This is a genomic window from Candidatus Bathyarchaeia archaeon (genome assembly GCA_038882715.1).
Classification (GTDB): Archaea; Thermoproteota; Bathyarchaeia; order Bathyarchaeales; family DTEX01; genus DTEX01.
Window position 1 is genome coordinate 55,247 of sequence record JAVZNR010000003.1, and the last position, 101,876, is coordinate 157,122.

Below are 101,876 nucleotides of genomic sequence, written 5' to 3' on the forward strand. Positions count from 1 at the left end.
GAAGCCGAGCAGAGTCTGGCGATAGACGATATATCTGAGGCTTTTAAAGCCGCTAAAAGATCTAAGCTGACTGTTTACCTGGCGGATAACGCTGGCGAAATAGCCTTTGACGCGCTGCTCATTAGGGAGCTGAAAAAGATCGGCAATAAAGTTGTTGTCGCGGTTAAAAGTGAAGCTGTCTCCAATGACGCGACTATGGAGGACGCCCTACAGGTTGGTTTAAACATGATTGCCGATATAGTGACTACAACCGGAAGCGATATGATGGGGCTTATATTGTCGGAGTGCAGCCAAGACTTTCTAGAAATATATGGCTCCGCGGATCTTGTAATCGCAAAGGGTATGGGGAACGCTGAAACGATAACCGAAATGGAGTTAAACGCACCGCATCTACTTCTCCTCAGAACGAAATGCGTTAATGTAGCCAATTACTTTGGTGTTGAAAGAGATAAAAATGTAGCTAAACTCATGCACCCAAAACAATAAACTGTGTGAAAAATAATGCTGACCAAGCTTAAACATAAGATTCAAAAGATAGTTTCCGCGGAAGCCAGATTGATGCATAGCGCTGGCCTAAAACCGAATGTCGTAAGCGCCATGGGCGTGGTGTTCGGCCTTCTTTCAGGCTTAGCCTACTGGGCTGCCGGGGTCTCGCTAGCCGATTTAAATGCCTATAGAATCTACTTATCTACAGCAACTGTTCTTTTAATGCTCTCAGGCTTCTGTGACGCTCTGGACGGAGCGCTGGCTAGACTTTACGGCGAAGTGACCGCGCTGGGCGGCTTCCTAGATTCGCTGCTTGACAGGTATGTGGATTCAGCGGTTTTATGCGGCTTAATTTTAAGCGGTCTCTGCGATCTTTTCTGGGGATTTTTAGCCCTCATAGGTTCGCTGCTAACGAGTTATGTTAGGGCTAGGTCTGAGGCGGCTGATGTGCCGATGGAGACCGTGGGCATTATGGAGAGGGCTGAGAGAATAATTGTGATAATCGCCGCAAGCATAATAAGCGCCCTTTTGGCTGAAGCAACTGCTCTAAGGGTCAGCATAATTTTTTTAGCTATAGCATCAAATCTCACAGTTATTCAGAGAGCTCTCTACTTCCGCAGAAAGGTCTCCCAAAAACAATAGATGACCGCTTATGGTTTAAGGGGCATCTTTACCTTTCGCTCTTCCCTAGCCCTTACTTTAACTAAGCCCCTATAAACGGCGCATGAAATACAATAGTATAATGTCTCGGTTCGGCTAGATATATAGGCGCCCTTCTGCCTAAGCTCCTTAGCTAAAGCAGAGTCGACAAGCGAGATACGGCGCGTAACCTTCTTAGCCTTATCCCGTGGAACAAGTTCACCGCACCCACTGCAGTGGACTAGGTCGCCCCTACCCTTCTGCCCCTTCGAACGACCCCTATTCTTACGCTTATAGGGCATAGATCAGCATCCTCACATATTTTTCTCTGTTCTCTTGGGATTAAAAGGCAGAATATCTTATTATACCTTACGCTTCCCAATTATTTTACAAACAAAAATCTTAAATACTTAATTCTCTTGTATAGAACTCTGTGTACTATAGGAATTTTTAAATTAAAAAATAGGGGTGGTTTAGTTAATGTCGGCTCAGCTACCACGGCTTTTAGTCTTCCTAGTGATAGGATTAGTTATAGGAGCTGGCTTAACATACGCTTATCTGAGCGCAACTTATGCGGAGCTGAATGTGACGGTAAGAAATCTAAACGATAAAGTTGCAGCTCTACAAAGCATGCTCGGCGAGTTAAACAAAACGGTGGAATATAAGATTGGCGTCAGCCTACCATTGACAGGCGAGCTTGCGGATGTCGGTGTTCAATGGAAGACAGTTGTGGAAATGGCCATCGAGGACTTAAACAGAGAGATGATGAAATACGGTATAAGAGCTAAATTTACACCCGTTATACAAGACGATAAGACTTCGCCCACAGAGGCTCTAGTTGCCGTCCAAACACTTCACCAAGCGGGCATAAAAGTCATAATTGGACCGGCTGCCAGCTCGCAAGTTAAAGCTGTGAAAAGTTATGCTGACGACAATAAAATAGTCATCATATCGCCCTCATCAACCTCCCCAACACTAGCGATACCGAACGATTATATATTCAGGACGGTCGGGTCAGACGCCGGGCAATCAAGGGCGCTAGCAGCGCTCGTTAAATCTCAGGGAATTAATAAAGTGATAGTTTTTCATAGAGATGATGAATATGGCGTGGCGTTTGAGGAGTTCTTTAAGAAAGAATTTTCAGCCTTAGGTGGTATAGCGATAGGGATGAAGTATGCGTCTGGTCTACCGGATTATGCCAGCGAGGTTGCGCAGCTCAGCGTGAGAGCTAGAGAGGAGAGGGTTGAGGGCATAGTGATGATAACTTTCGACACTGATGGGGTTAACATATTGAGCCATGCTAGCCGAGATCCATTCCTATCATCATTAAGATGGTTCTCAAGCGAAGGCGTGCACGGTGCGAGAGGTCTGCTTGAAGAGAATATAGCGAGTTTCATTAAGGTTACAAATCTGCTGGGGACTAGACCGCTTTTCAGGGAGAACCCGCTGCTTAAAGAGTTCGCCGCGCGATATAAGGCTAGAACAGGGCATGATCCCCCGGTTTTCTCAGCGAACCTATATGACGCCGTCATGCTCGCTGGATGGGCTATTGTCAGGGCTGGAAAGTATGAGGGAGAAGCAATAAGAGCGGCTTTAGTAGAGGTTGCTAACAGATATTATGGGCCTTCTGGACTGACGATGTTTGACGAGAATGGAGATAAGCTCCTGCAGGATTACTCCATATGGACGGTTAAATTCAGCGAGCAAGAGCGGAAATACGTTTACCTTGATGTGGGGAGCTACTCTGCAGGCGTAATCACCATGGGAGAGTAGAAAAGGATAAAAAGTAAATCTTTTCTACTCCTTTATTTATTTGTTTCTAGTTAATGGAAATGAATCTTTATTCGAGAGATGGACGGTGAGACCTGATTGGTGGCGGAGCTGGCTAATGTGATTAACATGGCGTGGTACATCTGCATATATAGTTTAATGGCTGTACCCTTAACGCTAAGCTATAGAACAAGTAAGGTTCTAAATTTCGCCCATGGCATATACGCTACTGTCGGCGCTTATATGCCAGTTTTAATAAGTAAGGGCTTAAAAATGAGCGTGCCATTCATCCCAGTAATTTTCGTCTCGTTCGCCTTTGGAGCCACGCTAGCCGTGATAACTCATGTTCTTGTTTTCTCGCCGCTAATTAAAAGGAGATCTACGCCGGTCACATTAATGATAGCTTCGATGGGAGCATGGATCTTTATTAAATATATGTTTTATGCTGTTTTAGGGGTCCTACAGAAAACTTGGTTAACCCCCCTATTCTATGTGTCTCCCGATATAGATGTTCCATCAACATTATCTCTAGTTGGAATTGAGGTAAACGCAAAGTTTCTATTTACTTTGGCATTAACGGCTATAGTCTTTGCGCTATTAGCGTTCTTCTTAATGAAAACTAAAACGGGTATGGCGGTTAGAGCTATTGCAGACAATCTTGAGCTAGCACAAATATCTGGGATTTCAAGAGAAAAAATACTTATGGTTACGTGGGCTATTTCTGGAGGGCTTGCAGCTATCGGTGGATTAGCTTGGTCATTGTTCGCTTACGTCTCGCCGGAAACAGGTGACTCCGTGATCTTGCAAGTATTCGCATGCTCAGTTATTGGGGGTCTGGTAAGTTTACCGTTAACATTTATCGGCTCAATAATAATATCTTTCACAGAGAATGTGCTCATAGTTTTTCTCCACAGCTATCTTGGAATCGAATACAGCTTTCGCCCATTCCTTTCCTTCTTTGTTTTGGTGATGACGATTTTGATAAGACCGCCGGCTGGGGCTGGCGGCGGCTTACCCTACAGATATCTTCCTAAGGTTAAAGCTATGTGTAAAAGCATCTTTAGAATGAGGTGAGAAGCGGTGTTTGACTTAATAGGCTTCTTGATTTCCTGGCTAACCCTCTTCGGGATCTACGCTATCCTATCTTTATGCCTAAATATGGAGATCGGATACACGGGCATGGCTAATTTCGGGCTTGTAGCCTTCTTTGGGATAGGGGCGTTCGTAGCATCCTATACATCAATGAGTATTTTCCTCTCATTCTACGGTTACGATTACCCGGTTTACAGTCTAGACGCTATAATCGCCATTGGAAAAGTTGCTGGAAGAACGCCGTGGCTAAACATAGTCGTCTTCCTGTTTTCACTAGCCCTCTCATTTCTCGTAGCAGGTTTATCCGGATACCTTATTTCGTATCCCACATTAAGGGTTGGCCCCGCCTTCCTTGGGATAACCATACTAAGTTTTGGAGAGATGTTGAGGGTATTCATGAAGCACTTTACGCCTACGGGAGGCGCGTATGGCATACTTGGAATCCCCCATCCATTCGCATGGGTTTCAGACCCCGCGCTAAAAAACCTTTCATTCCTAGTACTAACATTAGCAATCTTAGCTGGAACACTTGTTTATTTCGAGCTTTTAGCCAACTCGCCTTACGGCAGGGTTTTAAGGTCAATAAGGGAAGATGAAGTAGCATCATTATGTATTGGTAAACCGGTTCCAAAGATAAAGGCGGAATTGCTTTTTGTTGCCTCGGGCATAAGTGGTGTTGCAGGCGCGCTATACGCATTTTATCTTGGGTCAGTGACTCCAGACATGTTTATCACAACTGTTACTTTCGAGGTTTGGAGCATGGTTATACTTGGCGGAAGAGGAAACAACTTCGGGTCTCTGCTTGGAACATTAGTATTCACCTTGCTTAATAGGGCGACATCCGTCTTAAACTTCATGCTTCCCGGACTTTTAATCGATCCAAACTATATTAGATGGATGATTACTGGCGCCCTAATAGTCATAATTCTCATATACAAGCCGAAGGGGCTTCTTCCTGAAAAACCCGTAAAGACAGAGGCTTGGAAGATTTTTGAGAGAGAAAAGGAGAAGAAGCATGTTTCGAGAAGAGCGTTAACCGATGTTGTTTCCAAAGCATTAGCCTACTTAAAAACGGCATTGTATTGGCTTATTGGGAGGGAGTCTGGTTGACAGACCCCATACTATTAGTTCAAAATGTGAGCAAAAGATTCGGCGGCGTTGAAGCGCTTAAAGATGTCAGCCTTAAGGTGGAAAGGGGATCTATAACGGGGTTAATAGGCCCAAACGGCAGTGGTAAAAGTACGTTATTCAATATTATAACTGGATTTTATAAGCCTGATTCCGGCAGCGTTTTCTTTGAGGGAAGGCGGATAGACGGGTTAAATCCGAATGAAATATATGATATGGGGATAGCGAGAACTTTCCAGATACCGAGACTCTTCAGCTCGCTCACAATCCTCGAGAATATGATGTTGAGCCCAAAGGGGCAGAAAGGAGAAAAACTGTTTAGAGCGCCTTTTAGAAAAGAGTGGATAAAAGAGGAATTGCAGATAGCTAGTGAAGTTAAAAGCCTCCTAAAAGAGTTTGAGATGGATGGGATCTACAATTCATATGCAGCAAGCCTGTCAGGCGGACACATCAAAATGGTTGAAACAAGCAAGGGCATACTCGGAAGAGCCAAATTAATACTTTTAGACGAGCCGACGGCGGGCGTGCATTACGCTGTTGGCAGAAGCCTCTTCGAATATATAAGCTACTTAAGGAAAACGCGCAACTTAACATTCTTTATTATTGAGCATAGGATAGATCTGCTTTTTGACTACGTGGATTACGTTTATGTCTTACATATGGGTAAAGTTCTCTCTCAAGGAACACCCGAGGAAGTATCAGCGGATCCTAAAGTAATAGAATCTTATATAGGTGGTGGCTGAGAATGGCGCTTCTCGAATTAAATAATGTGACGTCAGGATATGGAAGGATGATAGTTCTGGAGAAAATAGACATGTACGTTAATGAGGGTGAAATAGTTTCACTTCTGGGGCCGAACGGCGCTGGTAAAACAACCCTTCTAAACACAATATCTGGTTTAGCAGACGTCTTTGAGGGCGACATCATATTTAACGGTGTGAGCATTAAAGGCAGAAGCCCAGATAAGATCGCGGCTATGGGAATAGGTTACTCGCCACAACAACAAAACATTTTTCCAAACTTCACTGTGGAGGAAAACCTGATACTCGGCGCATATCTACGGAAGGACAGGGAAGTAAAAAAGGACATCGAGGAGATTTTTGAGATTTTTCCAGAAATAGAGAGAAGAAGGCATAATTTGGCGAAGACTCTTAGCGGCGGAGAGAGACAGATGCTTGCTGTTGCTAGAGCATTAATGCTGAAACCTAAACTCCTACTGTGTGATGAGCCGACGGCGGGATTGGCGCCCAAGGTTGCGAGTATGCTGGCTAAAAAAATGAAGGAGATAAGGGAGCGCGGGACAACGATAATTATGGTTGAACAGAACGCTAAGATAGCTTTAAGCGTATCCGATAGAACATACATTTTAGCTGGGGGCAGAATCGTATCGCATGATTCCTCAGCCAACCTTCTCATGAAGAAAGATCTTGAACAGCTCTACTTCAAGTAGCTCTAAAATACAATTTTTCAAAATGTTTTTCAATCCCCTCTTATTATCTTCATTTTATGCAGGGAACAATCGTCAATGCTATCGCGGTCATCGTTGGCAGCTTAATCGGAATTTTTCTGCGCGGTAAATTTCCAGATAGAGTTAAAGGCATTGTTTTTCAGGGCATAGGTCTCGTAACCCTATTTATCGGTTTTCAGATGGCTTTAAAGACCAGTAACCTCATTATACTGTTTTTTAGTATGCTCATCGGCGCTATTACAGGCGAGGTTCTTAATGTTGAGGGGCGGATTGAGGGCTTTGGAAATTTTGTTAAGTCGAAGTTTAGTTCCGGGGAAGATAAGTTCGTTGAAGGTTTTATAACTGCCTTCCTAATCTTCTGTATGGGTTCCATGACTATCGTCGGCTCGATAGAGGATGGCTTAAACGGGAACCCAAGCATTCTGTACGCTAAATCTATGCTTGACGGCTTCGCATCCATATCGCTTGCGTCTGTTTTAGGCTTCGGCGTCCTCTTCTCAGCTATACCGCTACTACTGTATCAAGGCGGAATAACGCTGCTGGCGTCGCTCTCAAAAGCCTTCTTCACAGAGACCGTAGTAAATGAGCTCAGTGCTGCGGGAGGCATAATATTAATAGGGCTAGGAATAAATCTCCTTGAGATAAGGAAGATAAGGGTCGCGAATCTGCTGCCATCATTAGTGTTCTCCGCAGCCATAACATATCTATTGCCATGCTTACATATCATTTAGAAGGATTCGAAATGTTCGATATAGTGACCGTAGGGCATTTTGCAATAGACCTCATATTGCCACCCGGTGAAGTAAAGCCAAGAAGAAGGTTTGGTGGCCCACCGACGTATGTGTCGCTATCCGCTGGCAAGCTTGGCTCACGGGTTTCAGTCATATCGAGGGTTGGAGGAGACTTTCCAGCAAGATACGTTGAGTGGCTTGAGAAGAGGGGCGTTGACTTATCCGGCCTAAAGATCTGCGAAGGCTCTAGAACCACAAGTTTCCTAATAAAGTATTATCGGGACGGGAGCAGAGACATGTTTCTTAAGGGCAGAGCGCCGCCAATATCTGTTGAGGATCTGCCTCAGTCGCTGGAGGCTAAATCTATTCATATATCGCCTATAGCTGGCGAGGTCTCAGCGGATTTGATCAGAGTGTCCAGCGGCATCACGCCCACAGTATCCCTCGACCCCCAGGGGTTACTTAGACGCTTTGACAGCGATGGGAGAATGAGCCTCCGCGGAGTAGATAGCCCAGATTTTCTCAGATACATTAAGGTCTTCAAGTCTTCTGAGAGGGAGATGAAGGTTTTTACTGGAATAAGCGACATTATTGGAGCCCTGAGAAAGGTTAGGGCTTATGGTGTAGATGTAGCGATAGCTACGATGGGGGATAGGGGCTCACTGATATCGTTTGATGATAAAGTCTTCAGCGTGCCAGCCGCCAAATCTAGGGTTATTATGGATCCGACTGGTGCGGGAGACGCGTTTATAGGTGCCTTCCTATCCGAGTACGTTAACGGTGAAGATCCATTATGGTGCGCGTGTGTTGGAGCAGCGGCAGCCTCGTTCCTCATAGAGAGGATTGGGCCTAAAGGGTTTAAAGGCAGGAAAGACGTTTATAGAAGGGCGTTGGAAGTTTACAGTAAGGCTTTAATCCTCAACCATATATGAGGGAAAATGTTTAGCTAGTGTTAGAGAGGGTTCCCCGGATGGGTAGGGTTTCTAAAGGCGCTAAATGCAGCGTTGAAGGGTGCGATAAAGAGGCTGTCCGCTCTCTGGACTCTGGAAAAGTCCATGCTGCTGGCTTGAAGGTTAGGGATGAGCGGAGGGTTTTCCTCTGCAAAGAACACTACAAGGAGTATAAGAAGGCTTTAAAGAAGGATAAGATTGTTGATAAGTGGAGAAGAATAATCTCCTAGTCAAAGGGAAAATTTATTTTTATAAATGGGTATCAATGTATAATTGTTCTACTTAATGCGGGGCGTTAGCGCTTGAAGATACTTCAGCTCCACTCAAACTTCATAGAGTATCGCCCGGTTGAAAGGGAGATACCCTCCGCCGAGGGTGTCGAGGAAAGGCTTTATCGCCTAGAGGATTTAGTTGTACTATTCACCTGCGTGGAGAAGAACGACACTGTTGATGTGGCTCATAAAGCCATAGACGAGGTGAAAGAGTTCCTCGATAAAGTGAAGGTTAACCGAATATTAATTTACCCTTATGCGCATTTAAGCTCCGATCTGGCGGAGCCCTCTGAAGCGCTGAAAATACTTGAAGAGATGAGGGTTTACGCCAGCAGCCTAGGCATAGAGGCTTATAGAGCACCTTTCGGGTGGTGTAAGGAGTTCTCCGTATCGGTTAAAGGCCATCCTCTTGCGGAGCAGTTTAAATCAATAGCTTTAGGTGAACGCGAAGCTGGAAAAGAAATAGTGTCTAAAGCCTTAGAGGCTGAGGAGAAAATAGTTTCCCACTGGTTTATCATTAAGCCGGATGGAAGCATGATCCCAGTCGAGGAGTTCGATTTCTCCGAATATGAGAACCTGAGGAAGTTCGCCGTATACGAAATGTCTAAGGTTAGGGCTGTTCAGCAGACCCCGCCCCACGTAACTCTAATGAAGAGACTTGAGATCGCGGACTATGAGGATGCAAGCGACCCTGGAAACTTTAGATGGTATCCTAAAGGCAACCTGATTAAGTCGCTTATAGAGGAGTTCGTGACCGAGAAGGTTATTGCCTACGGCGCCCTGAAGGTTGAGACCCCAATAATGTACGACATAAAGCATCCGGCGTTGGCGAACTATCTACATAGATTTCCAGCCCGCCAATATATAGTCAAGTCTGAGGATAAAGATCTTTTTCTACGCTTCAGCGCGTGTTTCGGGCAGTTCCTAATGCTTCATGATGCGCAGATATCGTATAGGCAGCTGCCGCTCAAAATATACGAGCTGACACACTACAGTTTCCGGAGGGAGAAGAGCGGTGAGCTAGCTGGGTTAAGGAGGCTTAGAGCCTTCACGATGCCGGACTGCCACGCGCTGTGTGCGGACATGGAGCAGGCTAAGGAGGAAGCCATTAAAAGGTTTAAGTTAAGTATGGAGACTCTTGAGGGTATAGGGTTAACTAGAGAAGACTATGAGCTGGCAATAAGGTTTACAAAGGACTTCTATGCGGAGAATAGAGACTTTATAGTTTCCCTTGTCAAGCTGTTTGGTAAGCCGGCGCTCGTCGAAATGTGGAATGAACGCTTCTTCTATTTTGTTCTTAAATGGGAATTTAACTTTGTCGACAACCTAGATAAGGCTTCAGCCTTATCAACGGATCAGATAGATATAGAGAACGCTGAAAGGTATGGGATAACGTATGTTGATGAGAAGGGTGAAAAAAGGTATCCGCTTATATTGCACTGCTCGCCGAGCGGCGCAATTGAACGCGACATATATGCGTTGCTAGAGAAAGCCTACCGAATACAGAAGACGGGTGGGACCCCGATGCTGCCAATCTGGCTGTCACCGACGCAGGTTAGAGTTATACCCGTCAGCGAAAGCTTCTATGGCGAGGCTGAGAAAATAGCGGTAGAGCTGATAAGGCGAGGTGTCAGAGCTGACTGGGATGATAGACCGTTAACGATGCAGAAAAAGATCAGGGAAGCGGAGATGGAGTGGATACCGTTCATAGTCGTTGTTGGTCAGGAGGAGGTTTCGACTGGGAATCTCGCTGTTAGAGATAGGCGCCTAAGAAAGGAGCAGAAGATAAGAAAGATGAGTTTAGATGAGCTGGTAAACGAGATAAGGGAAGAGGTCGGGGGAAAACCGTTTAAGCCGCTGACGCTTCCAATAGCCCTGTCTAGGAGACCGCGCTTCTACGGATAGCCGGCGGATTACTCCTCAATAAACTCAAGCATATCAGTCTCTTTAACGTTGCCTTCGCCTACAGGCACCAGAAAGGTTTTTATCTCATGAGGTTTGAAGGTTGTCGTCCACCTTTTCCCTAGAAGCATAAAGTTGATCTCAACCGTGGTTTCCGCGCCGTAGCTCTCGTAGCAGCGTAAAATAATGTTCTCCGAATCCTCATGCATCTTAATGGCGCTCACAACTATGTTATCGTGGCTCACCTTGATAAACGAGTTGTTGGCTGGCAGATCACCCTCGTGTTCACCTTCAATGAACGCTATCGGCTTAACGTTCAGTATATCAGCGATCTTAACGGTCTGGGCTTCACGCCATGTCCCAGCGTGCGGCAGCAATATTAGATTGAAGCTCTGCCACCCCTGATCTATATAGCGGTACCTTATGTTGGGCTCCAGCTTATACGGGATGTGATGCGCGTAGGGAGGGCTTCTCAAAACCGTTAGCCTCACTTCAGAGCCAATAACGCTGCAGCTATATTTACAGTCGTTACATATGCTTAAACCATAAACCATTTCTTTCCCGTGAATGTTCTCCGCGTACCCGGTCACATCAACCCAGCTCTGGATAGGCTCCTCCTCGCCGTTACATGGGCGAACTATGTGCCCGTATGGGATAGAATGGGTTGTAACAGGCTCTTTAACACCTACCGGGAAGCTTAATTTAAGCATTTTATGCTGCTCCTGCCAATTAAGCGAAGCTTTAATCTCAATGTAGGGTAGCTCCCTGTATAGCGAGATATACGTTCGCATTAATGAATCGTTATATTTATTTTCGATGCGGAGCGTTGCGCGGGCATCCCCGCTCTCTTCTAAACTCACCTCAGCATCCTTAAAGGCTCCTATCACTTCATCAAAAACTGTTACTCCGTGGCTCCAGGTATCGCTCAGATCCCTAATAACTATGGGCACATAAGCGTCTCCGCCGAAAACCTTAACACCATTAACCTTATCGTATAGCCTACTAATATATCCTGTTGACGGATCAACCTCCAGCCTAAACCATTTATTCTCAAGAGCATTTTCCGAAGCGTACATCTCGTCTTTATGGAGATGAGCGCTTCTCCCAGACGTATTATAGTAAACCCTATAGCCTAAAGCCGGCGCTTCAGCGATGAAAACTATTCTTTGACGCCAATCCCCAACGTTCGCGGATGATTTTATCCTCTGCATAGGTATGGTCCGCCCATAACAGTCTACTAATCCGCCTTCGCCGTCGACGCCTTCAACCTCAACTGGGAAGCGTATCCCCCAAGAATGGGGGTTAAAGACTATTATAGGTGTGCCGGGGCCTCTAGTGTCAATTTTAGATGATAGCTTTTGAATCGCGTTATTAAGCACCGCGCTTCCCTCGCTTAGGACCTCGCCATGCATGTTGCGCACATCTTCATATGCTTCAGCTATAGATGTTCCAGCCAATATATCGTGAAACTGAGCGAAAAGCAGTTTTCTCCAAGCTTTCGTAAGCGTCTCACGCGGATAGCTCCTCTTAAACAACACGTATGTTAAGACAGCAGCTTTCTCAGCTGTGCATAACAGGTTCTCCGCTAAACGGTTGTTTCGCTTAACTTCGGAGTGAGCCGAGTAGCAGCCGCTCGCATGATGCTGCAGCTCGCCGCGAAAAACCGGTAGCTGAACATTCTTCTCAACTATTTTCTTGAAAAACATGTTTGGTGAGCTGAACACTACTTTTGGCAGATCCCCTCTTCTGCTCGCCTCAAATATGCCCATAATGTCTTCCCTGGCAGGTCCGCCCCCATGGTCTCCTCTACCGTAAAAACACATATAGTCTTCTAGAGGGGGCTTAATTATCTCCATGAACTTTTCAATGCGGTTGAGTATGTCGCCATCAGTCGTGTAAGAGAACGGTATTCTGTAGCAGAGGACTTTTGAGCCATCCGGGCTCTCCCACCAGAAAACTTCTCCCGGAACCTCCTTATTCTCGTAGGCGTTTGGACGCATGAAAACATAGCTTTTTAAACGGCACTTAGCGAGGATTTGGGGCAGCATAGCATTATGTCCAAAAGAATCAATATTGTAGCCAACCTCAGCCATCAAGCCGAACTTCTCTTTAAAGTATCTCTGGCCGTAGAGGGCTTGTCGGATAAAGCTCTCGCCGCATGGTATATTGCAGTCGGGTTCGATCCACCATCCGCCGACTATTACCCAGCGCCCAGCTTTAACCATCTGCCTGATTTCCTCGAACATTTCTGGCTCTATGCTCTCAATCCACTCGTAAAACGCCGCTGAAGAGGAAGTGAAGATAAACTCCGGAAACTCCTTCATAAGGTTTAGAATGTTTCTAAACGTTGATCTGACAACTTGGCATCCTTCCTGCCATCCCCATAGCCACACTGGGTCTATGTGAGAGTTCCCAATCATATGTATGGTGAAATTTTTAATATCCTCTCCAGAAACCTTACTTATGGCCAACAGCGGGTCACCTACCCATAAAGTATCGTGCAAGACGCATAAAATTCTTTAAGCATTAATGGCGAATATTTTATATTTGTCATCTCAGGTAAGGGGAGTGATTGTACTGCGGAATGAAACACTAATATATATTGATGGGAAATATTACCCTAAAGATGAGGCTAAAATCTCCGTTTTCGATCACGGCTTCCTGTACGGGGATGGGGTTTTTGAGGGCATACGCGCCTACGATGGCATAGTATTTAAGCTCAGGGAGCACATAGACCGCCTATATAATTCGGCTCACGCTATAATGCTGGACATACCGTTAACAAAGGAGGAGATGATTGAGGCCGTCCTTGAAACATTGAGGAGAAACGATCTCCGAGACGCCTACATACGGCTCGTGGTAACTAGGGGTGTTGGGGATCTAGGCTTAGATCCGAGGAAATGCGCTAGGCCTTCAATCATAATTATAGCCGTCCCTCTGCTTAGGCTATATGACGAAGAGAAGCGTAGAAAGGGCATAAGCATGATAGTGTCTTGGATTAGGAGGGATCCCGTGGATGCGACATCCCATGAGATAAAATCCCTAAACTACTTGAACAGCATATTGGCGAAGATCGAGGCGAACAATGCTGGAGCCGACGAGGCGCTAATTTTAGATGCTAACGGATATATCTGCGAGGCGACTGGCGAAAACATATTTATCATTAAGGATGGAAAACTTTACACTCCGCCAAGGTCCAGCGGAGCCCTGCCTGGGATAACCGCAAGCGTGGTTAAGAGGATAGCCGCAAAACTGGGATACGAGGTTATTGAGCGTAACATAACTGTCACCGAACTATATAGCGCAGATGAGGTTTTTCTAACAGGGACAGGTGCGGAAATAATGCCTGTAAGAGAAGTTAACAAGCGGAGGATAGGTAAGGGTGAGATGGGGCCTATTACAGAGAAAATCTTTGAGGAGTTTATGAGGGTTGTGCGTGATCCAAATGAGGGGACACCGATATATCGGTAGGGCGTTTTCCGCTTAACTACACAACTACAACCTTTCTTACCTGCGGAACCCTCGCCTTTAAGTATCTTTCCACGCCGAACTGTAGGGTCATCATTGAGAATGGGCAGCCTGCGCATGCTCCTTTAAGCTTGACTTTCACTATTCCGTCCTCGGTTACGTCGACTAGTTCTATGTCTCCCCCATCAGCCCTTAGGCTCAGCTGAATCTCTTTTATCACTTTTTCAACTTCAGCCTTCAATTTTTTAACCACTCCTATAACGTAGTTATACATTCATCATGCATATAAACTTTCCCGGCCAACGCCGTTAATACTTATAAGTTTCCTCTATGAGAAATGATAGGCTAGTTACATTTAGGGCGATGAGGAGCGATAAAGCATGGTTGAGCTGGTTTTCTGGAAGATGCATAGCTTGGGAAACGACTATATTTTAGTTGATAATAGGGGCGGCTGGCTGCGTGAAGAAAAGCTCAGCCAGCTGGCCCAAAAGCTCTGCAGGAGGAGGTTTTCTGTTGGGGCTGACGGGCTGCTCCTCGTATGCGGCTCCACCGTAGCCGACGTTAAGATGAGGATATTTAACGCTGATGGAAGCGAAGCCGAGATGTGTGGGAATGGAATAAGGTGCCTAGCAAAATATTGTTATGAGAACCGTATAGTCGGCAGAAGCGAGATGAGGATTGAAACTCTAGCAGGTGTGAAGACGGTTTGGCTTGATGTGGCTGAGGGCAGGGTTAAATCTGTAACAGTGGATATGGGTAGCCCAATATTTAGAAGGGAGCATATACCGGTCGCTGGCGAGGGAGAATTTATAGACGAGGAGCTTAAGGTTAACGATAAGGTTTTTAGGGCAACATGCCTATCGGTTGGCAACCCACACTGTGTAATCTTCGTTGAGGATGTGGATGGCTTCCCGGTTGAGCGCTACGGACCCATAATAGAGAAGAGCCCGCTCTTCCCCAAGAGGATAAATGTTGAGTTTGTCCAAGTGATTAGGCGGGATTTAATTAAGGTGAGGGTTTGGGAGAGGGGTGTCGGCGAGACCTTTGCATGCGGCACTGGCGCATGCGCAAGCGTTGTCGCCGGAAACATGCTTGGTAAAGTGGATAACGAGTGTGCGGTTCGGCTTTTAGGCGGTGAGCTCAAGGTAAAGTATAGTGACGGTAGGATTTTTATGTCTGGTCCTGCTGAAACAGTTTATAAAGGTATTATTGATTTGGAGGGATTAATTTGAGGTTTCAGTTGGCTGAGAGGGTTAAAAAGCTTCCGCCATATCTCTTCGCTGAGCTGGAGAAGATTATAAATGAGAAGCGGCAGCAGGGAGTCGACCTAATATCGTTAAGTATCGGTGACCCAGATCTCCCGCCGCCGCCATTCGTTTTAGAGGCTCTTAAAGAGGAGAGCTCTAACCCTAAGAACCATAATTACTCGTTTAGTCAGGGCGAACCGTATTTCAGGGAGGCTGTTGCAGAATGGTATAAGAAGCGGTTCGGGGTAGACTTGGATCCTAGGAGGGAGGTTATAGCGCTTATCGGCTCTAAGGAGGGCATAGCGAACTTTTCCAGAGCCTTTGTTAATCCCGGCGACAGGGTTCTCGTTCCAGATCCAGCTTACCCGGTTTACGCTAACGGCAGCACATTATTGAGCGATGGGGTACCTGTCCTCATGCCCCTACTTGAGGAAAATGACTTTAAACCGGATGTAGAGTCGCTGGATCTCAGCGGCATTAAAATGATTTTTCTCAATTATCCAAACAATCCGACGGCGAGCGTCGTAACTAAAGATTATCTTAAAGCGATTATAGACTTAGCCCGCGAGAAGAACGTTATAGTCTGCTACGATAACGCTTACTCCGAGATAACCTTCGACGGCTATAGGGCGCCGAGCATACTTGAGGTTGAAGGCGCCATAGATGTCGCCATAGAGTTCCATTCATGCTCGAAAACATTCAATATGACCGGCGATAGGATAGGGTTCGCTGTTGGAAACAATGAGCTTATAGATGGCTTGGTGAAAGTCAAGTCTCAGATAGATTCAGGCCCACCAGTCTACATACAGAAGGTCGCGGCTAAGGCTCTACAGAGCTATGTTAACGGTGAGCCGCCCGAATACTTGAGGTGGGTGAACAGGGTTTACGCCGAGAGAAGGGATGTGCTGCTTAAGGGGTTAAAGGCTGCTGGGCTTGAAGCCAAGAAGCCGCTGGCAACATTCTACGTTTGGGCTAGGTGCGGTGGAAGTTCCATGGAGTTTGCGTCAAAGCTCCTAGATGCGGGCGTAATAGTTACTCCAGGAGTAGGTTTCGGGAAATACGGGGAGGGATACATAAGGTTCTCGATAACGCAGCCTAAGGAGCGCATAAAAGAGGCATGTGAAAGAATGATGAGGGCGCTTCTATAACATGTAAATTCCTTGCAAAGACGCATATATTGGCTTAAGGCTCAGCTCCCCCTCTACAATTAGATCCTTTATGGGGAAAATATTTTTAGTGATACTGCATCTAAGACTATTTTGTGACCTGAAATGAAAATATTTATTATGACGGATCTTGAGGGGGCTTCAGGAGTAGCTGGACAATGGTCGGATATAGATTTCGGCGGCAAGGATTATGAGGCTGCTAGGAGGCTTTTAACAGGTGATGTTAACGCGGCCATCGAGGGAGCGTTTGAGGCTGGGGCTAGCGAGGTGGTTGTTTTAGATGGCCATGGAGCCGCGCTGACGATCCTCATAGAGGATCTGGATCCGAGGGCTCAGCTGATAAGGGGCCGGAGGATTCTTGAGCTTGAGGGCTTAAACGATAGCTTCGATTTAATGTTTGCGGTGGGCGCCCACTCTATGGCTGGAACCCCAGACGGCCTTTTAACGCATACGTTATCCCACACGGCCATAGATAATATCTGGCTTAACGGCGTCTTGGTTGGGGAGATAGGGCTGTGGGCGGCTCTTGCCGGAGACCATGATGTCCCCTTAGGCTTTGTGGCAGGCGACTATGCGGCTGTGCGTGAAGCCGAAAGTCTCTTAAAGAATGTATGCACGGTCACCGTTAAGTGGGCTACAAGCAGGTTCGCGGCAAGATGCCTGCATCCAAAAGTCTCTCAGAGACTGATTAAGGAGGCTGCGGCCGCAGCGGTTAGAAGGGCTGGAGAGTTTAAGCCATTTAAGCCTGAGAGACCGATTGAGCTGAAGGTTGAATTTCACGATAGCGAGAGAGCTGAGAGGCTATCCCATAGAAGAGGGGTTACTAGGCTGGATGGGAGGACGGTTTCAGCTAAAGGCATGACCATGCATGAGGTCTACTTGCTGCTATTGGGCTAATAGCCGCTAGACAGCAGGCTAGCAGCGCCTCAATTAATTAAACTTCATAGCAATGTTAGCTGAATCTACGCCGGATATTTAACAGCGTAAATCTCCACCCTACACCTCTTCTGAAAGCGGAATTGGGAGTTTAACTTCTTCAGCTGGCTCCCAGACTCCTCCTCTCTCGGTTACAGAGACAAGGTGTTCCCAATACCTTATTGGGCCAAACTTGATTACCGACCCGTTCGGGAGACAGGCGTAGCCCTCAATTGTAGCCCAACTCTCCATTTCAGCGCTCGCATTAACTACATTAACTGGGGATTGCATGGCCGCTATAGCTAAGGCAACGCCCAATAGAGCGATCAAAACAGGGATGACAAACTTCTTCCTACTGGATGCGCCCATCAACATATTCGGCTTCCCCATGACGAAGTGTATGCTGCTCAAAATAAATCTCTATCGGACATTTAATACGTACTTTAGTTACGTGGCTTAAAATATCTCCTCTTTGCGAAGAATATAGTCTACCCTTCAATCAATCTCCTTATCTCTTCAAAATGTTTTATGAAACGCTTTCCTTTAGGCGACGCTATATAATATGTTTTTCCATCCCTAATCATGGCGCTAACAAGATTCCTCTCCACTAGGAAATCGATGTATCTTTTAGCCGCTCTATAGTTCAGCCCAGCGTAAAAGGCTACTTCGTTAAGGCTAAGATAGTTAAATTGAAGGATCTTCATTATCTGCGCACATATCTCTAACCTCGACCTCCTAGGGTGTCTCGGCCTACCACGTCCAGTAACCCTTACATGAAGAAGGCTCTGAATCAAATCGTTCCATCTTAAATATCTTCGTTCTAATTTGCTGCTTGCGTTGAAGGCCTGTGTGGCAGCCCATATATGTGTTTCTATTCTGCCAAACTGATATTCTCGCCTAGAGGTAAACTTTATATTCCTAAAATAAGGTAGCCATATATGGCGGTGACATGAGTAAGTATGTAACTATCTCCGTGAAAATCCCACGTGAACTCAAAGAGAAACTTGAAAAACTCGGCATAAAACCATCAAAACTCCTTAAAAACGCTATAATTGAGGAGTTAAGGAGAAGGGAAATAGAGGAATTAAAGAAGAGTATAGAGGAGGTTAAACCAATCCTGAACAGAATATCTGCAGAATATGTTGTTGAATCCATTAGGGAGGATAGGGAGCGTAGATGAAGTATGTTTTCGACTCCTCATCCATCTTCGAAGCCATAATTGAGGATAAAATATCGGTTCTCGCGGGGAATTATACGCTGGATCTAGCCAGATACGAGCTTGGAAACTTGATTTGGAAGAGGAGAGCGCTCGTAAGAGACTTGAAAGAGGACGAGTATAGGCGGCTTATGGAGATCGTAAAGAGAACCCTGAACCTTATGGAAGTACTTAACATAAACTGTTGCGAAGCCAGCGTAGCAGAACTAGCTGGGAACCTAAATTTAACATTCTATGATGCATCCTACATTTTCCTAGCCAAAAGCAGGGGAGTATCGCTCGTGACAGAAGACAAAAACATTAGAAGTAGAGCTGGAAACTACGTAAAAGTCCTCACGGTAAAAGACCTATAATCCCCGGATGAAGTTCTTTTAGAGGGTGTCCGGTCGGCCACAGCGCGGCTAGCAACCTGTAGGCTATTCCGCCGACCGCTACCGCGAAAGCTATTTCGAAGACGGTTATGAGAAGAGCTTTTCTCCAACCAATCTCCTTTATGAGGGCGGCTATAGTCGATATGCACGGTACATAAAACATGGCGACTATTGCGAAGACAATCATCTGGATTGGGCCAAATCCCGGAACGTCCGCGAAGTCCGTTGTCCCTAAGAGGGTTGCAAGCATTATGAGCGTGAGCTCTTTTCTTAGAACCCCAAATATGAGCGCTATCCCCGTGACTGCTGGAAGCCCCAGCCATAAGACCGTTATGGGGCTTAGGGCAAGCGCTATCGGCTCAAGCAAGCCGAAAACCTCTATAATTTTAATCGTGAAGCTTCCGAAAACTATCAGTGGAAAAGCTATCTTTACGAATTCGAGCAGCCTGAACCATGTTTGCTTTAAAACTGTTTTTAAGTGTGGAAGCCTATAGTCATGTATCTCCATGATTAGGGCTGTGGGCTCGCCGGGCAAAGCCTTGAATGCTATTCTACCTAGAGCAAATATTACGGATAGGTTGAGGGCGTATAGCGCCAGAGCCCATTCAACGCCCAAATACTTCCCAACTAAGCCGAGTATTATCACGGTGCGGGCTGCGCAGGGCACAAGGGTTGTGACGAAAACGGCTAGCAGCCTCTCCCGCTGAGTCTCCATTATCCTGCATCCCAAGCAGGCTGGAACATTACACCCGTAGCCGAGTATTAAGGGTATGAAAGCCTTCCCGTGAAGCCCCATCTTATGCATGATGCTATCCATTAGGAAAGCAACCCTACTCAGGTAACCCGAATCTTCTAGGAGATAAAGGATTATGTAAAATGGGGCGATGTATGGTAGCGCTATCGTGACGCCTGCAATAACCCCCTCCACAACGCTCCATGTCAACATCCCAAAGGCTCCGGCGCCAAGAAAATTGTAGAGAAGATCTTCCACGCTGTAAAATAGGCTATTTAGAAGGTCTGAAATGTATCCGCCAACCATGAAAACCACGTAGAAAATCGATAGGAGTAAAAATATCATTATGATGTATCCGGCAACCCTATGGGTTGTGAAGCTATGTAGACGCTCTTCAAGCCTCGGTTTTATTGGGGGGACAATTCTCTGCACTTCCCTAGTTATGCGGCCAGCAGCCTCATGCCGCTCAGCCGCTATCACGGTTGAGCAAACATGACCATGAATCTCCTCAATCTCCCTCGAAAATCTTTTTGCCGCTTTAACCACGTTTGGGCTTAACTTCGCTACTTCCCTCTCTAGCTCTTCATCCCCCTCAAGCAGCCTAATCGCCACGTACCTCGGCGGGTAGCGGCAGCCGAGCCCCTCAATCATTTTTGTCAGCGCAATTATTCTCTCCTCAACCTCCCTGCCGAAAGGCACTATAGCGGCTTTCGTAGAACCTCCTTTCTCCGCAACTTCAATAGCTTTCTCCAGCAGCTTGAAGACGCCGACCCCTTTTATCGCTATAGTTGGGATAACGGGGACGCCTAGGATCTTCTCCAGTTTCTCCACATCAATCTCGATGCCCTTCCTCTTAGCCACATCCATCTGATTTAAGGCTAAAACCATCGGCGCCTCCATTTCCATGAGCTGCAACGTAAAATACAGGTTTCGCTCAAGAATAGAGGCATCTACAACGTTTATCACGGCGTCCGGCTGCTCATGGATAATATATTCTCTTGTAACCTGCTCCTCAATAGAATAAGCTGAGATAGAATATATGCCGGGCAGATCAATAATATCTATCGTGTAACCTTTGAAGTGCAGGGTTCCCTCAGCCCTCTCCACGGTTTTTCCAGGCCAGTTGCCGATATGCTGATGTAAGCCCGTTAGATAATTGAATATCACGGATTTCCCAACATTAGCGTTCCCAGCCAAAGCTATGCGAAGCCTTCTCTCAACCATCCCTTTCAACCTCAACGAGTATTCTCTCTGCTATTCCTCTACCTAACGCGAGCCTAGAACCCCTCACAATAACCTCAATGGGGCCGTGGAGCGGCGCCGACTTTACAACCGTGACCTTAGTTCCCGGAGTTAAACCCATGTCTGTAAGCCTCCTCTCGAAGCCCCATCCCCCGCGCCTTCTCCCCCTTCCGGGCCCGCCATCTATAGAGATTACTGTCGCTGTTTCACCATTCCTTAATGCTGTTAGCGGGATCACGACCTTACCCATAAAATGCACCATCCTCAACAAGCCTTCTGATGCGTATAACGGACGCTATCTTCGAGCTCAAAACATTGAGGTTCTCCCCAACCATTATTGTAAGCGAGCCATCTAAGGGGTTTTTACCTAAAACCCTCACGAAAACCCCTGGGAAAGCTCCCAGCCCACTTAGATATCGAAGTAGGTCTTCGTTCTCCTCCACTATCCTTGCGATGGTGCCCTCAGAGCCGACGTCGAGATCCGTTAAGGGGATGGCTTCCTCCTCGATTAAAGCGCCGCACTCTGTCGGAATAGGGTTTCCATGAGGGCATGTTTTCGGGTTTTTCAGAGCCTTCTCCAATGACTTAACTACCTCTTCAGTTAAGCCGTGCTCAAGCCTGCAGGCAAGATCATGGGCCTTCTCCCACTCCACGCGGAGAATATCTACGAGCAAGCGTTCCGCAAGCCTATGCTTCCTTAAAACTTGAATGGCTATCATTCGCCCTCTGCTCGTCAGCTTAACGCCTCGGTAAGGTTGATGGGTAACTAAGCCGTTTTTCTCAAGCCACTCAACAGTGTTTGTAACTGTGCCGGGGGTTACACCCATCATCTTAACGATATCCTTAGTCTTAGCCACACCGAATTTTTCCTCAAGCCTGTAGATGCACTCAAGATATTCCTCAACCGCCGGGGTAACTTCTTCCATCGTGAAGGACATTTTACGAGCACCAAAAAACATATTTACGATAACTCGTATTTAACCACTACCCCGCAATACATGCGCGCAAGCTGAGATCCAAGGTAAAATTTCTGGAAAGCCCGGGCTCTTTGGGGGAAGTTTTAAGTGCATAAAAGCTCTTAATGAGCATTGGAGACGAGTTATGGGCGAGGAGCATGTTTATCAGGAGCGGTTGAAGCGTTACTTAACCGCTATGCGGAATGAGATGCCTGATCGCATCCCGATCCGACCATTTGTCGCCGAATTCACCGCCAAGTACGCTGGTTACACGTGTCAAGAGGTTACGCACGACTATAGGAGAGCTTTTGACGCTGTAATTAAATGTGCTAGGGACTTTGATTGGGATGCTATGGTGCCTAACATGGTTTATGTTTGGACAGGGCTCACGCAGGCCCTTGGCTTAAAATATTATGCTGTGCCCGGCATAGATATCCCTCCGGATAAGCCATTCCAGTATCTTGAACCCCCGGAAAATATGGCTTTCATGAAACCCGATGAATATGACATGCTTATAGATGACCCAACATCATTCCTGTATAATGTTTGGCTTCCGCGAGTTTCAGGCGAGATAGGGCTTGGCGAGCCCCTCTCATATAGGGGTAAGCTCGCTTTAGTGAAGGGCGCCATGGCTATGAGCAACTATTTTAATGCTCTGGGATCGCAGGTGGAGAGAATGCGGAAGGAAACTGGAACAGCGTCGGCTATAGCTGGGATTCTTAAGGCCCCGCTCGATATAATTGCCGATAAGCTGCGCGGATACATCGGGTTAGTTAAGGATTTACATAGGCGGCCTGAAAAGGTGCTTGAGGCCTGTGAAGCCCTCGCTCCACATCTGGCGAAGGTTGCGCTTATGACAGCGGATCCGGAAAGGAAGGTGCCGGTAGGCTTCTGGATGCATAGGAGCTACGTGCCATTCATAAGCATGGAGCACTTTAAGAGGATTCATTGGCCCACCTTGAAACCTATAATTGAAGAGCTCTGGAAGAACGGTCATCAAACGCTCTTTTACGCTGAAGGAGACTGGACTCCCCATCTGGATAGCTTCGCTGAGCTACCGGAGGGAAGCATAATATTTCACGTAGATAGAACCGACATGTTTGAGGCGCGCAAAAAACTGAAAGCCAGATTCTGCTTAAGCGGCGGAATACCTAACTGGCTGCTTGCTCTTGGAAGCCCTGAGGAAGTACGCCATTACTGCAAGAAGGTGATCGACGTTTTAGCCCCGGATGGAGGATATATTATGGATGCTTCAGCCATAATTCAGGGCGACGCTAAGATTGAAAATGTTAAAGCTATGACGGATTTCACGCGTGCATATGGCGGATATCCCCTAAAACAGAAACTAAGCGTAGAGCGAAATGACCCCGCTGAGAAAATGTATGAAGGCGAAACAGCGGCTTCTCCGCAGAAATCGAATACCAGGCCGGGCATATGTATCCCTTGGGAAGAGAAGCGGAAGGAGCTGCCTCAGATCTCCGGTGATGAGAGGATCTTCAGGGAGATCTGGGAGGAAATTGAGTCCTTTGGCTACCTATTCATTTGGCAGATTTTACTATCCTTCTAGCTATGGTTGATCAAGCCTTTTCCAATCGAAAAAATTAATTAACCAGCTCTGCTTAAAAGTACTTTCTAGATCCTTTAGGTGGAAGAAGAATGTCTGACTCCCCCCTCCTAAAGGTTAATGATTTAAGAATGTATTATAGTGTTGAGGGGGGATGGGTTAAGGCTGTTGATGGATTGATCTTGGACGTTTATAAAAATGAGTGTGTTGGAGTTGTCGGCGAGTCCGGGTGCGGCAAATCGAGCCTCGCATTAACTATCATCAGGGTTTTACCCGCTAATTCAAGAATTTTTTCGGGAGAGATCCTTTTTGAAGGTGAAAATATACTTGGGCTATCTGAGGAGGATTTTAGAAAGCGAATAAGGTGGAAGAAGATTTCGATCGTTTTTCAGGGAGCAATGAACTCTTTGAATCCGGTAATAACGATAGGTGACCAGATAGTTGAAACTATACTTGCACATGAAAATGTGTCGAAGAAGGAGGCTTGGGAGAGGGCTGAAAACCTACTTAGATTAGTGGGCATAGACCCAAAAAGGGCGAAGAGCTATCCTTTTGAATTCAGCGGTGGAATGAAGCAGAGAGCTATGATAGCGATGGCTTTAGCCCTTAATCCCAGCCTCTTAATTGCCGACGAGATGACGACGGCTCTAGACGTGATAATTCAAGCCCAGATCATTAATCTGGTAGCCGACCTTAGGAGGAGACTGAACCTTTCATCCATAATAATATCGCATGATATACCATTAGTTTTTAGCAGCAGCGATAGGATTTTCGTGATGTATGCTGGAAAAATAGTCGAGTATGGATCTACAGAAGAAATATATTATAGTCCCATGCATCCATACACGTTTCTCCTCTTAGACAGCGTACCAGACATTAGGGGGAAGAGGCGCACCCTAGGCTTCATAGAAGGAGCCCCACCAAACCTATTAGACCCGCCCACCGGATGCCGCTTCCACCCGCGCTGCCCCTTCGCGGTCGACATATGTAGAAAAGAAGAGCCGGAAATGAGCGCCGTCTCCTCTTCCCATCATGTTGCGTGCCATAGGTTAGAGGAAATTACGTTAAAGAGGGCTCTTAAATGGGCGAGTTAGTGAAGGTGAACGATCTTAGAAAATGGTTTCCGGTAAGAACCGGTCTTTTCTCGAGGTCTAAGAGAAGATATATTTATGCGGTTGACGGGGTAAGCTTCTCCATCCGCGAAGGAGAGATTTTTTGCCTCGTGGGCGAATCGGGCAGCGGAAAAACAACAACCGGTAGGCTGCTGCTTCGTTTAGAGAAGCCTACTTCAGGAGAGATCCTCTTTGAAGGAAAGAGCATATATTCGTTAGACAAGAAAGGGCTGAAAGAGTTTAGAAGAAAAGCCCAGATGATTTTCCAAGACCCGTTCAGCTCGCTTGATCCCAGAATGAGCGTTTTTGATAATATATGTGAGGGGCTCATCATACATAAGATCGGCGGCAGCAGAGAAGAGCGAATCAACATCGTATCTAAGGCTCTAGAGAGCGTAGGCCTATACCCGCCGGAAAACTTTCTCTCCAAATATCCGCATGAGCTCAGCGGAGGTCAGCTCCAGAGAATAGCTATTGTTTCAGCGCTGGTTTTAGGACCAAAATTTATTGTTGCGGATGAACCGGTCTCAATGCTAGATATGTCGACCCGCGGCTCAGTGATAAAAACTATGTTGGATTTAAGGAGAAATATGAACGTGACTTTTCTCTTAATAACCCACGACTTAGGTTTAGTGAAATATATCGGTGACAGGGTTGCCGTCATATATCTGGGCAAGATAGTTGAGAAGGGCGATGCGGAAGACCTTATAGATGCGCCATATCATCCCTACTCTCAAGCATTAATTTCAGCAGTTCCATCACCCGACCCCAGCAAAAAGATTAGAGATGTGCGGATCAGAGGCGACATAACCATGTCGCTTGAAGTGGCTAAGGGATGCAGGTTTGCCCCGAGATGCACGCTTGCCGACGAAAAATGCAGAGAGGAAGAGCCGGAACTAATAGAAGTGTCTAATGACCATTATGTCGCATGCCATAAGGCTCAGGTCGGCAACCAAAACTAGAGATTCCTTAAGGAGAAAACCCGGCATTTATTTATTCCCCGTTCTTTGGGGTTTTCCCCCTCCTTTTAAGCAATATTCTCAGTATGAAGGGTGGGAAGAGTAGTAGGGACATCATGCCCGCAAATATTAAAATGAGGCCTATCATAGCGATTCCTGACGCGCTGTCCCTGAAGAGAAAGTACAACGTTAATCCTACGGACAAGACGATTATAACAGCGAAGAAGGCGAGGAGCAATGACTTTAAATATACTTTTTCATCCATTTTTCCACAACCAATATTCTGAGGAGCAAATATAAAAAATAGGTTGGGGTTAAATGAACTTTATTTCTTCCTAAGCGACATTATTATGGCGACTAAAGCCAATATTACCGCCACGACGCTTATTCCTATGCTGGCTGTTGCAAGGGTAGATGCGGCAGCCAAACCTGAAACTGTTCCTTCGAGGCTAGATATCTTTCCCTGCAAAGATGATATTGTGTTCTCTAGGGTTAAAATCTTGTTGCTTGCTGAGGTTATCTCGCTCCTCGCCTCGTTAACCGCGTTTATTAGATCCCTGTAGATTTCCGGCAGAACGGTTAAGGTTAAAGTTGATGGCCGCTGATACGTGAATAAAGGCGTCACGTACTCCGCTATGACGCTGACCATGTAGTCTCCAACCCCTATGACGCCCGTATCGATGTTCGCCTCATAGACCCCTCCACCCATATGCCTTGCACTTACCTCTAAGACTTCTTCCCCAGCCTTCATTAAAGTCAGCTTAACCGTTCCATTAGTTACGGCTTCACCTTCTGGGCCGACAAGCTTAAACTGGAATTTCGCTCTCTCACCAGCAATCTTCACAGTATCCTTATATACGGTTGACACCGACAGAGTCCTAGCAGCCAAATGATACCGAGGATTAGCCCTAAGCGAAATATACTCTCTTGGTTTATAGTCTTCCCATATAAATGGACCGGTACCTATCGGAGGAATATTCTCGAAGGCGAACGGATCTGGCAGTCCCTCCCAAATATGTTTGGGTAAAATGTACACTGAAATTATATCGTAAAATTGGAATATACCAGTTTGGCTTGTGTAAATAATGATTGTGTGTTTGTCCGGCGTTTCAGCCTTTACATAAACGGGTATAATAGGTGCGTAGAGAGCACAAGGGGTTTTAGTTTTAGCAATAAGGTCAAATGTAAACTTCACGTCCTCTGACGTAAATGGCGTTCCATCGTGCCAAGTAATATTATTGTAAAGGTGGAAGGTATATTTCAGCCCAACCTTGCCCGGCGCCACTTCCCACGTCTCTACTTTCCAGTCATAAGCTAGTAGCGGTATAACTACATCCTTGCCTTCTGCATCAATGCAACGACGCGCAAGAGATGAGTAAATGAACCTATAGATCTGTTGCTCTGGGGCTTCCATCCAATTAAGCGGATTATAAGAGCTTGGCCAATAAGCTCTGTTTACTATATAAGTTCCGCCAAATTCCCTATTAACAGGTTTTACATTCATCATGAATATGTAGCCAGTTGCCTCTTCTACAAACTCCGGCTGAGAAACAGAGATTTCAGGCGCAGATTTTATTCCATAGAAGTTTCGGAACTGATCCTTTCTCAGACCAGTTCTATAGGCGTAAGCCTCAGGCAAAGGTAAAACATAACATTTATCCTCTATAATCTCTTGAACTTTCCATACGAGCCTTTTTGCTTCTTCTACGTTCATTGTTGTCTGAAGGTTCTCAAGAACTTTATCTAGCTCCGGATCCTGAATACCGAAATGGTTTATCGAAGAGACGCCAGGAGGCTGATAGCTTGAGCTGTGGAAAGCCCAGAAATACCATCTTGCAGGGTTCATAACATCGGCAGTCGCGTAGTTAGCAAATATGTTGAAGTCTCTTTCAATATACGTCATACGCTCAGTGCTAGGCCAATCAGGTGGATGTACAACTTCTACCTCTATGCCGATCTTAGCAGCATCCTCCTTAAGCTTTAAACCAAGCTCTATTCTCTCCGGGCTATAGCCTGGACACACGTACTTTATTATACCCATTTCTTTTCTACCAGGACTATACCATTTTCCGTCCTTGAAGACCCATCCAGCGTCTTCAAGCTCTTTCTTTGCTAATTCAAGACTATAGGAATACCTTACACGTACATCCACACGAGGGTTGATCCACTCTTGAAAAAGTGGCGGAATAAATCCCCATGTTGGTCCAACAGCGCCTGGCTTCCATATTACTGATACGGCATAGTCGTAATCAATTAGATGGGCAATAGCCCTTCTAACTTCTAATTCGCTGGTCGGCCACTTCTTAATATTGAAGCCTAAATAACCGTTGTATGTTGGTTTTCTGTATAACACCAGTTGAATGTTAGGATTTTCTCCTGCGGCAAGCCAATCTTCTTCAGGGATTGTACCCATATATTGTCCAGCGCATGAAAGTTCTCCTCTCTTAAATAGCTCCCATACCGTTATTGTCTCTGTAATGAACCTAAACACTATTCTGTCAATGTAGGGGCCATAAATATAGGGTGCATATGTAGGCTTCGGATATACTATTTCTTGTTGCTGGGCTGAAGCGATGTTTGCGGGTGGAGCTATGTGTAGTGTGGCTCCGAGAATTACTAGCAGAATTAAGGCGGTGCTCTTTCCCATATAAGTCACCTAAACCTAACTTATTACCATGTTGATTTATAAGATTTTTCATTTGTTCATGATGACAGTCAATCCTTCAACTAGTGCTTTTGCCTTTTCCCTTAATCCAGCGCCTACCCCCTTGACGCAAACAAACTAAGGGCTTAAACGTAAAAATTTTTATTAGCAATTTAATTTTTATAATTGATTTAAGCTTACTGTTTGGGTAAAGGAAGAAACTTAGATGGGGTTTAAAGCATACGTCTTAAAAAAAGCTTTTTACAGTATATTGCTAGTTTTTCTAGTTTCTACATTAAATTTCATAATTTTTAGGCTTATGCCCGGCGATCCCTACGCAGTTATGATTAGAGAGTATATAATGACCCCTGAGATGATCGATGAGGTTTTGAATAGGTGGGGGCTTAAGAAACCTTTATGGGAGCAATACCTCCTCTACATGGTGAATTTGTTTCAGGGTAACTTTGGTATATCTTTCCGCACATTTAGGCCCGTTCAAGTCGAGATTATGGAGCGCTTGCCCAACACCATCGCTTTAGTAAGCTGCTCAGTTATAGCTTCAACGATACTCCAAGTCCTGATAGGCTTTTATATCGCCTCAAGACGCGGCAAACTTTCAGACTCCATAATACTTTCAATCGGCATAGTCCTTAATAGCACACCGGTCTTCTGGCTGGGGATGACGCTCTTATATTTCCTATCCTTTAATTACCATATTTTTCCAGCCGCGGGTACAACTACCCCTCCACCTAACAATCCAAAGGATCCGATATCGTTCATAATCGATTACTTATGGCATATGACTCTGCCCTTCACGGCTCTAACGGCGATAATTTTGGGTGGAGGAATAATTTCCGTGAGAAACTTGGTTTTAGATGCCTTATCGCAAGATTTCGTTGTTGTTGCGAGGGCTAAGGGGCTTAAAGAAAGAGATGTGCTCTATAGGCATGTGTTCAAAAATGTTCAACTTCCTATAGTTACCAGCGCTGCGATAAGCATAGCGCGCTCGGTGGGTGGCGCCATGACCACTGAAACCGTTTTCACATGGTATGGGATGGGAAGATACACCTTTGACTCGATCTCAAACCTCGATTATCCATCCCTACAGGGAATATTCTTTGTAATCTGCGTCCTCGTCATAGCTGCTAACTTCATAGTTGATGTAATTTATGGAATACTTGATCCTAGAGTGAAGTATGGTGAGGGCGCCGGATGATCATAGATAAGTATCAGAGGGAGAGAATAGCCTACTTCTGGAAACAGTATAAGCGGAGTAAGAAGGGGATTATAGGCCTAATAATACTAATATCCTTCGTTTTAATGGCGATATTCGCACCATTCTTAACTCCATATGACCCTATTCGCGATAGAGAACTCGCCGAGTGGCTGGCTTATCCAGAATGGATTGGAGTAATTAACCGCGAGATGGCGGATCTGCCAAGTAACATAAAGGTATCGGTTTTAGAGAGATCCCTTAGGGGTGAAGGTAAGATAACACTATCGAACAGTTCAGTTATCCTCGCAACCGTTGAGGGCAATTCCCTCATCGTGAAGTCAGCCGGCTCCGCCTTCAACGCTGAAAAGCTAGAATTAGCTACCGAGTTTGAGTATACCTTCAGCCCACCTAAATCATTTGGCATAATTCTGCTCGGAAAACTGGTCGATAGCTCGGATAATTTTGCCATTAAAGCGTCTTTCGAAGTAGTTAGACCTGATGGCGAGGTCGTTTGGGTTTGGGATAGCGGCTTCACGCATGGCTTCACAAGAAGGCTTATGGTGGGCGAGAGGATCTACATAAAATCATCCCAGCCGGATCTACTCGTATATCTCGGTTTACCAACCTACAGGGACTCTCTCGCCAAAAAGGTTTTCATAAGTAAAGGGCAGTACCAGCTGAGAGCAACCTACGAATTCATTAACCTTGAACCGGGGAAAAACGTAAACTTCACCCTTAAGATTTATGAAATCCAATTTATGGTGTTTGGGATGCGCTTCGGTCTACTGGGCACAGACGACATGGGTAGAGACGTTTTCACCCAGATTATTTACGGGTCACGTGTTTCACTGCTCATAGGTATATCAGCCTCCATAATCTCCGTATCCCTCAGCGTGTTAATCGGCGTCGTAGCTGGATACATGGGTGGAAAGACGGATGAAGCGCTCACTAGGATTTCAGACTTAATAATGGTGTTGCCAGCCTTACCGCTGATGATAGTTGTCGCAGCAATGATTGGAGGAGGACTACTGCAAATAGTCATACTTTTATCTCTGCTCGGATGGGCTCCCGGCGCCAGAAATATACGCGCCTTCGTGCTCTCCATAAAAAATAAACCCTACATCGAGGCGTGTAAAGTCAGGGGGGCTGGAACATGGCGAATAATCTTTAAACACATTATACCCTCGGTCTTACCAATAGCTTATGCTGCCGTGGCTCTTTCAGCGCCTATAGCCATAGTGACCGAGGCTGAGCTAGCCTACCTCGGCGTAGGCGGCGACCCCTACATGATATCTTGGGGCAGAATGCTACAGTATGCTCAGAGGGGCGGAGCATTCCAATACGGCGCATGGTGGTGGATTATACCGCCCGGACTCTGCATAGCGCTGCTCTCCTTGGCGTTCGTATTAATAGGGCACTCCCTAGACGAAATCTTTAACCCAAGACTCAAGCGATAAAACACTCATGTCATCCATATTTTTGCTGGCTGATTAACCTTATTTTTTCGCTTTTTAAGCAGTAGTCTAATCGTGTTAAAGAGAAATAAAATGTGGTTGAAATGATTATGTTGATGATAGCGCGACTCCAGTTATAACTATGTCAAAGTTGAAGCTGCTCACACCCGACGCATTTGGTGAAACCATTAGCGTTAAAGTTAAACCCAACACTTTGCCAGGCAGAATCCGTTGCCCGCTATAGTCCCATGTCAGCGAGAAATATTTCGAAGCGTCTTCAGGACTCCAATTCTCTGTGGACAGCAATAGCGTTACTGCTGTGCTACCAGTGTTCTTAATGTATACAGTGATGCTTTTTACAGAGCCTGGACTAAGAACGCCCCAGTTAATCGATGTTAAAGGCTTTCTGCACGCCTTATCCATGTAAACCGAGATACCAACCGTCAATATTCTTTTATTGTTGCTTTCTTTTTTAATGGTCAATCCCAAAGACTGATCTACCGTTAAGGTGGCAACAATCAAGGCTAGGACTAATGAGATGAGAGCCGTTCTTCTCATCATCTCACGCCCAAACTCTCATAAACGCCAAATTAGAGTTTGGGTAAGCCACCATGTTTATGCTTAGCTTCTATTAGCTCTCTGTTCCAGTTATGACTATGTTAAAGCTGAAGTTTGTTATTCCTTGAATACTGCTTGAGACAGTTAGCGTTAAGGTTACTTTTAGGGCGCTGTTTGATTGGATTTTTGTTTCACTTGTATAGTCCCATGTTAGAGTCATGTAGCTTCCAGCATTAGATGGGTTCCAGTTCTCCGTCGATAGTGACAGTGTTATTGGAACATTCCCCGTGTTCTTCACATATATTTGAACCGACTTGGATCCTCCAGGAGAGATGGTTCCCCAATCTATCGATGTTACTGGATTTGTGCATGCGCTATCCCAGTAGACCGCTAAATTTACTGATGCTATAACCCCCGATGAGTTGACGCGGACGCTGGATGAGAGTAGACCAAAGGCGTATCATGCGCTGGCTAAGATTAGTCCCGCCGCCATCATAACCCATATAGCTCTTTTGATGTTCATAGAGACCACAATTTAAAGATACCATTAGAATATATTTATACCCTTCGGGAACGCGCTGCTCGCCGGTGTAGCGGGCTTTTTCTCAAAAAAGCTAAGGTTTTCACCACCGGTCAGCGGAGCCCTAGCAATGATTCCATACACGCCCTACATTTGGTTCGCATGCTTAGTGTATGGCCTTCCATCAGCCGCAATAGCCTTCATAGTTACGAAGGCTTGGATAGAAGTTATGATCTCAGGCACCATCGTGGGACTCATACTACGCAGACACGAAATTAAAAATTTCCTCGAATTGTTTAAACCTGATAAACCTAAGTGAAAGTGTTAACAGAAGCGCTGATAAGGGGAAGAGTCATTGGCATCATGATGATATAGGACTTAAACCCAGAAAGGTGGTGGACCGGGCGGGATTCGAACCCGCGACCTCCGCCGTTCTCGGCTAGATTTTCATGCGAGGGCGGCATTCGTACCACTAAACTACCGGCCCACCTTATTTTTCATTAAATATTTCTTTTAAAGTTTCAGATTTATTCTTTGCGAATTAATTGTTGGATAAAGTTTAAAATTTAGTTTGCTCGCTTTCTCTTAATTAGAGATGTATCGCGAGAAAAGCATGGGGCTTCTTGAAGTTATATCTCGGATTTTTGAGGGTGGAGAGTATTTGGGCATTCTTCCAGAGGGGGTTGTGGGCGTTGACCTCGTCACACCTGAGATAGTTAGGGTGACGTTTGTGGATAAGGTTGACCATAACCTTTTTTATGAGATAGCCGTTAAGGAAGGCTTCTCGGTTGATGCGCAAGGATATGCTCCGAGAATAGTGGATAAAGGTAATATTGTTGCCAGAATAGGCAGCAGATCTGATCCAGGGGCGGAGCGCAGCATCTTCATGTATCTCTTTCCGTCATCAGCTGAGGCAATGAGCATTTATATGAGGGCTACAGCGGTGAGACTTGGAGTCCTAAACCCTGAAAACGGCAGAATAAATGTTGAGAAGCTCCTAAAATATAACCTGAAGGTTATAGGGCTCGTCGAGAGATATAGAAAAAACCGCTACAAAAACTTGATTGCGGACAATGAAGATGTGAGACTTGTCTAAGAGCAAATCGCATCCTTTTTCGCCGCACGGAGACGAAAAACATATATTTCTTTTCTGTGTATTTTTGTTTTTGGTCGGGCGGTAGCTCAGCCTGGTAGAGCTTCCGAACCAGCCTGACATATGACCGGAAGTAGCGGGCTGGTGGAGAAGCTGTAGGCGCTACCTGCATGGTAGTCGCCGTTCAGCCTACCGGGCGTACAGAAACCGGAGTGTCGCAGGAGGGCCTAAGCAACATGAGACCTAAGCCTTAGGCTCGGCGAATTCAAATCCTGCCCGCCCGACCACCAATAATTTTCAGAAAAATTTGTAAAGATCTCGCCTAAAAATGCTTGTGCATAGAGCGTCTTGATGCTTTAACCCCTATTTTTTCTAGAATTTTTCGTATCTCCACATTACTGTGTCGCCTTCCTTAAGGATGTATTTGTCGGATGCTACTGGCCCCCACTCCCACTCTTTCTTTTCTGGATTCCATATGTACCATATCCAGTATCGGTTAGCTTCGCCGCCGACACCGTTTATGCTGGTTACGAATGCTCCCATTTCGGGGTAAGTTATGTTCTCGACGCGTGCAACGACTTTGGTTGCGAGCAGAAGACTGGCTTCCCTTGGTACAAGGGTGTTGTTATGCCATGTTCTTGTTTCATTTCCATAGTCGATTAAGATGTTCACGGGCATTGTGAGCCTCTTCAGGTCGGCGGAGGCTCTTTCGTAAAGGCTTCTGTAGTGGACGCTCTCACTATAGTAGTATGCCGCTAGATATGATGCGACGATCAGCAGGCAGAGGAAACCTAGCGAAACCCACATCCATGCGCTTCTTCCAACCATATCTTTCACCTCCCGGTAAACACTAATTTTTTAACTGTTACAATGAGTGGGCTACAGCCGAAGAAAAAGAAGAAGAAATTGGATGCTTCGTGAGCAACTGCGAAGGGTGCGCCCGATATTATGGCCATTAGGGGCGGCAACCCAACTATAACAACCGACACGATATTCGTAAACAGATCATAGAAGAAGGTTGCAAAGAAGCCGATTATACCAAACATTAAATTCGTTAGCCAGAGTTCCCCTCTCCCCAGCTCTCCTATAGAACGGATGCTCGAACCCAGCTTAAACCTCGCCGACAACCAGCCGGCTATAGCGTAAAAAGTTTCCCCTAGGCAGGTGGCGGCGAGCACCACCGAATTAAACCCGTAGGGGTTTATGGTTCCGTAAACGAGCCAAATTAAAATCCCAACAAGCATACCGGGAATAAGCCCCATTAAATATCCGCTGATGAAAACGAAAAGATCCATGAACTTAACATTCGGTATCCAGATCATAGCATAGTTGGACGCTAAGCTAGCCGACGTCATTAAGGCTATCAGACTCAGATTTTTAGTCGAAAATAATTGTCCGTGTAAAGATCTTTTCATATACTTGGATGGATAATCCATCCAAGTATATAAGTTTTTAGCCGAAAGGAAATATTTATTTAAGGATGCGTAGGGGAGAGGTTTACTTTGAGTGAAGACCTGAGGGGCAGGATTGCTGGCTTGGAGCAGGAGATTTCTGGTTTGCTTGTTGAGTTGGAGAGGTTGGATGCTGATGCTCGTAGGCTTGCTGAGGAAAGGAGGGTTTTGGTCGGTAAAATAAGGGATCTTAAGGCTAGAGCATCAGAGTATAAGGGTAGACGTGACAGCTTAAATGGGGAGGTTAAGGGTTCTAAGGCTGTTCTGGCTGAACTTAAGCGAGAGTACGTCGAAAAGGTTGAGGCTCTGAAGAGGTTAAAGCGTAATATTAAAGAGTATTTAAGGTTGAGGCCAGCTAAGAGCGAGGAAGCTTTAGCTAAAGAGATTGCCAGCCTAGATTGGAGGATTCAAACAACCCCTATGTCGATTGTTGAGGAGCAAAAGATTATTGAGCAGATTAAAGCTCTGGAGAGGCAAATGGATTTTTATCGAAAATTGAGAACCATGGAGGAAGAGGCTAGAAGCCTGGAGAATCGCCTCAAAGAGTTAGAGAGCGAGGTTACCCTTCATAGGAAGAGGATTGCTGAGAATGTTGTGGAGAGCCAGAAGTTCCATGAAATGATGATTAAAACGCTTAATGAGATTAAGGAGTTGAAAAGTAGGTTGAGCGATGTTAACAGCAGATATATGGAGAATAGGAGTAAGGCGGCGAACCTTCGCCTTAAACATAAAGATCTACTTAATCAAATTTACGCTATTAGGAAACTTATTAGGGAGGAGGAAGAGCGGAGGCGGCGTGAATCCATCGTTGCCATTAAGGAGAAGGTGAGGAAAGAGGCTCTGGAAAAGATTAAACGCGGGGAAAAAGTATCGTTTGAGGAGTTTAAGATTCTGGTTGGGGAGGAGGGGGAAGAATCTTAAGATAAGCACTGCTTTATTTTACGCTAAAACTTATTTCTAGGGGTTAACATATTATCTTTAAGTATTATGGGAGAAAAGTAATGCCGGGTCAAGGGGAACAAGATTCAAAGAACGAAAGTGAAGAACGTATATTGGTTGTTTGTGTCGATAGAGATAATGATATTGGCAGGAAAGCCGGCGTCAAGACGCCGATCCTCGGCAAAAAAGAAAATATTGATGCCGCGCTTAAACTTCTGCTTGCTGATCCTGAAGAGGCTGACGCGAATGCCATGTTTGAGGCTGTGAGGATCTGCGATAACTTAGAGCGGAGTGAGTCGGGAGGCATTTTATGTCAGGTCGCAACGATAGCTGGCTCCGAGCTCGGTGGAATAGCTTCCGACAGAAAACTTATTTCGGAGCTTAACGAGGTTTTGAGAAGATTTAATCCTAGCAGCTTAATTCTTGTCACAGATGGCTTTTCAGACGAGGATATTCTGCCATTAATACAGTCTAGGATACCGATCTCATCGGTGAGGCGAGTCGTAGTGAAGCATAGTGAAACCATAGAGGAGACAGCTGCCCTCTTCTCAAGATACTTGAGAAAAATACTGGAGGAGCCTAAGTACTCTAGGATCTTTCTCGGCCTGCCCGGGATTCTGCTCGTGATGCTTGGCATACTGTCTTTTTTAGCAGTATTCATAAAGTACGATATTTGGGCGTGGGCTTGGATTATAGGGTTAATGATAGTCGGCGGCTACCTTATAGGTAAAGGCTATGGGCTGGATAAGAAGATATTTGCCGCTCTCTCAAAATTTTCGTCGCCGCATGGATTGGTATCCGTCTCGTCACTGGTTTTCGGCGTTCTCCTAATAGTGGTGGGCGTATATCAGGCAACCTCTCAGGTGCTAAGTAGCCCAGATATCCTGCCAAGCCCGCTTCCAACGGATCCAAATATTTGGCTCAGCTTTATGCCTAGGATCCTAGGCATAATTATCTCAGCCTCAACGACAATAATCGTCATAGGGGTATCCATAATACTCTTCGGAAGAGCGCTTGGACACCTGCTTGAACGCGACCCTAGATTTTGGAGGACCATTGTTTTTATTGCGGTTTGCGCGTGGTCTTGGAAAATCTTTAATGAGATTGCGAAAATATTGATTGATCCCGCTTTACCTTTAGACAACCTCATAGCATCTGTGGTTATCGGCATAATTATAGCCGCGGTGTCGGCTCCCGTAGCCCATATTTTAAGTAGGAGATATAGGGTCTTCTTTAAAGAGGGAGGCGAGGAGAAAAGCGATGAAGAGGGGAAGTGATTTGATGCGCGGTTCAAATAGGGTTGAGAAGATTAGTATAGCGGTTATAGGGGGATCTGGCTTAGAGGAATTGTTCAGCGGCTCAGAGAAAATTAATGTTGGGACGCCTTACGGTTTTTCCCACGCTCTCTCTATATGCGAGTTCGAGGGAAAGCGGGTTGCTTTCTTACCTAGGCATGGGTACAAACATAGTGTTCCACCCCATAGAGTTAACTATAGGGCAAACATGTATGCGCTATATAGGCTTGGGGTTGAGAGGATCATAGCGACAAACGCTGTCGGAGCGATAAACCTCAACTTTAAGCCCGGAGACCTAGTTATTCCACACGACTTAATAGATTTCACAAGTCAGCGTCACTCAACATTCTTCGATCAGCTGCCAGTCACCCACATCGATTTTACCGAGCCATATTGCCCGGAGATACGTAAGGTTCTCATAGAGAAGTCTAGAGGTCTGGGCGCGGTGCATGAGCAGGCTGTTTACGTCTGCACTGAGGGGCCGCGCTTTGAGACGCCGGCTGAGATACGTATGTTTAGGATGCTGGGCTGCGATGTTGTTGGCATGACCGGTATGCCTGAAGCGGCGCTCGCGCGGGAGCTCGGCATGTGTTATGCGACTCTATGCTTTGTTTCCAATATGGCGGCTGGGATCTCCGGCCGCCTCACGTATGAGGAGGTTTCTGAGACGTCGAAAATCGTTATGCCGAAAGTTCGCAGGGCTGTGGCGGAAACGATCGTCTCTTTGCCTGAAACTAGGGGCTGCCAGTGCTCTCTCTCAGCTAAGCTGGGAAGGGCGAAGGAATCGGATTAATTGAGGGGAAAGCCTAATGCTGAAAACGATTCTCTCACTTCTCGGCGTATATAAGATCTATGAAAAATGGCTTCTGCACCAGATAAAAAATCAGAGCGTGCCGGAGCACGTGGCCATAATATTGGATGGCAACCGCAGATGGGCTAGAGAGAGCGGGCTTGAACCGTGGCTTGGCCACTATTATGGCGCCGACAAAACCAAGGAAGTCTTAAAATGGTGCCTAGATCTAGGCGTTAAAAGCATAACGTTTTACGCGTTTTCCACAGAGAATTTTCGGCGGCCGAGGGAGGAGGTTGAGAAGCTAATGTGTCTGTTTAAAGAGAAGCTCCAAGAAGCCTTAAAGAGCGAGGAGATACATCGATATAGGGTTAGGGTTAAAGTTATTGGGAGGGTGCATCTGCTTCCCAAAGATTTGCAGGAGATGATTTACAGGGTTGAGGATGAAACAAAAAATTATAGCGATCGATACCTGAATTTAGCCATAGCTTATGGTGGAAGGGCGGAGATAGTCGACGCCGCCAGAAAGATTGCCGAAGAGGTTGCTCTAGGTAAAATTGCACCTGAGGAAATAGATGAAAATCTTTTTGAGCAGTATCTGTACACCGCTTTCCTACCGAAGCAGGATCCAGACCTAATTATAAGGACATCTGGCGAGGAGCGGTTGAGCGGCTTCCTCCTCTATCAATCAGCCTACAGCGAGCTCTGTTTCCTAGATGTTTATTGGCCGGAGTTTAGGCGCATAGATCTATTGAGAGCCATTAGAACCTATCAGAAGCGTAAAAGAAGATTTGGGACCTAAACAGTTTTAGAAGTTTTTAGCGAAACGCTAAGCTCTCTTCTTAGCGCTTACAATCGATATAACGTCTCCATCCTTAAGCACATAGTTTTCGCCGAGCCTCTTCTTGGTTCTAGCGTCCACAGCGTATATGAAGCTCTCGCCCAGCTCCGTGTGGATCATGTAGGCTAGCTCCCTGGATGTTGTACCGCTTGAAACCAGCCTCGCTTCGGGTAAAACCCTACCATAATGATCTGTCAGCTTATCCGGGTCTTCAACGGGGTAAACCACTATCATCTTCAAAAGTTCTCGGAAAGCGGCATTTATGGCGTCCTGAACCCCCGTCGACCCATACTTGTCAAGTATCTTGTCTCTAACGGCTTTAAGGGCGTCAGCCTGCCTACCAGTGATCTTCGCCGGATCCTTCACCTCAAACTTCGAGTCTCCGGGAACATACTTGATCAGATCCCTCTCAGCAGCTCTCCTTAAAGCCAGCTCGGCTTCAGCGCAGCACGGCACAACAATGTAACCAGTCTCCTTCAACCTCTTAAAATTGTCCTCGGCGAAGGGCAGATCCATTTTATTTGCAGCTATAAGCATAGGCTTCGAAATCCTCCTTAAAGCATCAACGAAACTCAGAAACTCATCATCGCTCCACCTAGTCGGTTTTTCACCGCTTAACCCGGTAATCCTCAAAGCGTCAAGTATATGCCTCCTCCTTATCGCTAAGCCACTTAACCTCTCCTCAAGAAGCGATGGTAGGTCTGCAGCCCCAGCCTCCACGGTTCTAGCAATTCTAGGCCAATCCCTCTTAATTATTTGAGCGAACCACATGGTTAACTCTCGCTCCAAGAACTTCACATCCTCAAGTGGATCATGCATCCCCGGCTTCACCAGCCTGCCTTCAATGTCCGTTGAGCCGGAGGCGTCGACGACATGTATGAGGGCGTCAGCCTTCCTGATTTCGTCGAGAAACTGGTTTCCTAAGCCTCTGCCCCGCCACGCGTCTGGAACTAGGCCAGCGCAATCTATCAGCTCAACCGGAATTAATCTAACGCCGTCGATGCAGATAGAGTTCACCGGGTTATCTTTAACTTTCAGCTCCCTGCATACGCATTGCGTTCTAAAGTATCCGATCCCCCTATTGGGTTTTATCGTTGTGAAAGGATAGCTCGCTATCTCAACCATTACGAGCGTCGCGGCGCTGAAAAAAGTTGATTTTCCAACGTTTGGCTTACCAACTATGCCGACAATCATTATTCTTAACCTTCCTCTAAAACTAAAATAAGTGTTTAGGTTAAATGAGCCTTCCGGTAAACCCTGCCCTAAAATCATGTACGCGAGCAATTAGGGAAAGAAGAGAATGGGAGCTATATCTCTGTTATGGAGCCTTCTTTAACCTCAACTTCTTTGAAAGTGCCATCAGCATAATATAAAAGTGTGCCTGAAGCAGCGCTTTCAACAAAAACTCTTCCGTCCGGCAGCCTAAAGACTTTTACTGGGAAGCGCGGGAGCATGTATTCTTTCAGCCCTATGACCGCTCTACAGTCTTCAACAGGCACTAGGTTAACCACCTCAACATCAAGCTCATCAAGCGAGACCCTGAGCTCGTCACTTTGCGCAAGTATTCCGCGCTCGCCACTAAACGTTTCATAGTAAGCGTAATCTGCGCGTTTAACCGGGAAGGGGAGCGCGTCAAGCGATATGGAGTCCTCTATTCTCCCACCCGCCCCGCTGACGTTGAATACGGCGACGGATATGCTCCCATTAGTTTCCGATGCTACTTTCAGGAGAACGGGCTCATTATATGGATCCCTAAACAAAACATCTCTAGTTGGCAGCGCAGGCCTATCGACTTTAATTAGCCTTCCATCTGGTAGAACAAAGCGTTTCAGCAGGCCTATATCCGTCTTCTCCGTCTCTCTATCCGTTATGTATATGGGGCCTCCGCTGAACACCCTGGCCATAGCGTGGATCTTCGCGTACGGGTCATAGGACATGAACATGTCATAGTCCGGGTATGCTATGTGGCTGAAGAGTAAAGCGTTATATACGCTGAAAATCGTGTGAAGTTTAGCGTCAGCCTTCCAGAACGGTATATAATCCATTGATACTCTCATAACGTTGCTGAAGAGGAAGTTGCTGTAGTTTTCCGGAACCATGCACATACAATTTAATACGTCTAAGCCCTTGGCGTAGGCCGCCGCCTGCATAGCCAACTCAACATTTTCGGCAGCTTCGCCAACTATGGAGAACCCATCGTACAATGCGTGTATAACCCACTGATTATCTACTTTAACGAAATCCACACCGCTGCCCCTCACCCAAGAGAAGAACCTCTCATACAGTTTAAACGCCTCAGCCATGGCTGGCTTGGGAACATAGCCTCCAACAAACTTCGAGAAGAACCCTTCGCAGTCAAGCTCCCTCGCAACCTCTTCCTCAAAGCCGCCCCAATGAATGTTTATTGTGTGCCACAACCCCACTAAATCCACGCCGAGATCCTTAAGGGACTTAACTACGCCGCCTATGCCCTCCGGAAAACGCCTATTCGCGGATAGCTTCCTCAGAACTCTCTGCGGCCAGCCTTCACGGCTCGCCTCCTCCTGCCATCCATCATCTATTATAACCCACCCCAACTTTAGCCCCCTATTGATCAGCCCGCCAACTATTTTAACGATGTTTTCATGTGATAAGTCATCGGTTAATAGAGCGTTCCAAGAACACCACCCGATCTTATCCATCACTATAGGCTTCTTCTTCACGCGTCTAGGCTTAAATGTAACATATGAGGACGCCGCATTAACACAGTTCTCAATAGCCCTGTAAGGGTCGCTGTCCACGGCCAGCGAAGCGATAATGCTATGCTCGATACGCTTAGAGATTCTGCCTGAAAAAACCTTAAGCTTTAAGCCCGGCCACAGGTACGCTGTGGTCTTGTCCGTAAGCGTAAGTAAAGCCAGATACTTGTCGCCGTAATCCGCCAAGAGAAATATGCTGTAATAGGGTGCTTCCTCAAAGCTCTTTGAGAATACTGGATACGCCCAGCATGGGTAGCCGCGGACATAATCCTCATGCTCTATGTAGCCTAGCTCCGGCGGATACTCTGGGTGGTCGGGCGGTCTTGGGCTTTTAGGCTCCTTACCTATAGCCGTTTGATTATAATATCCAAACGCGTTCGAATAGCATTTCGCTGAATCTTTATGAGTTGTCAGCGCTAAGACTCCACAGGGCTTATCGGCGTTAAAATCAATTTCTAAAGGAAACCTATGGCTCAAATCCTTTAAGGACGACGCTGAAAAACTGATGACGCCTCGTGAACTCTCGGCAGCCAAACTTATGTTCACGAGAGCATCATCGCACCTAAACTTGTATTCTTCGCGCCCATCAGCCTTAAAAGCCCCAAAACACTCACAGGTAGACTTGGAACCGTCAGCAAAAACCGCTGTAACGGAACTTATCTCTATCGGTAAGCCTCCAACTTTAAAACACAACCTATCCGGCATACATATCCACCACACAAGCAATCATAGCAAAATTCCGACAAGGAGTTATTTAATATTTGCTAACAGCGTAAAACGAACCTCGCAGAAATAGCATGAAAGTCTTTCTTAATGGAGCAAAAATTAGAGTTTAAGTTTTATCCCCAAACCCAAACCCCCTCTCTCATACCCCCTCCTCCCTACTTCCCCCTACCTACCCTTTCCCCCCTACTACCCTTTACCTACCTCTCAAGAGTGGATAGTGTTTGCTTGCGTGCTTGCTTGCTCGCTCTTGCTTGCTCTAAAAAAACAAAAAAGAAAAAAGAAAAAACAAAAACTAAGCTTCTAGGCTCTACGCTTAAACCATAGGTAGACTGCTATGGCGACAACGAAGGTTGAGATTAGCATGACTGTGAAGAAGCGTATTTCAGGGCTTATTGGGTATTGGCTTGCTATGTAGTTTATTGTTAGTGGGAAGACGAAGAATATTGTGAAGAGCCAGATTAGGAGGATGAAGAGCCTATTGCTCTCCATAGATTTTCAGCTCCTCAAGGAGTTTTAGGGCTTCTTTCCTAGCCTCTAAGTATGCTTTTACGCCTAGCTCTCTGTTTCCATATTGATAGACTACTTTGGGAATAGGTTTATAGCCTTCTGGATTAGTGGAAGGTTTTCGGTCCAAATATGTTTTTAAAGTAAAGTGGCTATAAAGGGATGTTATAGAGGGTCTTCCGAAAAATTTAAGCCAACTTTAAAGTTAAAAAAGGTTTAAAAGGAAAATGGATGGGGGAGTGATGAGTAGTATTCTTAGAATTATTCTTTTATTGGCAAGCTTAAGCCTTATTTTGCTTAATTCATTCAAATGCATAAACGCAACTATTGACAGTCCAGGCACATCACGTGACGTCAGCACTACTATTATTTCTGGATGTATTCTTCACAAAAGTCCACTTTTCGCATAAAGGGGTCTTGGCGAATTCGATTTATATATCGAAGATATCTCTGGCAAAATCTTAAAACATGAGAAAAAGACTTTAATTGGCATAGGGTCATATGACTTCACATGGGATACGGATTATAATTTTGGGGGCTTCTTCGTTGTAAAGGGATCTGAGGGTTACTATTATTCCTTCGAATGGATATTTCAAGAGTGGGTCTGGGACGTTTATCCATTATGGGGACATTGGGTGGATGTTGGTTCGTCATTTGACTATGCTTATGATGGCATAGCTTCAGCCTTCTCGACTGAAGGGACTCTTCGCTCGAATGATCAATATTATAAAGTGGGTTGGTCGGAGGGACAAGCTATAGCTGTTTCTATTAGGGGTAATCCAGGCACAAACTTTGATGTCTATATTTATGATGGAGCACGCCGTCTAATCGCAAGTGCCACGGGAACATCGTATCCGGACACTGTTGCTTTTGTTACGGGGAGCTGGCCCACCTACATAAAAGTCCATCCACGCAGCGGTTCAGGAGAATACCGCCTGCAACATGGACGTCCTTCACTTGATGACCATAATGTTTCACCAGTTTACGTTAGACCTGGACAAACTTTCTTGGTCGGGTACAAGATTCGTAGCCCATTTTACGATAACATTCAAGTGGGTCTTGGTTGTAGCATAAGAAGCCCTTCTAACCGCGTAATCGATGACCCGTCACATGATGTTCTTGTTTCAGTATCCTACGGGACAAACTGGTATTACCGTAGCTTCACGGTGCCTTTAGATGCCGAGGAAGGCTGGTATGATGTTTCTTGGGCTATTTGGGGAAAATATAGTCCCAGCAGTGGTTTTGATGTAGAATTTGACTCGGACTGGTGGGTGCCGGACCAACTTTATGTTTCCCGAACAAAGGCGGTTAACTTTCAGATTCTAGATGAAGCCGGAAGCGCAGTTAGTGGGGCCTCGTTAGTCTTCGCAGGATCAAGCTACTCTCATGGTAGTTCAATAAATATTGCACCAAGCTCATATTCGCTCTCTACTGGGATCATTCCAAGCGGCTACAGATTCAGGCAGTGGGAGACTAGTGGAGGAGTAAGCGTAATATCTCAGACATCTCCCTCCACAACAGCTACTGTCAGCGAAGACGGCACCATAACCATGCGTCTCCAGAGGACAGCCATGGTAACATTCTCGGTTACAGGCATGGGTTCAGACGCTGACGCTAGTGGAACAATTTTAACCGTTGACGGAGTCAATTATGCATATGCAGATTTACCAAAGTCATTCACTTGGGATGTTGGTTCATCGCATAGCTTCTCTTGGAGCGACCCTGTGAGCGCTGGCTCAGATAAGCGATACGTCTGGGTCTCTACAAGCGGTCTTTCAACGGCTAAAAGTGGAACAATTAATGTGCCATCTGATGGCGGCTCCATATCCTCCACATATAAAACACAGTATACTTTGACCATAAACGTTAACCCGCCCAGCTCGGGATCAACAAATCCTACTGTTGGAACATACTGGTATGACTATGGTTCGGATGCCCTAATTTCAGCAACATCTAGTGTAGATTATATTTTCCAAAAATGGCAACTTGACGGTTCCGACTACTCAACAAACAACCCAGTGACAGTTACAATAAATGAGCCATATTTGTTAACTGCTTATTTCGCGAAAATTCAAACAACAACTCACTACATTAATGTTGATAATCGCCTATTTTTAGTTATCATTAAAAGCAATTCAATAATATCAAATATGGCTTTAAACAAAGAACATAAAAAATTAACCTTCAATGTTGAAGGCCTAACTGGAACTGAGGGAATATGCAATGTAACAGTTCCAAAGGATTTATTGAATGCTAACATCGCGGATTGGAACGTGCTAATTGACGGAACAAGTCCTAAAAGCCTCATAATAAAATGGAATCAAACACACACGTTCATATACTTTACCTACACCCATAGCACTCATCTAGTAGAAATCAAAGGAACAGAAGTCGTGCCAGAATTTAACATTGTAACCATGGTCCTAGCGTTTACGGCTTTAACAACACTAACAATTGCCATTAAAAAAGAAGGGTTAAAACATAGACTAAGACTCCTAATTTTAAAATGTAGTAGTGTAGTCAGTACTAGTAACAAACATATTAGGAAACGTAATTAATTACCACGTCACACCAAAATACCCTATGGGATACACGGTTGTGCCGCTAAGCCCCGGCAATCTGATACTCAAGTAACAGTTGGATAGTTTTTTCATCCAAGGTTTCGCGCGAAACCTTTTCTAGGCTGATGCTTGAGTATCACCTGCGCCTTTCCCTATACGTCTTCTTTATGCGCTTGAGTTCCGTTTCGAATGATAGGATTGCCTTCAGTAGGGCTATGTCCTTAGGCTTCAGGTCTAGGCTGGCTTCATTATATGTTTTGATTCCCAGCTTGTGGATTGTGTAGGCTGCTACGGCGTCCACTATGCTCTGGCTTAGGCTTATTCCAGCCGCCTTTGCAATCCCATACACCTTGCGCATGAGCCTGCCGGCATACTCAGCAGCCACATGATTGCCACGCAGCCCGCATCTATCCAGAACCGTGCTTATTCTCGAAAGCATGCGCTTAAGCGGGTCAGGCTCGCCTCCGCCGGCCTCGGAGCGGAGCCTCAGAACCCTAGCCGATCCGCCTGCCCCCTCCGTCCAAGTATCCGCTCCAAGTCCCGACTGGTCAGGCTTGAGCCCAGGTTTCTTCCGAACGCAAGGCTGCACTCAGGGTTCCAGTGGGCCTCGTAGTGTCCGCCGGCTCCGTCCTTATCGCCCGGATCATCGAACTCCGGGAACGGTATGCGGGCCTCCTCGATTTCCTCCAGCCAGACCAATCCGCATTTCGCGCATACAACCTCCCCATTCGAGTGTATGAGGCTGCCGCCGCACTCAAGGCACAGGCCCAGCTGAGCCGCCAGCTCGGACAGCTGGTCGCGGCTTAGCCTCTCAAACATAAGCTTTAATAGGGCTGTGCCTGTGAGCGCGCTCATACTACAGCCTCCCCCTCCAAACAGCGTATAGGAACGCTGCTAGAGCGATTATCAGGGCCAGCAAGGACCCCCACTTTTTAGCGGCATCCATGCCCCGCAGCCCCCCGCTAACCGTGAAGGAGACTAGGCCCTGGCTCGTTAACTCGGCTCCGAGGGGCCGGCTGCATACACCACGACTGGCACGGCTATATCGTCTGCGGTTGCGTTAGCTGGAACCCTCAATTTAACGCTAATATAGGCTCTTCCAACGCTGCTCTCTGGGCTGCTTGTGAAGGCCCGCGGCAGGCGCTCCTCAACCCTGAACCAATCCGCGCATGACTTAAACTCAACCCTTATGATCAGAATGCTGGAGCCGCTGAACTCAACCGGGATCTGGAAGATCTTCTCCGCGCCGGCCTCCACTACGCCTAAGCTAACGGCTTCAACCCTAATCGCCGCGGCTGGAAGGCCTGAGACGTGAATCGGCCAGAAGACCTTAACAGCGGATTCAGCCGGCAGACCGCATATTTCGAGGCAGCCCCTAACCCCGAAATACGTCCAATTAGAATGCGGCTGATCGTTAACCGTAACCCTCAGGGGCGGCTCCGTGCAGTTAAATATAGCGCAGCACCCCTCAGTCTTGAGGGCCAGAACCCTGACATCGCCGAACCATTGGGCCTCCGCTATCATATGATCGCCCTCAACCGTGAAGGGTCCAACCCGCACAGAAAACTTAGCCCAGCATGGAAAAGCCTGAAAAAGCCAAAGCAGAATTACAATCAACAAGATTATGGAAAGACTTTGGTGCGGGGAAAGAGATTTATTCCCCTCTTCTGACAAAGTTTTATTTTGGTATATTGGGTCTATACGCGGGGGTGTCCGAGTGGACAGCCTTGTCCAGACAAGTTTGTACCCCCGCGTGAGGTTGGGAACATCTCTTCTCTAAGCATTTTAATGAACGTTTCCTTGATTAGTTTCTTCCTCTCCTCCTCCATTTCCTTGCTTGTGATAACGGTTCTATGCGGCTTGATTATAGCCCTCTTAAGCATCTCCCTATCTACATCAAATCCCTTGCTCTTTATAAAGTCTTCCAGTAGGGCTATGAATTGCTCGTCTGGCGTTGGCCTGGGCTTAATTCTCAGGTCCGCCGCCGCATATATGCTTCTCAGGAAGTCAACGCCCTTCATCTCCACGGTTTTATCGTAGGGGCTTCGGACATGCCCCATCATGTACTCAACGTAGATTGTCTTCACGCCCTTGGCCTCAAGCTGGGTTTTAAAGAACTTCCTTAAGCTATGCGCCCTGAGTTCATAGCGCCTCTTTCCCCTTCCATTGAGCAAACCAGCCTTGCGGTAGAGCTCGTGGACTATGTCGCGGAGCCTATCAGTCGTTATGCCTGGGGGTATGAGCCCCCTTTTAATGTATGAGGCTGCAAGCCTCTCGTTCCTCACGATTGGAGATTCATCAACTATTTCCTCAGGCGGAATCTTTCTGGTTCCCATCCTACGCATGCTGAGATAATCATTTAAGGCATCCACGGCCTCCTTAGCTAAGAAAGTGTCGTAATTAGAGTACTGCCCCTTTGTTATCTGAGCTTCAACGTGAACGTGGACTGGTATAATCCCGCGCTCCAGATCCTCTTTAACATGTCGATACTTCAGCCTGACAAGCGTGGAGGGCCTGAATCCCCCAAGAGCCATGAACGTGATAATAACCTTTCCCTGGAGGTCGGCAACCTCAAGTAGGCGCTGCAGTTCTTCCTGAGTTGGAGGACGATCGTTAAACGTGGGCGCGCGCCTAATGTTTTTCCTAACCACGGGGAGCAGCTTAACCCCATCAATAAAGTTGGCGTGATAGAAGCATTTTAGAGCCTTGTAGACGTTTAGGATTGTTCCATCGCTCATCCCGGAGCTACGCGTCTCCGTGATAAACCAATGGATCCTCTTGTTTACGTCCTCGCTCCTCGCTTCTTCAATAAGCTGGTCTGGAGATAATCCAGCCCCACTCAGAGTAGCGTTTAATCCAATAGGAGTATGTTTCAAGGGTCCGCGCGGCCCTCACGGCTGCAGCCATATTCATCATTGCGCTTGATGACAGGACAAAAGAGGCGAGTTCAGGAGACTTTGAGCATAATGCCTCAATAACCTTGCCCGCTAAATCGGAAATGAACTTTGGTGATGGAGTGAAGCCTATACAGTTGGAGGCCGGAGGGGCTACAGGTGTTACCTGCGGGTTCTTCAGCCTCCAGTAAGCGCCCCTCTCGATTTGGACGTAAATCTTACCGCTAACGTTATCCAAAACTATCTCGTACTGCCCAGTTTTCTTTAAAACTATGGGTCCGGTAATTGCCGCTTGTTCCACGGCTTCAAGCATGTTTACAATTCTTACATGTAAAGAATGTAAGGAGTAAGATATTTAAGATTTTCCCTACAAAACTTAAATGTAGGAGGAAAAACGGATTGCAAAAAACTCTTGGAGCGGCTAAAATAAGCACGAAGGGGCAGGTTACAATCCCAGCTGAAGCGAGGAGAAGATTTAACCTCAACGCGGGCGATCTGGTCCTCTTCATTGAGGAGGATGGCAAACTCATTTTGAAGAAGGGGTAGCTACTCAACCCTAACATTCCGCATCTCCAGGATATCGCTTTTTAGGATGACGAGGCCGGATTCGAAGGAAAACTCGCTTTTATCCGCGCCCTTATCCCACAGTATCCACAGGGCCTTATCGCTCTCCTTAACGATCCAGCCTACCGTCTCGCGGACGATTGGGGATAGGAGGCTGTGTTTGCTATTGCGGAAGAGAACATGGTCTAGATATCGGATATATACGAGCCGCTTTAGCCCATTATCTTTATCCATCAGTCCACCTCCAGTCTCCGCTTGGATCAAGCGCCAGTTTCCCCTCTTTGAGCAACATTTTGAAGAGTGAATCCGCTTCTCCACGGCTTAGGCCGAGACTCATGACAGCATTTAGGAACTTCGAAGCAGCCCTAAAAATACTCATCTTTTAACGAATTTTACGCCTTTAGGCGTGAAGCTGTAGCCGTCTTTATCGCTTCGAAGCAGCCCTAAACCCTTAAGAATATTAACTTTCCGCGTAATCGTCTTCTCGTCTGTCTCCAAAAATGCTGCCAGCTCGTCTCGCTTAGCTTTGCCGTGCTTGACAATGTAGTCAATTATTCGGAATATGTAGCTGTCCTGTAATGTCCCGCCCCTTAGCTTTATATCTGATTGCATCTCCTCCATTAGTGCCTTATTTATGGCTGAAAACTCCTCATCGCTTAGATTTCTTAACGTTCGTTGAACCTCCGCGTATTTGTCTAGCTCGATGTCACGGGCGCAAAAGTCGAGCCATTCATACGCGAGTTTGTAATGTCTTTCAGAGGGCTCTAATTCACCCTCAAGGAGCGCAAAGCTGTAGGCGATAACAGCCAGCTTGTATGGAATATTCCTTAATAATAATGGTATATCTTCCACCCCGTAGCGTTTCTCAAGCTCTTTGCTCAGCTCCATGATCTTAGGCCAAAGATCGCTTGGAATCCTGTACGTGATTTCTTGGCTTAAGTTCCATCTGAGAATTGTTCTTGCAGCATCAAGTACCCTTTTATCGTCTTCGGTTAGGCTGTAAACGGTTGAGTCATAGCGGACGTCTATTGGAATTCCATAAGTGTAGATTGCAAAGGCGAATCGCGCTAAGAACTTGCTGTCGAAAATCTTTAATGCCACGCATTTATAAACAAGCTCATCGAAGGGTTGAGCTGGGTTGTTGAGTATTTTTAGCCGGCACCTTGCCCACAGCTCCATGTTCTTAATACCGGCTATCGTGCATATCCCATCCCTTCTACTCTCGATCTGCTCGTCTAAGGCGTGTGGAGGTATATTATCAATAATAATGAAGCTTAAATCCGCGCTTGGAAGGGCGCCTTTCTTCGCAACCCAACCTATTCCCTCAACCTTCTCTAAACCAACCGTCAGGCCCGCCTCGGTTTTACGCCCCCGTAGATATTTGCCGGCTCCCAGCCAGTTGATTAGGAACCTCGCCCTCTGGCTCTTATAATTGGTGCTGGGCCCCAGCTCCCCAGTAGTTGCGCCTAGCTCCTTATCTCCGCTTTCAGGTGTTTGAACCCACACGGGGCTGGCTATCGTTAGGAGATCTGCCATGAAACCCTTGCGCACCTCATCGCCTTTAGCGTTAGCTGCCTTCCGAAGGATCTCAGCTATCTGCCATATTCCCGATCCCTCTAAGCCATCAGGCTTAGCAATTCCCCGTAATACTTCACGGGCTTTCTCGACTTCCTCGGCTGGCGGAGCCAGAACCTCGCTCTCGCTTGTGAAAGCCACAATTAATACGCCTATTCTTCCACGATAACCTCTACAAAGCCAGCCCTCAGCAATAATCCAGTTTGGGCATCTCCGTAAATCGCATCTCTCCCCGTGGATGAACCAAGCGCGCCCTTCCCCTCCACTTAAATCGTAGACTAACGCATGGGTTACAGCCCACTCACTTCGTCCCTGATAAATGACTTTCTTACGCCACTCTGGGCAACGTTAAAAGTTTCGCTTTTCAGCAAATACTGAGAGGGCATCGAGAGGATTATTAGTGTCAAAGTAAGTGGCCCAGGCCGAGGGATCAAAGCGCCTTTCATCATTAACGCTTAACTTTAAGCCTTTCCTAAGTGGGCACTTATCTATCTCGCATTCCCCCTGGCTCTTTACACTTGAAAAGAATCTCTGAAAAACGGCTGACTGGAGTGGCTAAAGCGGATATTTGCACGCGGCCCCTAAATGGCCGATCACCCGTGAAACTAAACGTTTCGCCTACTTCAGTAGCAGGCGGCAGTTCCGTAGGTAATGTGATCTTAGGCGGGGCTCTTGCTTCCATAGGGAGTAGATTTCTAAGCATCCCTTGGATGTAATCCTCACGTAGGAGCTTCTCACGCCACCTATACTCCTTCAATATGGTTACAGATTGTTCAGGCGTATAGCCCCAGTATAATAGGCGCTCTAAAGTTCCCATGTCCACCTCGGAGGGGCTTGGCTTGCCGGCAAGCCCGCCTTACAAATATTCATCTAAGACTTTATCTTTCTCTCGAACCTCCTTCAATGTGTAGCCTAACTCGTTCTCATAGTTCTCCCAGCCACCTTCAGGCCGCTCAGCCTCCTTAATAGCGCCAATGAAGACAACATTAGCGCTTTTGCTCCCATACTTCGCATATAGCTCATCCAATAATTGCTGGGCATCGTTAATTTCCAATGGCGTCCCTTCAACATGATAGCCTGTAATCGTAAAGAATCGATCTTGGCTATAGACTTCGATATTGCCATGTCTAAAATTCTCAATTTTGCCCTCGCCTCTCTTAGCAACTTGAGTAATCCTCTAAGTCCATGAATTTAAAAAGGCTCGGCGTTCTTAGGAAAAGACGTGATTGACATTTAAACAATTAAAAATAGAAAAAGAGAAGATTTTGCGGGAGATATCGCCAATTATCTTGGCATAAGAAGACAGATAATAAGGTTTATAGGTTTAAATGTGTGGGATGCAAAACTTTAATTTAGAGCATTTTCTCCATAATTATTTTAGGTGTTAAAGAGTTGGACATATCTGTTTCTGAAAGCCAGTTGAGGCTTATACTAAATAGACTGGATATGGTTAGGCTGGAGCTTTTGAGACTTAGAGCCATGCTTCTACCAGAGGAGGAGCTGAGCGAGGAAGAGAAGAAAGAGCTTGAAAAGGCTCGAAAGGAGATAGCGGAAGGTTCAGGCATAAGCCTTGAAGACCTCATTAAGGAGATAGGCTGACAACAAATGTTTCAGATAATCTTATCTCAGAGAGCTAGAAAATCCATCGAGAAACTCCCTGAGCACTATAAAAGAAGGATTATTGAGCTGCTCTTAATTTTTCGTGAGAATCCGGTTCCAGCTGAATATTACGACGTCAAAAAGATCAAAGGATACACAGACACTTATAGGGTTAGAATCGGCGACATTCGAGTGATCTACGAAATATTATGGAACCTTAATAAGGTTCATGTATTATTGGTTGAATGGAGAGAAAGAGCCTACCCTTAAACAAAAGAGAGGGTTTTGCGGGAGATATCGCCACGTTGGGATTGATTCAAATCCCACCGGCCCCACCATCACTGAACCTAGGACGGTGGGCTCAGGGCTTTTGGAGTTTGGTTTGTGGCTTTTGAGGAGGGGTAATAGGGAAAGCACAGTTAAAAAGGAAACTGAGGATTATTAAGTCTTTAAGTGGTTCTCCTCAAGATATGACGTTTCAAGTTCAGGCCTCATGCCGCATAACTGCCTAAAATCCATTTATATGTCTTTGATGAACGCCTTCAACTCGCCTTCTTTTCCTAAAGAATCTTGTGTTGTAAATGTCTTGAAGGTACTAACATTTATATTCGTATGTATGAATATTTTTAAATCGCCTTTTTCATGTAAATCTGCCTTTTTTCAAAAGGAATTTTTTACGAAAACCTTTTATATTTTTATAAACCTATAAGTATCGTCATTTATTTACATATTTCGCTGTTAGGTGATAGTAAATGGTTATCAGAGTCGCTATAGCTGGTATTGGTAATTGCGCTTCGGCACTAGTTCAAGGTGTAGAGTACTATAAGGATGCTAGAGATGATGAAGTCGTTCCAGGGCTAATGCATGTGAACTTCGGTGGATATCATGTCAGAGACATAGAATTTGTTGCAGCCTTCGACGTTAATAAGTTGAAGATCGGAAAGGATTTAAGTGAAGCGATCTTCACCGAGCCAAACTGCTGCGCAGTATTCGTTGAAAATATGCCAAAACTGGGCGTTAAAGTTCTTCCAGGACCAATCCTTGATGGCGTTGGCCCGCATATGAAGGATGCGTTCAAAGTATATTCGGAGGAAGAATACGAGCCTGTAGATGTTGCTTCAGTCCTTAAAGAAGTAGACGCTGATATGCTCGTAAACTTCCTGCCAGTTGGCAGCTATCATGCTACCCGCTATTACGCTGAGGCGGCACTTAAGGCTGGATGCGCCTTTGTCAACTGTATACCAGAGTTTATCGCGAGTGATAAAGAGTGGGCTACTAGATTCGAGATGGCTAAGTTACCTATTGCTGGTGACGATGTTAAGAGCCAGCTTGGCGCAACTATCCTGCATAGAGCCCTCATTAACCTGTTTGTCGAAAGGGGCGTTGCAATCGATGAAACCTATCAGCTAAATATTGGCGGAAACACTGACTTCCTAAATATGACCCTTGAGGAGAGATTGAAGACTAAGAGGATAAGTAAGACCAAAGCTGTAACGAGCCTCATTTCATATGATGTGCCAACTAGAATTGGTCCGTCAGATTACGTTCCATTCCTTAAGGATAAAAAGATATGTTATATTTATATTAAAGGGAGGAATTTTGGGAATCAGCCTATCAGGGTTTCGCTGAAACTTGAGGTTGAGGATTCACCAAATAGTGCAGGTATGGTTATAGACGTTATAAGGGCCGTTAAGATAGCGCAAGATAGGGGTATATCTGGACCATTAATTAGTATATCAGCATACGCCTTTAAACATCCACCAGTTCAAGTCGATGATCATATTGCTCGTAAATGGGTTGAGGAATTCATTGAAGGTAAAAGGGAGCGCTAAGCAGCCCCTTCCGGCTTTAACAATATTTTTCGGCTTTTAGGTGATGATTGTTGAAGGCCCTTATAATTGCTGCTGGCTGTGGAGAAAGATTAAAGCCGTTTACGCTTACTGAACCTAAGCCTTTAATGCCGCTTTTAGGCTCAAGAATAATTGAGAGAATTATAGTCTCCATAAGAAATGCTGGAATAAGTGAAGTTGTAATAGTTATAGGTTACTTGGGTAAAAAGATAATGGATTTTCTTGGCGACGGGTCAAAATACGGTGTAAAAATAAGATTTGTGGAGAATAAGTTTTGGAGGCTGGGTAATGGTGTCTCCGTATATGTGGCTCGGAGAAAAATTAGGGGAAGATTCCTGCTCCTTATGGCAGATCACGTTTTCGATCCAAAGGTTTTATCTATGCTAAAAGATTTTAGTAGCAATGTTGCCGCTGATGAATGTGTGCTTTGCGTTGATACTAGAATGAAATATGTTTTTGACATGGATGATGCTACGAAAGTTAAAATCGTTAATGGTAGAATCGTTGATATAGGGAAGGATTTAGAAGATTTTAATGGAATAGATATGGGCATTTTTCTATGCTCACCCATAATCTTTGAGACTTTAAAAGATAATATTAGAAGGGGACTTTATACCTTAACCGATGCTGTTAAAGAATTAGCAAGACAGGGTAAAATGAAACCCCTCATTATTGATGAGGAGGAGTTATTTTGGATCGATATAGATACATTTAAGGCTCTGGAGATAGCTGCGGCTCTTTTAGAGATGAAATCTACGCTGGAAAAATTTAGAGAAAGCCCCTATGCCCCTCCTATTGACAACCTAGATATTTAGGCTGCTGGAAATCAGCGGGAGGAGAGTGGCTTAAAATATGTTTGAGAAAGAGAAGGGCCCATCAGATTTTTTAGCATACTATATTCATAGACCTATAGAAAATTTCATTGTGCAAAAGCTGATAAATACAAGGATAACCCCCAACCAATTAACTATAGCGACTAATATTGTCGCCTATATCGTCGCCATACTTTACTTTTCGGGCTATCTTCTCCCTGGCTCGATTTTAAGCTTTGTTGTCGGATTAATGGATGGATTAGACGGTAAGCTTGCGAGGGCAAGGAAACAGACGACAAGACTTGGCAAAATGGAGCACGCCTTTGACCTACTTTTTGAATTCTCGTGGCTAATAGCATTAGCGCTCTTCTTATACAGAGAATCTGGGGAATCTCTATCTCTTTTACTCTGCTTATTCTCGATCCTCCTAATATCATTTTATCGATGCTGTTACGATATATTCGGCAGAACCATGGGCATAAGTCTAGACATATATGGAGATTTTGAGAAAGTCTTCAGAAGAATTGCTGGAAGGAGAAACTTGTATAATATTCACATACTTTTAGGGGTGCTTTTTAATGTGCCATTATATGCGTTAGCAAGCATAATGATCCACGCTGCCATAACATCTATAATATATGCCTGGAGAGCAATGAAACACCTACATAAAGCGGACACGATGGATTCTCATCTCAAGAAGTCTATATAGGATGTTAGCGCATAGCAGCAGGTTTAGGTCAAAGCTCAATTATTATTGTGATTTTCGATACAGATGCTCTGCAAATTTTTCTTACACCTCTTTTGCCCCTCTGATAATTCGCTTTGATTAATCCAGTCTCCTCAAGGAGCTGTATCTGCTCACTTACATAAGCCTCGCTTAAACCCAACCTCTCAGCTATTGATGAAACATCCAAACTCTCTTTGGAAAGTATCTGCAATATTTTTAGGCTTGTTGAAGTTAAAATTTCAGCTATCTTTAAAGCATCCTCACCTTTCACTATAAGCTCATCTGACTGCAAATGAGTTTTTCATCCCCCTAGTTCGCTTCCAATTAACTTAACTAACCTTTAATGTCCTTTAAATTTTTTATGATTATAAGCTCCAAAATCGCCTTAATATTAAAATCGCATTTTCCACTCTCACTTTATATGATTGTAGAAAAAGAAAAATAGGGTTGCGGGAGATATCTCCAAACAAAGGAATGGAAAGCGCGGTCTCCATTATCAAGCGGGAGCATCTGCCTACTACCTAATGGAGAAATAGATTTATCCCCCTTCTCCAACAAAATTTTATCTTGGTACATTGGGCCCATAAGCGGGGGTGTCCGAGTGGTCAAAGGAGGCAGGCTTAGGACCTGCTGCCGTAGGGCTGCGTGGGTTCGAACCCCACCCCCCGCACCACCACATGAAAATCATGAGGGGGGTTCATCCAAGAATCCCCTTTAATACTTTGGTTTTCTGAAGATTTTGACGCCGTCAACCTCGCAGACATACTCGAAGCCGGCTTCTACTAAAGCGCATGTCTCCCCAACGGTCTTAGCGGTTTTGGAAACATATTCTTTAGCATCCCTGAATAACGCCTCCTCAAGCTGCACGTAGATAAGCGTGTTCTTAATGTTTTTATGGCCTAGTATCTGCATGACATGTACAATATCTCTTGTCTTATGGTATTCCATGGTTGCCTTCCAGTGGCGCAGAGTATGGAAGGTTATTTTAGTCAGCATGGGGTTCTTTAGTTTACGCGCAAGGCGATTACGCTGCCTCCTAAAGTGGTTAGCGAAGTGTTTCAGGCGTTCTTGCGGTTTAGAGAAAACCCACTCGCCTTTATCCATAGGTAGGCTGTTAAGCATTTCGAGGAGCTTTTGGCTTATTGGAAGTATACGTGGTTTACTCCCCTTTTCAGGGCGGATTCTCACAGTTCTAGTAGCTGAGTCTATATCGCTCCATTTTAAGTGCCAAGCTTCCCCTGAACGCGCCCCCGTTTCCTTTAGGAGCTGAAGGAAGGTTGCCACCCTCTTGCTGCATCCAGCTATTAACTGATCGATCTCATCCTCACTTGGAATAAATGGGAGACTCCTCTAGTCGTCCTTTGGGCTTTAGATGCATGAAAATTTGGGGATTTGAAGAAGGCGGCTGTCATCTATGGATTATTATGATGCCGCCTGAAATTAATTATTTGCTTTCCATAATGTTTCCTTACCCTAAGATTTTCTTAGCTATTTTAAATGTCCGGTTGGCTAGATGCATGATCCTACTATTATTGTATCCTATGACATAGCTCTCCACGGTATCGTTTAATGGCTTTATCCATTTTTCCGGAAGGTTTCTTGCGCCTAGGATGACGCCCATTATTGAGCCCGTGGTTGCGCCGTTGCAATCGGTATCTAATCCTCCCATGACGCTTATCGTTATACTTTTCTCGTAGTCTCCCTTTCCATATAATAGACCCATAACAACTATAGCAGCATTATTTATCGTGTGAACGGGATGATAATGCCCATACTTCTCGAATATCCTGCTCCACGTATCCCTCCAGTCAGCATACTCCTTGCTCCACGCTAAAACATCCCTAACAGCCTCGGCGAGCCTAGACTTTCCGGGAATCGCCGATAAACCCGTTTCAACAACCTCTTCTATATCGCTCGTCGTGAAGGCTGCGCTTATCATGGCGCTGACAAACATCTCGCCGTATATGCCGTTCTTTACATGTGAGAGGCTTGCATCCCTGTAGGCTAGGCTGGCGGCCAGATCCGGGTTGCCTGGAGCCACATAGCCCCACATATCAGCCCTTATCTGGGCGCCGATCCACTCCCTATAAGGATTCATATATGTGGCTGTCTCGGGTGGCTGTAAACCATTAACTAGGTTTCTATAGGCTGCTCTTTCAGCCGTGTAAACCTGAAGGTATGGGAGTAAATGCAGCCATGTCTCACCAACATTCATCGCTGTAAAGCTCATCCCATAATTCTCCAAGATATATAGGTTAATTATCGTGTAGTCTATGTCGTCGTCGCGGGCCATACGGCTTATCTGGCCGCGTAAAACGCCTATGCCAGTCTTCTTAAACATTCTGTCGATGTAGAGGAGCCTATCCCTCAACCATTCAGGCGCTTCTTCAGGCAGACTCGATATGGGTGGAAAATAATCTCTTAGCGGATACTCCCCGGCGATATTTAGCCAAACCTCAATCTGCTTCCGGGTGAAGCCCTCAACGGGCTTCCCAAGGAGGCAGCCCGCGCAGCGGCCAAGCCATCCACCATAAATCTTATCGAATAAATCCTCGTCAGAAAGCCTAACGCTTATTTTCTCAAGCTTCCTCGGCCGTTCAGCCATTATGCCTGGTAGATCAGAAGGCTCCCTATATGGGAAATCCGGTTTAAGCGGGCATACCTCCAAAGCCTCAAGAAGAGCCTTTAACTCGGATAAAGTTATATCTTCGATCCTTGAAGCCTTCTCCTCAACCCCCGTAACATCGCAGCCTTCCTCCCTCCTCTGAACCATTTCATCTCTCACAATCTGTCTAAAATCTTCAACCCGCATGCAAGCCACCTATTAAGGGAATTGACCGGAGATTATTTAAGAATTTTCAGCTGTACAACTAAACCTTCAGGGTATCGGAATTTTCTACTAAAATTATGCAGGCTTCGCTGCTGGTCAAAAGCTAACGGGTTTTTGCGCTGGGCTCTTTAAGTAGCTCTGGGATTAGCTCATGTTATCTCTATGGATATTTTTGTGAAGCCGGCTTTCCTACCTATTCTCTCAAGCTTCTTTTGGCATTTTCTTGAGACTACTTGGTAGAATTCTCTGGGAACATGTATGGTTAGGGTGTCGCCGTCAGCCTCAATACTGTAGTTCTGAGTGTATTTCTCAAGTAAGGGCCCCACGCTGTTAGATATAGCTTTCTCTTTAGGTGTTTTGTGTTTAACTGGGATCACGAAGGTTTTCTCGCCGAAAACGTACATCTCGTATTCGGGTTCATCAGTTAAGAAATCTTTTATTACAACGACTGGTCTAGCTAGGTCTGCGTCTCTGAGGCCGTGGGGGATCTTAACCACATTCTCAACGCTGTAAACCTTCTCAACCCCACCGTTCCTTATGAATATGACTGTATCTATTACTGAGGGTATTACGCCCAGCTCAACCCTGCCTATGAAGCGTTGGATAGCGTCTATAGCCGTGGTTGCGTGGACGACGCCAACCATACCTACACCCGCGAGCCTTAGATCAGTGTATATCTTAAAGTCTTCGGTGTCTCTCATCTCATCGAATATTGTATGGTCAGGCCTGCTTAGAAGCAGAACATCATGGATTTCCTGCGAGGTCCCGCTAACCTTTGAGTACTGGGTGACCTCGTCGGGTAGCTGGAGGTCTCTTGGGGCCTCAATGGTCTTAACTATTCTGCCCATGCTTAAGTAGAACTCGGCTAGGGCTTGGGCGAAAGTTGTCTTACCCATACCTGGGGCGCCAGCTATCAGTATGCCCTCGGCCTGTCTTTCAAGCCTCTTAAGGAGCTTTGGCGGCAGGTTGTAGTCATCAAGAGACATGTGAACTATGGGCTTCACGACTGTGACCTCTAAGCCATCGCTGAAGGGTGGTTTAGTTATCACTATCCTGTAGACGCCCAATTGAACTATCGTTGAGCCCTCAGTGCTCGTCTCTATGAAGCCCTCTCCAGCCCTAGCTTTATCAAGGATTTCGTGAACAAGGCTTTCAATTTCATCTCTACTTAAGGCTCTGTCACTAATGGCCTCGAAAACCCATTTGCCCGGCACCCCTCTCTTAACCCTGGGGGGCAGGTTCTCCTTTAGGTGGACGGACATGACGTCTGCCCCTTTAAAGAGGTCTATGAGACCAACTCCAGCCTGAACTTTATCGTATAGGGTTTTGATGCCTAAAGCCCTAGCGATCATGGCTGAAACGTAATCAGCAGTAATTAGGGTTGAGCCTGTTTTGAGGGCTAGCTCCCTTAAAGCCTCTTTCGGACTTGAACCTGAGCCCCCATTTAAAAGTTCGAATGGGATACCCCTTTCCTCCGCTATTTTGCGTGCCCTTTCAAGCTCCCTAACGCCTCTAAAGTCCCCTTTTAAAGCCCTCTGCTCAATATATTCGATTATGGAGCTGTGGATGAGAACCCTACCATCTATTCTCCCCTCTAGCATAAGCCTACTAAGCAGCCCGCTTTCCACAGCTATTATGTCTGGAAGATACACGGTTTCCACTTCTCTCAAGTGGAGAAACATATGCGGCATAACACCCTAATAAACGTTTCTCAGCAAAACTCTTCTGGCTAAACGCCTATTAGGAGCAGAATCCATTTATAGGTTGTTATTATAGGCGCCTGCATCTCACTGCTTTAACTCGGTTATTTTTTTGACAGCCTCTATCTCCTCTCTTAACTCGTGTAGTTGCGCTGAACCCTCAACTATTTTTCTCTTTAAGATTATTTGTGTGAAGACCATTCCGTTAGGTATGAGTATCTCCGTCGAACCATCCTTCGTCTCCAGAGTTAAATGCATTAGCCTCATCTCCTTAACAATCCCGGTCTGCCCGGCTACGGTTATCATGTCGCCAAACTTGAATGGCCGCGTCAATATAAGAAATATGCCCGCAACGAAGTGTGAGAGAACCGATTGCGTTGCGAAGCCGGCAATCAAGCCTCCAAAAGAGCCGATCGTTATAGCGGCCCACGGCCCAGCGCTAAGTATCGATGTAACTATTGCGAGGAGTACCGCGATCCCGAGCGCCCAAACAACTGTCTTAACGGTTGCGGCGGATGATTGATCCGTTAGTCTACGCATGTAGTGGTAGACGGCGTTGCTGAAGGAGTTGACGATCAGGTATCCTATCGCTAGAACCAGCGCGGATTGAACGTACACTAAATAGGGGTTAACCGCCAATACTATGTCGCTGTATGGCTGTAAAATGGATGGGATAGATTCTCTAGATGTCCATCCAAAGAAGAAGTTTATGAGCGACAACAATATAGACAGGAAAATTATGTAAAATAGTGTTTTTAACCCCTTAGCCCTAAAGCTTGAGGGTGGACTAACGCCCTTAACTTTGCTTTTAGCACCCAATATAAGGTCACCAGGCCATTTTCCAAGGAGAATATGTTATCGGCCGAATCTTTAAAAGTATTGCGAGAACCATCAGATTATCCATTTTTCCATGCGCTGTTTACAACCTCTATGAGAATTTTCGACCCCAGCTCAACCGATTCTCTAACTTCCGGGCTTACATTTTCTCCTAGATTAAGGCTTTTTGGCTCCACGCCTAGGAGCATGACCTTTGCGCCCACACACCTACCTATAAGATCAGCTAGAATGTGTAGCGGTATGCTATGTGTCGATAACGCTACGCCGGATATATGCTCCGGTGGGATAAGCCTAATTTCGCCGGGTTTTCCGCCGAAGCTCGCGGCATCGATGAGAAGAACATGTGTGGGCTTAAACCGCCTTATATGCCCAATGAAGTTTTCTGGGGCCACGCCGCCATCTATGAGCTTAACGTTTTTAGGCAGTTTTCCCCTAAGCCTATTTATAAACTCAGGGCCTAAGGCGTCGTCCCCTCTGAGGGTGTTGCCGACACCTAGTATTGCGAGTCTGGAGTAGCCTCTCAGCCAAGCCTTAAGCTCTTCTCTTAAATTTGATTTAAACATCGCTCATCAATTATAGGGAGACGCCAAACTTAAATATGTGTTTTGATTTCTTTAAAGAAAAATATAGGTGGAAATATTCATCCCTAATTGTTAGGAGGGCAGATTATTGTCCGAGGATGAGGGGGCAAGGCCTTCTAAAATAGACCCGAAATTTAGGTATGAAGTTGCTAGGATGCCTGGCGGAAAAAGCATTCTTCAATGCTTTCAGTGTGGGACATGTACCTCAGACTGCCCTGTCGCAAGGTTCAATGAAAAATATAGGCCTCGATATATCATCCGCATGGCGCAGCTGGGTTTAAGAGAAAGGGTTTTAAATAGCGATTTTCTCTGGCTATGTGCCTCATGCTTCACATGCACAGACCGCTGCCCACAAGGCGTTGAGGTTGCGAGCGTGATAAGAACCCTGAAGAATATGGCTGCCATGGAGGGGCGAATACCTCAGGTCTTTAAGGATATTCTGGGGACGCTCCTTAAAACCGGCTACATTTATGAGATACCGGAGTCTAGGATTAAGAGGCGGGAGGCTCTCGGTCTCCCGCCTCTTCCCAAAGCGAACATTGAGAGCTTAGCGAGAACCTTCGGGAGTATGAACATTAAAGCCTTCCTTGAGGGTGAGGATCCTTCCAAGAAAATCCGGGAGGTTAAGTTATGGGCGTAGCGCCTAAATACCTGCTTTTCCTTGGCTGCGCCATCCCCTATAGGGTTCTGTCTTTCGAGGTTTCCGCGAGGAGAGTTTTAGGTAAGCTGGGTGTGGAGCTCGTTGAGATGCCTGAATTCAATTGCTGCGGTCTTCCGCTCGAACCCCTAAGCCATGAGCTCACACTTATGCTTTCAGCGAGAAACCTCGCCGTAGCTGAACGGGTTGGCCTAAACATTTTAACCTTATGCCCGGGATGCGCCGGCACTCTGAAGAAGACTAATAGGGCGCTTAAGGAGGAGAAGGCGCTTAGGGAGGAGGTTAATAAGCGTTTAAGCGAGGTTGGATTAGAGTTTAAGGGGAGCATAGATGTTAAACATATATCTCAGGCCCTAATCGAGGACATAGGCCTAGCCAATATTAAGAAGGCTATTGTAAGGCCGCTTAAGGGGCTTAAGGTCGCGGAGCATAGTGGATGCCATCTCTCGAGGCCTAAAAAATACATTGAGTTTGAGGATCCCGAGAACCCGAAGGCCCTTAAGATGCTCATCGAGGCTACTGGGGCTAAATGTGTTGAGTATAAGGGTGAGACGGAGTGCTGCGGCTCAACTATAGCGGCCATAGACGATAAGGTTTCGCTCTCACTAGTTAGGGAGAAGCTCCTCAATGTTAAAGAGGCCGGGGCAGACGCGCTGATAACGGTGTGTCCAGCCTGCCATGTGATGTATGACGCGAACCAGATACGCGTTGAGAGGATGTTCGGCGAAAAATATGAGGTGCCGGTGCTGCATTACACGCAGCTTCTGGGCTTAGCTATGGGCATGAGCCCAGAGGAGCTGGGCTTCGATGAACTGCGCGTAAAACCGTTAAAGATGCTGGAGAAAATTCAGGTGATAAAATAAAACCTATTTTATCATCATTTTCTTTTTAAGGATACGTTAGATATGCGTTTAAGAGTAATTGTTTCCGGCATAGTGCAGGGGGTCGGGTTCCGCCCATTCATATATCGAATAGCGTTAAAGAATAATTTGAAGGGCTACGTTAGGAATAGGGGCGACTCCTGTGTAGAAATACTCGTAGACGGCTCAGAAGAGGACGTTAAGGTTTTCTTAAGGGATTTGGTTGAGAAGAAGCCTCCGCTGGCAAAAATACACGAGGTTATAGCTACGCCAGCCGAGTTCTCCGGAGAGATATATGAGGACTTTAAAATATATAGGAGCTCCGAAGAGGCCGATTTATCCGGTTCGGTTATACCGCCGGACATAGCGATATGCGATGAGTGTCTCGCCGAGATGCGCGATCCCTCAAACCCCAGATACAATTACTTCTTTATAACATGCGTGAACTGTGGGCCGAGATACACTATAATCGAAGACATCCCATACGATAGGGAGAACACTACCATGCGCGACTTCCATATGTGCGACTTCTGCAGGTCGGAGTACGCTAACCCAGCGAATAGGAGGTTCCATGCGCAGACGGTCGCGTGCCCAAAATGCGGGCCTAAAGCGTATCTGGTGGCTGGCAGCGGCGAGATCGTCGAATGCCACGACCCAATTAGGGAGGCTGGCAAGCTTATATCTGAGGGCCATATTGTCGCGGTTAAAGGCTACGGGGGCTTTCATATAGCGGCTTCAACGCTTCTAGATGAACCGCTTGAAAAGCTTAGGGAGGCGAAGCATAGGAGGCAGAAGCCCTTCGCCATAATGGCTAGAAGCCTAGACGCCGCTAAAACTTTCGCCGAGGTCAGTCGATGGGAGGCCGAAGCCTTAACCTCACATACGCGCCCCATAGTTTTATTGAATAAAAGCGAGAACTACTATCTGTCCGATCTGGTTGCGCCGGGCCTACATAATGTTGGAGTTATGCTCCCCTACACGGGGCTACACTATATGCTCTTCGATCAAGTCCGCGATCCGGCGTTCGTTATGACCAGCGCTAACCCGCCGAACTACCCTATAATTAAGGATGATGATGAGGCTTTCGCGAGGCTGCAGGGGTTGGTTGACTATTTTCTGCTGCATAATAGGCGCATAGCTCATAGATGCGACGACTCAGTTATACGCCTGCATGGGGATAGAAGCGTCTTCATAAGGCGGTCGAGGGGCTACGCTCCCGAACCAGTGATGGTGAAGCTCAACGTTAAACGTTGCGCGCTAGGTTTAGGTGGAGAAGAGAACAATACAGCGTGCCTCGTATCCGGCGGTAAAGCCTTCCTATCACAGCACATAGGCGACGTAGAGAATATTGAGACCCTAGAGTTTCTTGAATCGGCCTCTGATAGGCTGGCGCGTTTAACGAACAGCAGGATCGACGCCGTCGCATGCGACCTACATCCAAAGTTCGCCACAACAATGCTTGCGAAGAGGCTTTCCGAAGAGCGCGGTTGGCTTATGGTTCAGGTTCAACATCACTACGCGCATACAGCGGCCCTTATGGCTGAGCATGGTTTAAGCGAGATTATAGCTATTTGCTGCGATGGCTATGGTTACGGCGAAGATGGGGGAGCATGGGGAGGAGAAATAGTGTTCGGCTCACTTAACTTGATGGAATTTAAGCGGCTCGGCCACTTGGAGGAGCAGCCGATGCTTGGCGGCGACATGGCGACAAAGTATCCGTTGAGGATGGCGGCCAGCATACTATATAAGCGTGTGGATGTGGAGGATTGGCTGATAGAGAACAGCGTGCATCTTCCCCACGGCGCGAGGGAAGCGCATTTAATACTCTCACAGCTCCGGAGGGGCGAGACCAAGATTAAAACAACCAGCTGCGGTAGGGTTCTAGACGCAGCCTCAGCGGTTCTGGGAGTATGCTACGAGAGAACATATGAGGGTGAGCCCGCAATGAAACTGGAGTCAGCCGCCATGCATGGAGCGGACGCCCTCAAAATCAAGCCGCGGATCAACGGCAACATCCTCAATACAACGGAGATAATCGTCTCGCTCTTCGAGGGAAGACACAAGTTTTCAAGGAGGGATCTAGCCTACTCCATCCATATTTATTTGGCTAGAGGTTTAGCGGAACTAGCGATGGAATTAGCCGCGGAGAACAACGTGAAGAACGTTGGCTTTACTGGCGGGGTTGCATGCAACCAGATAATCGCCGAAGAGATGCGCAGAATCGTTGAGCAGCACGGGCTAAACTTCTTCGTACATGAATCAGTGCCGCCCGGCGACGGCGGGCTATCATTCGGGCAAGCCGTAGTCGCCTCCACAATCAAGCTCTAAACAGCCGACTATAATCATCGAAATCAGAGAAATTTTTCCATACGCAACAACCGTAGTTACATACGAAAAACTAAGCCTGTAACTTATATGTACAGCATGAGACGCAAGATTTACAGCATAAGAATTAATCCAGAAGTCTGGGAGAAACTTTGCGAGAGCACTTAAAGGTCATTGAGAATGAGCGGCATAAGAGGACCATAATGCTTGATTTTGTAAGGTTCTTTGAGGAATGGCGATAGCTATGGCTTTAAGGGCTAAGGACCTTATGGATACCATTTGCCGGCGCTGCCGCTATTATAGCGAGTGCACTTATGATTATGGTTGCCCAGCCTTCCGCGCCCTAAAAGCAATACTCAATCCCGTTATGAGGGTTCATAACATGAGCGAAGAAATCCTCGAGAGGCTTGAGCTAACATGAGCCGAGAGGTTCTCGCTACCAACGGAAATTTTTTCGTAGCGTGACAACTGCAGGTTAAGAGCTTAAAATTAAGCTATTTCCGAAAATCGTAAAAACTACATTATATATTTGATGTAGGATCATAGGCGCAGGCAACACATTCTATGCCTGATTGAGAGGGAACTCGCCCAGGAGATAGCGGGTCTCGGCTACGACATAGACGCCTTTGTGGAGCAGGCTATAAGGGAGAAGATAAGGGCTATCAGATGCCTCTATAAGAATTTTGGGTTAGAGAATAGTCAGGGCTAACGTCTCTGACTACAGTTGTCGGCTACTGGAAAATTTTTCTCGTCTATCGGGCATATAGGCGCTGAAATGGGCTTCAGGACACCAAACCAGCTATTGGAAGCCATCCTAAAAGAACAGTTCTTCAGGGCAAGGCTAAGGGTACACCCCAGGGTGCACCCCACAGAAGACCCAAACCTTTATATGCCCGTAGAGAAGCCCGTTTTAAACTGCTTTCCAAAAACAGGGCAAAAAACAAATTCTTTGGCGGACCCGGGGGGAGTTGAACCCCCGACCCTCGGCTTAGGAGGCCGATGCCCTATCCTGGCTAGGCCACGGGTCCACAATTAATTTTATTTTTTTGGGTTAAAAATAAACTTTTATTCTTCGCAGCCAATAATTCTTCTGTCAACTTGTTTATAGAATCCTTTTTCTAGCCATGTTCTGCGCATTATGTCTATTTTTTCCGGGGAGTACTTTAATGTGTGTCCTGGCGCAAGGATTATTCCTCCGCTTTCTCCGAGGCGGCAGCATTCCTCTGTTTCCTTAGCAACTTCCTCTGGGCTTCCTATGTCTAGGGTTCTTGCGCTCACCCCGCCCCAAAGCGATATGGTTTTCCCAAACCTCTCAATTATTTTCAGCCAGTTGTTGCATTCTCTCTGAATGTTCAGTATGTCGACGCCTATCTCCACTAGGTCGGGTATTAAATCCTCAACTCTTCCATCGCTATGCTGATATACGAGTACACTGTTCCTTTTAGCCACCCGATAAAGTTTAGCTTGGTATGGTTTTATGAATGTTCTCCATTTTTCCGGAGATATTAGTAGGTGATCCTCCATACCCCAATCATCGCCGTAACAGACCACGTCAATGTTAACCTTCTCGATAAGCTCCTCAGTTATAGCGACCTTTACTTCAGCAATACGCTCTATAAGCCTCCTCAACGCATCCTGATGCCTGAAAGACCAGATGAAGAATCTCGTCATGCCTAGAAGCAGCCAAGCCCTTTCGAATAGGCCCCAACCATTATCGCCTAGGAGCACGGTTCTCCGTCGATCAACCCTCGAAGCCTCCAGCATAGCCCGCCCAATTATATGGGCTTCATATGGCGACGGCATAGGGTAATCGTCGACCATGTCCGGGGACTTCAATGGGTGATCCACCGGGAAACTATCTGAGCGGCTATCCTTCAGCTCCCATCGCACACCCCATGAATCCAATCCAAAATCGCATCTTTCAATTAAGCCGTGATGAACTGTGACGGCTGATTTATCGAAGAGGGGGCATGGAAGCCAATAGGTTTCCTCATGCTTGACGGCTAAAAGAAAGTTTCCACGAGGGTTCATTAAAAACGCTCCTCCGCAAAAATAAGCTGCTTCTTGAACCCTTAATACTTTTCGAGATAAAAATAAATCTCCGCGGTTCCCCTATATCTTTAAGCGGTTAGAGTGATTCAACTTGACAATTAAGGATAGTTTCGGCAGACCCGTTGAAAACCTGCGGGTATCTGTAACGCAAAGATGCAATTTTAAGTGCATTTACTGCCACCGCGAAGGCCAGATCTTCAACTCCAGTGTTGAGCTTTCGGCTGGGGAGATAGAGCGTATAGTTAAGGTTGCAGCCTCACTGGGCGTTTACGGGGTTAAGTTAACGGGCGGAGAACCCCTTTTAAGGAAGGATATCGTTGAAATCGTGCGTAGAATAAGCACTATACCCGGCATACGAGACGTATCCATGACCACAAACGGCTTCCTCCTCAAAGAGTACGCTCGGCAGCTAAAGGAGGCGGGGCTTTCACGGGTTAACGTTAGCTTAGACACATTGGATGCGGAAAAATTTAAGATGATTACAGGCGTTGACGCACACGAGAAGGTTATTGGGGGAATAATTGAGGCTTCGAAGGCTGGCTTGAACCCAATTAAAATCAACATGGTTCTCTTAAAGGGAGTGAACTGCGACGAAGTAGAAGATATGATTAAATTTGCTGAGGAAAACCGCCTAGTGCTCCAGCTGATTGAGCTTGAGCAGCCGCGTGAAGACCCCTTCTACATAAAATACCACGTTGACCTAAATGATTTAGAGAATAAGCTTAGGGAGAAGTCTTTAAAGATCATTGTTAGATCGATGCATCATAGAAGAAAATATGTTTTGAGGAGCGGAGCCGAGGTTGAAGTGGTTAAGCCGATGCATAACACTGAGTTCTGCCTTCACTGCAATAGGATCCGGTTGACTTCCGATGGGAAGCTTAAACCATGCTTATTCAGACACGATAACTTGGTAGATGTGCTCAACCCGATGAGGAACGGAGCCGACGACCAGCACTTAAAGAGTCTCTTTATTGAGGCTGTGAGGAGAAGGAAGCCTTTCTTCACCTAAATTCGCTTAAATTTAATTTTAAGCGTCTGAATAAAGTCTACTGGCGGTGATTTGGGATGCGGGATGGGAAAGTTAGGTTTGGTATAATTGGGACAGGTGTTGGGGCTAATTTCTGCGCTAACGGATTGGCGCTGATAGCCGGCGAGGGATTATCCGAGCTCGTCGCGGTCGCCAGCCAGAGGGAAGAAAAAGCTAAGGGTTTTGCATCTAAGTGGGGGTTGAAATACTGGTATACGGATTATAGGAGAATGTTAAAGGAGGCTCCGATAGACGCCGTTATAGTGAATACGCCGCATTATCAGCATTATCCTATGGCTATAGACGCCATGGAGAGCGGCAAACATGTCCTAGTGGATAAGCCGATGGCTATAAGCCTAAAGGAGGCTGATGACATGATTATGACGGCTAGGAGAAATAACGTTAAGCTAGGTGTGATTCTGCAGTCGCGTTTCGATCCAACCATGAGAAAATTGAAGGATGCCGCCGATAACGGTGTTTTCGGGAAATTGATTCTCGGAGAAGCCGTAGTCGAATGGTTCAGAAGCCAAGAATACTATAGCGAAAGCCCTTGGAGAGGCCGCTGGGCAACTGAGGGCGGAGGCGCCCTAATAAATCAAGCCATACACACCATTGATCTGCTAATATGGGTGATGGGCAAACCCAAGTATCTTTGGGCTCAAATGGACACCTTCGCCCATAAAATAGAGGTTGAGGACGCAGCTGCCGCGGTAATAAGGTTTGAGAATGGAGCTATAGGCGTAATCCAAGGGAGCACCGCCGTTTACCCCGGCCTGCCAACAAGGCTTGAGGTTCATGGAACCAAAGGAACAGCCATAATCGAGGGCGAGGTTCTGAAAAGATGGGCTGTGATCGGTGGGGAGGAGATTGTCTCCGAGGGAGCAAAAGAGGGGTTAAAATCTTGGGCTAGACCTGAACTTGTTCCAGCAACCAATCATGCCTCTCTGCTGAGAGACTTCGCTAAAGCCATTATTGAGGGTAGGGAGCCTACCGTAAACGGCGTTGAGGGGAGAAAGTCCCTTGAGGTTATAATAGCTATATATGAGTCCGCTAGAAGAAATAATATTGTAAGTTTCCCACTTTAAGGGGAGGAGAAATATGAGGGGAAAAGTCGTAATTTTGATGGGTTCGAGAGGCGACATGGATTTTTCGCGTGAAATCGCTAAATACTTGGATGCCTTAGGCGTAGAATACGAGTTTAGGGTTGCTTCAGCACATAAGACTCCGAGAAAGGTTCTTGAGATACTTGAGGAATATGAGGGGGAGAAAATAGTCTACATAACAGTCGCCGGCAGATCTAATGCTTTAAGCGCCTTCGTCGACGCTAACACGCTGAAGCCTGTAATAGCGTGCCCGCCCTATTCGGAGAAGTTCGGCGGCGCAGACATATACTCTTCGCTTAGGGTTCCAAGCGGTATAGGTTCTGTTGTAACCATTGAGCCGGAAGGGGCAGCCATAGCGGCAGCTAAGATCCTCGCATTAGAGAGCCCAGAGCTAGCGGATAGAATCCGCAAATATCAGGAATCAAAGAGGGCTGAAATAGAAGAGGCGGATAAAGCGATCAGAATAAAGGGCAGAGCGTAATACAGCGGTCAAAAAATTTCTATAATGTTTTTTAGGCCATAAAAATGTGTGAGGGAGGCGCCAGGAGCGGGTAAGCACTTTACTGCTTAAGCTGAAGATTTTCTCTCCTAGATGGAAGATGCCGCTTCAGATGATTGGGGAGCGCTTTCCTCTACAGGTGAAGGGGCTTTAGCTGGCTCCTCAATCTTCTCCTCGCACTTAGCTTCTTCAGCGGGCTTTGGCGCTATGCTCTCCAGAGCACATTTTATCTCGTTTATCTCGTTCCTCGTGGATTCTAAGCCGAGAGATATGGCTTTGCTCTGCTTCTCATATGTCTCATAATCGATTTCGCCGGCGGCGTGAAGAATCTCAATATTGGCCAAAAAGATCTCTAGCACATCCGCTTGTTTCTTCAGATTCTCAGCTCTACTCTTCATTTTGCAGGATAAAGTCTCTAGATAATTCTTCACATCGGATAGAGCCTCGTTTATCTCTTTACTCAAGCACTCGTATGTTTGACTTGAGATCCTGTTGGAGGATAGTAGATCGTCTAATGCCTGCTTCTTCTTTTTCAACAGCTCCAAATCTTTTGTGGCTAATTCAAAGACATATTTCCATAGGCTCACATTTAACACCCAAGCGTTCTTTGAGTAAGATGATAGATAATTTTTGCTATCACGTAGAAATACTTGAGAATATTACATCAATAAATATGAGGGTAATAAATGCCCCGGTTCTCTTTGTTTAAATTATTATGGAAAAATTTATATTTGAAATTCATATTATGCAAATATATAATTGAAAAATTTATATTGTATAAATAAATATGATAATTTAGATATATTCATATTAGTAGAGCTCGCAAAATCACCCTTAAGTGGATATGACATTATGTTGCTCATCCATAAGAAGTTTAACCTTATGATGAGCTCTGGAACAGTTTACCTAACGCTTTATTCTCTTGAAAGGGAAGGGTTAATTAAGAGTAAAGTTCACAATAGTTCCAGAAAAAGAGTGTACGCTTTAACCTATAAAGGCGAAGAGTTTATAGGAAAAGTCCTTTCACTGCAAGAAAACATTAAAACAATAGTCTCGAAAATATTTGATGATGGTAAATACGTTGTTTGCAAATCAAACTTAACAAAGATTTAAATATAAAAGCGTTCACATGTTATTTAATTGAAGATTAAGGAGGAAAACTTCTTAATGGAGAAATCGGTTCCCGCCGTTAAAACCATTGATGTCCACAAGGACTATTATCTTAGGGGAGAAGTGGTTCACGCCCTGCGCGGAATATCTCTTGAAGTGTCCCGTGGGGAATACGTGTCTATTATGGGTCCTTCTGGTTCGGGTAAGACTACGCTGTTTAATATGATTGGCGGCATAGATAGGCCCACTAAGGGCGACATCTTTATAGATGGTGTAGACTTATCTAAAATACCGTCGAAGTCAATGGCCTGGCTTAGGTGCCGTAAGATCGGGTATATTTTCCAGACCTTCAACCTTATACCGGTTCTAACAGCCAAGGAGAACGTTGCGTTACCAATGGTTTTTCTCGGCGTCCCGAAGGAGGAAAGGGAAAAGAGGGCTGTTGAGCTGCTTGAGATGGTTGGCCTAGGCGACAGGGTTAACCATCGACCCACCGAGCTTAGTGGTGGTCAGCAGCAGCGTGTTGCTATTGCTAGGGCTCTTGCGAATAATCCGGCTATAATTCTCGCCGATGAGCCAACAGGCAACCTAGACTTGAACACGGGCTTCGCGATAGTTCAGCTCCTATACCGATTGAAAGCTGAGCGTGGCACAACAATCATCTGCGCTACTCATGACCTCAAAATGATCGATATAAGCGACAGAGTAGTATTCCTCAGAGACGGCACTATCGAAAACATCGAGGAGAGGAGAGGTTTGACGCTCACGGCTGAAGAATTCTTCGCTGAAGAGGAATGAGGGGAGGGGTGGAATGATGGCGGAAGAAGAGAAGATTCAATGTCCCTGCGGCAGGATAATAGATAGCCCGGATGAATACAAGATCCTATATTTAAAGCATGAGTTAAAAGAGATAGATATTCTATGCCCAAACGACTCCTGCTACCTGAGAGAGCTTGGATACATAAAGTTCGAGATTAAGGATGGTAAGGCGGTCTTTAAAGAAGCATCATTCTACCCGCCGTTCGTAACTTGGAATGCTGGACGCCTAACCTTTGAGAAAGCTGAGAAAATCTTGAAGAGTCATCTTAAAGCGATCGCTAAAAAAGTTGACTGGGACAGGCTGAGCGTATCAAAGTGAAAGTAGATTATGGGCTTTCAAAGGCTGAAATGATTACTTATCCTCCTGAATAATTTTTAGCCTTCGTTTAAATTGACCTAGTATACCATATAGCTTTTCTTTTAAGAAAAGGCGCTTTTATTTGATCTGCGTATTTATTTTTTGGGCGAATATGCGGCGATCGCTATTCCGTTATTCCGTAACTCTCACGTACACTTCTGCTCTGGTTTCGTACCTCTCTACTCGGCCGTCCCGCAGATAAATTATTCTGTCGCTCACATCGATCATCTTAAGGTCGTGGGTTGCCGCAATAATAGTTACGCCCTTCTCCTTATTCATCTCCCTCAAGAGAGTTATTATCTCCAACCCCGTATGCAGGTCTAGGTTGCCTGTTGGCTCATCGGCGAGAATTATAGCCGGATTATTCGCAAGAGCCCTAGCAATAGCAACACGCTGCTGCTGACCACCACTAAGCTCCGCCGGCTTATGGTTAAGCCTATCCCCTAAGCCAACCATCTCAAGCAGCTCTCTACCCCTTCTGAAGCGCTCCTCGCGTTCAACGCCAGCGAAGATCATTGGCAGCATAACGTTCTCTATGGCTGTTAGAACCGGTATAAGGTTGAAGGTCTGGAAAATATACCCGATCTTACGGCACCTAAGCCAAGCAAGCTCATAGGCGTCTAGTTTAGCGATGTCGACGCCATCTATGTACACTCTTCCCCTGGTGGGCCTATCTATGCCGCCAATCATATTAAACAGCGTAGTCTTACCCGAACCAGAAGGACCCATGACTGAAATATATTCTCCACGTTTAATCCTTAAGTCAACGCCGTCTAGGGCCTTAACCGTTATGGGCCCCATCTGATAATATTTGGCTAAATCCTCTGTTTCAACAACATATTCAAAGCTAATATTTGATCCCACCATTAGTTTTAATCTTAGCTAATTATAGTGAAGGTCTGTCTTATAAAATTAATTCTATTCTGCTGAAAACTTTAGGAAAGGTTTTTAAGCCTAAATGATTGAACCCTCTTAACGGGTGGTTGTTCTTGAAGAGGGTTAGAGTCGGTGTTGTTGGTTCCGGTGGGATATTTCAGGGCGCTCATTTACCAGCATATCCGGACATAGCGGAGGCGCAGCTGGCGGCTATATGCGATATATCTGAATCTGTGCTGAAGGCCGCTGAGAGAAGAGTTAGAGGCGTCTATCAAGAGAGGATGCAGAAGGCTAAAGATGAAGGAAACATAGATCTAGCCGAGAGATTAAGGGAAGACATAGATAACTTGAAGACGTACACGAGTTTCTCGGAAATGTTGTCGAAAGAGAATCTCGATTTAGTCGACATATGTACTCCAACAAAGTTTCATGCTCCAGTAGCCATTGAAGCCCTTAAAAACGGCGTTAATGTCATGTGCGAGAAACCTATGGCTAGAACCTACCTCGAATGCCTAGATGTCTTAGAGCATGTTGCGGATTCTAAAAGGATTTATCAGCATAATGAGAACTGGCTCTTCCACCCGCTCTGGTACAATATTAGAAAGTTTATTGAAAGCGGCACAATAGGCGAGCCACAGCTAATCTTTTTGGCTGCGGCCCATGGCGGGCCAGAATGGGCTTCATGGTTCTGGGACCTAGATATCGCTGGAGGTGGAGCCCTCTTGGATAACGGTGTACACGCGATAACCTGCTCATGGTTTTTAGGCGGCTTTGATAAGAGGCCCACTGTTGTCAAGGCGGCTGAGCCATACGGCATATGTATACGCATGAGAACCAGAATCATACAGGGTATGTTTAGGGCGTTTGAGGTTGAGGACGACGCTCATGTCTTAATGCGCTTCGAGAATGATGCTGGTGAATGGTTTTCGGCGCATGTTGAGGGTTCATGGTCTCATAGAGACTCTATGGATACAGCCATAATTGGGACGAGCGGCGAGATTAAGCCGGAAACTAGGGGCGATGAAACCTTTCTAATTATAAGTGATGCTAAAGGTGGAAAGAGAGAGTTCAACCTCGGGAAGATTTCGTGGATTCAGAGTTTCGCCGGTGAGATAAGGAATGCGTGTAACTGTGTGCTAAATAATGTGCGGCCTATCTGCGATGAGAATATAGGCGCGGAGACAACGGCTATTGTTCAATCAGCATACCTGTCGCAGAAGAAGGGCAGGAAGCCAGTAACCCTCGATGAATTCAAAAGGTACGCTTTGAAGGTGAGGGAGAAGGAAGGCGATAAAGCGTCAGAGGTTCTATTGAAAGAATTGATTAAAGGGATAGCGAGAGTATAGCATCTTTTCCTTTTCGCTTTTTTATACGCCCATTTAATTTTTCGGCTTCAGGTATTTCGTGATCTTCTCTTGGAAAATATCTTCCTTCATTAGGTGGCTGGTTTTCACCCATTCTCTTATAGGTATTGAGAACTTTGACCCTATATATTCTAGGGCTTCACTGAGGGTGTTAAATCGTTCATATCTTCCTTTAAAGGCTTCGCGTACACACTCCCTGTTAATCCAAACGCCTAGCGGCATAATAAAACTCGGATGAATCTCCCTCATGGCTATTACCCCCGCCTGTCTCCCCTCTCTCGCCAAGAACTCCGCAGCCGCCAATCTAACAGCGTAATAGCATCCGCCTAAGGAAGCATATGAGGTTCTCCCATAGTAGCCTTCCCAATCATTTCCCATAGCTATACCTTCGCCCTGCGGGTTCCATAATGTTCCCGGATACCATGCTTCTATCCACTCATACCTCCATTTTGAAGGCGTTAGGAGAACGACAAACCTGTTGCCGAGATAGGTAAAGCTATAGACGCGGTACTCGCCTATCTCGGGATTAGACTTAACTTTATCCTCTATTATTCTCCTCGAAATTGTGGAGTCTACCGCGGTTATGCTCCATCTCGTCGGCACCATTCTACGCTGCCTTTTAACACCGAAGGCGCCGACGCTAAACGCTCTCTGTATCTTCGATACTGGCACACCGTTAAGGTAAAGGTCAAGGATCGCCTCTTCAGCTTTTAAGTCAGCGTCACTATAAGCCTTCTCGATCCTCTGGTCTATCCTAGCATTCTCAACCTCAATCTTTAATAGTGGGGCTGAGGGGCCCATTGGCTGAACCTCATCATCAAATATGAAGCTTCCAGAAGGCTTCTTTCTGAATAGGGCTTCCGTATCTACTGGTTCTCTCGACAAGGCTATCTCTATAGTTCTACTCAGAAACTGTTCGTTAGTGAACGGCTTCTTAACGTTAACCCTGAATTTTCCGCGAATTAAACCGGTTCTAAAGCCGATTATTTCATCTATTGATCTGCCAACCCATACCTCGGGCATATCGAATAGGGATGTGTCTCCTAGAACAGGCGGGATCAAGGGGCCTGCGTAAACATAAGGGTATCCTATTCTGCCTACAAAGACTCCGGGTGGGGAGGAGCCAAAAATTTTTTCGGAATTCACTAGGTTCTTAACTTTGAGAAGCGAGTAAAGCCTTACTATGGCGGGGCACCTAGATTTCCCACATAGCATTCTGCTGCCCCTACAGAATATGCAGAGGCTCTCCCTTCTGAAATGTATCTCGACATCTGCCGCCGCGGGATTAAGGTCTCCCGCAATTTTTTCATCGTTTATAATATGCTCTAACCATGGGATATCTTGCTTAACCTTTTTCAGCACTTTTTTCTTTAATATCTTCAACCTTAATCAACTCAATGTTCACAAAAACTATGAAAATAAAAAAGGGATTTAATTAAAATGAAAGTAGATTCTAAAATCATCCTATATTGTTAATCTATTTTTATCGGCTCACCCTTAGGGGCTTCTCTTTTCTTAGGTAGAGAGACCTCCAGTACACCGTTCTTATAGGTTGATTTAGCCTGTTTGGGGTCAACCTTCTCCGGAAGCTCAACCTCCTTGTAGTATTTGCGCTGCGGCGTATCGACGCTTATTGTCAAACTCGTCTCAGTGCCATGAAGCTTTATATCCTCTTTCTCAACTCCGGGGATTTCAGCTATAACCTTGATTTCGCCATCAGTGTTAATTATGTCGACTAGAGGTTCACGTTCCTCCTTAATCGATATCGATGGTCTACCAGGTCTCGCGGCACCAGGCTTTATGTTACCGAACTCTCTTATCTCCGGCTTCCCATCGGGACCTATCCTTATGCTGTACCCATATACGAATGGCCCCCACTCCTGAATTCTTCTTCCATCCGGCAGAATCCTTTCGCGTACCAGGTCTTTCGGAACCATCTTAGATAAATCCTCGAATTCCCTCTCGAATAATCGCTCCATCTCCCTGAACATTTCATCTATTTCCTCGAAGAAGCTTGAGAAGGGTCTGCGCCTTCTAAACCATCTCTCCCAAAACTCGTCAAAGCTGGACATATTTCTTTCCCCTAAATATATTTTAGGTCGTATCCTTAAAAATGTATCTCCGCACCTAGCATCCTAAGTATAAACATCAGTTTTCTAAGATCTTCCGCTCGGACGCTAAACTCGTTCTTGTATGGACACAAATCATCTAGCGTTATTCTGCGCTCATATTGGCTATATATCAGCGGATATAGGCGGCATCCGTATGGTCTAAACCTATATATCCTACACTTTGAGCCTTCGAGGAAAAAGCATTTTCCATCAACATTCTTTAGTTTCCAGTTTCTTCCAAGCCTTTCGGCGAAATCCCTCGTAGAGTAGCCCAGCTTAATTATCCTGTTAATGTCTAGCTTAGTGAGACACATTCTCGTTTCATGGCAACATAATGCACAGTTATGTTTTAGGCATGGTTCCCCGCTATGTAAAGGGCTGCTCTCCATACGCCCTAACCGTATAGATTAAAGACTTATACAAATCTCACTATAAAAATTTACTAGAAAAAATAATTCTTAGTCCGACCATTTTAAGTTTAAGTCACGAGAGGGCTGATCGACATGGGTTGCGCTATTGGCGCCTTAATCAGAACGCGTACGATTGCTGAGGCTTGGGAGGAATCCGTATTAAAATGCTGGAGAGAGGGCGCTGAGGTTCCAACGGAGTATGGGGAAAAGTCGAAGGAGATTTTAGGGCTGCTTGTAGTTGTCGAAGAACCCTTCAGCGAACCGCGTGTTCATAGAGGCGATATATATGCCGCAATGAAGGATTCGCTGCGCAAATATATTGAGGAGGTTTTGGAGGGAACCTTTGATTGGGCTGTTAAAGAAGGCAAAATACATTACACTTACCACGAACGCCTATTCAATTATCCGCCGAATGGGATAAATCAGATAGGCTACATAATTGAGAAGTTGGGTAAGGTTAATTATTCGAGAAGGGCGCAGGCGATAACGTGGGTTCCGGAGAAAGATATGTGGGTTGATTCTCCACCGTGTCTCCAGAGAATCTGGTGTACTGTTAGAGGCGGTAAACTAATTATGCATACCTCTTGGAGAAGCAGAGACATCTTTAGGGCAATGCACATGAATATGCTAGCCATGACTGAGCTACAAAAAATGATATCTGAGAAACTGGGCTTAGAGGTCGGCGCCTACGTAGACTTCTCTAATAGCGCCCACATATATGAGAAGATTTACGGCGACGTTAAACGCTTCATAGAAGTTTTGGAGAAAAGGAAACTAAGCAATAGGCTTTAGGCTGTTACTCGCCAATCACATGCACCTGAACGGTGCGTAGGCGAGGCCCGTCTAATTCGATTAAGAGAATTGATTGCCATGTGCCTATAAGAATCTGCCCGTCCTTTATCGGCAGCGTGACGCCTGGCTTAATTAGGCAGTTTAATATATGTGCATGCGCGTTCTGCTCGCTCGGTATCCAACCGTACTTGGCGTTATGGCGATAATTGGATTTCTGCGGAACCAGTCGATCCATTGTGGCGAGAATATCTTCCCATAGGTCTGGGTCATGCTCATTTACCGCTATAGCCGCCGTAGTGTGGGGTATCCATATGTTGGCGAAACCATTCTTTATGCCTGAACGCTCAATCACCCCGCTCACGCTACTAGTCACGTCTATAATCTCCGTCTTCCTCCTACTCTGAACTGAAAACTCAGAGGAGTAAAACCTCAAAACTGGCACCTCTCAGATTATAGAATTTTATCCTAGAGGGAAATTAAAATTATCTTCACGCTCACACTACGCCTACCTAACTTATCCCTACGCTTTTGGCTGAAGATAAGAGGTGAAAGGCGTTTTCATATTGGATCTAGTGGGAAAACTGGTCTAGCTATATTCCTGAACGTTAATCCCCTATAGCTTGGGCTTGTTGAGCCCGGCGTGTCAACCTCTATTATGCGTTTCGCTATGCTCTCGAAGGACGCTCTATGCGCCTGATGAGATTTCACAACCACTATCTTCCGCTGTGAGGGGTCCACTCCAATAGACTTATAGTAGTCTTGCTCCATGCCAACCCTGCCTTCAGAAACTATTATCTCTACCCCGTCAACCTCAAGCAAAACCGTTTTACCAGCATCAGCGCTCCTCCAAGCTTCTTTCGGAAGCACGGCTCTTTTAACCATGTATCCCCCATGATGAGGGCCCCTTATAACATATTTTCCATCAGAAATCGTCTTTACGCGCGCGCTCACCTTAACCGGCTTATAGAATCTTCTATCGATCTTGCCGCCAACCTCCACATCTATCACGTTTCCAACCCCAGCAACAATAGATTCGGCAACGACCTCTGGGTCGCGGAGCGGAACTACCGCGTCTTCAGCCCCTTTGCGCAGCAGGGCTTCTAAAATAACTGTGTTATCGCAGGGTGCGCCGCCCCCAGAGTTGTCTCCCACATCTACGAGGATTACCGGCCAATCGGGATACTTTATAGCCATCTCGACGGCTTCGTCGACGGGTATTAGGGGTCTAACCTTCAAGAATTCGTGTCTAGAATTCCAGATCATTTCCGCAATACTGCTGGCGGCTTCCTCAGCCAGCTTGAGATCCTTATCACTTATAGCTAGAATCGAGGTTACGCTTTCAGGTAGATCAGAGTATGGAAAACCTATAAAGGCTGAAATATCCAGAATCTTAGGGTTCCCTTCAATCTTCTTGATCTCCCTCATTATTCTTGCGAAAGGGAGATTTTTCGCTTCTCTTGGGTTATAGGACCATGTGCTCATGCCTAAATTTGGGCCGAGCATGGGCAGCCTCCTTAGATACATTACGGGGTTAACTCTTCCCTTCAATATGCGGATTAGGAGCCGGGCGGCGTCCTTACCCCTCTCATAGAGATCTATGTGAGGATTGGTTTTATAGCCTAGAAGAGCATTGGCGCTGTTGACCTTTAGATCAGTAATATTCCCATGAATATCTAAAACAGCGACTATCGGGGTTTTTTCTCCAAGAATCTCTCGTAGCTCTTTGAGCAGCACGCCTTCTCCATCCGGCGCCCCCTCGGCAACCATGGCTCCATGAAGATCCAGTAGAACACCGTCGATATTCTCCGAATTATCTTCAATACGCTTAATTAGCTCAGACTTATAATGCTCATAGCTTTCCCTTGATATAACCCCAGTAGCCCCCCAAAAAACCCTTAAAGTGGGAAAAACCTTAGCTTCAGCTTTACCTAAAACCTCTAGGAACCCTCCTATAACCGTCTTTTTCCCCATGTTTTCCAGCAGTAGTCCATCGTCAAAAGATTTCTCCATAGGCTCGCCTACGGGGCTTTCAACACTAAATGAATTTGATTCCGCCCCAAAACCCCCAACTGCGACGCGCAATCTAATTCCTCTCCTTCCGCCATCTTTTTCTTAAAGCCTGAGATAAACAATCTTCTGGAAGCCATTAAATATGTTGAGTGAGAGGCAAAATATAGTTTAAATTTATGTGTTGTCAAAATATATTTAAGTCTACGCCTCCTATTAGCACTAGTCCGCTGTGAGGGCTTGAAATATATGTCTGGCGCTAAAGACGCTGGCGGCTTCATCCTAGATCCGTTTGGAGCAACCCTAATTGAGGACTATGATAAGCTCTTCACGGAGTTTGGAATACAACCCTTCAAACCCCTATTATCGCAGGTGCCCAACCCCTGCGCAGCCATGAGGAGAAGCGTCATATTTGGGCATAGGGATTTCGAACGCATAATTGACGCTATGAGAAGCGGTAGAGATTTCGCCGTCATGAGCGGCATAAAGCCAACTGGCGAATTTCACCTCGGAACACTGATGACCGCCCGCGAAATCATATATTTCCAGCAGGAGGGAGCAATGGCTTTCTACTGCATAGCTGACGTTGAAGCCTACGAAGACAACGGGATACCCTTCGAGGAGAGCGAGAAAATAGCCGTAAACAATGTTGCTGACATCTTGGCTTTGGGCTTCGACCCTAAAAAAGGGTACATTTATCGCCAATCAAAAGAGGAACGCGTTAAAGACCTTGCCATAATATTCAGCAGAGGGGCAACATTGGCGACTATGAAAGCCATTTACGGCGAAAGACACATGGGCTTATACTTGTCGGCGCTCATACAGGCCGGCGACATACTGATGCCGCAGCTCGAAGACTTCGGCGGCCCGAAACCGACGGTTGTCCCGGTAGGCGTCGACCAGGATCCGCATATTCGATTCACAAGAGATTTAGCTAACCGCTTTCAAAGCAAGTTTAATTTTGTTCCACCGTCATCCACGTACCACAAGCTCATTAAAGCGCTGGATGGAGGCTACAAGATGAGCAAACGTAACCCGATGAGCTACTTTACGCTTGATGAGGATACGGAAACTATAGCTAAAAAAATCCTTTACGCTTTTACCGGCGGCCGACCAACGGCTGAGGAACAGCGTAGGCTTGGAGGCAACCCTGACGTATGCCCGATCTTCGACATGTACCTTTTCCACTTCATGGAGGACGATAAAGAAGTGGTTAACCTATATAATGACTGTAGGTGTGGCAACATATTATGCGGTGAGGATAAAATGCGCCTAATAAAAATAGTGACAGGTTTCGTTAAGGAGCATCAGCGTAAGAAAGCTCGGCTCATCGATAAGGCTAAAGAAATCCTAGAAGCGGAAAAGGTTTAGAGCATCATGTTTTCTCGGAAAATTGTCTTCCAAGCTATTATTTTTCCAGTATTAGCCAAGCTGAAACTATGGCGTTTTCGACAGGTGCAAATTTAAGTCGAATTCTACAGAATCCTTCATCTGTTTTATACCGCCATACCTTATTAGCCATAACCTTATCTTCATAAATCGATCTTGAGCAATGATCCACATTCAAAACCCCCTTCATCCCACATCCCTTTAGTTGGCTTCATGATAGGATTCCCCTCATAGATTTCACGCTGAACCAAGCATATATGCTTTGAAGAGCGGTCTCCATGTGATGGTTGAGAAGCCGATGGCTTCAAGCGCTAACGAAGCGTTAGAAATGTATAGGATTGCATCTTCCTCAAATAAGATTCTTACGGTCGGTTTTCAAAACAGATTTGATAACCAAATAATCGTTGCAAAGAATCTTGTGAAGAACGGGCTGCTTGGAGAATTTTATTATGGAGAAACAACGTCTGGGGGTAGCGTAGAGGTGTTCCATCAAATCCATCGTTTTACACTAAAGAAATGGCTAGGGGAGGAGTCTTACTTGATATAGGCTGCTACGCAATAGATAACGCCATGAACATACTTGGTTTTCCAAGAGTTAAAAGCGTTAGTGGACATGCGTTTACTGCTCTATGCAAAAATAAAGAAGCAATTGTTGAGGGTTCCTGGGGCGCTTGGGATATCAGTAAATTTGAAGTTGAAGAGCTTGTTGTAGCTAAAATTGTTTTAGAGAATTACGGCGTCCTCATTCTTAAGGAAGCTTGGGCCATGCATAATGATAGCCTAGGCAGACCATTATTTTTGGGCACAAGAGGTGGTTTAAAACTTAACCCACTTGAGATTTACAGGGATGAAAACGGCTACATGACGACGACAGCATTAAATTTACCGAGCAAGGATCCTTGGAAAGATAAGACGTGGGAATTCATTAAGGCTGTTGCTGAGAATCTGCCTTCACCTATAGACCCGAAAGAAATAGTATACGAGCAATACATAATTGACTCCATTTATAAGTCGATTAATGAGGGAGGAAAAGATATTAGAGTAATTTTGCCAAAAGAAATAGAGGATATATTTAAGTGAGCGGGAGAGGCTAACTATGAAAATGGCTGTAAAAGTGTTGATGGTTGGTTACGCGCATGTTCATGCAACAAGCTATACCGAACAGCTCTTAAGGAGAAAAACTGAGGTTAGTGATGTCGAGATAATAGGGGTTTTCGACGAAAATAAGGAACGAGGAAAATATTACGCGGATAAATATGGTTTAAGGCTTTTTGAAAGCATTGAGGAAGCCATTAAAAAGAAACCAGATATCTCTCTAATTAACACTGAGACTGCAAAACATTTGACGTATGTTGAACTGTCTGCTGAAAACGGTATTCACGTTTTCTGTGAGAAACCCATAGGGGTGAATTTAAAGGATGCCCTAAAGATAAAAGATGTTGTAGAAAGAAGTGGTATTAAGTTCACCACAGGGTTTAATGCTAGATTTAACCCCGAAAATGTTAAGGCAAGGGAGATAGTGTCCAGTGGTGAGTTAGGTAAAATAAGTATGATCAGAATTAGAGTTGCTCATTCTGCAGCCATAGAATGCTGGTTTAGGGGATGGAGCGAGTGGTTCACTGTGAAGGAGATGGCTGGTAATGGAGGGTTCTTAGATTTATGCATTCATGGAGCTGACCTACTTCGATATATACTTGGAGATGAAGCGTGCGAAGTCGCCGGGTTTGTAAGCAATTTCTCATCGAGCTACGAAATAGATGATCAGGGGGTCGGAACAATAAGGTTTTCTAAGGGAACCCTAGGCATACTTGATGGTGGATGGACGCAAGTAGTTGAAGGTATCCCATGGTCACCATTAGAAATATATGGTGATAAAGGTTCATTATTGAGGACGCTGGTTGGACTAATGTACTACACTAGGGTTCAAAAGAGCTGGGTTAAACCAAACTTAGAGCCAAAAAACAAAAATTCTCTTGATGAGCTAATAGAAGCTATAAAAGAAGATAAAGAAGTCTCCATAACAATATATGATGCGATCAAAGCCCAAGAAATAATGGAAGCAGTGTATATGAGCAGCGACAAAAGAATGTCCGTTAGATTACCCTTGGCAAATATTAATTGAAATTAAGGTGGTGTTGGTGGAGCCTATACTTGAGGTTGATGATCTCAGGGTTTACTATAAGAGTATTTGGGGCGACTATAAGTCCGTAGATGGGGTATCAGTTAAAGCATATAGAAATGAGGTTCTTAGCATAGCGGGTGAGTCCGGATGTGGTAAGTCCACTCTCGTTGAGGGGGTTCTCAGGCTCGTTAAACCCCCTGGCTATGTACCTACTGGAAAAGTTATCTTCGATGGAATAGATATTTTGAGGATTCCAGAGGAAGAGCTTCGGAGGATTAGGTGGTCTAAACTTGCGTATGTTCCTCAGGGAGCCATGAACTCGCTGAATCCCGTCATAAAGATTGAGGAGCAGATGGTTGATGCGATAATAGATCATAGTGGCATGGATAAGGAGAAAGCTAGAGAGGTCGCATTATCTATGCTAAAAGAAGTTGGATTGCCAGTCGAGGTTGCAGACATGTATCCGCATCAGCTTAGTGGCGGTATGAAGCAGAGGGTTATAATAGCGACAGCCATAGCCCTTAAGCCGAGTCTTGTAATAGCTGATGAGCCGACGACAGCCTTAGATGTCGTGGTTCAGAGGGGTATTCTCCAGCTCCTTAGAATGCTTAAGGAAAATTATCGTATGACCGTTATAATGGTTTCCCATGATATGGCGGCGCATGCGCAAATAGCGGATAGAATAGCAATAATGTATGCTGGAAAAATCGTGGAGGTTGGCTTAATCAGTCAAATATTTGAGGAGCCATTACACCCATACACTAAGGGCCTAATTTCAGCCATACCCGCTATAGGAAAAAGGTATATTAAAGGTATACCTGGTCTAGCTCCAAGCCCCTTAAACTGGCCTTCAGGCTGCAGGTTTCATCCCAGATGTCGACAGGCGACAGAGTTATGCGCTAAAGTTGAGCCTCCTATGAAAGAGGTTGAACGAGAAAGATCCGTAGCCTGCCATCTATATGGGTGATTAAAATTATGGATCAACCATTACTAGAATTGAGGAACACGAGTAGGGAATTTAGAGTTGGAGGGGGACTAGGACTATTCTCTAGGAGGATTATAAAGGCTGTAGACGCCGTCTCGTTCAGCATGCCAAGTGAACCATGGATAACGGCTTTGATAGGTGAGAGTGGGAGCGGTAAAACCACTATAGCCAGAATGATACTGGGGCTTCTGCCGCCCACTTCAGGCGAGATTTTATACAAGGGTAGGAGTGTCTCCGAGTGGATCAAGAAAAACAAGATGGCGTATTATAGGGAGGTTCAACCCATTTTTCAAGATCCATACAGCATCTATAATCCTTATTACAGAGTTGACCGGGTTCTTGAAGTCGCCATCAAAAAATTTAAGCTTGCATCTAGCAAGGAGGAAGCACGCAGCCTCATGATTAAGGCTATGGAAGACATAGGACTTAGGCCAGAAGATCTTCTCGGGAGATATCCACATCAGCTCAGTGGAGGCGAAAGACAAAGATTCATGCTAACGAGAATACTTTTAATTAGGCCTAGGCTTATAGTTGCCGACGAACCAATATCCATGATAGATGTCTCGCTCAGAGCTATTTTTCTAGATCATTTATTATCTTTTAAGGAGAAGCATGGTATTTCATGCCTGTATATATCACATGACCTGCATACAGCCAGCTATCTGGCAGATAATGTAATCATATTATGCTATGGCAGGATCGTCGAGGAGGGGCCGAAAAACCAAGTGATTGAAGACCCGTTACATCCGTACACTAAGCTACTCATAAGTTCTATACCGATACCGGATCCTAAGCGCAGATGGACAGATAAAATAGATCTAACGTCAATGGAATCCTTGAAAAAGTTTAGAGCAGATAAAGGTTGCGTTTTCTCAGCAAGATGCCCCTACGTCATGGAGAAATGTTTATCAGAAACACCCCAGCTGAAAAACATTGGTCAAGAAAGAAAAGTTGCCTGTCACCTATATTAGTCTAAAAACAGTGAAGTGTTACCGCTGAAGACCAATAAAATAAAAAAAGGAAAGGAAAATAATTTTTTACTTTTTGCGTAATAACATTACAATGGCGATGATGACTAGCACTGCTGTTATTGCGCCCATACCTACCACTACGGTGGTTATGCCCGCTACTTGACCAGATAACGCATCCATTCGGCTTGATAGCGTGTCAATGCTGCCGGTAAGCGTATTAACGCTACTGCTCAATGCTGAGACTTTTCCAAGGAGGTCTGAAACCGCCTTTGCAATCTCAGGTAGCTCTGCTGGAACAGGCGGACTATATGAGACAAGCCCTTGAGCCATAAATCTTTCAGCATCCTCTTCAGGAATCATAGCGAAGGCGCCTTTAGAGAATGGACCGTATCTCTTTCCGTCGACGCCTGTAAATGCTTCGACATCCTTAAGGAAGTAGACGCTTACATAAGATACTGGTGTCGGAAGAGCTCTAGGTCTTATTGAGAAGAGAATGAAGATGAACTCAGGCCACCATATGTATGGTACATGATACATGTTTTCTTCAGATGGCCATCCTTCCCAATAAGCCGTTGAAAATACTTGTACAAACATCTTTTCTACCGCGGGTGCGCTAAGCATATCTCTCATTATAATGTAGATTCCTCTTTCAATAAGTTCCTGGGCTCTGGGATCATCGGATCTTAGTTTCCACAGCTCGTCCACAATTTCATCAAGTTCAGGGTTACGATATCTTGGATTAGCACCGTGAACGCCTCCGCCTACCGATCTTTCACCTATAGGCACATACCATTTGCCATGAAAGTCATCAAGCATATAAACTATTTCACCAGGCAACCATGCGCTTGAACATAGGCTGCCAGCCGCTATATCGTATTGACCAAGCGCAGTTAACTCATGCCACATTGCCGGATCCACGGTTCTAACAACCGCGTCTATGCCTATCTTCCTGAGTTCTTCAGCTAAATCTGCTGCTATATAGTATTCTTGAACAACTGTTACTGGTCTGCTCAATATTTCTAATGATATCTTAGCGCCATCAGGGGTATCTCTTATACCGTCACCATCCCTGTCAATGAAGCCAAGAGAATCAAGTATAGCGGCGGCTTTAGCAGGATTATACTCATATTTGACACCAAGCTCATTTTCTATTCTTTTAAGTGCTTTCTCAACCATGGGCTTATACTTGTCAAAAACCGCGTACATCGGTATGGGCCATGGATATGGAGAAACCCATGTTTCAGCAGCCATCGGATATAGGGCTGCTAGCTTCTCTTTGTTAAGGCATAGGGCAATAGCCCATCTAAACTCTGTAATATTTAACGGATACTTATCGCAGTTAAAGGTTGATATGCCGAGTGGACAGGGATCTAAGTAAGGCGCTAATGTTATATTTGTGGTGAGACGCATAGCCATCTTAATCATATCCCAACTAAATAAGTGGGGCAACGGTGCATCCACCATACCGCGTACAAAATCAGCAAGATCTATGTCTGGCGGAGGAGCATATCTCCATATAACATATTTAGGTGCAGGAAACAGCCCAAATACATCTTTAGCCCAGTAATCCTCGTCTCTCTCCCATATAAACATGTTAAGCTCTGGATAAGTACCATACAGCTTATAGGGACCTGTCTCCACTGGTGGCCAATTTGCGAACTCCTTTGGATCCTTATCCCTCCATATATGTTCTGGTCTAACGTTAATAGCTCCCCACATTCTAAATGTGTGGTGGAACATTGGATTAGGCTTTTTGAGATGAATTACCACAGTATAGTCGTCAGGCGTCTCAACGGATTCAACCCACTCATTAACATATGCGGCGCCGAATAGCTCTGGGTTAGCCTTAAGCATATTTAGAGTAAAAGCAACATCCCTAGACGTGTAGGGGACACCATCATTCCATTTCACACCACGTCTTATATGCATTATAAACGTTTTAGCATCTTCGCTGTATTCCCAGCCAGTTATACGCCAGTATATTATTTCCCCAGTAGCATAGTTTATGTACCAGTCCCACTCCTGCACTACTTGATGCCATCCTGATCCCCATTGCGTCCCCATAGGTATGAATTGATTTGCTTTATCCCAAACAGTATAAGCCGTATCTGTCTCACATATAACTGCTTCCTCTCTAGGTACTGGCAGTGCAACTTGGGCAAATGATGAAGGTACAAAGTTCACTATGCATAATAGTGCAATGTTTGCCAGTAAAGCTAGCATAAAGAAGTTTCTTATTTTATATTCCATAACTTTCTCTCCCCTTCATTTATATGTCCTAGAGATGATATATAAGACTTTCGTCAAAGCCTAGCATATTATTGGTAATCGTTTACAGGGAATAAGGTCAATACGCTTATATCTTCTGACACATTATATTTATACAAGGCTCCATTAAACTAGTGATATAGATGGTCAGCAAAAGAATAATTAGATATATAATCATAAAAGTTCTGGTTTATTTAATCACTCTATTTGTAGCTTTTTCAATCGTTTTCTTCTTTCTGAGGCTAATACCAGGGGATCCAGTTTCACGTTTTATTAGGCTAATAGAGCAAAGATACTCAATTCAATTGGCCCAGGTTACTCAAGAGATAATAAATGAGTATAAACGTAAATTCGGTCTCGAGGGCGATATTGTAACTCAATACGTTTCTTATCTTAAACGAGTATTTTTAGAGTTTGATTTAGGTCCCTCATTTTTAAATTTTCCAAACCCTGTTCAAGATCTCATAGCGTGGCGTCTACCATGGTCTATAGGTCTTCTGGGAGCGGCCACTCTTATCTCATGGGCCATAGGTATAATAGCTGGCACGCTAGTTGGATGGAAACGTGGTAGCAAAATTGACTCAATAATGTTCACCATCTCACTTTGTATGTCTCAGGTGCCATTTTACTTACTCGCGCTCTTTTTAGTGATGTTCTTAGCCTATATTTTCACAATATTTCCTCCAAGATGGGCTTTTTCACCCACCGTTACACCAGGACTTAACCTCGCTTTTATATCAAGCGTAATATACCATGCAACACTTCCATCACTTTCCCTCATATTAATTTCATCATTGGGATGGCTTATATCCACAAGGGCTATAACAATAACCATTTTAGGCGAAGATTACTTGCTTTTCGCTCAGGCTAAAGGTTTAAGAAAAATTAGAATACTAAGCAGATACCTGCTTAGAAATACTCTCCTACCTCAAACTACAGGATTAGCTATGTCTTTAGGGTTTATTGTTAACGGTTTTTACTTAGTGGAATGGATATTTTCCTACCCAGGCGTGGGAACGCTTCTTGTTCAGGCGATAAACGCCCTCGATTATAATACCGTTCAAGGAGTGATATTAATTTCCATATTCACAGTGCTAACAGCCAACCTCATTATAGATCTAGTATATCCGCTTATAGACCCCCGAGTAAGGGGTGAATAATAATGACCCAGCAAAAATTTTTTGTGCAAAGGATAACGAGGTTGCTTTCTTCACTAAGCAAAAGCACATTAACTTTTAAGATCGGCTTTTTCATACTGTTATCTTTAGTAACCTTAGCAGTACTTGAACCATACATCAATAATTATTTGCTCAGGGGACGCAGCTCTACAGAAATAGGTTTATTCCCTAAACTTCTTCCCCCCTCTCTTGAGCACCCCTTGGGCACAGATCATTTCGGTCGAGATATTTTTTCACTTCAACTAACCGGCCTTAGATATTCGCTTATAATAGGTTTATTAGCTGGAGGGATAGCGACTTTAATCGCTGTGGTAATTGCCACGGCATCTGGCTATTTAGGCGGTAAAGTAGATGGCGCTTTAAATGCTATGACCAATTCTGTTCTTGTAATACCAACTTTGCCAATACTTTTAGCTATAGCTGCATACATAAGAATGGATTTACTGATGATGAGCTTTACTTTATCTATCTTCAGCTGGCCTTGGCCTACGCGAGTAATTAGGGCACAAATCTTGAGTTTAAAGGAACGCCCTTATATAGATCTTGCCAAGGTCTCTGGATTAAATAGTGTTGAGATAATGTTTTTTGAGATACTGCCTAACCTTATGCCCTTTATAGGTGTAGGTTTTGCTAACGCGGTGATTGGAGCGATGATCGCTGAGACAGGATTAAGGCTTATAGGACTAGGACCAGGTGATATACCCTCACTAGGATTACTTCTTTTCTGGTCTATGGGTTTTGGAGCTATAGCTCAGGGCTATTATCAATTAGTTTTTGCTCCAGCAATACTTTTAATATTGATCTTCATCTCCTTAAACCTCGTAAATATAGGGCTTGAAGATATGTTTAATCCTAGACTCAAAAGAATTACGGGATTATAGGTGAATAAGATTAACGGCAAAATTTTAAGAACCTTAATATTGGTCTCAATCGTACTTGGTTTCCTCCTCATTATATTCAGTAACATTTTTTTGAGGGAGAAGAATGAAAATATACTTATGGAAGGGGGAGAAATTGTTTTAAAGTGGAAAGGGGAAGTTGTTGGGAACCTAATGGCGGCTAAGTTATCTGGAGGGAACATTGAGTTTTTCTCTTTTGGAGAATATTTTGAGGCTAGTCCTCTTTTAGAGGTAGTTGAGCCCCATCTATCCTCTGAACATCAACTTTGGTCCGACGGCATAGCTTATAATCTACTGGTTGCTGGCAATGCTAAACTAGAAGTAAAGATGTTTATACATAATGATACGCTAGTGTACTCCATACAGAATCTGTCTCCAGCAGAAATAGGTTTAAGGGCGAAGGGAAGTCTGAGCACTTTTAGCTGGTTTAATCCCGATTTTAGGAATAAAATAACGAAGATGGCTAACGTGCATCTAAACTTTCATGAAGGGGTCCTAGAAGGATCTTATGGAAATTCTTACTTTATTTGCGTGGCTTCAAATGGCTCTATGACATCCAGCATTGAGAATGGTCATGCCGCTTACGAAATAAAATTTAGCCTCACTCCCAAAAGATCATTCATCTTTACTGTTGTTGGAGATTGCTCTAAGGAGAAAGCAATTGAGACCTCTAAGGCTGTGTTAAGTAATCCTGGTCTCGTGGAAAATGAGAAGAGAAAGTGGATGATGAGCATCATTAGTGAATTGCCTGGATTAAACAATGTGAAACCTGAATATGCACTTTTATGGAAATATATGTGGTACGTTATACTGGCGAATAGAGCTTTTGCCTGGGATAATCCAACCCTTAAAAACCCATTCACCATGCCCAGCAAGTTCGCCTTTAGGCATCAGTGGCTTTGGGATTCCTCTTTTCACGCTATAGTGCTCTCCACATATAATGTTAGGATGGCTGAGCAGGAACTTTTAAACCTATTTGAAGCGCAGAAACCGGATGGGCGGATTCCTCATGAAATATTTTTGTCTAAAGAGTTTTGCAAGTTATTTTGGGGTGTCGACGACTACTCCCCATGGACTACTCAACCTCCAGTGTTAGCTATAGCCATCAAACATATAATGGATTCTGGCGGCGGAGAGGATTTCCTTGCCAGCGCCTTCAGAGTTTTAGATCGATACGATGCATGGTTTAGGGCTGCTAGAGACGCAGATAAGGATCAGCTTATGGCCTACGTGGATTATTTAGAGTCTGGCTGGGATAACGCCGTTAGATGGGATGAAGCAATAAAAATGTTTGAGGCAAACCCCTCCAAATACAGGTCTATGTATAAAGAGATCCGTATGGCGCCGGTAGAGGCTATAGATCTTAACTGCCTAATTTATCTTCAGAGAAAAATTTTAGCTGAGTTAGCTGAAAGACTGGGCATGCATGAAAAGGCTGAAGAATATAATAGACTTGCTGAGGAAACTGCAAATAAAGTATTATCATATATGTGGGATCCAAAGACCCAGTTCTTCTATGATATTTACGAGGAGAACCATGAGCAAATTAAGGTTAAGAGCCCAGCAGCATTCCTCACGCTTTACGCTGGCATAGCCTCAAAAGAACAGGCTAAAAGCTTAGTGGAGCATCTACTTAACCCCGGGGAGTTTTGGACAAGATTTCCGCTTCCCACAGTTAGTGCGGATCACAAGGAGTATGATCCAAAGGGGTATTGGAGGGGGCGTTCATGGATAAATATACTCTGGTTCACGTATCATGGATTAAAGAAGTATGGTTTCACGGAAGAGGCTAGGCGTCTAGCTGAGAAAGCCCTTGACATCATGGCCTCTGGACCTACTTGTAATGAGAACTATAACAGTTTAACCGGTGAACCTCTAGGCGCACCAGATTTCGGCTGGTCAACTCTAATGGTCACAATTTTAATGGATCTTTATGGCGCCTGAATTTCAGGGATTCAACTTTACCCAAAAATTTATTTATTGTCCATTGAAGATTTTCTTCGGCCTAAGCTAAACCTTATATTCTGGGATCCAGTCAGCATAAATTATGTCTCGAAAATATAAGTTGGGAATAGCGGGATTAGTCCACGATCATGTCTGGGGATTACTAAACCAGTTTAAGGACACGGGGAAAGTGGAAATAGAGGCCGCAGCTGATTTAAACCCTCCGCTCCTAGAGAGGGCAAAGGAGCTCTTCGGTGTAAACAAAATTTACACAGATTTTTCAAGGATGCTTAAAGAGAGCGATCTTGACTTAATATTGCTGTGCACGGAGAACAGTAGGCATGCGGACGTTGTGGAGGCGGCTGCTGAGAAAGGGGTTCACGTGATAATGGAGAAACCCATGTCCGCTAACCTGGAGCAGGCTGAGCGAATAGTGAGGGCGGCTGAAAAACATGGAATAAAGGTTATGGTTAATTATCCCACAACTTGGAGTCCAGCTATACAGCAAGCGTATAAGATGGTTAAGGAAGGCAGGATAGGCGAAATCTTCCATATACGTTTCAGAGGAGCCCATGCGGGGCCAAAGGAGATCGGCTGCTCGCCCTATTTCTACACATGGCTCTATAATAAGGAACTTGATGGGGCCGGGGCCCTCATGGACTACTGCTGCTATGGCGTGAATCTCTCGCTATGGTTTCTAGGACGCATGCCTCAAAGCGTAGTGGGGGTTATGGGGACATTGGCCAGAACATATTTAGAGGTGGATGATAACGCCGTGATCATAATGGACTACAAGAATGCTTTCGGCATAGCCGAAGCCTGTTGGTCGCAGGTGGGATCCTACCCCATCCATGGGCCAATTATAAATGGTGTTGACGGTTCACTTGTAGTTGAGGAGGATGGAAAACTACATTTCTACTCGGTTAAAGTTAAGGGTAATTACAGAGATATATCACATGAGGTCATAGAGCCACCTCAACCGCCTAAAGGCTTGAGAAACGGTCCAGAATACTTCTTAGAATGCATAGAGAAAGATATAAAGATAGGAGAACCTCTAAACGTGGAGTTCAATAGAAATGTTCAGGAGGTTTTAGAGGCTGGATTGCGCTCAGCGCTTGAGGGGAGAAGAATATACTTGCCGCTAGGAGGGTTATAAATGGGGAAGGTTGGCTTTGGCATAATTGGTTGTGGCGGCATATCGAACTACTTCCATATTCCGGAGCTTAAGGCAATAGAAGAGGCTGAAGTAGTTGCTGTGTCAGATATAAAGGAGGAGAGAGCGAGACTCACTGCTGAACGGTTTAACATAAAATTCTGGTACTCCGATTATATAAAACTTCTGGAGAGAAACGATGTTGACGCTGTGATAGTAGCCACCCCACACCCGACGCATGCTAAAATCGCTGTGGACGCCATCAATGCTGGGAAACACGTGGTCATTCAGAAACCCATGTGCACGAATTCAAGGGATGCTGAGGCGATTGTGAACGCTGCGCGTAAACGTAGCGACTTAAAGGTCATGGTTTTACCATTCGTCTATTTTGATACGCCCGCCTTCGACTATGTTAAAAATCTTCTCAATAATGGTGATCTTGGGAAAATATGTATGGCAAGGTCACGCGTAGCCCATGAAGGACCGGAGAAATATCAGGAGGAAGTAACCCGGATGTTTGGTGAGGAGAAGAACTGCTGGTTCTTTGATCCCGAAAGGGCTCACGGCGGCGTCCTGCTGGATTTAGGGGTTTACGCGATAAGTCAAATAGTGTATTTACTAGGCAGGGTTAAAAGCGTGTCAGCGCTAGTAGCTACTTTAGATAAGCCGGCGAAAGTGGAGGATAATGGCGCGTTGCTTATGGAGATGGAGAACGGAGCAATATCTGTCGCGGAGACTAGTTGGACGCAGGCTGCGACGCTTGAGGGAACAAGCATATATGGGACGAAAGGAACAGTTCTCTTAAATTATTTTAATACACCAGTGGTCTTCTATAGGCAAAAAGATTCGAGCTGGATTATACCGGCATTAGCTAAAGAGAAGGAGCCTCAGCACACGCACCGCCACTTCATAAAATGCATACTTAACGATCTAAAACCAATAGGTACCCCGGAAGAAGGTAAACATGTTGTGGAAATCATGGAAGCAGCCTATGAATCCACTGAGACGGGTAAAACAATTAAGTTAAAGACGTGAAACTAATCTATCTGTTTTTCCTCTCAGTAAATTAATTGTTTTAAAAAATTTATCTCAGCCTTAATACAGCCCCTTTATACAGCCGCATAACGGAAAGGGATGAAAACTAATAAAATAGTCTAAGTTTCTCCATCAAATAGATGGCAAAGGTTACGTGCACTACGAAATTTAAGAAAATTAATGAAAGGTTTTATGTACCCGTATGTTCGATGGAAAAATTATGGTGGTCGACCCTCAATAGAATATCCCAAAATATTAGGTGAAATAATGGATGAGAGGGCTCAAATATATCTACGCTCTCCGTATACGCGCTCGCTCTCGCTCAATCTTTTCTATGCATGCCTCGCGGACAAAAGCGGAGCGGCTAGGCCAGTAGCCAACTTTCTCAATGAGATCATCGATCTCCTCAAGTAGGGGTAGCGGAATAGAGACCGCGCTGAATCTAACTCGGCTGACCCTTTTCCCTTTCCTAACTTTAGTTTCAGAAGCCATTTTTTACATAAGTCTCCATGAATATTCAAAATCATCTTTAGTCATTTAAATGTTTTGAGGAAAATCTCTCTAGAAGATATATGTGCTCCTTCCATCAATTTATACTCCATAGTATATGCAAAGGAAGCTAAAATAGTAACGGGCGACATCCACTTCCAACCCCTCAAAAACATTATATTTATCAAGTAACCACTAAGTTGTGTAAACTAAACTAAGCCTAAGCCTAGCAGCCTTCAAGTCTCTTGTAAACATGGATGTAGTGTATCACACTGCATTCTGCATCCAAAAATTTAAAATCCGAAGGGCTCCAGAACCTAGGGGTATTGGAGCCTCGGGCGGGCTCCTACACCACGGGTCCAAATCCCTCCCTCATCTAGAGTGTCTAAATAATTTATTTTTTATTTTCTTGAGGAGAGGGTTGGACCATTTTTATCACCAGATGAGGTTATTGGTAGATGATATTTAATAAGGTTGCTAAAGAGTTATTTATGGTTTTGCCGGACTCTTGAAATGGCTATAGTACTGGTGTTAATTTGATTTCTGATCCTTCTTCATCTGTATGTAGTTCAATATTTAGTAGTGGTGTTTTTGGCTTTATTCCTTGTAGGAATATTGCGCCGCATATCTCCCTGACGATTAGGTGTATGTCGGCTAGGGAGCTTAAGTGGCTGGCTATGGCGCACTCGGGCCTAACAATATTCAGCCTTACATCACCAAAGTTCCTTGTCTTCGCTAGGTCTTCACCAAGAATCTTCAGCAGCTCATCTTTGCCGTATACGTATTCTAGCGTGTCGAAGCCAACTATCGTAAAGACCGGCTTACCATACCGGCTCCTAAGCTCGGAGACAGCGTTCCAGAAGCCCAGCATATCTTCCCTTATGGATCTGCCGCTAAACGGTATCACGCATGGTTCAGCGATCTCAGCTGTTTCGCCAGCTGTGGTCCTAAAGTCAACGATCTTAAGATTGCTCCTTAAAGCCTCCTCGTAAACGAACGGCTCAAGGGACCTCCAAACCATTACGGCGCTTAAACCCTGAGGCGGAAGAATAACAGCGCATCCCCCCTGATTTAAAACGTTCACAAGAATCACTCTGAAAGTCCGCTCAATTGATAGTGGCACAGTCCTCTCAACCTCCAGGAGGTTGTAGCATCCACGCCTAAACATTGGACCCACAATTCTATCTAGGTCGCTTATGCCTGAGGAATAGTAATCTTCGCCATGCGGAACAATCTTAAATCTCTTTGTTGGCTCTGGAAAACTACCTGGAGGCAGCGGCCTGAAGACCTTGAATCCGCCTTTTAACGTGAATGCTAATTGTGGCTGCCGTATCTCTGTTCCGCGGGCCTTAAGTATCTTTAAGTATCTTAGTGGAGCCCCATCGACTTCAGCCTTATTGAGGTGGATTATGAAGTCTGATAGAAATTCGGCTGGCTCGTAGGTTTCCTCGGCGCTCATCTTCTCGATTATTATCATCGTTGTGCAGCCCATCTCCCTAACAATCTTACTCAAAACGCTATGGACGAGCATGCGCATATCATAGGGCTTCTCAATAACCTGCGCTATCGCTGAAAAAGAGTCTATGACAAGCATATTCGCCTTTATATCAGCAACTTCGCCTAAAATCTGCTCAATAATGGCTGGGAGGCCGGCCTCCTTAAGCGTAACCATCTCCAGAAACCTAAACTTTCCAGCGCGCTCAAGCCTCTCAAAATCTAACCCCGAACCACGCATATTCTCAAAGAAGCTCTTCCGCCCCTCAACAAAACTCACATACAAGCCCTTACAGCCAAGCCTCTCAACACCATTATAAATCCAGTTCGCAGCAAAAATGGTCTTACCGACGCCCGGAGGACCAGTAACAGCCACCAGGCTACCGGCTGGAAAGCCACCACCAAGAACCGAGATATGGCGAGTTTGCGCAGAGAGCGGCGTAGCCCTGGTGGCTTCTTGCAGGCCGCTTGGAGGCCGCCACGATAGGATACCGAAGCCGGAGGGAGGAAGGTTTCTCAGGCATAAGGCTTCGGTAATAGTTTACCTTAGGAGAAGTAAGAGGGATTTGATTTCGGTTTTTCTCGTTAAGCACCCTAATAGAAGGTCCGGAATAATTAATATTAGGTTATTTGAGGGAGGTGATTTATTGGGCAGAGTAACCCATCCATTTAGAGTTATGCTTCAAGAGGAGATAGATAACCTTAAAAGGACTTATAGGGAGGCTCTTCTGGATTCGAAGCGGAGAGAAGCGCTTGACAGCCTTATACAGGTTTGGAGCAGCGAGCAGGGCGCTATGAGCTACGCTCAGATCCCAACGGTTCTCGACGTAATGTTGGTAACTGCCATCGTAGACAACCGAAAGCTCATTGAGGAAGCGCTAAGGCAAATAAAAGTGATGCGCGCAAAGATGGAGGAGATGGAGGCGTCGCTGAAGAAGGTCTTGGAGTAGGGGAAGCATAGTTTAATGAGGCGGGCACGCGGGTGGCTTTTAGACGCCTATATCGCTGGGAGCGAGGCAGTACTGTGGATAAAAACAGAGGATGGGAAATCTGTCCGATTAACGGACAGGTATAGGCCTAGCTTCTACATTGAGCTTAAAGAAGACGTTGATCTTGAGGGATTAACCGTGGCGTTGACCACTCATCCAAATATAGCGGGCATAAAATGCGAGTGGAAATATACGTCCCTAACTTCGGAGAAGAGAAAGGTTCTTCGCATCGACGTTGACTCAACAAAGAGCTATAGAAGGGTTCTCAAAGATCTATCGGAGATTAGTGGCATACAAGCCTTCTATAATATTGACCTTCCACACATCCAATGGTATTTATTCTGGAAAGATCTTCCGCCAACAGGCGCCATTGATTTTTCCTATAACGAGAGGAATGAGCTAATTTGCTTTGAGATTCTGGACGATTGGCAGGAGATTAAACCTCCCCCATTCACGAGCATGATATTTGATATTGAAGTTTCAAGCCGAAAGCTAACTCCCGACGCAAAAACAGATCCCATCTCGAAGATAGTTATTTTCGATGAGTATTTGAACCCAGTTAAGTCCCTTGAGGGCGGCGAGGAGAGGCTGCTCTCCGAGTTTTCTAAAGAAATCGAAAGGCTGGATCCGGACTTTTTAGTTTCTGATGAAGTGGATGAAAAGATCTCTTACATCCTAGAGAGGGCTGAGGCTATCGGATTGAAGCTTAAGCTCGGCAGAGAAGATGCTGACCGCCTGGGGCTAAATAGACTTTTGCCGTATGCGCATATGGGCAGAGTCCCGCTCAACCTCGAAACATTCTTATCTGTTGGGGTAGCTGGCATCGTTGAGCTTTCAAGGTTTTCGCTGGCCCCTCCGGGTCTAGCGGCTAGGTGGCCTGCCGGTAAGATAATAGATAGTAGGCAATGTTATGAGGCTGTTAAAAGGGGCATTATCATTCCTCAATCCCGCGCCTCCTCTCAATATGTTAAGACTGCGAGGGATCTCGTGTTTGACGATAGAGGAAGCCTGATACTCTCGCCGAAAACGGGACTGCATGAGAATGTTGGAGTATTAGACTTTGAATCAATGTTCCCGAACATTATAGTAAAATATAATGTCAGTTATGAGACGGTTTCAAAAGAGGTTATCAGGGCTGGCACAACGGTTTTCCTACCGCAGATAACTAAAAAATACCTGGAAAGGAGACTCTACTTCAAGCACCTTAAGAAAAGTTTCCCTGAAGGTAGTTGCGAGTGGATGTGGTGCGAACAGAGGCAGAAGGCTTTAAAGGGAATCCTTGTCTGCATCTACGGCTACAGCGGCTGCTTCGCAAACAGGTTCGGAAATATCGCCTGCTATGAGGAGATTAACCGAATTGCCAGGAATATCCTCGTGAAATCAATGAATATAGCGATGCAAAATGATTTTGAGGTAATATATGCCGACAGCGACAGCCTCTTCATCAAAAAGAAAGGTGCATCTAGAGGGGACTTCGAGGATCTAGCCAGAGAAATTAGCGAGAGAACAAGCTTACCTATCACGTTGGATAAGCACTTCAAATTTCTTGTCCTGCTAAAGCAGGAGGCAGATCCAAACATAGACGCCACAAGGCGCTACTTCGGGAAGCTAACTAATGGCGAACTATTTTATAGGGGAATAGAGCTCCGACGCCACGACTACCCGGACTTCATTAAGAAATTTGAGACCGAACTCATGGAGATATTGTTTGATGCTGAAGACGCTAGAGAAATCTTAGAAAGGCAGTGTAAGAAAGCGCTCAATTACGTTCTTGAAACATGCGACTTGATTCGCGATGGCAAAGTACCAGTAAGTGAGCTTGTTGTGAGCAAGAGCTTAAGGCGGAATTAGCCAACCAAACTAACCACGATGCGAGCTGGATAAGGCAAAAGATGGCTTCCCTTAAGGCGAACGGATTTGTGATCAGGACAGCCAAAGGCTATGTTTTAACGGCCAAGGGTGTTCAGGCGTGGAAACGATACACTCAACAGACACAACAAAACAAACAGCAGGATAAAGGGGGCACCTCTTAAGCCCTTTGCAGTTTTAAAGAAAGAGGCGCCAATACGCTGGCAACCTTGCCCGCTCTGCGGTGGAATAGGACTAGAGTTCTATGTTAAGTTTGCTGACGGAGAAGAGCGCTTCATTTGCGGAAAATGCGGGAGAAGCTAAAAAGAAGCATATGGAAGGGGATAGTTATGGGGGAGGGGGTATATTCTCCGCTGTTGAGTTTGTTGGGTCTGTTCAGCAGATACAAGGATTTAGATAACTTGGCAAGAACCTTCTTAAGGCATAGGTGGAAGATAGCGCATAAGCTCAGTAACCAAGGCTGCTTAAAATTAGCTTCCACACGATACGCCATTGGAAGGCAACAATGGAGTATGCGAAGACAAGGGACATACTGCATGTTATGAGGCTGATCGGCCACAAGAACATTAAAAACACTTTGGTTTACATGCATCTGGTTGAGGGCCTTAAAGACGATAAATACATATGTAAGGTTGCGAGAACCCCGGAGGAGATCGCTCAGCTCATTGAGGCCGGCTTTGAGTATGTTTGCGAGCATGAAGGCCTTAAGTTCTTTAGGAGGCGGAAGTAAAGTGTCGGGGGTTCATCCAAAAGTATATAAATGGTGCCGGGGGTTAGATTTTAATTTTCGTTTCGAGCCCATATTTTCCCTTTTTTCAAAAAATAAACTATTTTTGAGGAAAAATTTAAATATAATCATAATTTAGAGTTTGTTGAGGGGATTTGGACTTAATTAAGCGTTTGTTACATGAAAGGTTTATTCAGCACCTTATGAGTAGGCCCAGGGCTGAAGAAAAAATCCTATTTTTTGGTATGGATCTGCATTACCAGAAATATATCGGCTATGAATTGATAGGTGGTATAAATGTTCTTATTGATGGGCCAACTAGTGAATTCCTCTTTTTGACTAGCTTGATGCTGCAGGACATAATTTGTGGTAGGGGTTTCCTTTTAATCACATATAATGGTAGACCAATCAGGGTGGACAAGCTTATCCTTTCCAGCATTCCTAAAAAAAGAATAGATGATGTGGTATATGTTGATCCTCTTGGCAGGAAAAGCGTTGACATATTCAAGCTGAACCTCGGCAAACTCGCTGAAGAAGGGCGAATAATCATTGTCCTATCTTCCCTAACTATGAATACTGATTTAATCTTAGAAAAATTCTGCTCTGAGATGGCGAGAATCGCAAATATAGAGCCCTTCAGAATATATGCTTGCCACATCCCTAACCCCTCAATAGATACTATTATGAAAGTTAAAAAGAGTGGTCTCCCATTAGTGCTCATCCCAGGACCCATATTTCATTCAGATGAGATTAAGAGACTTATGAGGGCATTCGATTTAATAGTTTTAACAAAATCGCTTGTTATAGATACAGACATTTTGGCTGAGATAACCGGCTCCTTATTTAATGCAGAAAAAATTAGAAATAGTGTGGCTAAAGGACGCGTAGTCGTTTTTTCTCCGGTAAAGCATGGCTTCCTAGAGCTGAGACCAATATTCCTAGTTCCTGAGGTCCTAACGCCCCCAATCCCCGATGACGAATTCCTAGAAGAAATTGGAATTTATAATAGGGGGCGCATTGATGAGGTTATTGCCCATAGTTTGAATAGGTGGGGTGCTGCTCGATCCTATTTAGATTTTTATCCACTGTTCGGTGAGGATGTGCTTAAGGCAACAAGAGAGTACAGCGTCCTTAAAGAGTATATTAATCAGGGTTATGGTGTGACCATTAAGACTATTGGTGGAAGAAATTATCTTTACGTTCAAAAGAAGGTTAAAGGCAAAGTTATTACAAGGAGTCTTGGCCCACTAAGCCAAGATATGATTGAGATTTTAAATGCCTTCCCGGAGGTCGTGGAGCGCCTAAAAGGTAAATTAAGTGCGTTTGCAAACTAGCAATCTAATTATGTGTTTGGTGGCATGGTTTGGGCAGGTGGTGGATAAGTTATCCTATTGGTGTAATGGACGTGAATACGCTGGAGATACACGGTAGAATTGTCGCGAAGAAGGTTCGAAAAGGAGTATGGAAGGTTCTTCTAAGGAAGCATAAGAGAGACATTTATCTTGCTTATGTTCGAGCTGACGAGCCAAATCAAGAAGATGTGTTGGATGCCGCTAGGCCAGCTCTAGCTGAAAAAATTGGCCCCTTTATGTTCATAGATCTGCAGCGTGGAATTAAAGATTATGAGTTAGAGTTAACCTTACGTAGGGGAATACTGCTCTTCCCAAATGTCGTCGTTAGGGATTATAGGGGTAGGATTATTGGCGCCGGGGACCTTACAGCAAGGTACTCAAAGCGGCAGGGAGGCTTCACATTATGCGTATGCAATAGATACGCTATAAGAAGAAACTTGGGCTATCTATCCCACGAACGCCTTAAAATTATAAGGGGGCTCCAGCTGAGAAATCTCACGGAAGCGATAAAACTTATAGAAAAATGGTATAATGTTAGGATCACACTATTTAGGCTATGGACGTAGAACAAACATTCTATAACATGCAATCGCCATTCTAATGGAGCCTAACATGCCCAATCATAGAGCATAGCGTGCCTTTATCTTCCAAGGTGCACACCCTAATAATGTCTCGTTTACCATCATCTATACTCACCATCAGTGGATTGATGGTCTACAAGTGTTCGCCCACTTCTAGGTGAATGTTAAAGCTATCTTAGCGTTAGGCAACACAAATACATTAAAAATCTATCCATCAGATTGGCGCACACCCCCTTTCTTCCTTATCGGCATTCCACACGACGGGCATTTTCCTTCTTCTAAATCCGCCTCAGTAAGTCCATACCTACAATGCTGGCACTCGGCAACAACCCTAATACGTTTACGGAAGAAATAATGATGCCATAGGCTTAACAGATCTATCTTCATCAATCAAAATATTAGTCTCATAAGAAATTTGAGGTTAGCTACATGCATTAAGAATTTCACGTCAAAGCCGCCCCATAAGCCTGCTTACCCGCGTATGGGGTGAGCGCGCCCCCAATAGCGCTTGTCTATTTTGGCTCAATACTTCACTATTAACGGTGCAATTCCTTTCCTTTAGCCTTTTCTTTTTCTTGAAGTGCTGTTTAAGTAGAAGAAGGATAGAGCTGACAACGAGCTGATAACGGTAGTCCTTCTAATTGAGGAATAATGTGAAGCAAATCTCTTTATCCAGCACAAATATCTATAGTTTTCAAAAACCGGGTATATTTGCATCCTTTATCCCCCGCAACAGTTGCCGCGCAGACGGGTTTAAATACTTGAGGTTTTCCATAGAACTAGCCTTAAGTGTTTAGCGCTAGAAAGTAAAAAGAGCTGGGTCAATGAAACTTATAACATTGTAATCGTAGGGGAGTTAAGCCACTCGAAACCTAAAAACTAAGCGACGGTAGTTAAAATATGGTTGTGCGTTAGGCGGAGCTAACTACCAAAGAGCCGTAAAGGCCCATTGGGAGCTTTAGCCTATGTATGGAGCATGCGCGGGTAAGTATACTTATATTCTCCACACATACAACAATTTTACCGGGATATATATTCGTCGTTTTCTTCTGGAAGGCTTAATTGATAGTTAACGGGCGTTTTCACTTAACTACCTTGACTTATCTTAGTAGTAAGCCAATTTAGATGCTTTATTGAGGAAGAAATTTTTAAAGCATTGTCTGGATAATGTTTTTGAAGTCTTCGTCTAGGATCTTTACTTTGCCGTTAAGCGCTTCTTCCGCTATCTCTCCTGCCCTCCTTGCCAGCTCAGCTATCTTATTTACGCCCTTCTTTGGTAGGTGTTGCTGTAGGATTTCAACCTCCTTTTCTAGGTTTTTCCAGCCGAGCTTATCGTTTGTAGTAAATTCGTTTCCGAGCCACAGGTCCATGTCA

At 45.3% G+C, this 101,876-nt stretch carries 108 protein-coding genes, 4 tRNA genes and 1 pseudogene (1 of these 113 cut by a window edge); 66 read left to right on the plus strand and 47 right to left on the minus strand.

Translation table 11 applies throughout. From position 1 onward, the window contains the following. Both QXR61_02720 and QXR61_02725 read left to right on the plus strand, forming a co-directional pair. Positions 1–486, plus strand: the 3' portion of a protein-coding gene (locus QXR61_02720) for an ARMT1-like domain-containing protein (GenBank protein MEM3756864.1). It extends 405 nt beyond the left edge of the window; only the last 486 of its 891 coding nucleotides appear in the window; the start codon falls outside the window, past its left edge; it ends in the stop codon at positions 484–486. A gap of 15 nt (positions 487–501) precedes the next feature. Further along, entirely contained in the window at positions 502–1,128 is a 627-nt protein-coding gene (locus tag QXR61_02725) for a CDP-alcohol phosphatidyltransferase family protein (GenBank protein ID MEM3756865.1), read from the plus strand. Between the two features lie 8 nt (positions 1,129–1,136). On the opposite strand, the gene QXR61_02730 is transcribed toward QXR61_02725, so the two are convergent. Then, on the minus strand, positions 1,137–1,427 hold the full coding sequence (locus tag QXR61_02730) for a 30S ribosomal protein S26e (protein MEM3756866.1): 291 nt from the start codon (positions 1,425–1,427) through the stop codon (positions 1,137–1,139). A gap of 178 nt (positions 1,428–1,605) precedes the next feature. Between QXR61_02730 and QXR61_02735 the strand changes: the two genes are divergently transcribed. The 9 genes from QXR61_02735 to QXR61_02775 all read left to right on the plus strand — a co-directional run bounded on the left by QXR61_02735 (position 1,606) and on the right by QXR61_02775 (position 10,441). Continuing rightward, on the plus strand, positions 1,606–2,898 hold the full coding sequence (locus QXR61_02735) for an ABC transporter substrate-binding protein (protein ID MEM3756867.1): 1,293 nt from the start codon (positions 1,606–1,608) through the stop codon (positions 2,896–2,898). A 99-nt stretch (positions 2,899–2,997) separates the two neighbouring features. Then, positions 2,998–3,969 carry a branched-chain amino acid ABC transporter permease gene (locus tag QXR61_02740; GenBank protein MEM3756868.1) on the plus strand — a complete coding sequence of 324 codons (972 nt, stop codon included), beginning with the start codon at positions 2,998–3,000 and terminating at the stop codon, positions 3,967–3,969. A 6-nt stretch (positions 3,970–3,975) separates the two neighbouring features. Beyond that, a complete protein-coding gene (locus QXR61_02745; protein ID MEM3756869.1) occupies positions 3,976–5,097 on the plus strand; it encodes a branched-chain amino acid ABC transporter permease in 1,122 nt (373 codons plus the stop codon). Further along, on the plus strand, positions 5,094–5,858 hold the full coding sequence (locus QXR61_02750) for an ABC transporter ATP-binding protein (protein ID MEM3756870.1): 765 nt from the start codon (positions 5,094–5,096) through the stop codon (positions 5,856–5,858). Before QXR61_02745 ends, QXR61_02750 begins: the two co-directional genes overlap by 4 nt. A gap of 2 nt (positions 5,859–5,860) precedes the next feature. Next, complete coding sequence (locus QXR61_02755; GenBank protein ID MEM3756871.1) at positions 5,861–6,565, plus strand: ABC transporter ATP-binding protein; 705 nt, start codon at positions 5,861–5,863, stop codon at positions 6,563–6,565. Positions 6,566–6,621: 56 nt separating this feature from the next. Continuing rightward, a complete protein-coding gene (locus tag QXR61_02760; protein MEM3756872.1) occupies positions 6,622–7,314 on the plus strand; it encodes a DUF554 domain-containing protein in 693 nt (230 codons plus the stop codon). A gap of 11 nt (positions 7,315–7,325) precedes the next feature. Next, on the plus strand, positions 7,326–8,246 hold the full coding sequence (locus QXR61_02765; protein MEM3756873.1) for a PfkB family carbohydrate kinase: 921 nt from the start codon (positions 7,326–7,328) through the stop codon (positions 8,244–8,246). A 38-nt stretch (positions 8,247–8,284) separates the two neighbouring features. Next, positions 8,285–8,494: a hypothetical protein gene (locus QXR61_02770; protein MEM3756874.1), complete on the plus strand. Its 210-nt coding sequence runs from the start codon at positions 8,285–8,287 to the stop codon at positions 8,492–8,494. Between the two features lie 72 nt (positions 8,495–8,566). Then, a complete protein-coding gene (locus QXR61_02775; protein ID MEM3756875.1) occupies positions 8,567–10,441 on the plus strand; it encodes a threonine--tRNA ligase in 1,875 nt (624 codons plus the stop codon). Between the two features lie 8 nt (positions 10,442–10,449). Here QXR61_02775 and QXR61_02780 read toward each other — a convergent pair whose 3' ends face one another. Then, positions 10,450–12,909 (minus strand): glycoside hydrolase family 38 C-terminal domain-containing protein, encoded by a 2,460-nt coding sequence (locus tag QXR61_02780; protein MEM3756876.1) that lies wholly within the window; start codon positions 12,907–12,909, stop codon positions 10,450–10,452. Between the two features lie 76 nt (positions 12,910–12,985). Here QXR61_02780 and ilvE point away from each other — a divergent pair, with 76 nt between their 5' ends. Continuing rightward, positions 12,986–13,909, plus strand: coding sequence for a branched-chain-amino-acid transaminase (ilvE, locus tag QXR61_02785; GenBank protein MEM3756877.1), 924 nt, complete (start codon positions 12,986–12,988; stop codon positions 13,907–13,909). Between the two features lie 16 nt (positions 13,910–13,925). Here ilvE and QXR61_02790 read toward each other — a convergent pair whose 3' ends face one another. Next, positions 13,926–14,147, minus strand: coding sequence for a NifU family protein (locus tag QXR61_02790; protein MEM3756878.1), 222 nt, complete (start codon positions 14,145–14,147; stop codon positions 13,926–13,928). Between the two features lie 148 nt (positions 14,148–14,295). Here QXR61_02790 and dapF point away from each other — a divergent pair, with 148 nt between their 5' ends. The 3 genes from dapF to QXR61_02805 all read left to right on the plus strand — a co-directional run bounded on the left by dapF (position 14,296) and on the right by QXR61_02805 (position 17,216). Continuing rightward, positions 14,296–15,138 (plus strand): diaminopimelate epimerase, encoded by an 843-nt coding sequence (gene dapF, locus QXR61_02795; protein ID MEM3756879.1) that lies wholly within the window; start codon positions 14,296–14,298, stop codon positions 15,136–15,138. Further along, positions 15,135–16,301: an LL-diaminopimelate aminotransferase gene (locus tag QXR61_02800; protein ID MEM3756880.1), complete on the plus strand. Its 1,167-nt coding sequence runs from the start codon at positions 15,135–15,137 to the stop codon at positions 16,299–16,301. The genes dapF and QXR61_02800 overlap by 4 nt, the downstream gene beginning before the upstream one ends. 123 nt (positions 16,302–16,424) lie before the next feature. Further along, positions 16,425–17,216, plus strand: coding sequence for a M55 family metallopeptidase (locus QXR61_02805; protein ID MEM3756881.1), 792 nt, complete (start codon positions 16,425–16,427; stop codon positions 17,214–17,216). Between the two features lie 99 nt (positions 17,217–17,315). Here QXR61_02805 and QXR61_02810 read toward each other — a convergent pair whose 3' ends face one another. Together QXR61_02810 and QXR61_02815 are read right to left on the minus strand one after the other, a co-directional pair. After that, the gene (locus QXR61_02810; GenBank protein ID MEM3756882.1) at positions 17,316–17,645 is read right to left on the minus strand and encodes a hypothetical protein; all 330 of its coding nucleotides are present in this window, start codon (positions 17,643–17,645) and stop codon (positions 17,316–17,318) included. Between the two features lie 77 nt (positions 17,646–17,722). Further along, entirely contained in the window at positions 17,723–18,028 is a 306-nt protein-coding gene (locus QXR61_02815; GenBank protein ID MEM3756883.1) for a winged helix-turn-helix domain-containing protein, read from the minus strand. A 155-nt stretch (positions 18,029–18,183) separates the two neighbouring features. Between QXR61_02815 and QXR61_02820 the strand changes: the two genes are divergently transcribed. Continuing rightward, positions 18,184–18,414 (plus strand): CopG family transcriptional regulator, encoded by a 231-nt coding sequence (locus tag QXR61_02820; GenBank protein MEM3756884.1) that lies wholly within the window; start codon positions 18,184–18,186, stop codon positions 18,412–18,414. Then, positions 18,411–18,803: a type II toxin-antitoxin system VapC family toxin gene (locus tag QXR61_02825; protein MEM3756885.1), complete on the plus strand. Its 393-nt coding sequence runs from the start codon at positions 18,411–18,413 to the stop codon at positions 18,801–18,803. The genes QXR61_02820 and QXR61_02825 overlap by 4 nt, the downstream gene beginning before the upstream one ends. Here QXR61_02825 and feoB read toward each other — a convergent pair. Genes feoB through QXR61_02840 form a run of 3 tightly spaced genes read right to left on the minus strand, consistent with a single transcriptional unit; the run spans position 18,784 to position 21,734 of the window. Beyond that, entirely contained in the window at positions 18,784–20,778 is a 1,995-nt protein-coding gene (gene feoB / locus QXR61_02830) for a ferrous iron transport protein B (GenBank protein ID MEM3756886.1), read from the minus strand. The two genes, QXR61_02825 and feoB, sit on opposite strands and share 20 nt — an antisense overlap. After that, positions 20,771–21,046, minus strand: coding sequence for a FeoA family protein (locus QXR61_02835; protein ID MEM3756887.1), 276 nt, complete (start codon positions 21,044–21,046; stop codon positions 20,771–20,773). Before QXR61_02835 ends, feoB begins: the two co-directional genes overlap by 8 nt. After that, entirely contained in the window at positions 21,039–21,734 is a 696-nt protein-coding gene (locus QXR61_02840) for a metal-dependent transcriptional regulator (protein ID MEM3756888.1), read from the minus strand. Before QXR61_02840 ends, QXR61_02835 begins: the two co-directional genes overlap by 8 nt. 163 nt (positions 21,735–21,897) lie before the next feature. Between QXR61_02840 and QXR61_02845 the strand changes: the two genes are divergently transcribed. From QXR61_02845 to QXR61_02855, 3 genes are all read left to right on the plus strand, one after another. Next, positions 21,898–23,319, plus strand: a complete 1,422-nt coding sequence (locus QXR61_02845) for a uroporphyrinogen decarboxylase family protein (protein ID MEM3756889.1) — start codon at positions 21,898–21,900, stop codon at positions 23,317–23,319. Between the two features lie 89 nt (positions 23,320–23,408). Then, complete coding sequence (locus tag QXR61_02850; protein ID MEM3756890.1) at positions 23,409–24,410, plus strand: ABC transporter ATP-binding protein; 1,002 nt, start codon at positions 23,409–23,411, stop codon at positions 24,408–24,410. Beyond that, entirely contained in the window at positions 24,398–25,390 is a 993-nt protein-coding gene (locus QXR61_02855; protein ID MEM3756891.1) for an ABC transporter ATP-binding protein, read from the plus strand. The genes QXR61_02850 and QXR61_02855 overlap by 13 nt, the downstream gene beginning before the upstream one ends. 31 nt (positions 25,391–25,421) lie before the next feature. Here the strand turns inward: QXR61_02855 and QXR61_02860 are convergent, their stop codons facing one another. Beyond that, on the minus strand, positions 25,422–25,652 hold the full coding sequence (locus QXR61_02860) for a hypothetical protein (protein MEM3756892.1): 231 nt from the start codon (positions 25,650–25,652) through the stop codon (positions 25,422–25,424). Between the two features lie 60 nt (positions 25,653–25,712). Next, complete coding sequence (locus tag QXR61_02865) at positions 25,713–28,034, minus strand: ABC transporter substrate-binding protein (protein MEM3756893.1); 2,322 nt, start codon at positions 28,032–28,034, stop codon at positions 25,713–25,715. 223 nt (positions 28,035–28,257) lie between these two features. Between QXR61_02865 and QXR61_02870 the strand changes: the two genes are divergently transcribed. After that, on the plus strand, positions 28,258–29,247 hold the full coding sequence (locus QXR61_02870) for an ABC transporter permease (GenBank protein MEM3756894.1): 990 nt from the start codon (positions 28,258–28,260) through the stop codon (positions 29,245–29,247). Next, complete coding sequence (locus QXR61_02875; protein ID MEM3756895.1) at positions 29,244–30,704, plus strand: ABC transporter permease; 1,461 nt, start codon at positions 29,244–29,246, stop codon at positions 30,702–30,704. The genes QXR61_02870 and QXR61_02875 overlap by 4 nt, the downstream gene beginning before the upstream one ends. Positions 30,705–30,809: 105 nt before the next feature. Here QXR61_02875 and QXR61_02880 read toward each other — a convergent pair whose 3' ends face one another. Both QXR61_02880 and QXR61_02885 read right to left on the minus strand, forming a co-directional pair. Continuing rightward, entirely contained in the window at positions 30,810–31,262 is a 453-nt protein-coding gene (locus tag QXR61_02880; protein ID MEM3756896.1) for a hypothetical protein, read from the minus strand. 70 nt (positions 31,263–31,332) lie between these two features. Next, the gene (locus tag QXR61_02885; protein ID MEM3756897.1) at positions 31,333–31,557 is read right to left on the minus strand and encodes a hypothetical protein; all 225 of its coding nucleotides are present in this window, start codon (positions 31,555–31,557) and stop codon (positions 31,333–31,335) included. 352 nt (positions 31,558–31,909) lie between these two features. Between QXR61_02885 and QXR61_02890 the strand changes: the two genes are divergently transcribed. Beyond that, positions 31,910–32,098 (plus strand): hypothetical protein, encoded by a 189-nt coding sequence (locus tag QXR61_02890; protein MEM3756898.1) that lies wholly within the window; start codon positions 31,910–31,912, stop codon positions 32,096–32,098. Between the two features lie 74 nt (positions 32,099–32,172). On the opposite strand, the gene QXR61_02895 is transcribed toward QXR61_02890, so the two are convergent. Beyond that, a tRNA-Ala gene (locus tag QXR61_02895) sits at positions 32,173–32,266 on the minus strand. 126 nt (positions 32,267–32,392) lie between these two features. Here QXR61_02895 and QXR61_02900 point away from each other — a divergent pair. Then, positions 32,393–32,875 carry a hypothetical protein gene (locus QXR61_02900; GenBank protein MEM3756899.1) on the plus strand — a complete coding sequence of 161 codons (483 nt, stop codon included), beginning with the start codon at positions 32,393–32,395 and terminating at the stop codon, positions 32,873–32,875. Positions 32,876–32,950: 75 nt separating this feature from the next. Next, positions 32,951–33,159, plus strand: a tRNA-Tyr gene (locus QXR61_02905). An 85-nt stretch (positions 33,160–33,244) separates the two neighbouring features. Here the strand turns inward: QXR61_02905 and QXR61_02910 are convergent. Together QXR61_02910 and QXR61_02915 are read right to left on the minus strand one after the other, a co-directional pair. Next, positions 33,245–33,700: a DUF4430 domain-containing protein gene (locus QXR61_02910; GenBank protein ID MEM3756900.1), complete on the minus strand. Its 456-nt coding sequence runs from the start codon at positions 33,698–33,700 to the stop codon at positions 33,245–33,247. Between the two features lie 5 nt (positions 33,701–33,705). After that, positions 33,706–34,227 (minus strand): hypothetical protein, encoded by a 522-nt coding sequence (locus tag QXR61_02915; GenBank protein ID MEM3756901.1) that lies wholly within the window; start codon positions 34,225–34,227, stop codon positions 33,706–33,708. 147 nt (positions 34,228–34,374) lie between these two features. Here QXR61_02915 and QXR61_02920 point away from each other — a divergent pair, with 147 nt between their 5' ends. From QXR61_02920 to uppS, 4 genes are all read left to right on the plus strand, one after another. Next, positions 34,375–35,244: a hypothetical protein gene (locus tag QXR61_02920; GenBank protein MEM3756902.1), complete on the plus strand. Its 870-nt coding sequence runs from the start codon at positions 34,375–34,377 to the stop codon at positions 35,242–35,244. Positions 35,245–35,324: 80 nt separating this feature from the next. Continuing rightward, positions 35,325–36,539: a DUF373 family protein gene (locus tag QXR61_02925; GenBank protein MEM3756903.1), complete on the plus strand. Its 1,215-nt coding sequence runs from the start codon at positions 35,325–35,327 to the stop codon at positions 36,537–36,539. Next, positions 36,523–37,350 carry an S-methyl-5'-thioadenosine phosphorylase gene (mtnP, locus tag QXR61_02930; GenBank protein ID MEM3756904.1) on the plus strand — a complete coding sequence of 276 codons (828 nt, stop codon included), beginning with the start codon at positions 36,523–36,525 and terminating at the stop codon, positions 37,348–37,350. The genes QXR61_02925 and mtnP overlap by 17 nt, the downstream gene beginning before the upstream one ends. A gap of 16 nt (positions 37,351–37,366) precedes the next feature. After that, positions 37,367–38,149, plus strand: a complete 783-nt coding sequence (gene uppS, locus QXR61_02935; GenBank protein MEM3756905.1) for a polyprenyl diphosphate synthase — start codon at positions 37,367–37,369, stop codon at positions 38,147–38,149. Positions 38,150–38,176: 27 nt separating this feature from the next. On the opposite strand, the gene QXR61_02940 is transcribed toward uppS, so the two are convergent. From QXR61_02940 to QXR61_02950, 3 genes are all read right to left on the minus strand, one after another. Beyond that, the gene (locus tag QXR61_02940) at positions 38,177–39,382 is read right to left on the minus strand and encodes a redox-regulated ATPase YchF (GenBank protein ID MEM3756906.1); all 1,206 of its coding nucleotides are present in this window, start codon (positions 39,380–39,382) and stop codon (positions 38,177–38,179) included. Between the two features lie 113 nt (positions 39,383–39,495). Then, positions 39,496–41,631, minus strand: a complete 2,136-nt coding sequence (locus QXR61_02945) for a Sip1-related alpha-galactosidase (protein ID MEM3756907.1) — start codon at positions 41,629–41,631, stop codon at positions 39,496–39,498. 321 nt (positions 41,632–41,952) lie between these two features. Further along, positions 41,953–42,141, minus strand: coding sequence for a hypothetical protein (locus tag QXR61_02950; GenBank protein ID MEM3756908.1), 189 nt, complete (start codon positions 42,139–42,141; stop codon positions 41,953–41,955). Between the two features lie 650 nt (positions 42,142–42,791). On the opposite strand from QXR61_02950, the gene QXR61_02955 reads away from it, so the two are divergent. Further along, on the plus strand, positions 42,792–44,714 hold the full coding sequence (locus tag QXR61_02955; GenBank protein ID MEM3756909.1) for a hypothetical protein: 1,923 nt from the start codon (positions 42,792–42,794) through the stop codon (positions 44,712–44,714). Between the two features lie 139 nt (positions 44,715–44,853). Here QXR61_02955 and QXR61_02960 read toward each other — a convergent pair whose 3' ends face one another. From QXR61_02960 to QXR61_02975, 4 genes are all read right to left on the minus strand, one after another. Beyond that, a complete protein-coding gene (locus tag QXR61_02960; GenBank protein MEM3756910.1) occupies positions 44,854–45,306 on the minus strand; it encodes a hypothetical protein in 453 nt (150 codons plus the stop codon). Positions 45,307–45,710: 404 nt separating this feature from the next. Then, a complete protein-coding gene (locus tag QXR61_02965) occupies positions 45,711–46,241 on the minus strand; it encodes a hypothetical protein (GenBank protein MEM3756911.1) in 531 nt (176 codons plus the stop codon). A 173-nt stretch (positions 46,242–46,414) separates the two neighbouring features. Then, positions 46,415–47,593 (minus strand): site-specific integrase, encoded by a 1,179-nt coding sequence (locus QXR61_02970; GenBank protein MEM3756912.1) that lies wholly within the window; start codon positions 47,591–47,593, stop codon positions 46,415–46,417. Beyond that, positions 47,523–47,924 (minus strand): hypothetical protein, encoded by a 402-nt coding sequence (locus QXR61_02975; protein ID MEM3756913.1) that lies wholly within the window; start codon positions 47,922–47,924, stop codon positions 47,523–47,525. Before QXR61_02975 ends, QXR61_02970 begins: the two co-directional genes overlap by 71 nt. Positions 47,925–48,010: 86 nt before the next feature. Here QXR61_02975 and QXR61_02980 point away from each other — a divergent pair, with 86 nt between their 5' ends. Then, positions 48,011–48,157 carry an AbrB/MazE/SpoVT family DNA-binding domain-containing protein gene (locus QXR61_02980; GenBank protein ID MEM3756914.1) on the plus strand — a complete coding sequence of 49 codons (147 nt, stop codon included), beginning with the start codon at positions 48,011–48,013 and terminating at the stop codon, positions 48,155–48,157. Here the strand turns inward: QXR61_02980 and QXR61_02985 are convergent, their stop codons facing one another. From QXR61_02985 to QXR61_03005, 5 genes are all read right to left on the minus strand, one after another. Further along, the gene (locus QXR61_02985; GenBank protein ID MEM3756915.1) at positions 48,158–48,409 is read right to left on the minus strand and encodes a hypothetical protein; all 252 of its coding nucleotides are present in this window, start codon (positions 48,407–48,409) and stop codon (positions 48,158–48,160) included. Further along, on the minus strand, positions 48,402–48,554 hold the full coding sequence (locus tag QXR61_02990; GenBank protein ID MEM3756916.1) for a hypothetical protein: 153 nt from the start codon (positions 48,552–48,554) through the stop codon (positions 48,402–48,404). The genes QXR61_02985 and QXR61_02990 overlap by 8 nt, the downstream gene beginning before the upstream one ends. Next, positions 48,551–49,891, minus strand: a complete 1,341-nt coding sequence (locus QXR61_02995) for a hypothetical protein (GenBank protein ID MEM3756917.1) — start codon at positions 49,889–49,891, stop codon at positions 48,551–48,553. Before QXR61_02995 ends, QXR61_02990 begins: the two co-directional genes overlap by 4 nt. A 343-nt stretch (positions 49,892–50,234) precedes the next feature. Next, positions 50,235–50,567, minus strand: coding sequence for a hypothetical protein (locus QXR61_03000; protein MEM3756918.1), 333 nt, complete (start codon positions 50,565–50,567; stop codon positions 50,235–50,237). Between the two features lie 39 nt (positions 50,568–50,606). After that, positions 50,607–50,804: a hypothetical protein gene (locus QXR61_03005; GenBank protein MEM3756919.1), complete on the minus strand. Its 198-nt coding sequence runs from the start codon at positions 50,802–50,804 to the stop codon at positions 50,607–50,609. Positions 50,805–51,142: 338 nt separating this feature from the next. Between QXR61_03005 and QXR61_03010 the strand changes: the two genes are divergently transcribed. The 5 genes from QXR61_03010 to QXR61_03030 all read left to right on the plus strand — a co-directional run bounded on the left by QXR61_03010 (position 51,143) and on the right by QXR61_03030 (position 54,720). Continuing rightward, positions 51,143–51,349, plus strand: a complete 207-nt coding sequence (locus tag QXR61_03010; protein MEM3756920.1) for a hypothetical protein — start codon at positions 51,143–51,145, stop codon at positions 51,347–51,349. Positions 51,350–51,355: 6 nt separating this feature from the next. Further along, positions 51,356–51,619 (plus strand): type II toxin-antitoxin system RelE/ParE family toxin, encoded by a 264-nt coding sequence (locus tag QXR61_03015; GenBank protein ID MEM3756921.1) that lies wholly within the window; start codon positions 51,356–51,358, stop codon positions 51,617–51,619. A 482-nt stretch (positions 51,620–52,101) separates the two neighbouring features. Continuing rightward, positions 52,102–53,181, plus strand: a complete 1,080-nt coding sequence (locus QXR61_03020) for an inositol-3-phosphate synthase (protein ID MEM3756922.1) — start codon at positions 52,102–52,104, stop codon at positions 53,179–53,181. Positions 53,182–53,231: 50 nt separating this feature from the next. After that, positions 53,232–54,014 (plus strand): sugar phosphate nucleotidyltransferase, encoded by a 783-nt coding sequence (locus QXR61_03025; GenBank protein MEM3756923.1) that lies wholly within the window; start codon positions 53,232–53,234, stop codon positions 54,012–54,014. Positions 54,015–54,051: 37 nt separating this feature from the next. Continuing rightward, the gene (locus QXR61_03030) at positions 54,052–54,720 is read left to right on the plus strand and encodes a CDP-alcohol phosphatidyltransferase family protein (GenBank protein ID MEM3756924.1); all 669 of its coding nucleotides are present in this window, start codon (positions 54,052–54,054) and stop codon (positions 54,718–54,720) included. 28 nt (positions 54,721–54,748) lie between these two features. On the opposite strand, the gene QXR61_03035 is transcribed toward QXR61_03030, so the two are convergent. Next, the gene (locus tag QXR61_03035; GenBank protein MEM3756925.1) at positions 54,749–55,030 is read right to left on the minus strand and encodes an ArsR family transcriptional regulator; all 282 of its coding nucleotides are present in this window, start codon (positions 55,028–55,030) and stop codon (positions 54,749–54,751) included. 295 nt (positions 55,031–55,325) lie between these two features. Here QXR61_03035 and QXR61_03040 point away from each other — a divergent pair. Then, positions 55,326–55,411 (plus strand) — tRNA-Leu (locus QXR61_03040). A 41-nt stretch (positions 55,412–55,452) separates the two neighbouring features. On the opposite strand, the gene QXR61_03045 is transcribed toward QXR61_03040, so the two are convergent. From QXR61_03045 to hycI, 5 genes are all read right to left on the minus strand, one after another. Next, positions 55,453–56,073 carry a site-specific integrase gene (locus tag QXR61_03045; protein ID MEM3756926.1) on the minus strand — a complete coding sequence of 207 codons (621 nt, stop codon included), beginning with the start codon at positions 56,071–56,073 and terminating at the stop codon, positions 55,453–55,455. 133 nt (positions 56,074–56,206) lie between these two features. Continuing rightward, entirely contained in the window at positions 56,207–57,550 is a 1,344-nt protein-coding gene (locus tag QXR61_03050) for an ADP-ribosylglycohydrolase family protein (protein ID MEM3756927.1), read from the minus strand. Positions 57,551–57,717: 167 nt separating this feature from the next. Then, positions 57,718–59,250, minus strand: a complete 1,533-nt coding sequence (locus QXR61_03055) for an ATPase, T2SS/T4P/T4SS family (GenBank protein ID MEM3756928.1) — start codon at positions 59,248–59,250, stop codon at positions 57,718–57,720. A 105-nt stretch (positions 59,251–59,355) separates the two neighbouring features. Beyond that, positions 59,356–60,087 carry a mechanosensitive ion channel family protein gene (locus tag QXR61_03060; GenBank protein MEM3756929.1) on the minus strand — a complete coding sequence of 244 codons (732 nt, stop codon included), beginning with the start codon at positions 60,085–60,087 and terminating at the stop codon, positions 59,356–59,358. Positions 60,088–60,164: 77 nt separating this feature from the next. Then, the gene (gene hycI / locus QXR61_03065; GenBank protein MEM3756930.1) at positions 60,165–60,668 is read right to left on the minus strand and encodes a hydrogenase maturation peptidase HycI; all 504 of its coding nucleotides are present in this window, start codon (positions 60,666–60,668) and stop codon (positions 60,165–60,167) included. Between the two features lie 106 nt (positions 60,669–60,774). On the opposite strand from hycI, the gene QXR61_03070 reads away from it, so the two are divergent. From QXR61_03070 to QXR61_03085, 4 genes are all read left to right on the plus strand, one after another. Then, positions 60,775–61,326 carry a 4Fe-4S dicluster domain-containing protein gene (locus QXR61_03070; protein MEM3756931.1) on the plus strand — a complete coding sequence of 184 codons (552 nt, stop codon included), beginning with the start codon at positions 60,775–60,777 and terminating at the stop codon, positions 61,324–61,326. Continuing rightward, the gene (locus QXR61_03075) at positions 61,317–62,207 is read left to right on the plus strand and encodes a CoB--CoM heterodisulfide reductase iron-sulfur subunit B family protein (protein MEM3756932.1); all 891 of its coding nucleotides are present in this window, start codon (positions 61,317–61,319) and stop codon (positions 62,205–62,207) included. Before QXR61_03070 ends, QXR61_03075 begins: the two co-directional genes overlap by 10 nt. 42 nt (positions 62,208–62,249) lie before the next feature. After that, positions 62,250–64,532, plus strand: a complete 2,283-nt coding sequence (gene hypF / locus QXR61_03080) for a carbamoyltransferase HypF (GenBank protein MEM3756933.1) — start codon at positions 62,250–62,252, stop codon at positions 64,530–64,532. 229 nt (positions 64,533–64,761) lie between these two features. Next, positions 64,762–64,950 (plus strand): hypothetical protein, encoded by a 189-nt coding sequence (locus QXR61_03085; protein ID MEM3756934.1) that lies wholly within the window; start codon positions 64,762–64,764, stop codon positions 64,948–64,950. A 529-nt stretch (positions 64,951–65,479) separates the two neighbouring features. On the opposite strand, the gene QXR61_03090 is transcribed toward QXR61_03085, so the two are convergent. Next, positions 65,480–65,557: transfer RNA gene (locus tag QXR61_03090), tRNA-Arg, on the minus strand. A 37-nt stretch (positions 65,558–65,594) separates the two neighbouring features. Continuing rightward, on the minus strand, positions 65,595–66,560 hold the full coding sequence (locus QXR61_03095; GenBank protein ID MEM3756935.1) for a uroporphyrinogen decarboxylase family protein: 966 nt from the start codon (positions 66,558–66,560) through the stop codon (positions 65,595–65,597). 112 nt (positions 66,561–66,672) lie between these two features. Here QXR61_03095 and moaA point away from each other — a divergent pair, with 112 nt between their 5' ends. From moaA to QXR61_03110, 3 genes are read left to right on the plus strand one after another with little or no spacing between them, the layout of a single operon-like run. Further along, complete coding sequence (gene moaA / locus QXR61_03100; protein MEM3756936.1) at positions 66,673–67,590, plus strand: GTP 3',8-cyclase MoaA; 918 nt, start codon at positions 66,673–66,675, stop codon at positions 67,588–67,590. 56 nt (positions 67,591–67,646) lie between these two features. Next, the gene (locus tag QXR61_03105; protein ID MEM3756937.1) at positions 67,647–68,693 is read left to right on the plus strand and encodes a Gfo/Idh/MocA family oxidoreductase; all 1,047 of its coding nucleotides are present in this window, start codon (positions 67,647–67,649) and stop codon (positions 68,691–68,693) included. A 13-nt stretch (positions 68,694–68,706) separates the two neighbouring features. Continuing rightward, complete coding sequence (locus tag QXR61_03110; protein MEM3756938.1) at positions 68,707–69,192, plus strand: AIR carboxylase family protein; 486 nt, start codon at positions 68,707–68,709, stop codon at positions 69,190–69,192. A gap of 107 nt (positions 69,193–69,299) precedes the next feature. Here the strand turns inward: QXR61_03110 and QXR61_03115 are convergent, their stop codons facing one another. Continuing rightward, positions 69,300–69,797, minus strand: coding sequence for a CdvA-like protein (locus tag QXR61_03115; GenBank protein MEM3756939.1), 498 nt, complete (start codon positions 69,795–69,797; stop codon positions 69,300–69,302). Positions 69,798–69,969: 172 nt separating this feature from the next. Here QXR61_03115 and QXR61_03120 point away from each other — a divergent pair, with 172 nt between their 5' ends. Genes QXR61_03120 through QXR61_03130 form a run of 3 tightly spaced genes read left to right on the plus strand, consistent with a single transcriptional unit; the run spans position 69,970 to position 71,458 of the window. Then, entirely contained in the window at positions 69,970–70,323 is a 354-nt protein-coding gene (locus QXR61_03120; GenBank protein ID MEM3756940.1) for a PadR family transcriptional regulator, read from the plus strand. A 54-nt stretch (positions 70,324–70,377) separates the two neighbouring features. Further along, positions 70,378–71,118, plus strand: coding sequence for an ABC transporter ATP-binding protein (locus QXR61_03125; GenBank protein ID MEM3756941.1), 741 nt, complete (start codon positions 70,378–70,380; stop codon positions 71,116–71,118). Positions 71,119–71,131: 13 nt separating this feature from the next. Then, entirely contained in the window at positions 71,132–71,458 is a 327-nt protein-coding gene (locus QXR61_03130; GenBank protein ID MEM3756942.1) for a hypothetical protein, read from the plus strand. 171 nt (positions 71,459–71,629) lie between these two features. Here the strand turns inward: QXR61_03130 and QXR61_03135 are convergent, their stop codons facing one another. Next, positions 71,630–72,364, minus strand: a complete 735-nt coding sequence (locus tag QXR61_03135; GenBank protein ID MEM3756943.1) for an ABC transporter ATP-binding protein — start codon at positions 72,362–72,364, stop codon at positions 71,630–71,632. Between the two features lie 122 nt (positions 72,365–72,486). Here QXR61_03135 and QXR61_03140 point away from each other — a divergent pair, with 122 nt between their 5' ends. Then, positions 72,487–73,719 carry a Gfo/Idh/MocA family oxidoreductase gene (locus tag QXR61_03140; protein ID MEM3756944.1) on the plus strand — a complete coding sequence of 411 codons (1,233 nt, stop codon included), beginning with the start codon at positions 72,487–72,489 and terminating at the stop codon, positions 73,717–73,719. A gap of 33 nt (positions 73,720–73,752) precedes the next feature. On the opposite strand, the gene QXR61_03145 is transcribed toward QXR61_03140, so the two are convergent. From QXR61_03145 to QXR61_03155, 3 genes are all read right to left on the minus strand, one after another. After that, complete coding sequence (locus QXR61_03145; GenBank protein MEM3756945.1) at positions 73,753–75,120, minus strand: Nre family DNA repair protein; 1,368 nt, start codon at positions 75,118–75,120, stop codon at positions 73,753–73,755. 89 nt (positions 75,121–75,209) lie between these two features. Further along, on the minus strand, positions 75,210–75,809 hold the full coding sequence (gene hsp20 / locus QXR61_03150) for an archaeal heat shock protein Hsp20 (protein MEM3756946.1): 600 nt from the start codon (positions 75,807–75,809) through the stop codon (positions 75,210–75,212). Between the two features lie 35 nt (positions 75,810–75,844). Next, on the minus strand, positions 75,845–76,237 hold the full coding sequence (locus QXR61_03155; protein ID MEM3756947.1) for a YkgJ family cysteine cluster protein: 393 nt from the start codon (positions 76,235–76,237) through the stop codon (positions 75,845–75,847). A 114-nt stretch (positions 76,238–76,351) separates the two neighbouring features. Between QXR61_03155 and QXR61_03160 the strand changes: the two genes are divergently transcribed. After that, positions 76,352–77,050: a thymidylate synthase gene (locus QXR61_03160; GenBank protein MEM3756948.1), complete on the plus strand. Its 699-nt coding sequence runs from the start codon at positions 76,352–76,354 to the stop codon at positions 77,048–77,050. A 4-nt stretch (positions 77,051–77,054) separates the two neighbouring features. Here the strand turns inward: QXR61_03160 and QXR61_03165 are convergent, their stop codons facing one another. Together QXR61_03165 and QXR61_03170 are read right to left on the minus strand one after the other, a co-directional pair. Further along, entirely contained in the window at positions 77,055–77,483 is a 429-nt protein-coding gene (locus tag QXR61_03165; protein MEM3756949.1) for a secondary thiamine-phosphate synthase enzyme YjbQ, read from the minus strand. Between the two features lie 125 nt (positions 77,484–77,608). Beyond that, positions 77,609–79,132, minus strand: coding sequence for a M81 family metallopeptidase (locus QXR61_03170; protein ID MEM3756950.1), 1,524 nt, complete (start codon positions 79,130–79,132; stop codon positions 77,609–77,611). A gap of 174 nt (positions 79,133–79,306) precedes the next feature. Here QXR61_03170 and trpS point away from each other — a divergent pair, with 174 nt between their 5' ends. The 6 genes and pseudogenes from trpS to QXR61_03200 all read left to right on the plus strand — a co-directional run bounded on the left by trpS (position 79,307) and on the right by QXR61_03200 (position 84,524). Then, positions 79,307–80,428, plus strand: a complete 1,122-nt coding sequence (gene trpS, locus QXR61_03175; protein ID MEM3756951.1) for a tryptophan--tRNA ligase — start codon at positions 79,307–79,309, stop codon at positions 80,426–80,428. 253 nt (positions 80,429–80,681) lie between these two features. After that, positions 80,682–80,993, plus strand: a pseudogene (locus QXR61_03180) (Gfo/Idh/MocA family oxidoreductase). Beyond that, positions 80,963–81,526, plus strand: coding sequence for a hypothetical protein (locus tag QXR61_03185; GenBank protein MEM3756952.1), 564 nt, complete (start codon positions 80,963–80,965; stop codon positions 81,524–81,526). The pseudogene QXR61_03180 and the gene QXR61_03185 overlap by 31 nt, the downstream one beginning before the upstream one ends. Positions 81,527–81,542: 16 nt before the next feature. Then, complete coding sequence (locus tag QXR61_03190; GenBank protein ID MEM3756953.1) at positions 81,543–82,568, plus strand: Gfo/Idh/MocA family oxidoreductase; 1,026 nt, start codon at positions 81,543–81,545, stop codon at positions 82,566–82,568. Positions 82,569–82,584: 16 nt separating this feature from the next. Beyond that, positions 82,585–83,535: an ABC transporter ATP-binding protein gene (locus tag QXR61_03195; GenBank protein MEM3756954.1), complete on the plus strand. Its 951-nt coding sequence runs from the start codon at positions 82,585–82,587 to the stop codon at positions 83,533–83,535. Between the two features lie 8 nt (positions 83,536–83,543). After that, positions 83,544–84,524 (plus strand): ABC transporter ATP-binding protein, encoded by a 981-nt coding sequence (locus tag QXR61_03200; GenBank protein ID MEM3756955.1) that lies wholly within the window; start codon positions 83,544–83,546, stop codon positions 84,522–84,524. A 66-nt stretch (positions 84,525–84,590) separates the two neighbouring features. Here the strand turns inward: QXR61_03200 and QXR61_03205 are convergent, their stop codons facing one another. Continuing rightward, positions 84,591–86,774, minus strand: coding sequence for an ABC transporter substrate-binding protein (locus tag QXR61_03205; protein MEM3756956.1), 2,184 nt, complete (start codon positions 86,772–86,774; stop codon positions 84,591–84,593). 161 nt (positions 86,775–86,935) lie between these two features. Between QXR61_03205 and QXR61_03210 the strand changes: the two genes are divergently transcribed. The 5 genes from QXR61_03210 (at position 86,936) to QXR61_03230 (ending at position 93,001) form a co-directional block, all read left to right on the plus strand. Beyond that, on the plus strand, positions 86,936–87,952 hold the full coding sequence (locus tag QXR61_03210; protein MEM3756957.1) for an ABC transporter permease: 1,017 nt from the start codon (positions 86,936–86,938) through the stop codon (positions 87,950–87,952). A 2-nt stretch (positions 87,953–87,954) separates the two neighbouring features. Continuing rightward, positions 87,955–88,851, plus strand: coding sequence for an ABC transporter permease (locus QXR61_03215; protein MEM3756958.1), 897 nt, complete (start codon positions 87,955–87,957; stop codon positions 88,849–88,851). Further along, positions 88,852–90,813, plus strand: coding sequence for a trehalase family glycosidase (locus QXR61_03220; GenBank protein MEM3756959.1), 1,962 nt, complete (start codon positions 88,852–88,854; stop codon positions 90,811–90,813). Positions 90,814–90,916: 103 nt separating this feature from the next. After that, positions 90,917–91,969 carry a Gfo/Idh/MocA family oxidoreductase gene (locus QXR61_03225; protein ID MEM3756960.1) on the plus strand — a complete coding sequence of 351 codons (1,053 nt, stop codon included), beginning with the start codon at positions 90,917–90,919 and terminating at the stop codon, positions 91,967–91,969. After that, on the plus strand, positions 91,970–93,001 hold the full coding sequence (locus tag QXR61_03230) for a Gfo/Idh/MocA family oxidoreductase (GenBank protein MEM3756961.1): 1,032 nt from the start codon (positions 91,970–91,972) through the stop codon (positions 92,999–93,001). It begins immediately after the preceding gene. Between the two features lie 291 nt (positions 93,002–93,292). Here QXR61_03230 and QXR61_03235 read toward each other — a convergent pair whose 3' ends face one another. Both QXR61_03235 and QXR61_03240 read right to left on the minus strand, forming a co-directional pair. Continuing rightward, a complete protein-coding gene (locus QXR61_03235) occupies positions 93,293–93,493 on the minus strand; it encodes a ribbon-helix-helix domain-containing protein (protein ID MEM3756962.1) in 201 nt (66 codons plus the stop codon). Between the two features lie 514 nt (positions 93,494–94,007). Further along, a complete protein-coding gene (locus QXR61_03240) occupies positions 94,008–95,522 on the minus strand; it encodes an ATPase domain-containing protein (GenBank protein ID MEM3756963.1) in 1,515 nt (504 codons plus the stop codon). Between QXR61_03240 and QXR61_03245 the strand changes: the two genes are divergently transcribed. The 6 genes from QXR61_03245 (at position 95,434) to QXR61_03270 (ending at position 100,487) form a co-directional block, all read left to right on the plus strand. Beyond that, positions 95,434–95,934: a hypothetical protein gene (locus tag QXR61_03245; GenBank protein ID MEM3756964.1), complete on the plus strand. Its 501-nt coding sequence runs from the start codon at positions 95,434–95,436 to the stop codon at positions 95,932–95,934. The genes QXR61_03240 and QXR61_03245 overlap by 89 nt on opposite strands. Positions 95,935–95,949: 15 nt before the next feature. Continuing rightward, positions 95,950–97,824: a DNA polymerase domain-containing protein gene (locus QXR61_03250; protein MEM3756965.1), complete on the plus strand. Its 1,875-nt coding sequence runs from the start codon at positions 95,950–95,952 to the stop codon at positions 97,822–97,824. Positions 97,825–97,932: 108 nt separating this feature from the next. After that, complete coding sequence (locus QXR61_03255) at positions 97,933–98,145, plus strand: hypothetical protein (protein MEM3756966.1); 213 nt, start codon at positions 97,933–97,935, stop codon at positions 98,143–98,145. Between the two features lie 202 nt (positions 98,146–98,347). Further along, positions 98,348–98,572, plus strand: coding sequence for a hypothetical protein (locus QXR61_03260; GenBank protein MEM3756967.1), 225 nt, complete (start codon positions 98,348–98,350; stop codon positions 98,570–98,572). A 200-nt stretch (positions 98,573–98,772) separates the two neighbouring features. Continuing rightward, entirely contained in the window at positions 98,773–99,903 is a 1,131-nt protein-coding gene (locus tag QXR61_03265; GenBank protein MEM3756968.1) for a hypothetical protein, read from the plus strand. 29 nt (positions 99,904–99,932) lie between these two features. Next, positions 99,933–100,487 (plus strand): hypothetical protein, encoded by a 555-nt coding sequence (locus QXR61_03270; protein ID MEM3756969.1) that lies wholly within the window; start codon positions 99,933–99,935, stop codon positions 100,485–100,487. Between the two features lie 222 nt (positions 100,488–100,709). Here the strand turns inward: QXR61_03270 and QXR61_03275 are convergent, their stop codons facing one another. After that, positions 100,710–100,892 (minus strand): hypothetical protein, encoded by a 183-nt coding sequence (locus QXR61_03275; GenBank protein MEM3756970.1) that lies wholly within the window; start codon positions 100,890–100,892, stop codon positions 100,710–100,712. 758 nt (positions 100,893–101,650) lie between these two features. Next, positions 101,651–101,876: hypothetical protein (locus tag QXR61_03280; GenBank protein ID MEM3756971.1), on the minus strand; the 226-nt coding region annotated here is incomplete at its 5' end.

Coding starts and splice junctions, on each gene's coding strand:
- QXR61_02760 (MEM3756872.1), top strand. CDS start 6,622: ATGCAGGGAACAATCGTCAATGCTATCGCGGTCATCGTTGGCAGCTTA.
- QXR61_03230 (MEM3756961.1), top strand. CDS start 91,970: ATGGGGAAGGTTGGCTTTGGCATAATTGGTTGTGGCGGCATATCGAAC.
- QXR61_02825 (MEM3756885.1), top strand. CDS start 18,411: ATGAAGTATGTTTTCGACTCCTCATCCATCTTCGAAGCCATAATTGAG.
- QXR61_02850 (MEM3756890.1), top strand. CDS start 23,409: ATGTCTGACTCCCCCCTCCTAAAGGTTAATGATTTAAGAATGTATTAT.
- QXR61_03250 (MEM3756965.1), top strand. CDS start 95,950: ATGAGGCGGGCACGCGGGTGGCTTTTAGACGCCTATATCGCTGGGAGC.
- QXR61_02820 (MEM3756884.1), top strand. CDS start 18,184: ATGAGTAAGTATGTAACTATCTCCGTGAAAATCCCACGTGAACTCAAA.
- QXR61_03020 (MEM3756922.1), top strand. CDS start 52,102: ATGGTTATCAGAGTCGCTATAGCTGGTATTGGTAATTGCGCTTCGGCA.
- QXR61_02765 (MEM3756873.1), top strand. CDS start 7,326: ATGTTCGATATAGTGACCGTAGGGCATTTTGCAATAGACCTCATATTG.
- QXR61_02860 (MEM3756892.1), bottom strand. CDS start 25,652: ATGGATGAAAAAGTATATTTAAAGTCATTGCTCCTCGCCTTCTTCGCT.
- QXR61_03085 (MEM3756934.1), top strand. CDS start 64,762: ATGGCGATAGCTATGGCTTTAAGGGCTAAGGACCTTATGGATACCATT.
- QXR61_02910 (MEM3756900.1), bottom strand. CDS start 33,700: ATGGTTGGAAGAAGCGCATGGATGTGGGTTTCGCTAGGTTTCCTCTGC.
- hycI (MEM3756930.1), bottom strand. CDS start 60,668: ATGTTTAAATCAAATTTAAGAGAAGAGCTTAAGGCTTGGCTGAGAGGC.
- QXR61_02965 (MEM3756911.1), bottom strand. CDS start 46,241: ATGATAGCGGAGGCCCAATGGTTCGGCGATGTCAGGGTTCTGGCCCTC.
- QXR61_03205 (MEM3756956.1), bottom strand. CDS start 86,774: ATGGAATATAAAATAAGAAACTTCTTTATGCTAGCTTTACTGGCAAAC.
- QXR61_02940 (MEM3756906.1), bottom strand. CDS start 39,382: ATGATTGTCGGCATAGTTGGTAAGCCAAACGTTGGAAAATCAACTTTT.
- QXR61_02770 (MEM3756874.1), top strand. CDS start 8,285: ATGGGTAGGGTTTCTAAAGGCGCTAAATGCAGCGTTGAAGGGTGCGAT.
- QXR61_02870 (MEM3756894.1), top strand. CDS start 28,258: ATGGGGTTTAAAGCATACGTCTTAAAAAAAGCTTTTTACAGTATATTG.
- QXR61_02845 (MEM3756889.1), top strand. CDS start 21,898: ATGGGCGAGGAGCATGTTTATCAGGAGCGGTTGAAGCGTTACTTAACC.
- QXR61_02875 (MEM3756895.1), top strand. CDS start 29,244: ATGATCATAGATAAGTATCAGAGGGAGAGAATAGCCTACTTCTGGAAA.
- QXR61_03160 (MEM3756948.1), top strand. CDS start 76,352: ATGGGTTGCGCTATTGGCGCCTTAATCAGAACGCGTACGATTGCTGAG.
- QXR61_02855 (MEM3756891.1), top strand. CDS start 24,398: ATGGGCGAGTTAGTGAAGGTGAACGATCTTAGAAAATGGTTTCCGGTA.
- QXR61_03155 (MEM3756947.1), bottom strand. CDS start 76,237: ATGGAGAGCAGCCCTTTACATAGCGGGGAACCATGCCTAAAACATAAC.
- QXR61_02950 (MEM3756908.1), bottom strand. CDS start 42,141: ATGGAGAGCAATAGGCTCTTCATCCTCCTAATCTGGCTCTTCACAATA.
- QXR61_03185 (MEM3756952.1), top strand. CDS start 80,963: ATGGCTAGGGGAGGAGTCTTACTTGATATAGGCTGCTACGCAATAGAT.
- QXR61_03135 (MEM3756943.1), bottom strand. CDS start 72,364: ATGGTGGGATCAAATATTAGCTTTGAATATGTTGTTGAAACAGAGGAT.
- hsp20 (MEM3756946.1), bottom strand. CDS start 75,809: ATGTCCAGCTTTGACGAGTTTTGGGAGAGATGGTTTAGAAGGCGCAGA.
- QXR61_03000 (MEM3756918.1), bottom strand. CDS start 50,567: ATGGGAACTTTAGAGCGCCTATTATACTGGGGCTATACGCCTGAACAA.
- feoB (MEM3756886.1), bottom strand. CDS start 20,778: ATGGTTGAGAGAAGGCTTCGCATAGCTTTGGCTGGGAACGCTAATGTT.
- QXR61_02880 (MEM3756896.1), bottom strand. CDS start 31,262: ATGATGAGAAGAACGGCTCTCATCTCATTAGTCCTAGCCTTGATTGTT.
- QXR61_03235 (MEM3756962.1), bottom strand. CDS start 93,493: ATGGCTTCTGAAACTAAAGTTAGGAAAGGGAAAAGGGTCAGCCGAGTT.
- QXR61_02725 (MEM3756865.1), top strand. CDS start 502: ATGCTGACCAAGCTTAAACATAAGATTCAAAAGATAGTTTCCGCGGAA.
- QXR61_02945 (MEM3756907.1), bottom strand. CDS start 41,631: ATGCCGGATAGGTTGTGTTTTAAAGTTGGAGGCTTACCGATAGAGATA.
- QXR61_02835 (MEM3756887.1), bottom strand. CDS start 21,046: ATGGGTAAGGTCGTGATCCCGCTAACAGCATTAAGGAATGGTGAAACA.
- QXR61_02990 (MEM3756916.1), bottom strand. CDS start 48,554: ATGAGTATTTTTAGGGCTGCTTCGAAGTTCCTAAATGCTGTCATGAGT.
- QXR61_02975 (MEM3756913.1), bottom strand. CDS start 47,924: ATGCTTGAAGCCGTGGAACAAGCGGCAATTACCGGACCCATAGTTTTA.
- QXR61_03200 (MEM3756955.1), top strand. CDS start 83,544: ATGGATCAACCATTACTAGAATTGAGGAACACGAGTAGGGAATTTAGA.
- QXR61_03210 (MEM3756957.1), top strand. CDS start 86,936: ATGGTCAGCAAAAGAATAATTAGATATATAATCATAAAAGTTCTGGTT.
- QXR61_02900 (MEM3756899.1), top strand. CDS start 32,393: ATGGGGCTTCTTGAAGTTATATCTCGGATTTTTGAGGGTGGAGAGTAT.
- QXR61_02840 (MEM3756888.1), bottom strand. CDS start 21,734: ATGTCCTTCACGATGGAAGAAGTTACCCCGGCGGTTGAGGAATATCTT.
- QXR61_02805 (MEM3756881.1), top strand. CDS start 16,425: ATGAAAATATTTATTATGACGGATCTTGAGGGGGCTTCAGGAGTAGCT.
- QXR61_02730 (MEM3756866.1), bottom strand. CDS start 1,427: ATGCCCTATAAGCGTAAGAATAGGGGTCGTTCGAAGGGGCAGAAGGGT.
- QXR61_03190 (MEM3756953.1), top strand. CDS start 81,543: ATGAAAATGGCTGTAAAAGTGTTGATGGTTGGTTACGCGCATGTTCAT.
- QXR61_02735 (MEM3756867.1), top strand. CDS start 1,606: ATGTCGGCTCAGCTACCACGGCTTTTAGTCTTCCTAGTGATAGGATTA.
- uppS (MEM3756905.1), top strand. CDS start 37,367: ATGCTGAAAACGATTCTCTCACTTCTCGGCGTATATAAGATCTATGAA.
- QXR61_03125 (MEM3756941.1), top strand. CDS start 70,378: ATGGAGAAATCGGTTCCCGCCGTTAAAACCATTGATGTCCACAAGGAC.
- QXR61_03050 (MEM3756927.1), bottom strand. CDS start 57,550: ATGCGGGTTGAAGATTTTAGACAGATTGTGAGAGATGAAATGGTTCAG.
- QXR61_03075 (MEM3756932.1), top strand. CDS start 61,317: ATGGGCGTAGCGCCTAAATACCTGCTTTTCCTTGGCTGCGCCATCCCC.
- QXR61_02865 (MEM3756893.1), bottom strand. CDS start 28,034: ATGGGAAAGAGCACCGCCTTAATTCTGCTAGTAATTCTCGGAGCCACA.
- QXR61_03110 (MEM3756938.1), top strand. CDS start 68,707: ATGAGGGGAAAAGTCGTAATTTTGATGGGTTCGAGAGGCGACATGGAT.
- QXR61_02925 (MEM3756903.1), top strand. CDS start 35,325: ATGCCGGGTCAAGGGGAACAAGATTCAAAGAACGAAAGTGAAGAACGT.
- trpS (MEM3756951.1), top strand. CDS start 79,307: ATGTCTGGCGCTAAAGACGCTGGCGGCTTCATCCTAGATCCGTTTGGA.
- QXR61_02915 (MEM3756901.1), bottom strand. CDS start 34,227: ATGACGTCGGCTAGCTTAGCGTCCAACTATGCTATGATCTGGATACCG.
- QXR61_03215 (MEM3756958.1), top strand. CDS start 87,955: ATGACCCAGCAAAAATTTTTTGTGCAAAGGATAACGAGGTTGCTTTCT.
- QXR61_02985 (MEM3756915.1), bottom strand. CDS start 48,409: ATGGATAAAGATAATGGGCTAAAGCGGCTCGTATATATCCGATATCTA.
- mtnP (MEM3756904.1), top strand. CDS start 36,523: ATGAAGAGGGGAAGTGATTTGATGCGCGGTTCAAATAGGGTTGAGAAG.
- QXR61_03095 (MEM3756935.1), bottom strand. CDS start 66,560: ATGAACCCTCGTGGAAACTTTCTTTTAGCCGTCAAGCATGAGGAAACC.
- QXR61_03265 (MEM3756968.1), top strand. CDS start 98,773: ATGAGTAGGCCCAGGGCTGAAGAAAAAATCCTATTTTTTGGTATGGAT.
- QXR61_03260 (MEM3756967.1), top strand. CDS start 98,348: ATGGAGTATGCGAAGACAAGGGACATACTGCATGTTATGAGGCTGATC.
- QXR61_02755 (MEM3756871.1), top strand. CDS start 5,861: ATGGCGCTTCTCGAATTAAATAATGTGACGTCAGGATATGGAAGGATG.
- hypF (MEM3756933.1), top strand. CDS start 62,250: ATGCGTTTAAGAGTAATTGTTTCCGGCATAGTGCAGGGGGTCGGGTTC.
- QXR61_02890 (MEM3756898.1), top strand. CDS start 31,910: ATGATTCCATACACGCCCTACATTTGGTTCGCATGCTTAGTGTATGGC.
- QXR61_03055 (MEM3756928.1), bottom strand. CDS start 59,250: ATGTTTCTCCACTTGAGAGAAGTGGAAACCGTGTATCTTCCAGACATA.
- QXR61_03225 (MEM3756960.1), top strand. CDS start 90,917: ATGTCTCGAAAATATAAGTTGGGAATAGCGGGATTAGTCCACGATCAT.
- QXR61_03030 (MEM3756924.1), top strand. CDS start 54,052: ATGTTTGAGAAAGAGAAGGGCCCATCAGATTTTTTAGCATACTATATT.
- QXR61_03130 (MEM3756942.1), top strand. CDS start 71,132: ATGATGGCGGAAGAAGAGAAGATTCAATGTCCCTGCGGCAGGATAATA.
- QXR61_03015 (MEM3756921.1), top strand. CDS start 51,356: ATGTTTCAGATAATCTTATCTCAGAGAGCTAGAAAATCCATCGAGAAA.
- QXR61_03105 (MEM3756937.1), top strand. CDS start 67,647: ATGCGGGATGGGAAAGTTAGGTTTGGTATAATTGGGACAGGTGTTGGG.